Origin of the sequence: Dawidia soli (genome assembly GCF_018598185.1) — a bacterium.
Classification (GTDB): Bacteria; Bacteroidota; Bacteroidia; order Cytophagales; family Cyclobacteriaceae; genus Ohtaekwangia; species Ohtaekwangia soli.
The window spans coordinates 57672-171462 of sequence record NZ_JAHESC010000004.1; the positions used below are offsets into that span (position 1 = coordinate 57672).

The window sequence follows — 113791 nt, forward strand, 5'->3', positions numbered from 1 at the left end:
GCCTGAACCAGGCTGACGGCGTGGTAAGCAACCTGACATCTGCTGTTAAAATTGATCCTGCCCTGAAAGAAGCTGCTCTGAGCGACCTCGAATTCACAAAATTCGCGGCCACTGAGCCTTTCAGAAATGCGTTGAAATAACAGAACTCATTGGAATTTCAATATAAGAACCCTCCCGGTACCCGGGAGGGTTTTTTATTTGCCCAATCCACCCCCGGATACTATTTTTACACGCTTTTCAAAAGTAACGTCATGAGAGAGATCCAGTTTAGAGAGGCCCTGCGCGAGGCCATGAGCGAAGAAATGCGTAAAGACCCCAGCATCGTGCTGTTGGGTGAAGAGGTAGCCGAATACAACGGTGCCTACAAGGTCAGCCAGGGCATGCTGGCGGAATTCGGTCCCGAGCGCGTGCTTGATACACCGATCGCTGAGCTGGGCTTTGCCGGTATCGGTGTCGGGGCGGCCATGAACGGCCTCCGCCCGATCGTTGAATTCATGACCTTCAACTTCTCGCTGGTGGCCATCGACCAGATCATCAACTCGGCTGCTAAGATCCTTTCCATGTCTGGCGGCCAATACAGCGCCCCGATGGTATTCCGTGGCCCCACCGGCAACGCCGGCCAGCTGGGTGCCCAACACTCCCAAAACTTTGAAAACTGGTTTGCCAATACCCCCGGCCTGAAAGTAGTCGTTCCTTCCAACCCGTACGACGCCAAAGGGCTCCTGAAAGCCTCCATCCGCGATAACGACCCCGTCATTTTCATGGAGTCGGAAGTGATGTACGGTGACAAAATGGACGTTCCGGCCGAAGAATACATTATTCCCCTCGGTCAGGCCGACACGAAACGCGAAGGTACCGACGTGACGATCGTGTCGTTCGGCAAGATCATGAAAGTGGCCCTGGCCGCAGCCCAGGAGCTCGAAAAAGACGGCATCTCGGCCGAAGTGATCGACCTGCGCACCGTGCGCCCGATCGACTACGCAGCCATCGTAAACTCGGTAAAAAAGACCAACCGTCTCGTGGTCGTGGAAGAAGCGTGGCCGCTGTCGTCTATCGCTACGGAGATCACCTACCACGTGCAGAAGCACGCGTTCGACTACCTGGATGCTCCCATCCAGCGTGTAAACAGCTTCGACGCGCCCCTGCCCTACGCTCCCACGCTGATCCAGGCCATCCTGCCCAACGTAGAGAAGACCATCAAAGCCGTAAAAGCAACCCTGTACCGCGACTAATACGCCGCGTCTTTGACGTGACGGAACTGAATACAGCAGCCTTCCGCCAACTGGCGGAGGGCTGTTTTTTTATGCCCTGTCGGGGATTAGAAGGCGATTTCCATGTAGCCCTGCGAGGTAACGGCCTCGTGCCCCCGTACCAGCGCCGGGCGCCAGGGTGGCCCTTCACGCAGCAGGCGGATAGCCTCCTGGTCGCAGGCCGGGCAGACGCTCTGTAAGATCACAAAGTCGCGAAGCCCGCCCCGGATATCCACGGTAAAAACGACTTTTACCGTACCGCTTCCCGGCCATGCCGCACCGGGCGCATGCGTGTGGCGCTCCAGGTACTTTCGATACTTCTCCAGGCCCATAACAGGCAGGGACAGGTCGCTCCACTGATCGTATACATACCGTTTGCCGTCGGGGGTAAAGGCCATGCCCCGCTCCAGCTTACCGTCGCGGTAGAGCTCCTGGTAGTAGGGTGTACCGTCGGGATGATAGCCTTTCCAGAGACCGTCCTGCCGGCCGTCCCGGTAGCTGCCCTCGGCTTTTATCTTTCCGTTTTCATACCACTGTGTCTCGCGGCCGTTACCGTCCTTTACCTGCACACGGCCCAGCGAGTCCCATACGTTGCGCGTATAGGCGCCGTCCTGGTAAACCACTTCGCGCTGCAGCCGGCCGTTGTGGTAGTAGGTCTCCCACTTGCCGGTGGACTCCTCACGCCGGTACCGGCCGGCCGAGGTATACGTGCCGTGGTCGGAGTAATAGAGGAAAATACCGTCTTTCAGACCGTCTTTATACTCCCCTTTCATCTGCACGTCGCCGTTCCGGTAATAGTCTGTTACCCGGCCTTGCCAACGGCCTGCGGAGTCCCGGGCACCTTCGCGATAATAGTAAAAATCGGTTACGCGAAGCGTTTCCTTCCAGTCCTTGTCGTAGTATACTTTTGTGTAGTTCCATTTTGAAGGCGCGGTTTCCGGTGGTGTTTGCTGCACGGTGTCCGCGGTCAATGCCAGGGATGCTTCATAATTCAGGGGGAACTGGATCGTCCCCACCGATCCCAGCTGCTGCTGCACGAGCCCGATGCTGTCGAAGTATACGTACGATTCACGCGCGATCATCTTTACCCGGTAGGCTGTTTCCTCCCGGCGCAGCCGGCTGTATTGGCCGACAACGGTCGTGTCATTTTGCAAGGCCCCAGGGATCGCCGGGAGCGCGCGAAGCTGCGCCACGATGGTGTCCCACTGACCAACGATCACCTCCAGACTGTCCTTCAAGGCTTCGTCCGTTTTTGTTGCACCGTATACCTGCGCCGTGGCGTCATCCGCCTGAAGCAGATCCTGGTAGATGGCGTAATAGCGTTTCTGCCCCTGCGGAAAGAAGAACAATGCCAACGGCATCACGAGTACCACCACGAGCAGCTGCACATTCGGAATAAGCCAGCGCAGTTTAAAATGAAATACCGACAGGATCACCCCCGCGATGCAGCCGCCGATGTGACCGGCCAGGTCTACATTCAGCCGCATCGTAAAGAAGATGTTGATGGCGACAAAGATCACGAAGTTGATAAACACCGTGCGCAGTTGCTGGCGATCGTGAAAGCTACCGATGACTTCGGCCCCGAGCCGGTAGCCATACAGCCCGAACAAGGCACCCGACGCCCCCGCGCTGATCGTATATACATTAAACAACAGACTTGCAAAACCCGATGCCAGGCCACAGCAAAAATATACCAGTAAGAATCGCGGTGTGCCGATAGCAGGCTCCAGTCCCACTCCCAGCGCGTACAGTCCATACATGTTCACCAGCAGATGAATGACGCCATAGTGCAGGAACATGGACGTCAGCAAGCGCCAGGGCTGGTCTCCCAGCGTATAGGGATTAAAGTTGCCACCCACGTGCAGTATGGCCAGCGCATCGGCGCCGGTGTTCATCATCAGGCTTTGCTGTTGCCACGCCAGCCACAGGAACACCACGAGGTTGATGCCTATCAGCATCGTGGTGGCGATCGATCTACGGAACAGGTCTCCCATGGGTTATTTGGCCAGCGCCGCCAGCCGTTGCAGCAACGGCGGATGCGAATAGTGAAAAAATACGTATAGCGGGTGCGGATACAGGTTGCTGAGGTTCTCTACAGACAGCTTCTTGAGCGCCGCCATCAGCGCGGGGCCGTCGTAGGTCTCACGTGCGTAGGCGTCGGCCTCGAACTCGTTCTTGCGGCTATAGACGCTCATCAGCATACCTGTCATCGCCGACACAGGCGAGAACAGCGTGGCAAAGGCGATCAGGTTCAGGTGTACGGCCTGCCGGCTTCCCCCCAGCGCAAGCGACAACGCCTCGCTGGAGATCATCCACGACAACACATACAGTGTAAAAAATATCTGCACTACCGCCAGCACGAGGCTCCACACAATGTGTTTTTTCTTAAAGTGGCCTACTTCGTGCGCGAGCACCGCCACCAGTTCCTCCTCCGTGTGCTGCTGAATGAGTGTGTCGTACAGCACGATCTTTTTCTTTTTACCGATGCCCGAGAAAAAGGCGTTGGCCTTGCTGCTGCGTTTCGAGCCGTCGATCACAAAGATGTTATCCAACGGAAAGTCTACTTTATGGGCAAAGGCTTCGATCGCCGTCTTGAGCGATCCCGCCGGCAGCGGCGTCAACTTGTTGTACAACGGCAGGATGAGCGAAGTATAAAACAGGTTTATGAACAACACATACACCGTGGCCAGCGCGGCGAACCAAAGCCAGAACGACGGCCCCAGGGTTTGCACCAGGTAGATCAGCGCCGCCAGCAACGAACCGCCTACCAGGGCACCGAGCAAATAGCCCTTGAGCTTGTCGAGAATGAACGTGCGCACGGTCGTTTTGTTAAAACCATACTTTGCCTCGATCACAAAGATGCTATACCATTGGAACGGAAGTGTCAAAATATCGGACGCCAGCACGATCACACCAAAGAACACCAGCGCCAGTACGATCTCGTTGGAAAAAAACGGCCGGAGCTGTTCGTCTACCCATCCAAAGCCTCCGGTAAGCAACATGCCAACGGAAAGCAGAAAGCTCAGCGCATCGGTCAGAAACGAAAAGCGGGTCAGCTCGCGGTGATAGGCCAGCGAGGTGAGGTATTTCTCCCGGTCGTAGAATGCGGCGATCTCATCCGGCAACGTGGTACGCTGGGCCTTCAGGTTAAGATAGTCCAACAGTTGTCCGAAAACGTAGGAAATCGTGGTGATGGCCAGAATGATGACAAGAATGGTGTGCGGCTGCATAGACTCCGTTTTACGCAAATAAAAGGAGAAGTCGCAAGGTTGTAAAGGGTTATCGGAAATACACGTACAGGACGTACAGGATGCGGGCGTAATAGCTGACGCAATAACGTAGCATCACCGAAACCGGGATGAGTATCGGGTACAACAGCCCGGTTCCGGTGTAATGCCGTAACATGGTGTAGCGATAACGGTTAAGCGCGGTCCTCCTCCAGGTCTTCATGGTTGTCGCCGCCGAGGCTGTAAGAATTGTTCTCTTCGTCTTCTGTTCCGATCGCCTCAGACGCGTCGTCGAGCTCCGAACCGGGTATGTCGAGGTCTTTGCCGGCGAAGTCTACCGGGGTCACCCGGGCGCGTAGCTGATCGTCATCGCCTTCGTCGCTGTTCAGGCCGTCGGAGCCCAGCGCGCGGCGATCTTCTTTTGTCAGGTCGCTTTCGGTATTGCCCCGCCGCTCACGGGCCACCTCTTCGGTCATTTGTTTTTCCGTCATGCGCGACGTGCTCATATCCTCCAGGTCGACGTGGACACGCTCCATGCCATTGCCGGGGTTCATGATATCCTCGCTGGGTGGATACTCGCCCGGAAGCTTGTCTTCCTTCTTCGGTGCTTTGGCCTTGGTGTGCGTAGCTTTCGTGGCTTTTGTCGCCTTGTTCGCCGGCACGTTTTTCTTCGCGGCGGCGGTATTGCTATTTTTTGTCGTTTTCATATAATCGGGTGTTTAAAGGTTATTCAATTCGATACGAACACCGGTCGAAGCAGCTTCGTAGATGGCCATGAGAATGCTGACATCCCGCAGGCCCATCTCGCCCGGCACCTTACTCTTTTTATTCTGACGCACACAGGTAGCGAAGTCGTCCATCTGCAAAGCCTGCTGGTTCACCTGGGGCAGGTCGAGCTTTCCCTGGCTGCTGCTGCCGGTGATGCCCTTATAGGCATAGGCTGGCTCGAGCGCGTACCAGCCACGTTCGGCATCGACCCGCAGCATGTTCATGTCCTTGGCGTAGCTCGTTTCGCAATCGGCCAGCACACCGCCGGGGAATTCCAGTTGCCACGCGAGCGACTGCTCGACCTGCGAGAACCGCTTCAGGTCGGTCTTTTCGCCTTCGCGCGCCGTTACAGCAATCGGGTTCCTACCCGCGGTATAGATGGCCGCCTGCACGCAGTAAATGCCGACATCCATCAACGGGCCACCTCCGGCCAGCTTCTTGTCCAGCCGCCATACGTTCGGCTCGATATCCATGCCGTCGCGGGCCATTATCTTCTGGATCGCTCCGTATACATGATTCTTACCAAACTCCATCATCGTAAGATTGTGCGGCTCGAAGTGCAACCGGTAGCCGATCGATAACAGGCGGTCGGCCTTTTTACACGCGGCTATCATCTGCTCGCACTCCTTTACCGACACCGCCATGGGCTTTTCACAGATCACGTGTTTGCCGGCTGCGGCCGCGCGGATCGTAAACTCCGCGTGCATCGAATTTGGCAACACGACATAGACGATGTCGATATCCGGATTATCCTTTATGGCGTCGAAGTTCTGGTAGTTGTAAACATTCTTGTTGGGAATACGGTATTTGCGCTTCCACTTCTCGGCTTTGGCGGGTGTACCGGTAACTATGCCGGCCAGGTAGCAATTTTTGGTCTGCTCCAACGCCGGTGCCAGCTGATGCGTGCTATAATTGCCGAGCCCCACAAGAGCTATGCCCAGCTTGCGCCCGGGATCCTGAGCAGGGGCCGTAGCACCGGCATCCTCCTCCGACCCGTGCGGGCTGCGCGACACCCCCCACGCCGGCAGGGAAAAGCTGAGCAACGTACCGCCCACCGTGCCGGACAGCTGACGAAGAAAGGTCCGTCGCGAGGATGTAGAGGTGTCGAGTGGTTTCATGCCCGTGTCTATTTCCGGTACGAAATAAAAAGACATGCCCGCAGACAAAAAGAAAGCACCTCACCGACACGCCGGTCGATGAGGAGTTAATTCTACAGTAGTATGGTTGTGTTGAAAAAGCTGGCGGATCAGCGCGCCAGCAATTTGTCGATGGCGGCTTTGTAGCGGTCGAACGCAAACCCCTTCAGGGTCTGTTCCATCATGCTGTTGATCGCCGGCAGGCTGAGATTGCCAATGCTGCCTTCGTGCGTATGCTGCACGGTCGTCGCGGGATTGTAACGGCCCTGCTCGATGTCCATACCTACCTGCTTGTAGGCATCGCGGAACGGTACGCCGGCCAGCACGAGCTTATTCACTTCCTCTACGCTGAACAGAAAAGTATACTTGGCATCGGCCAGTATATTTTCTTTTACCGCGATGTTCGACAACATCAGGTGCGTCATCTGCAGACAGTTCTTCAGGCTCTGGATCGCCGGGAACAAGATCTCCTTGAGCAACTGCATGTCGCGATGATACCCCGACGGCAGGTTGGCCGTCGCCAGGGCAATATCGTTTGGCAGTGCGGCCAGTTGGTTGCAGCGCCCCCGCACAAGCTCAAACACATCGGGGTTCTTTTTGTGCGGCATAATGCTGGACCCCGTCGTCAGCTCGTCGGGGAAGCTGATAAAACCGAAGTTCTGGTTCAGGAACAGGCACGCGTCCATCGACAGCTTGCTCAACGTCAGGGCGACGTTTGACAGGGCACCGGCCACAATGCGTTCCGTCTTGCCCCGTCCCATCTGCGCATACACTACGTTGTAGTTCAGGTCTTCAAACCCAAGCAGCGACGTCGTCAACGTACGGTTGAGCGGGAACGATGAGCCGTACCCCGCCGCGGAACCCAGCGGGTTTTTGTTCACCACGCGGTAGGCCGCTTGAAGCGTAATAAGATCGTCCACCAGGCTTTCGGCATACGCGCCGAACCACAGCCCGAACGACGAAGGCATGGCAAGCTGCAGGTGTGTATAGCCCGGCAGCAACCGATCCTTAAAAGCATCGCTCTGCGCCATCAGCAGGTCGAAGAGGTTCTTCACTTCTTCTGTCACCTGCTCGATCTCGTGCCGCAGGTATAACTTAATATCGACCAGCACCTGGTCGTTGCGCGATCGGCCGCTGTGGATCTTCTTGCCGACATCCCCCAGGCGGCGTGTCAGTTCCAGCTCCACCTGCGAGTGGATATCCTCCACCCCTTCCTCCACGCGAAAGTCGCCGGTGAGGATCTGCTGGTATATATCTTTTAAGGCGGTCGTCAGTACATCCAGCTCGGACTTTTCCAACAAGCCGATGGTTTGCAGCATCGTAATGTGTGCCAGCGAGCCCTGTACGTCAAACGGTGCCAGGAACATATCCATTTCCTGATCACGGCCCACGGTAAAGCGTTCTACTTCCTGCAGGGAGGTCTTATCTTTTTGCCAGAGTTTCATTGCTTATAGGATCACTTCGTTCAACACCTTGATATAGGTTTCGATGCCCTGCCGGATCTCATCCACAAAAATAAATTCATTGGCCGAGTGCGAGCGCGCAGAGTCACCGGGGCCCATCTTTACCGAGGGTGTGGGAATCAGCGCCTGGTCGGACGTCGTCGGTGAGCCATAGCGGTGTATGCCCAGCTTGATGGCCGCCTGCACCAGTGGATGCTCTTCGGCTATGCCTGACGGACGCATGCGCATGGAACGTGGCTTCACCTCGCTCTTGACGTTCTGCCGGATGATGTCCAGCAGTTCTTCCAGGGTATATTTGTCGGTGCAGCGTACGTCTACGGTGTAGTGGCACTCGGCGGGCACGACGTTGTGCTGTTTGCCGGCATTGATGATGGACACGGTCATTTTGATCGGTCCCAGGGTCTCCGACACGTCCGGATACCGGTAGGTACGGAACCACTCGATGTCGGGCAGCGCTTCATAGATGGCGTTGATACCTTCTTCGCGGGCCGCATGGCCCGCCTTGCCGTAGGCGATACAATCCAAAACCATCAGGCCTTTTTCCGCCGTCGCCATCTGACACAGGGTCGGTTCACCGACGATGGCAAAGTCGATCGCCGGCAGCGATGTCCAGATACTTTCCACGCCCCCGGTGCCGGAAATTTCTTCCTCCGCCGTGGCCGCCAGCACGATGTTATACTTCAGGTTCTGCTGCGGGTAGTAGTGCAGGAATGTGGCAATGAGCGATACGAGCGGTCCGCCGGCGTCGTTGCTGCCCAGGCCGAACAGTTTACCATCGATGACCTCGGGTTTGAACGGGTCGCGTGTATACTGGGGGTTGGGGCGCACGGTGTCGTGGTGCGAATTGAGAAGTACGGTTGGTTTGTTCGGATCGAAATACTGATTTTTTACCCAGATGTTGTTACCCTTGCGAAACGAGTTCACCCGTTCGCGCTCAAAAAAATCCTCCAATACCGAAGCCACCTCGTCTTCTTCCTTGCTGAACGACGGCACAGCAATGAGCCGCGTCAGCAGGTTAGTAGCCTTTTCGTGTAATGATTCCATAAGTGTGGTAGCCGTCAGGCCTCTGGTAGCCCGCCAACGTTGTTATATCGTGATCAAAGTTCCTTCTGTTTCGCTGCCGGTGTTCTTTAGCAGGTCTGATGCTTCACCGATCAGCACTTCTTTTACGCCGGTTTGAATCGCCGCATAAGCATTCTCCAATTTCGGCAATATCCCGTCAGCAAACACGCCGGCCGGCAATAATTCTTCGTATTTACTTTTGGGTAAATGTCGTATCACCGTGCCGGGATCGTTTACATTGCGCAGTACGCCCTTCTTCTCGAAGCAGAAGATCAGCCGCACGTCAAATTGCTTGCATAGCGCCACGGCCAGCACAGAGGCGATCGTATCGGCGTTGGTATTGAGGATCGCGCCCTCGGCATGCGTCAGCGGTGCAAATACCGGTACGATACCCGCGTGGAGCAGCGTGCTCAGGAAGTTTACATGTACCCCTTCTGGTGTGATATCGCCGACGAAACCATAGTCGACATCTTTTACCGGGCGTCGTACGGCCTTGATGGTATTTCCGTCCGCGCCCGTCAGACCGATGGCGTTCGTATTCAGCTTCTGCAGCGTGGCCACGATGTGTTTGTTGACCAACCCGCCGTATACCATTGTCACTACGTCGAGCGTGGCGGCGTCGGTGATACGCCGGCCGTTGACATATTTCGACTCGATGCCCAGGCTTTCGCCGATCTTGGTGGCGATCTTACCGCCACCGTGGATCAGGATCTTCGGCTCGCGTATCGCGGCAAAGTCTTGCAGAAATGCGCTCAGCGCCGGCGGGTTGTCCAGCACGTTACCGCCGATCTTGATGATAAAAAGTTTGCTCATTTGTTTCCGAGTAATTCGCTGATCACCGCCTGTGCCGCCCATACGCGGTTGGAGGCTTGTTGCGTCACGATGCTGTTGGCGCTGTCGAGGATCGCATCGCTCAGCTCTACGTTGCGGCGTACCGGCAGGCAGTGCATGACCCGGGCGTTGTTGGTAGGCTCCAGCTTTTTCGCCGTCAGCATCCAGGCCGGATCGTTGTTATAGATGCGACCGTAGTCGGTATAGGTACTCCAGTTCTTGACGTATACAAAGTCTGCACCTTGCAGCGCCTTGTCCTGGTTGGGCTCGTACGTGGCGCCCTGGGTGAATTTTTCGTCCAGCTCGTAGTCTTCCGGGTGCGTGATCACAAAATCTGCTTTGCCCCACGCGTTCACCCACTGTGCAAAGCTGTTGGCCACACACTGCGGCAACGCCTTTACGTGCGGTGCCCAGGTCAGCACAATACGCGGGCGGCGTTGCTCGCGAAAGGTCTCCTGAATGGTAATGATATCGGTCAGGCTCTGCAACGGGTGCAGCGTGGCGCTCTCCAGGCTCAACACCGGTATACCGGCATACTTCATGAACTGCTGGATGTATAGCTCGCTGTAATCGTCTACTTTGTTTTGCAGGGAAGGGAACGTGCGGATGCCCAGTACATCGAAGTACTTGCCCAGGATCGGCGCCGCGTCTTTTACGTGCTCGACCGTGTTGCCGCTCATGATGGCTTCATCTTCGAATTCCAGCGCCCAGCCGTCCTGGCCTACATTAAACACGATCACCTTCATGCCGAGGTTCTCGGCGGCGATCTGCGTGCTAAGGCGCGTGCGCATGCTGGGGTTGAGGAACAGCAGGCCCAGGCGCTTGCCGGCGCCGAGCGTCTGGCTTTTGAGCGCTTCCTTTTTAAAGGCGAGGGCTTTCGCTACGAGGGCGTCGATGTTATCGACATCGGCCACGGAGATAAAGTTCTTCATTTCAGTTCTTCAGTCAGGGCGGTTAAAAACAAGTCGGCTTCGGTGCGGGTCAGAGTCAGCGACGGCAACAACCGGATGGTGTTGGGCTTCGCTTCGCCGGTAAAGATCTTATGCTTGTGCAGCAGGTCGGTGCGTACCGAGGCTTTGTCGTCGGGCAGGTCGAAACCTATCATCAGGCCGCGGCCCCGCACATCTTTTAATGTCGGCATGGCTTTGAGCTTTTCGATCCAGTAGTTGCCTTGCACGGCGGCATTTTCGATGAGCTTCTCACGCTCGATCACTTCCAGTACGGCCAGGCCGGCAATCGACGCCAGGTAGTTGCCGCCGAAGGTCGTACCGAGCATACCACTCCACGGCTTGATGTCCGGGTGAATGAACACGCCTCCGATCGGGAAGCCGTTGCCCATGCCTTTGGCCGTGGTGATGACATGCGGGCAGACACCGGCATGCTGGTGCGCAAAGAATTTACCACTGCGGCCATAGCCGCTTTGAATTTCATCGAGAATAAAGATCGAGCCGTTGGCCCGGCACTGACGCTCCAGGAATTGCAGGAATGCATCGGTCGGCAGTTGGATACCGCCCACACCCTGGATGCCTTCGATAATGACCGCCGCCACGGTGGCGTCCAGCGCTGCGGTAAAGGCCGCCTCGTCGTTCATCGGCACAAACACGATCTCGTGGTTGGCATTAAAAGGCGCTACGATCTTGGGGTTGTCGGTCGCCGCCACGGCACCGGATGTACGGCCGTGAAAAGCCTTCTTAAAGGCGATCACTTTCTTGCGGCCGGTCACGAACGACGCCAGCTTCAGCGCGTTCTCATTGGCTTCCGCGCCTGAGTTACACAGGAAGAGCTGATAGTCGGGGTAGCCCGACACCGCGCCCAGCTTCTCGGCAAACTGCTCTTGCTGCGGGTTGCGTACGCTGTTGGAGTAAAAGGCGATCTTGTTGAGCTGATCGGTCAGCGCCTTTACATAATGCGGGTGCGAGTGGCCGATCGAGATCACGGCATGGCCGCCGTATAGATCCAGATATTTCTGCCCTTTGTCATCCCACAGCCAGGAGCCTTCGGCTTTGGCCGGTGTGATGTTGAACAACGGGTATACATCAAATAATTTCATGACACTGTAAGAAGTAAGTAGGTACGTGAAAGTGTAGTACAGTTAGAAGGCGATGCTCTTCAGCTTCAGCCCGGCCGTTTCTTCGAAGCCGAACAGCAGGTTCATGTTCTGCACGGCTTGTCCCGATGCGCCTTTCAGCAGGTTGTCGATCGCGGTATGTACCACCACTTTGTCGCCTTCCTTCTCGAGGCCCACGAGGCATTTATTGGTGTTCACCACCTGCTTCAGGTCCACGACGTCGTCATACACGACGGTGAAGGGATGCCCCTGGTAAAAGTCGTGGTATAGCTTCGCCACGTCTTCCAGCGACAATGCCGTCGAGATGACCGAGCTCACAAAAATGCCACGCGTAAAGTCGCCGCGCCACGGCACAAAGTTGATTGGGGCCGCAAAGCCCGGCTGTACCTGCGCGATCGTGCGTTTGATCTCGCGCAGGTGCTGGTGCGTAAGCGTTTTATAGGCCGAGATGTTATTGGCGCGCCACGTGAAATGGGTCGTGTCCTGCAGTTTCTGCCCGGCGCCGGTAGAACCGGTAATGCCGGTGGCATATACCTCGCCCAGGGCACCGGTCTTCGCCAGGGGCAGCAGTCCCAGCTGGATGGCCGTGGCAAAACAACCGGGGTTGGCGATATTGGAAGCCTGACGAATGGCGTCGCGGTTCAGCTCGGGCAGGCCGTACACAAACGTGCGGTCACCCGCCGTCTCGCCCAGGCGGAAATCCTGGCTCAGGTCGATGATCTTCACGCCGGCCCGAAACGGATTGTCTTGCAGGAACTTCTTACTCTCGCCGTGGCCCAGGCACAGAAAGACAACGTCTGCGGCATGCGCCAGGGAGTCGGTAAAGGTCAGTTCCGTATCGCCCCGCAGATCGGGATGGGCCGAATACAGCGGGTTGCCGGCGTTGCTGCGGCTATGTACGAAGGTCAGCTCTGCGTGCGGGTGGTTGAGGAGCAGCCGGATGGTCTCGCCGCCGGTATAACCCGCGCCGCCGACGATGCCTGCTTTGATTTTAGTGGCCATCGACGTCTGCTTTTACCTGGTGATAGATCGCCGTCTGGTTGCCGAAGATCTTCGTAAAGCCGATTACGTCGTCGCCGGTCCAGCCGAGGTTCATCTCGCCGTACTTGCCGAACTTCGACGACATGAGGTCGTAGGCCGACTCGATGCCCAGCGCTTGGAAACGGTAGGGATGCAGTTGGATCTGCACGGTACCGGTAACATGTTGTTGCGAGTTAGTCAGGAATGCTTCGATGTCGCGCATGATGGGGTCGAGGTACTGGCCTTCGTGCAGCCAGTTACCGTAGAATTGCGCCAGCTGGTCTTTCCAGCTCAGCTGCCATTTGGTGAGTACGTGTTTTTCGAGGGCGTGGTGTCCCTTCAGTACCAACATGGGCGCTGCGGCTTCAAAGCCTACGCGGCCTTTGATACCGATGATGGTATCGCCCACGTGTATGTCGCGGCCGATGCCGTACGGGCCGGCAATGCCTTGCAGGTATTGGATCGCGTCGGCAGGGTGCGCAAACGCTTTGTCGTTCACTTTCTTCAGCTCGCCTTTTTCAAAGGCCAGGGTTACGGTCTCGGTGCCGGTTTTGGTCACCTGCGTAGGCCATGCCTCTTCGGGCAGGGTACCCAGCGACTTCAGGGTTTCTTTACCGCCCACCGATGTTCCCCAGATGCCTTTGTTGACGGAGTACATGGCTTTGGTAAAGTTCATCTGCACGCCCTTCGACTGCAGGTAGGAAATCTCTTCTTCGCGCGAGAGCTTCAGCTCGCGGATGGGGGTGATGATCTCGATGCCGGGCACGAGTATATTCAGGATCATGTCGAAACGAACCTGGTCGTTGCCGGCGCCGGTGCTGCCGTGCGCGACGGCGTCTGCCTTCAGCTCGCGGGCATAGTTGGCCACCGCCAGCGCCTGCGACATGCGCTCGGCGCTTACGCTGAGGGGATAGGTGTTGTTCTTCAGGATATTGCCATACACCAGGTAGCGTATAACCTTGTCGTAGTAGTTGCGGGTCTCGTCAACGGTCTTATGCGATGCCACTCCCAGGTTGCGGGCGCGGGTCTCGATCTCCAGGACTTCCTGCTCATTAAAACCACCGGTGTTGACGGTGATGGTATGAACTTCAAATCCTTTTTCCTCGCCGAGGTATTTAACGCAGTAAGAGGTATCCAATCCTCCGCTAAATGCTAATACGACTTTCTTTTTGCTCATCTCTCCGGTTGAAGCGCCGTGGCTTGCAGCCTCCGGCTGGTTATAGTAAAGTTTAAGGTTTCAATAAAGGTCTTCCGCGTTACCAGAAGAAGAAAAAGCTCAGCAGCGACTTCTTGTCTTTGCTGCCGTTGCCTTCGTCTTTCTTCTCATCTTTCTTGCGAAACGACTTCAGCAGTACAAATTGCTTGAAGCGCAACCATCGCTCGAACAGCTTCTGGTTGCCGTCGAACTCGCGGTGGCGGTGTGTCGTCACCAGCTCGCCTTCCGGCGTGACGACCGTTTCGGCCGCCTTGGGGGCTTCCGCCTTCCGCTGAGCGTTCCGTTTTTCTTCGGCTTCGCGCAGCTTGGCTTCGGCTTCCACCGGGTCGAACAGCATGGCCGTACACATGCAGTTCTTGCGGCCCTTGCTCATCAGGATCTCGTAGTTCACACAGCTTTGGCAGCCTTTCCAGAACTCCTCGTCCGTGGTGAGCTCAGAGTAGGTCACAGGCTCGTAGCCCAGGTCGGAGTTGATCTTCATCACGGCCAGACCGGTCGTCAGACCAAAGATCTTCGCGTCGGGATATTTCTTACGCGACAGCGCAAACACGGCGCGTTTGATATCGGTGGCGACACCTGTCTTGCGGAAGGGCGGCGATACGATCAGGCCGGAGTTGGCCACATATTTCTCGTGCTCCCACGCCTCGATGTAGCAGAAGCCTGCCCAGGTACCATCGGGCGCCAGCGCGATGACGGCTTTGCCCTCCTCCATCTTGGTAACGATGTAGTCCGGCGAACGCTTGGCAATGCCGGTGCCACGCGCTTTTGCAGATTCAGCCATCTCGGTAACGATGGTCTCTGCGTAGTGTTTGTCGTCCACTGTTGCCAGTCGGACAATGAGATTATGCTTTTCCAAAGTGATTGCGAATTAAAATGTGAATGAAGAAAACACCAATGCTTTAAAAGCACGTGCCTAAAAGCACAAAAGGCGTGATATCCCGGACACCACGTCGATCAACAGAATGTTGTGTGATGGAGGTATCAGATACGCGCGAAGCGTACGGGTCGGGGTCGTCTGGTCACCATGCAGACAGTGTTTAAGAACCGGAACGTTCTTGCAGATTGGAGTGCAGCCTTGGCCGCAGATACTATGGTGAACAATGTTTTCAATTTCTTATCAAGCGTTAAATGTGAAACGTTAGATGAAACCCATTCAGTTTTTTATTTATTGTTGTTTGTAAATGCAAAATTAAACGGAAAAGTTTGGTTCATGGCAAACTTTTCGGCGTCAAAGTTTAAAATATTTTTCCAGCTAACGAGGGGTAGGTCGGAAGAGGCCTCTCACTACCCTAAAACTCGTTTCCTCTGAGGAAATAATTGTCGAAAACACAATGTACGTGTACGCGCGGGCAGGAAAAAAAAAGCCGTCTGCAGGGTGGCTGAGACGGCTTCGAAATGTCTAGAAATCCGGACAGGGAATGATCAGCTTATCCTTCGGCGGCTTGCGGGGGTTCCGCATCGGCCAGGTATAGACCAGGCTGAACTCGTGCGCGCCGCCACTGCCGGTGCCCAGCTTCGAGATGGTATAGTCGTAGCTGTAGCCGATGTTGATCGCATCCTTCGCGCCGATCTGCGTAAAACCGACCAGCAATACGATCGATTCGTTATTCACCGCGTCGCCCACTTTCTTGAACGGCACACCACGATACCACGTGCCGAGCACAAGCGGCTCGAACGTGAAATACAGGCCGAGGTCCATCTGGTCCCACTGGCCCTGGTGGCGGTACTGAAAGGCCGGCGAGATGCTACGCTCGGACTTGCGGGCGTATGCGCCCGATCCGGTCGTGCCGGGTGTCATAAAGAACTTAAAGCCGCCGTGCACAGACAGCTTCACGGGCAGCTTGCTTTCTTCGCCGATGAGGCTTTGGTTCGGTTGCGTCAAATGCCATGCTGACACGCCTAACCAAGCGCTCTTCGTAAAGAGCACACCCCCGAACGAAATGTCTACAAAGGTCTTGGCCGATTGCGTCTTGAACGTCTCGGCGGTTTGCTGGCTGATGAGCTGACCCGTATTGGGGTCGAACTGGTCGCCAAAGGTGAGCTTGTCGAAGTTTACGTCGCGGTTAAAGATGCCGATCTGTACGCCGGGGCGAAAGCCCAGCTCGCGGGTGATGGGCAGCTCATACGAATACTGCAAGCCCAGGCTGAGCGACCGGAGACCGGCCAGCCCTTCGCGGTCCTGTGACAGGATCACCCCCACCCCGCTGTTATAGTCTTCGATAAAATAATCGAAGTACGCCGACAGGGTGGTGAAGTTGGCATCGATCGAGGGCCACTGGTTGCGGTAGTTCAAGCCCGCGCGGGCCTGGTTTGTGCCTCCCGTCAGGGCTGGGTTGAGGTAGAGGGGAGCGGCATAAAACTGCGAAAATTGGGGGTCCTGAGCAGTTACCGCACCTTCCAACACCAGTATTAACGCGCACGAGAGCAGGATGATCCTGTACATTAAAAACGTTCTTTTTAGAGTAAGCACTTGAGGCAAATTAATGAAAACTTATCCGTTATCCGTTACAGGTTAACCGTTAATTGTTGACCACCGACCGGAAAAGCCGACGCCAGGACGGTTTATCATACCGAAACGCGACCCTTACGTGCTCTTTTCCCATCGGCGGCCAACGGGGCGGCAATCCCGGTAAGCGCATTTCCATTAACGCATTATTTAAGCCAAATTGTATACTTTAAAACAACTTGAGCGTTTTACATTTGACACTTTATTGAACCGAATCGTAAGTTCGACCACTTCAAAATCCGAGGAACGTGACCAGATATTTTTACCGACTGATCTTCTTGTTGGCCACCGTCATCCCTGCCGGTACCTATGCCCAGAACTTTTCGGGGCACAATTGGTACTTTGGCAACCGGGGCATACGGTTTAGCCGCGGCGACAATTCCGTTTCACTTATCACCAACCGCTACACCGGCCCCTTCGGCACCGGCGCCGGCGGTACCGCCGTGGTCTCCGATCCGTACACGGGCACGCTGTTGTTTTATACCGACGGCGTAAACGTCATCGACGCCTCCCACCGGGTCGCGCCGGGCGGGCCGCTGGGCGGTATTAACACCCGCAACCAGTCGGTGACAGTCTGCAAGAACCCCTCGTTCCCCGGCGAATATTATATCTTTTATGCCGTGGCGGGCGGCGGCGTGCAATACGCCGTGTTCGACTCCACCCGGATCGGCAATGGCACGGCCTTTGGCCAGCCACCCCTCGGTGAGCTGACAGACGTAAACAACGCCATCACCGGCTTGCCCACCGGCCTGTCAGAAGGCATGATCATGCTGCCCGACCCCAACTCCGACGGCTACTGGCTGGTGACCCATGCTTCCGCCTCGGCCACCTATCATTTCGTCAAGATCGACAACACCGGTGTGAACTATATCGGCAATGTTACGGCCGGCACGATCACCAACGCCGTCAATTTCTCATACCACCCGGCCACACGCACCCTGGGCGTCTCGCCGGGCGAAGCCGGCCGCAGCGTGGAGCTGGCGACGATCACCTTCCCCCCGGCCCCGGTGCCGCCGGCCCCGCAGACCCTGCCTACACTGGCTGTAACGTCCGTGCCCGGCTCGACGTCGCCGGTGGCCAATGGCATTTACGACACCGAGTTCAGCAGCAGCGGCCGCTACCTCTACGTTTCGCGTACCAGCGGTGGCGCCGGTGACGTCGTGCAATACGATCTGAAGCCCACCGCCACACCGACGCCGGCTCCTGCCTCGGTGCTTACCGGCACAGCCCCCACGGCAGGCTTCGGTCTGCAGATGGGCCCCGACAGCGTGCTGTATTACCTCTATGCCTCCGGCGCCAATGTGGCCCTGGGCGGCTTCACCAATACCGACACCGTAGCGTCTGAAGTGGACTACGACGCCAGCATTTTTGCTGGCAACTTCGGTGCCCGCCAGTTCCCGTCGTTCGCACCGTTCGACAGTGTCAACTGGGTGCTGGACTTCACGTCCGACGGTACCTGCGCCAACTCCAACATTTCGTTCTTCCCCGAGGTGAAGCCGCAGGCCGACAGCCTCGTGTGGACCTTTGGCGACGGCGGCACCTCCAGCGAGTGGAGCCCGGTATATAACTATCCGGATGAAGGCACCTATACCGTAACGATGAAGGCTTACCTCAACGGCCAGGTCGATAGTGTATGGCATGATCTGACCATTCAGCCATTCGACGCGCAGATCAGCCTGGTGCAGGACACCACCGCGTGTAGCTGCGAGCTGCCCTTTCCGAAAGCCAACCCCGTGCCGACACCGCCCGGCCCGTGTAACCGCTTTACACTGACGGCCCAGATTAACGCCGGCAGCGGCGGGACGCCGAGCTGGCAATGGTACGGCCCCGCCGGCCCCATCGGCTCGCCGTCTTCCGGCACGACGGCTACGCTGCAGCCCGACTCCGCCGGATATTATTTCCTCGTGGCGACGGTCGGCTCCTGCCAAACCTCCGCGGGTGTCAACATTAAAGAGTACAATGTACAGGACCAGCGTGCCAACATCTGGTATTTTGGTAATCAAGCCGGCATTGATTTCAACCCGGTGTTTGATAACCCGCCCGGCGCGCCCGAAGCGATCACCAACCCGGTGATGGATGCCCTCGAAGGCACATCAACGATCTCCGACCGCAACGGCCAGGTGATCTTCTTCACCGACGGCAACACGGTGTGGAACCACGATTTTGATGTGGTCGGCACCGACATCGGTGGCGTAAACGACAACTCATCACAGGCAGCACTGATCATTCCGGTGCCCGGCGACGAGACGTTGTACTATATCTTCACGACGGAAGAGATCCCCGGTACCGGCACCTACCGCCTGGCCTACTCCCTCTACGATATCAAGCTCAACTTCCCGACGGGCGGTCTGCGGGCCAAAAACGTCACACTCTTTACCCGTAGCACCGAGCGCATCACCGGTAACGAGAACTGGCTCATTGCCCACGAGTATGGCAACAATATATTCCGCGCGTACCGCATCACCACCGCCGGCATCGACAATCCTATTTTCTCCGGCATCGGCTCGGATCATAACATTGCCTTCCCGACCAACGCCGAGGGTTACATGCGCCTGGGGCCGCAGAACCGCCTGGCAGTACCGATCTATACCCCCGGTGTTTCCAACATCGTGGAAGTATTCGACTTCATCGACTCGGCCGGTACGGTTACAAACCTGCGCACCATCAACCTGAACAATACTTCCGGACAGGCGTACGGCGTGGAGTTCGGCGCGGGTGGCAACAAACTGTATGTTTCCCTGCTCGGCTCGCCGTCGTCGAAACTTTACGAATATGCGTTCGATACGCTGGGCATTCCACACCAGCCCAGCGGCACGCCGCGCATGTCCGACGCCGACTATCCACAAGGGCTGGGCGCCATTGTCATGGGCCCGGACCAGCAGGTCTATGTAGCCGTCAAGGACCAACCCGCCCTGGGTGTGATCACGGTCGTGCCGGATACGGCACGCGCGTCGAGCTTCCAGATCGATGCATTTCCGCTGGCCGGCGGCACCGTAAGCCGGTTGGGCTTGCCGAACTTTATCCAGATCATTTCCGATGCGCCGCAAGGGCCGTCCATTGCGCATACCGGGGAGTGTATGGGATCTCCCACGAGCTTTACCGGCTCGGGCACGGACCCGATCGACGTGCTCACCTGGGCCTTTGGCGATGGGGGCGGCCAGTCAGGTGTGAACCTCACGGAGGTCGAACATACCTATCCCACGACAGCCGTCGCGACCACCTATATTGTGACGCTCAGCATTAGTAACCGATGTGTCGGACTGGTAGAGGTGTTGCGCGATACCGTCACCATCTATCCTCCGCCGCCGGACCCGTCCACGTCGTTGTCGCTGTGTACGCCGCCGATGGTGATCGATGCCAACCCCACCGACACGCCCGGCCTGGAGTACCTCTGGGAAGATGGTGAGACAACAGAGACGCTTACCATCAGCGAGCCGCGCACGTACTTTGTTACGGTCACCAGCACAGCCACGCAGTGTAGCACCGAAGGTGCGATCCGCGTAAACCCGGCCCTTGTCACGATCAATCTTGGCCCGGACGCTGTCGCTTGCTCGGCCCCCAATACGGGGCTGACGCTGAACACCGGTATCAATATCCCCAACGGCCACACGTGGACGCTAAATGGCGCCAACCTCGGTAACACGGGCCCGACACAGCCGGTAGACTTCTCGACCGCCGGTACATTTACATACATCGCAACGTATACGGGCCCCGCTCCGCAGAACTGCGTCACGCGCGATACGATCACATTCACGGTAAACCAATCACCGACCGTAACGTTAACACCGGGTGCCGCTATTACCTGCGGTACGAATACCGGCCAGCTTACGGCGGTCGTAACACAAAGCACCAATTACTTCTATAGCTTCACCGGCCCGACGGCGATTCCGAACGGCACCTCGCCGATCACCGTGCCGTTCACCGGCCTGACGGCAGGTACGTATACCATTACGGTCAACGATCAGGCCAACGGCTGCCCGGCGGGTGCCACGGCTACGATCAACGGCGCGGGCATGCCCACGATCACTCCCGTCAATCAGGCCGCCTGCGATCTAACACCGCAGCCTGTCACCATCCAGTCATCCGCCCCAGGCTTTCTCACGACGGATATGTATACCATACTGGACGCGAACACGGGAGACGTGGTCGAATCGGGTCCTGTACCGACACCCGGAGTGCAGTTTCAAACGGGGGGATTGACGCCCGGTAATTATAACATAACCGTGTACAGAGGCGGGGCCCCTCCGGCCGGCTGTCCGACGGGCGCGTCCATAACACTGAACCAGGGCCCGGAGATTCCCAACGTAAGCATCGACATCACGCAGCTTTGCGCTGCAGCGCCCCAGGTAACGGCCGTCGCCCCGCCGGGCCCAACGTATACTTATTTTTGGAGCAGCTCCCCTGTCGGCCTCACCGGCGCCACGGCAACGATCCCTGTAAACCTGCCGCCAGGGCAATATACCCTGGATGTAGTGGTCGATGATGGCCCCGGAGGAAACTGTCCGACGGATGCCCAGATCGACGTCGCGATCGAGCCGGGCTTTGGCGCGGATATTCAATACGACCCTTGTACCACTCCCGTTGTTCTGAACGGTATGGTGGTGAACGGCGCACGACCGGCGGCCAGCTACTTCTATACCTGGACAGGTCCGGGTGTTAGCGGCACGGGCATGCAGTTCGTGGCGACGGTGGAGGGCGACTATACTTTGCGGATCCAAAATCCTGCGTCGGGCTGCTTCGCCGTACCGGATGCTGTCGAAGAAGATGTGCGCCTGCTCGGCCCGCTGACCGTGCAGATCCTGCCGCCGGACAGCCCGCCGTGTGACAATGCTGCGTTCACGCTGGAAGCAGCACCGAGCCGCACCGTATCGACGTATCAATGGGCGTTGAATAGCACGGAGATCAGCGGCGAAACAACCGCACAGCTTGACAACCAGCGCGCGGCGGGTCTCTACGGTGTCAAAGTGAGCGACGGTCGCTGTGAAGCCGAAGCCGCGCTGCAGATCTTCCTGGCGCCGTCTACACCAGGCGTCATGCAAGACAATTTCGTGATCTGCCCCGACCCGAACGCCCCGCCGAATGTGCAGGTGGCTTACCTTGATCCGGGCGCGGGCTTTGCAAGTTATGCCTGGTATCAACTCGTCGGCACCAGCGAGTCGGCGTTACCCTTCTTCGGCCAGATCTATGAGGCCCGGGAAGCCGGTAGCTATCGGGTAAGAATGGAAAATGCATTCGGCTGCGAAACGTCCGATGACGCGATCGTAGAAGTGAACTGCGATCCGGTCATCAACGCACCGAACGCCTTCCGCCCCACCAGCGGGCTGAATGCCAACCAGATGTTCCATATCTTTACATTCTATGTAGCCGAAGAAGGTTTCCAGATCTATATCTTCAACCGCTGGGGTGAAATGGTCTTTGAATCCAGCGACCTGGCCTTTGCCTGGAACGGGGGCTACAAGAACAACGCCGGCCAGTTAATGCCTGCGGGCACGTACTCGTATGTATTGAAATACAAGAGCAAAGAGGAAAATGCGGAAACCCGCGAAAAACGCGGTGGCGTATTGCTGTTGCGATAGAACGCAATAAGCTCAACATTGACACATATCCCGGCTCCGTGCATCTCCCGATGCCGGAGCCGGCTGTTTTTTACCCCCCATCCGACGGATACAACTGCCCGTACGCGCTTCGTTGATTATTGACGATTGTTTTCCTAACTATGTAAGGAACAGAATCCTGGATCTGCAACGTATATGAAAAAATTATTGTATGCCGCCCTGGCGTGGCTGCTGCTGGCAGCGTGTGGCGGGGAGGAGAAATCCGCCGACCCGACCGACTTTCACATCATCCCCAAACCGGCGTCGCTTGTACCCGGCACTGAGGTACTCGACTGGGACAATAAGAAGATCGCCATCATCGCCGGGAGCGCCGAAGAGAAGAACGTCGGCAACTTGCTGGCCGAATTCCTGAAAGCCAAAAAGTTAAACGCCACGGTGTCCGAGTTCTCGGACGATGCCGACAAGATCGCACTCTATACCGCCGAAGATCCGGCGCTCGGCAACGAAGGCTATACGCTGACGGTAGATGAAAAAGGCGTGAGCCTGACCGCCGCCAGCGGCGCGGGTTTGTTTTACGGCATGCAGACCTTATTACAACTCATTCCCGAAAATGGTAAGACGGTACCGTTCGTGACGATCACCGACCAACCGCGCTTTGCCTACCGCGGTCTTCACCTCGACGTATGCCGCCACATGTTCCCGCCCGAGTTTATCAAGAAGTATATCGACCTGCTGGCACACCACAAGTTCAACCGCTTCCACTGGCACCTGACAGACGACCAGGGCTGGCGCATCGAGGTCAAAAAATATCCGAAGCTGCAGGAGATCGCAGCATTCCGCAAGGAGACCGTCATCGGCCATGCCCGTGACGCCGATCCCAGCAACCCGAAAGATTTCGACGGCAAACGCTATGGCGGCTACTATACACAGGAAGAGGTAAAAGAGATCGTCAAATATGCTGCCGATCGGTATGTTACGATCATCCCGGAAATTGAGATGCCGGGCCATGCGCTGGCGGCGTTGTCGGCCTATCCGGCGCTGGGTTGTACGGGCGGCCCATACCAGGCGGCTACCACGTGGGGGGTCTTCGACGACATATTTTGTGCCGGCAAAGAAGAGACGTTCACATTCCTGGAGGGCGTGCTCGACGAGGTCATTACGCTGTTCCCCAGCAAATATATACACGTCGGGGGCGATGAATGCCCCAAGGCCAGATGGGATGCCTGCCCGCACTGCAAAAAACGGATGAAAACCGAGCACCTCAAAAATTCACATGAACTGCAGAGCTACTTCGTTCAGCGCGTCGAAAAGTACCTCAACAGCAAAGACCGGCAGATCATTGGTTGGGATGAGATCCTGGAAGGCGGCCTGGCCCCTAACGCTACCGTTATGAGCTGGCGCGGAGAAGAAGGCGGCATCGCGGCCGCCCAGCAAGGCCACGACGTGATCATGACGCCGACGGGCTGGTGTTACTTCGACTATTACCAGGACACTACCAGCGAGAACCAGCCGCTCGCGATCGGCGGCTACCTGCCGGTAAGCAAGGTATATTCATACGAGCCCATCCCGGCCCTGCTGAACGATGACGAGGCAAAACATATACTCGGTGTGCAAGCGAACTTGTGGACGGAATATATTCCCACGACCGACCACGTGGAGTATATGATGTACCCGCGCGCCTGTGCCATGGCCGAGGTGGCGTGGGCGGCCAAAGAGAACCGTAACTATGAGGACTTTCTGACCCGTCTGAATACCCACTTTCGACAGCTCGATGCCTGGGATGTACACTATGCCAAGCATCTGCAACACGCCACGGACAGCACGGTCGCCTCAAAGAAATAATTGACCGCTTACAGACGGATTCCTGAAAACTTCCGTGCTTTAAACACGGTTTCCGTTTACCTTTGGAGCCTGTTGACCCAAAACGTTGACAGGCGTCATTTTTGATAAGCTTTATCGATTAAACGTATCTTGCTAGTATGAAACGATCATTCAAATTCCTGGGAGCTGCCGCCGTTTTGCTGGTGGCCATGAGCTTTCAAATCATCAAAACACAGCTTACGGTAACGATCCGCAATGAGCTGGGGAACACCGAGCAGGGTGTCAGTGTGCAACTGTTCGAAACCGAAGAGGACTATAAGAACGAAACCAACGTTGCCGCGCAGGGTGTGACCGATGCCAAAGGCGTGGTCAAATTGAAAGACCTGAAGGCTACATCGTACTTCGTATTGGCGAAGAAAGACGACAAAGATAACTTTGGCGGCGGCGAGCAGACGGGCAAGCTGGAAGCCAACCGCATCAATAAAGTAACGGTCGTTATCCAGTAACAATCTCTCTGCGAAAAGCAGCAATACCTCCCGTCGGCTACCGGCGGGAGGTTTATTTTTTCTTACCAACGCCGCCCCATGTCCTCTCCCCTGCCATCGCTATACCCAACCCTGCAAGCCTATACCAGTCGCTTTACCGAAGAGCTGACATTCCGCGAGCAGTTCTTTTCCCTGCTCACCCATCCGCGTGCATTTCACCGCGACCATTTGCCCGGCCACATTACAGGTTCTGCCTGGATCGTCGACAGCGACACCCGGTTTGTATTGCTCACGCATCATGCCAAGCTCAACAAGTGGTTGCAACCCGGTGGCCATGCCGACGGCAACCCTGATGTACAACAGGTGGCACTCCGTGAGGCGTGGGAAGAGACTGGTCTCAAAAGCCTGCAATTACGCACGCCGGCGATCTTCGACATCGACATCCACACGATACCGGCGCGGAAGGACTTTCCGGAACACCTGCATTTCGACGTACGATTTTTGGTCGAAGCCGATCGCCACGAGCCCCTGGTCATTACCCACGAGTCGAACGACCTGCAATGGGTCGCGCTCGACAGGCTGGCGGATTACACCACCCAACGCTCCCTGGCGCGCATGCGTGAAAAGCTCTGTACCTGATGTTATTTGCTGCTGATGAGCAGCAGTACGAAGCCGGCCGTCACCATCCAGAATTTATACCCTGAAATAAAGGGAACGGCCACCCATCCCATGTACATCAGCACGGCCAGCGCGGCAAGAATAATGGCTATAATTTTTAGAACAGATCGCGTTTTGTTGCTCATGGCAGGTATATACGGTTACGATTTTACAGGTGTAAAGGTGATGGTTTTAGCAGAAAAGAAAAAAACTTAGTTTTGGGGCCATGGCGGAAATCGGCACAGACATCGGCATTGCCAAAGCCCTACTCGAAGAAGCCCAGGTGGTGGCGATCCCGACGGAAACCGTCTACGGGCTGGCGGCCAACGCCTTATCCGTGCCTGCCGTCACGCGCATCTTCACGGTAAAAAACCGCCCACAATTCGATCCGCTCATTGTACACGTGCCCAGCCTGGCGCGCGTACACGCATACGCCGAAGAAGTACCCGACGCGCTGCGCGCCCTGGCCGAACGCTTCTGGCCGGGCCCCCTCACCCTCCTGTTGAAAAAGCGCGCCATCATACCCGACCTGGTCACGTCGGGTCTCGACACCGTGGGCATTCGTTGCCCCGACCACGCGCTGACCCGGCAGTTACTGGAAACGTTAGATTTTCCCCTGGCCGCCCCCAGCGCCAATCCCTTCGGCTATGTAAGCCCCGTCACGCCCCAACACGTCAACGACCAGTTGGGCGACCGCATTCCCTATATCCTCGACGGCGGCCCCTGCCGGGTCGGCATCGAGTCTACGATCGTGGGGGTGGAAAACGATCAGACCACGATCTACCGCATGGGTGGCCTCAGCCTGGAGGACATCGAGCAGGTAGTCGGCCCGGTGCACGTGCAGGCGCACTCGTCGTCCAACCCCAAGGCGCCGGGGCAGCTCAAGAGTCACTATGCGCCGGGCAAGCGATTGATCCTGGGTACGATCGAAGACCTGTTGCAGCAGTACCCTGCGCACCGCTCGGCGCTGCTGACCTTTCAAGCCGACTTCAACTCCCCTTACCAGTTTATCCTCTCGCCTGCCGGTAGCCTGACGGAAGCTGCGCAACAGCTATTTACTGCGTTGCGAGCCTTCGACAAAATGCCGGTGGACTTTATCCTGGCCGAGCCGGTGCCTGACGAAGGCCTGGGCCGGGCCATCAACGACCGCCTGCGCCGCGCGGCCGCGGTTGACTAAAATTGCGTACTTTAAACGTCGTAAGACGAAACGCTATGGAAAAACCCAAGAAACTACTCGTCCTCACGGGCGGGGGCGACTGCCCCGGGCTCAATGCTGTTATCCGCGGTGTGGCAAAGCGCGCACGCAAGGAAAAAGACTGGGAAGTATATGGCAGCGTAGAAGCCTTCAACGGTGTATTCAGCGAGCCGAAGGAGCTCATTAAGCTCACCAGCAAGGTAACGGCGGGTATCCACGTAAAAGGCGGCACCATTCTCAAGACGACCAACAAGGGCAACCCGCTGAACTACCCGGCGGTGCAACCGGATGGCACGGTACTGATGTCCGACCGCTCGGACGACCTGGTGAAACGTCTGAAAGATCTGAAGTTCGATGCCATCGTCAACATCGGCGGCGACGGCTCGCAAAAAATATCGAAGGCCCTATACGACAAAGGGCTTCCCATCATCGGTGTGCCGAAGACCATCGACAACGACCTGGCGGCGACCGACTTCACCTTTGGTTTTCAAACCGCCGTACAAATTGCCACGGACAGCTTTGACAAGCTGGTGACGACGGCGGAAAGCCACCACCGCGTGATGATCATGGAAGTGATGGGCCGCGACGCGGGCTGGATCGCCTTACACACCGCCATCGCCGGTGGCGCGGAGATCTGCCTCATCCCCGAAATCCCGTACGACGTACGCAAGCTGGTGCGCCGCCTCAACCTGCGCTATAAAAAAGGCAGAGGTTTTGCCAACATCGTCGTAGCCGAAGGCGCCAAGCCGAAGGAAGGCACTGTTACCTCGCGGGCGGGCGAGAAAGGCTCGGAGCACGTGCGCCTGGGCGGCGTGGCCTACCAGCTCTCGCAGCAGTTAAAAGATGCCGGCTGCAAGGCCGAGATCCGCGAAACGGTATTGGGCCATGTACAACGCGGCGGTACGCCCGTCGCCTTTGATCGTGTGCTGGCAACTTTATTTGGTGTCCGGGCGTTCGAATTAGTGCTGGCCAACGACTTCGGCAAAATGGTATCGTATCGCAACAATGCCATCACGGCCGTGTCGCTGGAAGAAGCCACCAGCAGCCAGCAACTTGTCGACAAGGACTCGTATCTGGTGCAGGCAGCCAAAGGCCTCAATATCAGCTTTGGCGATTAGACACGCAGTATATATTCTTATGTCCATTACGTCTCAGACCGACCTGTTCAACCTCCGCAAAGCCAGCGAAGCGGTGGCCCTCACGTTGCGCCAGATGCGCGACTACGCCCGTCCCGGCATGACCACCCGTGAGCTCGACCACTACGGTGCGGCCTTGTTACAATCCTACGGTGCGCGCTCGGCGCCGTTCCTCACATACGGCTTTCCCGGGCACACGTGCATCAGCGTAAACCACGACGTGGCCCACGGCATACCTTCCGACAAGGTTGTACTGGCCGAAGGCGATCTGATCAACATCGATGTCTCGGCAGAGCTCAACGGCTACTGGGCCGACAACGGCGGCTCGTTTGTATTAGGACGCGACATCCACCAGCGCGGTGCCCTGGTGGACGCCTCGAAAAAGATCCTGCATAAAGCCATCCATAACATCCACGGCGGCGTGCGCATCGCCGACATCGGCCGGCTCATAGAAACCGAAGCGCGCAAAGCCGGCTTTACCGTGCTGCGCAACCTGGTAGGCCACGGCATCGGCCGGAGCTTGCACGAAGCGCCGCATGAGATCCCGTGCTACTACGATCGCCACAACCATGAGCGCTTCCGCAAGAACTCGGTGGTAGCGGTTGAAACGTTCATCTCTACCCGGGCTACGCTGGCGCATCAGAAGAACGATGGATGGACGCTGACGACGCGCGACAAGAGCTTTGTGGCGCAGCATGAGCATACGATTGTCATTACGGACGGGCCTCCTATTATTCTGACGGAGGCGAACCAGGTTTGGGATACGGTGTAGCCGTGCCCCAAGTGGTCGGAAGACACGCCGCAGGGGGCGTTGGAAAAATAAAAATCTGCTCATGTTAAAAAAAGCAATCGATTGTTCTGCCTGGGCCTCCATTTTTAATTCTTGCCAATATCCCCTCACAACGCAAAAATCTTAGCTTTGCTGTCCGAAAATTTTCATTAAACAACACAAACCGCCTCATGAAAACGATCAACGACATCAACTTTAACGGCAAACGCGCGCTCATTCGCGTGGACTTCAACGTTCCCCTGGACAAAAGCTTTAACGTTACGGACGACAACCGCATCCGCGCCACGATCCCGACGCTGAACAAGATCCTGAAGGACGGTGGTAGCGTTATCCTGATGTCGCACCTGGGGCGTCCGAAGGAAGGTCCGGAAGAAAAATATTCGCTGAAGCATACCGTCAAAAAGACCGAAGAGCTGCTGGGCCACCCCGTGAAGTTCGCCGGCGACTGCGTCGGTGACGAAGCCTACAAGCTGTCGGCCGCGCTCAAACCCGGTGACGTACTCCTTCTCGAAAACCTGCGTTTCTACAAAGAAGAAGAAAAAGGCGACGTTGCCTTTGCCGAAAAGCTCTCCAAGCACGGCGACATCTATGTAAACGACGCCTTCGGTACCGCACACCGTGCCCACGCCTCTACTACCATCGTAGCACAATTTTTCAAAGAAAAATGCGCAGGCCTTGTGATGGCGGCCGAGCTCGACAACGCGAAGAAGGTGATGGAAAAATCAGCCAAGCCCTTTACGGCGATCATGGGCGGCGCGAAGATCTCCGACAAGATCCTCATTATCGAAAACCTGCTTGACAAGGTAGACAACCTGATCATCGGTGGCGGTATGGCCTATACGTTCTTCAAAGCCCTGGGCGGTAACATCGGCAACTCGCTGGTAGAGGCTGATAAACTGGACCTGGCAAAAGAGCTGATCCAGAAGGCCAAAGCGAAAGGTGTAGACCTGCTTCTTCCCCTCGACTCGATCATCGCCGATAAATTCGCCGCCGACGCTAACACGGACGTGGCCAACAACAATAACATTAAAGACGGCTGGATGGGCCTTGACATCGGTCCCCAGGCAACGCAGGTATTTGCCAAAGCTATCGAAGATTCGAAGACCGTTCTGTGGAACGGCCCGATGGGTGTGTTCGAGATGGAGAAATTTGCTACCGGCACAAAGACGGTCGCTGAGGCGGTTGTAAAGGCTACGAAGAAAGGCGCCTTCTCACTGATCGGTGGTGGCGACTCCGCTGCTGCCGTTAACCAGTTCGGCTTTAACGACGACGTGAGCTATGTATCAACCGGTGGCGGCGCGCTGCTGGAGTACTTCGAAGGTAAAGTATTGCCGGGTGTAAAAGCACTCGAATAAGATATCAGACAAGGTGTATACGAAAAGGTTCACGGCACATACCGTGAACCTTTTTTGTTTTTACGGATGCGTGGTGTCGCCCGTATTTATAGTCGTTTTGGTTCCTACAGCTTGTACACCATTGGCATCGGTGGCGGTTACCCGTAGGTGCAGATCGAGATCGAGCGGCATTTGCGCGGTCTGACTGGTGCCTGTGGCCGTGACAAAAGGATTGTAGTGGATCTCGTCAATGGTATATTCCCAGTAGTAGGTATACGGCGGTGTGCCGCCACTGGCGGAAACGGTCCAGGTGTAGTAGTCCCGGTTGTTACCACGGGCAGGTCCGCCGACCGACACCGACACCACGGCCTTCGGTTCAGGCGCCGCCATGTAGGGGCCAGCCTGGTTCATTTCTTTTTTCCAACGTGCAGGCACGTCAGCTTCCGGCATTTCCGGGCTGGTGGCTGCCAGCAGGAACAGGGCGCTCGTCGCCATCCACAACGAGAGCAGACGGCGGTTCATGATTTGTCTCATTTCAACATCGTTTAAGGGGTGCCTACTCTTGGTCTCAGCTTTTCGGCTTACGCTGTCGACTCACCAGGCCACATGGCACGTCGGTACGCATCGCTCACAACATCTCATTTTAGCTATCCGCCCGCAACCTGCGAGATCGCGAACAAGTTAGAAAAAAGCATCACATTTCCGGGCCCTGATTTTTAAGGGCGCACCTTCGCCTGACTACGGCGGAAGACCTACGTGAAATTCCTGTTAAATCTCTGCAAACGGGCGCGTTTGCGGACCAATTGGGCGAACGACTGTTGCGGAACCTTTGGGAAGTCGGGAGAGATCGCGTATTTTTAAGTATTCCAACGAATGGGGTTCTGAAAGGGTCTAAACATTTGTAACAACGACTGATGATGAAAAATGGATTTCTGCTGCTCGTGCTCCTTTGTGTAGGACTGGTATCGTGCGATAAGAATGAGGGAAATACGCAGGCTGTGCTGAAGAGCGGAACCTATACCGGCGAGTTTAGCCGTTTCAGTCCCGACGGCCACTGTACCCCTACCGCGGTGACCCTCGTGATCCAGAACAATACCTTCAATGGCTTTAGCGAGCTGATGAAGTCTCCCGCCATTGGCGCGGGTGTATATAAGCTGACGGGCGCCGAGATCGAATTTGACGACCAGCGTGTGTGGACAAGCGAGTTCGATTGGACGTATGTGCTGGACGGTAAGTATAAATTCAAGACCCTTGGCGACGAAGTGATTATCGTGCGCATGTATGCCAACCAAATGACCGATATGTATAAGCTCCGTTGGCAAGACCCGGCTACGACGCTCAACTCCCGCAACACAACCGAGGCCAGCATAGAAACTTCCGAAGAGTAAGTCCCTTACGTTATTCATGATACGCCCCGTATACTTTTGTGGCAGCGTGTTGCTGCTGGCGGCCTGTGGCCGAATCGCTGAAAAGCGCAATGCCGTTACGGACGCCATCGAAAGCGCCCAGGCTCAGGAATTTTGTTTTCAAGACATTACCGGCAACGACTCCCTGCTCGTGCAACTGACGATCGTCGGCAACGACGTTACCGGCACATTGCGCTGGCTGCCCGCCGAGAAAGACAAAATGGTCGGCACGCTGAACGGCATCCTGCAAAACGACACCATCACAGCCGTATACAGCTACCAGGCCGAAGGTGTCAACGCCCGTGAAGAGAAGATCTTTCGCCTGACCACCGACTCGCTATTCCTCGCGCACGGCGAGCTCGTTGATCAAAACGGCACATGGGTTCTCAAAGACAAACGCACAGCCCGGTTTACAGAAGCCGCGGGGAAGACGGATTGTAAGTAGGAAGTACGCCGGATCAAAAACACCTTTTGTGCTAAAGGAGTACCCGGCAATTGTCTCATGATGCCAACGTGCTTGCCGTTCGATCCTCCCTTTTCCTTTCCTGGATCTTAACCTGATCCACCAATGTCCCATCTCTTTTATGGCGTAGATCATCCGTGGTCCAATCGTAGGAAACTGACAGGTTTTGCATCACGTATTAGAACAGTTTATGGAATAGATATCGTCATACAAGATATTTCTTCGCAATCTGCCGATAGACTTGTTATACAACACCCTTTTATAGTCTAATCATCAAAAGAAAAGGCATAAAAAAAGGAGCCGTCATAAAGCTAAAAATGACGGCTCCTGATAAGGAGTGCTAGGATTGTTCTGCTTTTGGGGTGTCCTTCGACCAGGAACAACGTCTCGGGAACGAAAGCATACTTCTTCTTCACCATTCATGAAAGATGATCCGTGCACCTTTCCACACGTCACTCCAAGTATTTTCTTTGCCTCCGGTCGTGTGAACATCCATCGGCCAACCTGGTACAATTTCAAAAAACTCCTGTCGCCGGCTAAGCCAATCGCTTACCACGAAGTTAGGCTAAGTAACGCATACGTCAGGAAAATGGTTGTAGCAATGCGCAATAAAGTTTTCATACGATATAACCGTTGTCATTTGGTCCTTCCTTTATTCCGGAGCATACTCGTTACGAATAGAACGCTCCTGCCTGCCGGATTATTTTTCAACCACACGTATTCTATACCGGCCTTGTGGAAAGGTATATAGAAATAATAATGCCAAAGAGTACGTTTGTTTGACGAATGTCTATCTCCCCATTTATCAGGGAGTTATGACCGCTAATTTCCCCAGATATAGACCATTCACCGATTGCTTTTAATTTCTCAGGAAAACACACAATGGCACAGACTTTTCTGCGTTTACGGGAGGGAATCATCTGAGAAGAGAGGTTATGAATATGAAAAAACAATTCAACAAACGGTGCCTGCTGGTAGGAACGTGCCTGGGTGCGATCGTTATCGCGCTGAATGTAACGGCAGAAGATGAGTCGAAAGAAACCGTTAGCGTAGAACCTCAATTGTTACAAGCCAAGACCATCTATACTGCCGAGCCCATGCCGCGTAATACTTTCCGGGTAAAGGGGATCCGCTAACGCGTGCACACGCGTTAAACGCTAAAAAAAGTATATACGCACGACGTATATACTTCCTTAGTCATTTAGTTCTTAGCGTAACGAAATGTTCCGCGCAGCGTCTGAAGCTCTTTGGTAGACAATCTTCTGCGGGGTACGAATTGGCGGCGCTCGCGCAACGAAGCCTTGGCGGCTGCGCTTTCGTCTTCCAGCGGGAAGAATACCTTGGCGAGAAAATAGGCCGTCGTCATAAAGATGCCGTACGTGCCAAAAAAGATCAATACAATAGTAATTGCGTCCATAAGCCATTAGACAGTTATACGTGTCAAGCATGGAAAATTTAGTGCCATTGTACCGCACCTTCCGTTTAGCGGTCGTAGTGGGCAATGTGTAGCAAAGTTCCACACTTTTGTACCGGTTGCTCCACACTTCACACGTGTGCACCCCAATGGCTGGAAAATGCTTCTCACCAGTCCTGTAAATTTTACGGCTGGCAGCGCTGGCATTTGATTTTTCAGGACTTACTCCAGTCGCCTTTCCGAACGGTTACAGGCGGCGAAAAGTATCCATCTCAAACATCTACGACTATGAACGATTTATTATATGTAATAGCGGTTATCCTCATTATCGGGTGGCTTTTAGGGGCATTTGTTTTCAGTGTGGGAGGAATTATACACCTGCTTTTGGTGATCGCTGTCATTGCCGTTTTGTTACGGCTTATCAGAGGACGAAGCGTTTAGCGGTTATTATAAATATCTTTTATTGGGCAGGCCCCACATTACTACTGTGGGGCCATTTTTCTTTTCCAATAACAGATAGTCTGGAAACACGGAAGCGTGCATGAATTTTGCTAACCGCTATGCCCCAAAAGCACCCTGGTGCAAAGACCCTTTGTTTTACTTAATACTTGTACTATGAACATTTTTGTTGCAAAGCTTAATTTCAAGACGCGCAAAGAAGAACTCGAAGCTGCCTTCACCCCGTATGGCGCGGTGAGCTCCGCCAAGATCGTACGCGACAAAGAAACCGGCCGCTCGAAAGGCTATGGCTTCGTTGAAATGCCAAACGACAGCGAAGCCCTGCAAGCCATTGCTTCCCTGAATGAAAAGGAGCTTGACGGCCGTGAGATCGTCGTGAAACCGGCCAACCCGAAGACGGCCGAAACTGCCTCGTATTAACGTCGATTACCTATACGCCTCTCTTTTGCGGAAAAGTCCACGGCATCGCTGCTGCTGGACTTTTTCGTTTTTATGACTTTTTTGGCATATTATTCGGTTAACATAATCCACTGGAAGTATCCAGTTTATAGCACATGCTGAACGCACGCGATAAATCGAATCCCGTCTCTGTAAAAGGGAAGGTTCTGGCAGGCTTCTTTTTTGCCTTTATTGCCATTATCCTGGCCCTGGGTATTACGCATTTTGCGTTCCGCACGATGCTGGATACCGTAGACGAGCTGTCGGCGCCCAACGAAAAGCTGACCGCCCTGAATACGGTCTTCCAGGAGATCACCACGCTGGATCAGCTGCAACGGGCGGAGGCCATCCGCAATCCCAATAAGCCCTATCGTGCTTTCCTGTTGCAGTCTAAGACTGTCGCCGCCAAGATCGATACCATCCTGGCCATGCCGTGGGACACCGCCCAACACCGCCGCATCAGCGAGATGAAGCAGGTGCTCAAACAGCGCGACAAATTGTTTTTCTCCTACCTGCGTCTGAAACTAAAGCTAGCCGCCAACCGGCAATATACCGAGCGCCTGGACACGCTCGCCGTCATCCTCGACCAGGGCGCCGATACGAGCGTGGTGACGACGCAAAAGAAAACCACCACGACGTATTGGAGGGATTCCGCCGTTGCGCCCGAAAAAAGCCAGAAGTCCGGGCGTTTCCGGCTCTTTGGCAAAAAGAAAAGCACGGTGGTCGAGCCTGAAACGCAGCACGTCAAAGTAGAAGAAGAGCTGAGCGTACAGGTTGACACATTGGCGGTCGCACGCCAGAACAACGCGTTGGAAGAAGTAGAAAAGATCATGCGCGAGCTGGACGACAACCGTGTCAGCCAAAACCGCCGCCTGCAACGCCGCGAGCTGGAGCTGATCCATGCCAACAGCCTGTTCATTAACCAGCTGTTGGGCATTCTGCACGAGGTGGAGAACGAAGAGGTACAGCAGATGCGCACCACCAACCGGCAGGCCAGTACGCTCTTCAACCAAAGTATCTCGCGCATCAGCATGCTGCTGGTCGTGTTCTTCCTGGTAGCCGCACTGCTGGTGTATCTCATCTGGATCGACATCAGCAAGAGTAATTATTACAAAGAGCAGTTAGAGCGCTCGCGTGACGAAGCCGAAGAACTGGGCCAGATCAAACAACGCTTCCTGGCCAACATGAGCCACGAGATCCGTACGCCCCTGCAGTCTATCATTGGCTTTGCCGAGCAGCTGCGCCAGCATCCGGGCAGTCCGGAAGCTGCCGCGGCCATTCACAGCTCGTCTGAGCATCTGCTACACATCGTCAACGAGGTGCTGGACTACAGCCGCATTTCGTCGGGCAACTTCTCGCTGGCGGAAGAGCCGTTTACGCTGCGTACGCTGGTGAACGAGGTAGAAGAGGCGATGCGCGTGCAGGCGGAAAAGAAAGGCCTCACCTTCCTGCTCGACTATGAACAGGCGCTTGATTACCGCCTGCTCGGCGATCCGTTCCGCCTGCGGCAGATCCTCTATAATCTGCTGGGCAACGCTATCAAGTTCACCAATAAAGGTTTTGTACGGCTCACTGTACGCACGGTGGAGCAAGAGCCCGGCGACACGATCGCCTGCACGTTTGAAGTGACCGATACCGGCATCGGCATTCGTCCGGAAGACCTGAAAAATATCTTTAATCAGTTCGAGCAGGCCAGTACGCTGGTGGCCGAGCAATATGGCGGTGGCGCCGGGCTGGGATTAACGATCGTGAAGTCGCTGGTCGAAGCGCAGCGTGGCACGGTAGAAGTTTCCAGTGAGCCTGGCATCGGTTCTACGTTCCGCATCCAGCTGGCTTTTGCGCGCACGATGCACATGGTGCAGCCTGCCACGCATGCACCCGCCCTCAATCCGCAAGGCGCCTTTCATGGCAAAGTATTGCTGGTGGATGATGACCCGATGATCGTGCGGCTGTGCGGCCTGATCCTGTCGAAGAACAACATTCCGCATCTTCTTTTCGAAGAGGCTGAAAAGCTCTTAGATCATACGCCCGATGCCGGGGTAACGCATATCCTGATGGATATCCGCATGCCGCGGATAAACGGCATCGAGCTGTGTGCTGCGCTGCGCAGGAAGTATCCGCGCAGCACGCGGTTTATTGCGTTGACGGCACACGTCTTTGCGCAGGATCGTCAAAAGCTGCTGGACGGTGGCTTTGACGTGGTGCTCTCCAAACCGTTCCATGAACACGAGCTGCTGGAAACGCTGGGGCTTTCTGCGGTGCCTCAAACGGAGGTGTCAGAGGCGGCGAGCGTGTCGGCTACGCCGCCGGCGGCGCTTGATCTGTCGGCCTTACGGCAGATGACGTTTGGCGATGAGACGTTGCTGCAGTCGGTGCTGGCGCAATTTATCGAAGAGACCGAGGAGGATCTGCAGCGGTTGGAAAGCAGCCTGCGGAGCGGTGATACGCCGATGTTGCGTGAGGTTGTGCATAAGGTGGCGGGACGTACCGGGCAGATGGGCGCCACGCCGTTGAGCATACGGCTCAGGGCGTTGGAGAAGCGGATCCATGATGGCGAGACGTTGCCTGCTCTGCACGATGAGGCTGCTCTACTGCAAATTGAAGTCGAAGAGATGATGAAGAGCGTGCGGGTGTTGAGTGACCTGTAATTTCCTACGCCTACTCTATTCCGTATTTTTCCATCTTCAGGTAAAGCGTTTTGCGATCTATATTCAGGATGCGTGCGGCTTTCGATTTATTATACCGCGCCTCTTGTAAGGTCTTTACAATCATTTCGCGCTCCTGTACTTCCTGCAATACTTTTAGGTCGTATACCGGCGCGGTCTGGGCGCTGGGGCTGGTCGCCGGATTCTTGATGGCCGACATCATTTCCACCGGCAAGGCAGAGACATCTACCGTGGTGCCGGTTGTCAAGAGTACGGCGCGTTTTACCACGTTCTTCAGTTCACGCAGGTTGCCGGGCCAGTCGTAGAGGTGGAAGATGCGCAATACTTCGTCGTCGAAGCCCGTCACGTTGCGGCTCAGCTCCTGATTGGCGGCGGTGCGAAAGAAGTCGAGGAATTCTTCCAGGTCGGCGTTGCGCTCGCGCAAGGCCGGTACCTTCAGCTTAAATTCGTTGAGGCGGTGGTATAGATCTTCGCGGAAGTGGCTGTTGCGTACACTCTCGGTCAGGTCGTCATTGGTGGCGGTAATGATGCGTACATCTACTTTGATCTCGCGGTTGCTGCCGACCGGCGTGACGATGCGCTCCTGGATGGCGCGCAAAAGTTTTACCTGTACTTCATACGACAGGTTGCCGACTTCGTCGAGGAACAATGTGCCGCCATGGGCGGCTTCAAATTGGCCGGTCTTGTCCATGACGGCGCTGGTGAATGCTCCTTTTACGTGACCAAAGAGCTCGCTTGCGGCCAGTTCTTTTGACAACGCACCGCAGTCGACCGCCACAAAGGGCTGCCGGGCCCGTTGGCTCTTGCGATGAATGGTGCGGGCTACGTTTTCTTTGCCGGTGCCGCTCTCGCCTTCGATGATCACCGACATGTCGGTCGGCGCCACGAGGCGTATGTATTCGTGCAGCTGGCGTGAGGCCTGGCTTTTGCCTTCTACGAAATCATGCGGCTCGGTGGGTGCAGCGGCTGTTGCAACAGGCTTCTTCTCTTTTTTGAGCGCCTGCTTGACGATCATCAACAGCTCTTCGGGGTTAACCGGTTTGGTGATGTATTCGTGCGCGCCATCCTTGATGGCTTTTACCGCCGTGCGAATGTCTGAGAAGCCGGTCATGATCACGACCGGTGTATGTTGTGACGTCTTCTTGATCTCGAACAGAATGTCCAGGCCGGTGCTGTCGGGCAGACGATAGTCGAGCAGCACCATGTCAAACGTGCGTGCTGCGAAGGCCTTCAAGCCGTCTTTACCGCGGTGACTGGTCTCTACCGAGTAGCCGTGCTTCACCAAAAACCCCTCCAGGATCCGCGAAAAGGTCAAATCATCTTCAATCACTAATATTGCCGCCATACGAGCCGAAAATAAAAAAGAAAGCCGGAATATTTTCCAGCTTTCTCTGCTAATTAAACGATGGTTGTTGGCCGGAGGGTAATTAGCTTATTTTCTTGCCTTCTTTGTCGAACTTGATCGTCTTGGTTTCAGCACCGTTCTTCAGCTCTACTTCGAAGGTATCCGCTGTTTTGTGGTGGTACGCGGCGTTGATCAACCAACCGCGGTATTCTTCGCCTTCCAGGGCTGTCTTTACCGTCTGGGGCAGCTCTTCAGCCTTGATCTTTACTTTGTCATCCTGCTGAGCAGTTTGTTCAGTTGCTACAGCGTTGTTGCTGGGTTGTGCTGCCTGGGCATTGGCTGCTACTACTCCGAATACTAAACCGCAGAGGGCAAACATTACTTTTTTCATGACCTTAAGTTTATAAGTGAAACAATTATTACGAACTGATACACTATAATACAATGTTGTGCCACGCCCCGGGAAGTTTCCCCAAAAATCTGATTATCAAAATATTACAGGAAAATCATTATACTTCTGCCAGTGATTTACTGTTGAATAGTTCTACAGTGTGGGAGTTATAGGCCCACTCTCCTACAACTCTTTACGGCGTGCTGCTTCCTTGCGCTCACGCTTCTTCTCGTCGATGACATAGGCGCCGATCAACCCGATGCCGCCGAAGATAAAGAGTGATGCGAAGTAACCGACCTCTCTCATATCGGCCACGTGATCCAGCCAGTCGCCGACGAGCAGCCCTACGCCACCACCGATCATTAACAGGCCGATGTGGAGTGCCGTCGAGGACGTGCGATCGGGCTGCCAGAGCTCAGACAGATTTTTGCCGCGTTCGATCAACGCCATGCGCTCGATGTTGAGGTTCTTGCGGAGGTACAGTATGATAATGATACCACCGATGACGGCTGTGATGACCATCGAAATTGCCAGGATGCCTTCTACCATAATCTTATCTTTTAAGTTTTGCTCTATGACACCGGGGGTGGGAAGCAGGTTACCGGAGGGTGTCAATTTTTTTATAATGATAGGGTACCGGCACCGGTGTGCTTTTCTGCCCGCCAGTTGCAAACTGGCGACAGTGTAGGCACAAGAGACGCGCTGTGCGCTAACTCTTGCGCCAGCAATGTAACGCTTGCGCCAGCAATGACCGGTTATGTGTAGCTTCCATAAAAAAATAGATCGACCTTGTAACCTGCGCTGTTTGATACGCGTCCAAGACGGCGAATGATGATCACGGATCCGGACCACGCTTTACTCGACAGTATTCTGGGCGGCGACCAGCAGGTGTATGCCGTGCTGGTCGACAAGTATCAGGTGTATGCCTATACGATCGCCCTGAAGGTATTGCAGAATACGGCAGAGGCGGAAGAGGCTGCGCAGGATGCGTTTGTGAAGGCGTACCGGCACCTGGCTTCGTTTAACCGGCAGTCGAAGTTTTCGACGTGGTTGTATCGCATCGTATTTAATACGGCCCTGGCGTACCGGCGTAAGAACCGGCCTGCGTATTATGCCGTGGATGCCCGCCTGGCGGTTCCCGCGGCGGCGGAGAGCGCCCTGGAAAAGATGGATAAACATAAATATGTCATGCTCGCGATGGAGCGGCTGAACGAAGCCGACCGCACGGCCCTGACGTTGTTCTATCTGCAGGAGTTTTCGCTGGAAGAGATCGCGGCGATCATCGATCTTCCGGCCAACACGATTAAGGTACGGATCCACCGGGCGCGGTTGCGCCTGGCAGAAGAGCTTAGAACCCTGTTACAACAAGAAGCGTTAACGCTGTAGACCATGAAAAAGAAAGATATTGCTGCCCTGGAAGACGCCCTGAGCCGTTACCCCGACGGATCACAAGAAAAGGCTGAAAGGGCCTGGCTGGAAGACCTGCAAGCGCAGGATGCCGGCGTTCAACAGCGCATGGAAGACCTCGACACAGTGCACCAGGCGCTGCAGGCGCAGGGCATCGCGCGCCCCTCCCCGCACTTTACCCAGCGCGTTATGGCTGCGCTTGCGCCGCTGCCGCAAACATCGGTGCCGCCGGCGCGCCGGGTGTGGCGAAGCGTCGCGTTGTTAACGGGCGTTCTGGCCGTGACCGGCATTATCATGACGTGGCTGTCGTCCGATATGTTCACCGGCGTGACGGTGCAGCAGGTGGCAGTGCCCTATGCCGACCAGTGGAACTGGTCTGTCGCCGTGAAAGGAAAATGGCTGTTATACCCCATCATTGCCATCAACATGGTGCTGGGCTGGGCGTTGCTGGACCGGGCTATCCTCAAGCCGCTCTTTCAGCACCGGCGCCTGCACCAGGCGTAGCAGCGTCGGTACCAGGATCAGTTGCCGGTCTCGGGCTTCGGCTCGGGGCATTCGATCTTCCAGTCTTTGGAAAGCGCAATGGTACCGGCCTTTGCTTTTTCGATGATCTCTTCGGTCTTCTTGCTGTATTTACAGCCGATGTCTACATAGCGGAATTTGGCGCCGTCCACTTTGAAGTTAAAGTGGCAGGTGTTCGATGCCTTGTGTGTTTTCATACAGACAAACTCGACGTTTTCCTGGTGGCGTGATGTAAAGCCTGTTTGCAGTACGCAAACAAACAAGAGGGTGTAGGCAATCCATTTCATATCGCCAAAGATACAAACACGATCTCCGGAAAAGAAAGCGCCTTCCCGACAAGTCGGGAAGGCGCTTTGAAAGGTGAGCGGCGGCGTTACGCTACCGTTACCGCCAGATCAATAGCGGTAGTAGTCGGGCTTGAACGGGCCTTTCACTTCCACACCGATATATTTCGCCTGATCGGCAGAAAGTGTTTCGAGCTCAACACCGATCTTCTTCAGGTGCAGGCTTGCTACTTTCTCATCCAGGTGCTTCGGCAGCATGTATACTTTGTTCTCGTAGTTGCTGGTGTTGGTCCACAGCTCGAGCTGGGCCAGCGTTTGGTTGGTGAACGAGTTCGACATCACAAAGGAAGGGTGACCCGTCGCGCAACCCAGGTTCACCAGGCGGCCTTCGGCCAGCAGGATCACCTGGCGTCCGTTCTTCAGGGTATAGAGATCCACTTGCGGTTTAACTTCATCTTTCGATGCGTTCTTGTTCAACCAGGCAACGTCGATCTCGTTGTCGAAGTGACCGATGTTACAGACGATGGTTTTGTCTTTCATCGACTCGAAGTGGCGGCCCAAAACGATGCCGAAGTTGCCGGTAGCGGTAACAACGATGTCGGCGTCTTTTACGGCGTCGTCCATGCGCTTCACGGCATATCCGTCCATGGCGGCCTGCAGCGCGCAGATGGGGTCGATCTCGGTTACGATCACGCGGGCACCGGCACCACGCAGGGACGCTGCAGAGCCTTTTCCTACGTCGCCGTAGCCGGCTACAACGGCCACCTTACCGGCCATCATCACGTCTGTCGCACGGCGGATGGCGTCCACCAGCGATTCTTTGCAGCCGTATTTGTTGTCGAATTTCGACTTCGTTACCGAGTCGTTGATGTTGATCGCCGGCAGCGGCAGTTTGCCGTTGTGCATGCGCTCGATGAGGCGGTGTACACCGGTGGTCGTCTCTTCGGAGATGCCGCGGATACCGGTCACCAGTTGCGGATAACGGTCCAGCACCATGTTGGTGAGGTCACCGCCGTCGTCCAGGATCATGTTCAGCGGCTTGCCGTCCTGGAAGGCATACAGTGTCTGTTCGATACACCAGTCGAATTCCTTTTCGTTCATGCCTTTCCAGGCATATACGGGGATACCCGCTGCTGCGATGGCCGCCGCGGCGTGGTCTTGTGTCGAGAAGATATTGCACGATGACCAGGAAACCTCAGCGCCCAGCTCGATCAGTGTCTCGATGAGCACGGCTGTCTGGATCGTCATGTGAAGGCACCCTGCAATGCGGGCGCCGCTGAGGGGCTTCTGCTTGCCGAACTCCTCGCGGATGGCCATCAAGCCGGGCATTTCGGCTTCCGCCAACTTAATTTCTTTGCGTCCCCATGCAGCCAGGGAAAGGTCTTTAACCTTAAATTTGAGCTTTTCTTCGGTCATTTTTATGATGATTTTCTTAACTGGGAACCCAAAAGTAATATAAAGGATTGAAAAGTCATTGTGCATAAAGGCATTAGCCGGCAGAAGTTATGGGCTGAACCATTATGCATAGGTGGCTGTTAACCAAGCAAAACGGAAAAACGATGAATAAGCCAAAGATAAAAGTTGATATTGTGTCGGATGTGGTGTGCCCCTGGTGTTACATCGGCAAACGTAGATTAGAAAAAGCTATTGACAAGCTCGCGACCGAATACGATTTCGAGCTCGAATACCATCCGTTTGAGCTCAACCCGCAGATGCCCGAAAGCGGCGCCAACCAGCGGGCCTACCTGGCTGCCAAGTTCGGCAGCGACGAGCGCTACGAGCAGATCACCCGTCAGACCACCCAAACGGCCGCCACTGAGGGCCTGGCCTTTGCCTTTGATAAACAACAGGTGTCGCCCAATACCCGCAAAGCCCATGTGCTGATCCAGCAAGCCCGGACCGTCGGCAAGCAGCTGGAAGTGACCGAAGGCTTTTTTAAAGCCTATTTCATCGACGGCATAGACCTATCGAAAAATGAAAACCTCGTTGCCGTGGCGGTACAGGCCGGCCTGTCCAGGGCCTTGGCGGAAGAGGCCCTGGCCGACGAAAACCTGGTCATGCAGGTGTCGCTGGCGGAACAGGAAATGTACAAGCTGGGCATCACCGGCGTACCCTTCTATATCATCAATAACCGCTACGGCGTGTCAGGCGCCCAGGCGTCGGAGACCTTCGTCGAGGCCTTCCGCGAGATCGTGCAATCGCAGGAAGCCGACATCACCAGCGGTGGCGAGGCCTGCGATGTCGACGGCCGGAATTGCTGATCACTTTGTTGCGATCTGTGCAGCCCCCAGGGCTTCCTGGGTAAGTGTGTTCGTGAACACGGCAGGCTTGCCGTCGAGGTCCTGGATCCATACGGCGGCAATGGTGCCTTTGTGCACGGCCAGGCCGGTATAACCGCGCTCGGGCAAGATGGTTTGTCCCGTAAAGGGCGCCGTGCTGATCTTCTTATTGTGGAAGTTGTTGCCGCCGTCGTTCGACCACGCCAGGTATACCTCGGTGGCCAGCCCCTCTCCTTCCGTCGCCCGCCGATCGAAATAAAGCATGTAGAGAATGCCCGTGGCAGGATCGATCGCCATGGCCGGCTGGTATTGCTGGCCGAGGGCGTCGTCGTTGACGCGCTGCGGGGAGGTCCAGTTGTCGCCGTAGTTGGTGGAACGGATAAACCACACATCGGCATCGTCCTGGCTACTGCGGGTGTCCGACCACGCCATGTATAAGCTGCCCATGCGGGGGCCTTTGCTCCGGTCTACCAGCAATGTCGGCTCGCTATACGCATCGGCTTTCAGCCGGGTGACGGTGATATCGTTGGACAGCCACATCGATCCGTCAAAAGAACGATCCATAAAGATCGTCTGCCCGGTAAGCCAGGCTACATACGACTTGCCATCGGCCGCGACGGCGGCCAGCGCACCGCTTGCCGCGCGCCGGGCGTCGTTGCACCGCCCTGCGGTCTGCGACATTTCCTTTGGCGTGCTCCATTTCTTGCCGTTCGAAGACCGGGTCATCCAGATGCTGGAACGGCACGCGGCGTCTTCGCTGGGGTATTCATCAAATTGTGTATAGGTGACATACAGCGATCCTTTGGCGTCGGCGGAGACATTCACCCGCTCGTTATGTTTCGTATTATCCATGGCCACGGGGGTGCCGGTGTCCCACGTCTGACCATCGCGGGAAGTATAGCACGCTGTAATGCCGGGGCCGTTGGTCTGAAAGTAATAGAACGTACCATGACCATCTGATATCAGCCGGGCGTCGCCTTGCTCACCCACTACGGGTACAGTACCGGTCTTCCAGGTGTTACCGCCGTCCACGGTATAGTAAACGGTGCCGGGCGATACGGCCACGACCATGTTCTGTGGATTCTTGGGGTGAATGGCGATGGACGCCTGCCAGGAATACCCCGGCGCGTGGGCCATCGGGGGCAGGGCGGTAGGTTTTTGCTGACCGGCAGCAGGAAGGCTTACGCCGGCGAGCAGCAGGAAGCCAAAGAAATGGGCGCGCATAGTCTATCAGGTCTGTTACGCAATGAGCGTTAAAAATACGATACTCCGGGAAAAACACCCACGAATATGGGGGCTCCGAGATTAAATATTCGGTAACTTCATACCCCGAAACTCCGTTTCCTTCTCGTCGAAACCCTTAACACATCTACATAACCATGATCAAAAAAACATTTACCGCGATGCTGCTGGCCGTATCGGTGGCCGGCTATGCTCAAAAAATCAAAATCGTAGAGGGAAGCCTCGCCCCGCTGAAGGGTCAGAAGTCCCTCAATACCGAATTTACCTATGATAACATGACCATCGGCAAGGACGGGCTGCCTGAACAAGAATACGTTAGCAAGCGCAAAGGCGAGCTCAACACCAAGGAAGCCGGCCGGGGCGACAAGTTTGAACAGAAATGGGTGGACGACCGCCAGGAGCGTTTTGCCCCGCAATTCCGCGAGCTTTTTACAAAACACGCAGCCCTGACGACCAGCGTAGACGAAAAAGCCCCATACACGTTGATCTTCCACACCACGCGCACAGAGCCGGGCTGGAACGTGGGCGTTATGCGCGTACCGGCCTTTATCGACGGCGAAGCCACGATCGTGGAAACAGCCAACAAGAGTAAAGTGATCGCCCGCATTACCGTAGTGAAATCACCCGGTCGTGACGCATGGGGTTTTGATTACGAAACGGGCGCACGCCTGCAAGAGTCTTATGCGAAAGCCGGCAAGGAACTGGGCCAGTTACTCGTGAAGGAGACCAAATAGGTACATCTATATGTTATAACCTGCAATTCCGTCGAACATAACACAAGGTCAGGCGCTTAGCCTGACCTTCTTTTTTCACATCCTACCCCAACGTGAGGAGTTTTTCCCCAAGAATCATGAAAAAGGCTCTTCACACTTAAATCGCTTTGTAGCCATTAGCATCACTATAACGCTGTTTTTTGCGTCTAAACCCCGCTTTGCCGTGCAGACACCCAAGGTCAGCACGAGTTTGTATATACCCAGTCAGAACTTAAACAATTATGGCTATGATCAAAAGATTAATTTTCGCGCTGCCCATCGTCGGCATGCTCTGGAGTTGCGATACAAAAGAAAAGCAGGCTCTACGTTCGGAAGTAGATTCACTCCGCACAGAACTTCAAATGAGCCAGCAAACCGCTCAAACATTAGAAGAAGTGGGTGTCCTGATCGACTCCATCGATGCTAACCGGCAGTTGCTCCGTACCGATGTCATTGAAGGCACATCGTACAAAGACTATAAAGGACGCCTTCAAAGCATCAACCAACACATCCAGGAAACACAAGCCAAAATAGCTGAGCTGGAAAAAACGGTGAAGAGCAATAAAGCTTCTTCCGCTACTATCAAGCGCCTGAGAAACGACCTGGAAAAGAGCACACAACAAATCGCTGCGCTGGAACAGGAAGTAGAAAGAATGCGTGGCGAGAACCAGGACCTGGCGATGACTGTCAGCAAACGCGACTCGACACTGGCCACACGCGACGAGACTATCAAGATGCGCGAGCAGGATGTCACCAACCTGGAAACAAAGGTTGTAGAGATCAACGCACAGGCTAACAAGACTCAGGCCGACATGTACTACGCGCAAGCCGCTGCGCTTGAAACGGCGGCATCACGTACCAAGTTCGCTCCCCGCAAGAAAAAAGAAACACAGCGTGAAGCACTGGAGCTGTACAAACTCTCGTTATCACTTGGTAAATCAGAAGCACAAAATAAGATCAGCGAACTTGAAAAAGTCGTTGGTTAACAAAGTACCAACTCAGGTAGGTTAGATAGAGTTAAGGTGATGCCCGGACGGGGTGTCACCTTTTCCTTTTTTAACCCTGTCCGTTCCGGCGATCCAGGAAGCGGCGCACTTTGCGATCCAGCTTACCGAACTGGAGCTGCTCCAGCTCGACTGTCGTCACAAATCTGATTTCGGGCACCACCCGGAGCGTTGACTGGAACATCGCCGGCAATCGCAGCATGGTCTCTTCCTGCTGCGTCTCTTTTACCAGCACATGTAATCGCAGTTCATCGGTGCCCAGCGCGCCCGTAATGGCCTCTACCACGTAATCTTGCACGGCCGGTACCTGGTTGAGCAGCTCGAAGACGCCGGGAGGATACACGGTTGTTCCCTTCAGCTTGATCATCTGCTGCAGCCGGCCGACAATCGGCCCCAGGCGTAACGTTGTGCGTCCGCACAAACAGCGCGCCGTGTGCGCCGCGGCAAGATCACCGGTGCGATAACGCACCAGGGGCATTCCTTCCACACCCAGCGTGGTGATCGTTACTTCTCCCGGTGTGCCGTCGGGCACGGGTTGACCCGCCTCATCGAGGATCTCGACAATGAGCAGCTCCGGATGATGGTGACCACCCTGGCCGGCACGACACTCCGTAAACGCCGTTTGCATTTCGGTGGAAGCGTAGGTGCTGTACACGGCTACGTCCCACCCGTTCCTGATCTTTTGTCCAATGACGCCGAGCTCGAACGAAGCGGTGCGCAGGCTTTCGCCGATGCAGATGATCTTCTTTACCGATGTCTTTGCGGGGTCGATGCCATGAGCCTGCGCATATTCCAGGAGCTTGACGACGAACGACGGCACGCCTACCAGCACCGTGGGGCGGATTCGCTCGATCGTTTCCCACTGCATGGCTGGAAGACCGGGGCCTACGCGCACAACGGCCGCGCCGAGCTGGCGGATGCCTTCGTAATACGCTATGCCCGCCATGAACTGACGGTCGAGCGTCAGCATCAGCTGGTACGTGTCGTGGGGCGTGCCATCCGCACAACAAAACGATATATACTCGTTATAGGCCAACCGCGTACGGTCGGCAGCGGTCAGTGCCAGCGTAACAGGCTTGCCGAGGGTGCCGGAGGTACTGGTATATTCTGCGATGGCATGGCGGGGCACGCAGAGGAAATCCCAGTTATACTGTTGCAGGTCGTCTTTCGCGGTGCGGGGCAACCGTACCAGATCCTCCAGGCGCCGGATGCCACCTGCGTCTATGCCGTGCGTGGCAAACAGCCGCCGGTAAAAGGGCGAGTGCTGCGCGACGTAGGCCATCAGCTGTTGCAGACGGTCTTCCTGCGCGGCGCGGATCTCCTGCGTGGAGCGGAATTCGATTTCTGGGATCTGGCTCATTGTTCGAGTATAACCATGGCGCACGCCATTGCCCCGACGTGCGAGAGGGATACATGGATCTTATTCCAGCCGTACACTTCCGCCTGCTGCTTAAAATCTCCGTGCAGTTGTATGACCGGCTGGCCCGACGGCGCTTGCACGATCTCGATGTCGCAGAGGTCCAGCCCTGCCTGCAGCCCACGCCCGGTAGCTTTTAAGAATGCCTCCTTGGCCGCAAAGCGCGCGGCATAGTGCTGGTATGGATGACGCTGTGCTTCGCAGAAGGCACGCTCGGCCGGCGAAAATACCTTTTCGGTAAAGCCGTTGTTACGCGCCACCTTCTCTTCTACCCGCGCTACTTCGATGATGTCGATGCCCGTGCCGATGATCATAACATCTTTTCTTTACACCGTTGCAGATTCTTTTCCATGTGCTCGCGCTCTTGTACCGTGGCGGTTTCGAGCGTCAATCCTTTCTCATAAAAGTGCGCGGCTTGCTCGTACTGCTCCCGCTCCAGGCATTGGTCGCCTGCCAGCATGTAGGCATGATACGAAAGCGGATTCCAGCGCACTATACTGTCGGGATTCAGGTCGGTGCGCGGCGCAAACGGAAACCGGTAGCGGTGAAACTTGACATAGTCGCGGTAGTCCTGCGTGAGCAGGAACGAGTCTGCGGGAATTGTCAATGCCTCTTCGTAAAGCTCTTCGTTGCGTGTGGGGCGTTGGGCGAAGATCTTTTTCAGGTCGTAGCACACAAACTTGCCGAGTTGCCACGGTGCGGTCGAGATCCATACGCGCTGCTGCGCGGGCTGGAAGATGACGGCGTGGTGGGCCACAAGCTGGTTGACGAGCTTTTCGTTGCCCATTCCAATGGCTTTGTTGTCCATACCGCGCTGGTCGCGCAGGATGGCGGCGGTACGCGCCACGGTATTGGGGCCGGTGGCATTTTGCACCAACAGCTGCTCTACACGCGACAAACGGTACGGCGATGCGCTGGTACGCATGTGCTCTTCGTTCAGTGCGGTATGCCCCAGTTTCCCGCCCAGAAAATGGTTGGTGCTGATGATATACTCGCGGTCCGGCTCGTACAGGTCCATGGCATCCGGCGTCTTTTCGATCAGCGCGGCACGATTGTCTTGCGCCGAGCCGATGAGGAACGACTCCGACACGAACATCTTGCGCCGCGCCGCCAGGGAATACGCTTCGGATATACTGGAGGCATACTGTAAGATCTCGCGCGCGACCAGTGACACGGGTGTGGCTGCGGCGCCGGGCACATCGGACTTCGCGGCGTTGATCGTTACCGTCAACCCGGCGTCATTCATGCCCGACACCACGCCCGTCATGCCGCCAAAGGTCACCATCATGAACTTGTGCCCCTTCTCGGGCGCGTAGAAGGCCACGATCTTGTCGCGCGCAAATTCATCGCCTACGTAAAAGTCAAAGTTACGGCCTACGATCAATGTACTGTCGGCCGACTGGCGTCCCCAGGTGGCGAAGGCTGTACATCCCACCAGCGACATATTTTGCAGCGCGTGGCCGATGTCGTGTGCGCCATGGTAGTTCAGAATGCGTTGGTATGCCGGGGCAATATCGTCGTGTATGGGCGATGCCGCCTGCGATACACCGTAGATCTCCTGCCGATACTCTTCGGGCACGAACGTGTCGAGGTCGCGGTTGAACCAGCCCACCATATATTTCAGCATGCCCAGGTAAAAACCATTGGGAACAAATTTGTGGATCTGGCCGGTAAAGACATCCTCCTGGTATTGTACCAGGGTTTGCGTCAGGCGGCCGTTGGCTACGCCGCGCTCGTAGGGTGTGCCTTCGACATAGAGCTCGTACAGCCCGCTTTCGCTTTGGCGGAACCAGTTGTTGCCGAGGGTATATAGCCCCGGGTCGGGCTGCAGAATGGGCGCTGTGGACAGCGGCGTGGGCATAACCACCGGCGGCTTCGTCAGGGCCACCTGCCGCAGGTAGAGCAGCAACCCCGACAGCAACAGCAGCAGGAAGCCAAATGTCCACGCCAGCAGCTTGATGATCCGTTTAAGCATGTTTGATCTTCTCTATCATATAGTCCATTCCAAGCACCTCCGCGCAGGTCACTACCGCGCTGACCGTCACGCCCAGCACACCGTGCAGGTTCAGGTTCTGGCCCGTCAACAACAGGTTGGGGATTTTCGTTCGGGGCGATATGAACGTGCGCATCGGCTCGCGGTAATCTTTGGTGATGCCGTACAGCGAGCCGTCGTCCGTGCCGATATAGTCGCGTACCGACAGGGGTGTGGCGACGTAATAGGATTGTATGCAGTCGCGGAAGCCGGGAAACTTGCGCTCCACACATTCAAACAGCTTCTCGGCTTTCTCACGCTTAAAGGCTTCGTAGTCTTCGCCGCGGCTCACTTCATTCGACACGGTATTGAAGGTATGCTCCCATTTCTTCACCTCGTCGAAGCGCATGTAGGTCATCAGGCTCAGACCGTCCGCCCATTCTTCGCTTTTGGAAGAGGCTGCCACAAACATGGCATAGCCCCGCGGCCAGGTATCGTCGTTGTAATCCTGAACCGCCCAGGCATCGTTGGTATCGAAGTAATAGTAGTTATGGTTGAGGTACGGAAACCTGTTCTTCTTCAGCACCACGTTGACGTAAAAGACGGAGATGGAGTTCTCCAGGCTTTTGAGACGTGTTTTAAAAGCCTTTTTAATCATGTCGCTTTCGGTCATCTCGATGGTTTTGACCGGATGCACGTTTGAGATGAACAGGTTGCCGTGGTATTTCTCGCCATCGCTGGTTTCGGCGTACTGTACGGTCCCTCCTTCTTCCTTCAACCGGATCACCTGCCGGTGCTTTTTGATCACGCCCCCGCGGGAGATGATCTCGTGCGCCAGGTGCCTGGCGATCTGCGAGCCGCCGTCCACAAACCGCCACGAGCTTTCAATGTAGCTGTTCAGCACGAGCGCGTGCACATAGAGTGGTGTTTTCTTGGGCTCGCCGGCATAGAGCAGGCTCGTACCTGCCAGCACGTTTTGCAAACGACGGTTGGTCGTGATCGATTCCAGGAAAGTCTGTGTGTCGATCTCCAGCACGCTTACTTTCTCGAAATAATCGCCGTTGCGCAGGTTGTAGAGTGGAAACTTGCTGCAGATGTCTTTGATCGCCGTACAATATTTGCGCAGGGCCTCCTCCTCTTCCGGAAAGTCTTTGGCGAGTGTCCGGATAAAGTTCTCATATCCCTGGGCGTATTTATATACCGTGGGGTCATCTTCAAACACTACGTTGTCGAATTCCGCGTCCATCTTCCGCATCTTGAGCTTGTCGAGAATGCCCAGGTATTGAAAAAGCTGGTACAGGTTCTGACCTTTGTCGAGGCCGCCGACGTAATGCACACCCGAATCGAAGATCACGCGCTCGCGCACAAAGGTCTGCAGCGTGCCGCCGATCTGTTTGTTCTTTTCGAGGATACAGACCTTGTAGCCTTCCTTGGCCAGGATGGCGCCACAGGCAAGCCCGCCCAATCCACTGCCGATAATCACTGCGTCGTACATTTATCTTTGAGGGTCAAAAGTTACTTTATACTGTTGCTACAGGCATGCCTGGCTTTTCAAAAACAAAAATAACATTGGAGGTAAACCGCGTCTCGTCCTGTACCATCACACGCAGTCCGTACCGCTCGGCCAGGGCTGTCAGCGCTTTGCCGGATACAAAGTTAAGCGCCTGCCCGGCTTTGTTGAACTTCAGCACCCGTACCGAAAAGAACTCCGTCAGCCGGGTGCCCCGGTGGCGCCCGGCCAGGTCGGCGTTGCCATCGCGCACGATCAGCCTGCCGCCGGGCTGCAGCGCGGCAAAACACCGCACCAGCAATATTTCCTGCGCTTCGGCGCTGAGGTAGTGCAGCACGTCGCTGATGATGATGACGTCGTAGGTCGCCAGGTCGTATTGCGTTACGTCGGCGCGGTAAAACTGCAGCCGGTCCGTGCGCAGGAACCCGTGTTGGGCCACGGCGATCTTTTCCTCGTCATAGTCCACGCCGGTGATCGTCCGTCCGGGCGACATGAACTGCAGCATGTAACACAAAAAGCCGTAGCCGCAGCCCAGGTCCAGCACGGTAGCCTGGCGCGGCACCAGCGCCTCGAACGGCGCATAGTTCTTTTCCAGGCGCAGCTTGATGCGCATATACCACTCCAGCACCGGACCTTTGTACAGGTAGTTCAGGATAAGCCGGTAGTGGTAATAGTCGGGTGTTTCTTCGGCCCGCGCCAACCGGTTATATTCTTCCTTGAAGTAGCGGCTGATCTTTTTGGTACGCTCGGCATAGCCGGTGCCAAAACGTGGGTCGTCGATTTCGATCGGCGGCAGGAACTCCATTGTTACATACGCGTCATTGAGATAAACCTCTCCTTTGGCAATGCCCACGCCCGCGCCGTGGATCAGCAAGGGCTGTACCGGCAGGCGCAACGCCTCCGCCATGTAAAACGCGCCTTTGTGAAACCGCCCGATAGTGCCGTCGGCCGAACGGGTGCCTTCGGGGAATACGACGACGGAGTACCCTTCGTGGATGCGCTCTTGCAGGCGTCCCACGCTTTCGCCCGCGCCATCCATGACCGGGTAATAATCGGCCAGGCGTACCACGCCGCCAAACACCGGCGAGTTCCACACCCACTTGTTGGTGAGCAATACCAGCTTGGGGTGCAACATGGTGGTCAGCAGTATATCGAGGATCGAGCTGTGGTTGCACACGATCATGCTCGCGCGCGAAAAGGTGGCGGGCGTACGGCCGATCACCTTGCGATGAAAACGCGGCGCCAGGTATACCAGGGAGCCGGTGAAGAACCCCAGCATGGCATGGTACAGTACGCGGATCTGTTTACGTCCGAAGGGCACCAGCTTGAGCAAGAGCCCTGTTACCGTCAGGAACACCGCGCCAAAGACAAAGAAGCTATAGGTGAACAATGTTTTGACCATGCCCAGGAAGGTCATCGGCATACGCCCGCGCCGGGTCCGCCGCGTGATCAACGTGCGGAACAGGAAAGGCTCCAGCGTCTGCGCCATGACGAACACACAGCCGATGCCGATGATGGAGATCGCCGCGATCGACCGCAGCGCCGGGTGTTTGGCAAAGATCAATACTCCGAGGCCACAGATGGTCGTCACGGCCGACAGGAAGATGGAGGTGCGCACCACGGGCATCAGCTTGCGCCCGGTGCGGTATTCCTGTTGCAGGCCGTCCATGATAAAGATGCTATAGTCGTCGCCCAGCCCGAAGATGAACGTCGAGACCATGACGTTGATGATGTTGAACTCGATGCCGGCGATCGCCATGATGCCCAGGATCCAGATCCACGTCACGAGCATGGGCACGAACGTGATCAGCGTCAGCTCGATGCGGCCGTAGAGTATCAGCAGTGTTACAAACACCAGCACCGACGTGAACGTAATGATGAAGCGGAAGTCGGCGTGTATATACTCGACGAACAGGTTGGTGAGCATCTGGCGGTCTACGGCGTGCGCCGGTGTGGCGGCCAGCGCGGTATATACTTCGGGCTTGTTCTCCGGGGCTACCTGGGCCAGCGTGATGATGGTCGCCTTGCCATCTTTCTCGATGATATAGTCGTCGAAGAACGCGGCGCGGAACGGCTGCCAGGCGTCGGGCGTGAGCGGTGTATAGGGGCGGGTCAGCAGGGAATCGAAACGTTGTAATACCACCGGCGAGAATCGCAGGGCGGCGCCCTCGGCGTGTACGGCCTCCCGCAGGCGCGCTACCCGCTCGGGGTTCCAGAATGCGCGCCAGCGTTCGATGCGCAGGCGCTGCAGCGAGTCGGAGATCATCAGCAACGATACCGATGCGATCTTGCCTACCTGCCCGGTATGGCGCAGGGCCTCCAACGGAGGCATGGCCTGCTCGTTGCGCCGCAGGGCGGCTTCCAGGTTGTCGCCGTCGGCCACGACATAGATCGAGCTCAGCGATGCTTTGTTCAGCGACTCCAGCCGCTGCTGCGCCTGTTGTGTTTCGGGGCGCATGAAGTTCAGGCCGCTCATGTCGCTGTTGAACTTTACCTGGCCGACGAAGTAAAAGAACACCGGCGTGAGCAGCAGAATGGCGTAGACGATGTAACGGTTGGATTCGAAATCAAACGCGATGATCCGCTGCAGGGCGTTGGGCTTCGTCGCCGTCAGCAGATCTTCGCGCAGCAGGTGCGGCAGGAAGATGAGCGAGCACAACGCCGCGCCGATCAGGCTGAAGCCCGCGAACAACCCCACGTCGCGCAACACGACGGCATTGGTGAACTGCAAGCAGAAAAATGCCAGCACGGTGGTGGTGCTGCCGATCGTGAGCGGCTGCGCCAGCTCGCGGATCACCTCCTCGGCACGGTGTGTATGCTTGAGCGCTACCAGGTAATGCAGCGAATAGTTTACGGCAATTCCCAAGATCACCGCGCCCACGGCCAACGCCAGTACCGACAGCGTGCCTTGCAGCAAGGCGATGCAGCAAAGCGAGAAGAGTGCGCCAAACGCCACGGGGATCATCATCAGGAACGGTACGCGCTTTTTGCGGAAGAAGCCGAGGATGACGATCGTGAGGAGCCCCAGCATCAGCCCGATCGTGAGCAGGGTGTCGGCGCGCAGCTGCCGGGCATTGCCGACGGCCACCACGGGCGCGCCGAAGTACGACGCCATCAGCCCCGGATGCTGTTGCGCAGTCTCGTCGATGAGGTCTTGCAGCTGTGCGAGGAAGTCGGCGTTGTGGCGTGTTTCCGACGGCGGGTATACCGGCTGCAGGAAGAACAGGATGTGCCGGTGGTCGCGCGTCATGATAAAGTTGTCGTAGAGCTCGTAGTTCTCGTCGTACTGCAGGCGCTGCAGCTTCTTCAGCGCCAGGAACGAAAAGCCCAGCGGGTCCTGCTGGATCACCTGCTTGGTGACAATGCCCGACGGCGAGATCAGCTGGCGGTAATTATTTTGCAACACCCGGCGGGCCACGTCGGGCCGGGAGATCGAATCGAGGTAGCGGTAGTCGGCATCTTCCAGGAAGACGGGTAACCCCTGGGGTATGGTGCGGAACAGCTCCAGGATGCGGCTGTCGTCGACGCGTGCCGACACGTGTTTTACAAACGGGGCAAGCTTCGCTTCGATGCGGCCGGCCAGCGAATCGGCAAACACCACCAGGCTGTCGGGCTGGGCCTGCGTGGCGCTATCGCGCACCGACACCATGACCACAACACGTTCTACAAATTTGGAGTGCTGAAAGATGTAGTTGATCTTTTCCACCCGCGCGTCGTTGGGCAGGAACCGCGTGATGTCCTCTTCCAGCTCCAGGCGCAGGGCGCCCAGGATCAACAGCACCAGGGTGCTGGCAAACACGCCCCAGAACGCCGCGCGGCGAGCTTTGAAAAAACGGTAAAGCGATAAGAAAGGCTGCTCCATCTGAACCGGCAAATATACCTTATTTCTCAGACCGGCGCATGCGAAGTACCTTAACCAGCACAAACGTTAATAATCCAGAAACCAGGGCGGCGGCGACGGCCAGCGTGGTGGCGCCCAACACGTATTGCAGGAAGCTGTCCTGCACCTGCGCGAAGTCGATGTCACGGCTAAAGCGGATATACTGCGCGCGGTCGCCCATCCAGAGACGGCCCGTCAGGTGGCTGAGGAATAAGATCAGCGGGATCATGGGCGGTATGCTGATGTTGGCGGCCAGGATCACCAACGCTTTGTTCAGCCGCAGGGCAAACGCCAGGGCAATGGCCAGGATGAGCTGAAAGCCCCAGAGCGGCACAATGCCCATAAAAATCCCCACCCCTACCGACGCGGCTTTTACCCCGGCCGATTCCCGGGGGTCAAAGAGTTGGCTGCGGACTTCGCGGAGGACTTGCCTGAAGTTTTTTTTTTAAGCCCCCGGAAGAGGTCGCGGGGTTTGATATACAGGAAGGTGATGGTGACCAGCACCGTATTGAGCACGCTGATGCGCGAGAAATCGCGGAAGGGACGAAAATGCGAGATCCGTTTTTCTTTTTCCGGGTAGAACACTTTTACCGGTACCTCGGTCACTTCTATTCCCGCCCAGGCAGCCCGTACCAACACTTCGATCTCGAACTCGTATTTGCGGGTAACGAACGTAAAGTTCTGCAGGGCCTTGACGGGATATACTCTATACCCGCTTTGCGTATCGCGCATGGACAGGCCTGTTTCAACCTTATACCAAAAATTGGAGAACTTGTTGCCAAAGCTGCTTTTGCCCGGCACGCTGGCCTGGTCCATGTTACGCGCGCCGATAATGATGGCGTTGGGCGATGTCTCCAATTTTTTCAGGAACACCGGCAGGTCGTCGGCATAGTGCTGGCCGTCTGAGTCGATGGTGATGGCATACGTATACCCCAGGGCCACGGCCCGGGCAAAACCCTGGCGCAACGCATAGCCTTTGCCGCGGTTCTGCGCATAGTCCACCAGCGCTACCTGCGGGTACTGCCGCGCCAGCATCTCGCGTGTGCCGTCGACGGCACCGTCGTTCACCACGATCACGTGGCGGGTATACTGCAGCACGTCGTGCAGCACGTGCGCCAGCGGTACGAGATTGTTGTACGTGGGGATCAGCACGCAGGCTTTGTGCTGCTCGAATGCGGCGTCCATCGTCATGCGGCCGGGGATAATGTGCCTTTGAATTTGAAGAAGGTGATCGCCTCGGCCGACAGGGAGCCGTCGACGGTATAGTGGTCGCCGTTCGGAGTGTAGGACACCGTCACCACCACTTCGCGGTGCTCGGTGGGATTCAGGATCGAGAGGAACTTCATGTTGTCGGCCGTGCGGATCTGCAACGCTTTGCCCACGCCCTGCTCGGCTAGCTCGCGTACGATCTGCATCATGCAAACGCCCGGCACGACGGGCTGCCCGGGAAAATGCCCCGCAAAGATGCGATGGCCGGCGTCCAGCGTGATCACCGCGCGCGCCGAAGCCGGCGCCAGGTCTTTTGTTACGATGTGGTAGAAATTATTCAGTAACATTCAGGGGCGTTCTAGTTTCCGGAGGCTGATGGTCATGGCAAACGTATGGTGGCGCACGATGATGGAGTCGGGCAACAGGGCATTGCTACCCGTTTGTTCGACCGTCACTTTGCGTTTACGCCGCGAGCCGGTTTCCAGCCTCCGCAAAGAAGCACAATCCGGCCCGGTTATAAAATATGCGGTTTCCTTTTTTTGCGCCACGCCATAATAAACCTCGTCCCCCCGCTGCCACGCTTGCCACGCGCCGTTCCGGAAAGGCACTCCCAGCACCAGCGCAAAGTCCTTGCGCAGCGTTTCGATCACCGGCTTTTTATCCAATTGTTTTATCACCTGCCGGGCGCTGAAGCTGCCGTCTGCCGCAAAGGCGAAGTCAAAAAAAGTGACCCCCGCTTCGTTGGTAAAGACCACCCGTGTAGACGAGTCGGGCATTTGTTTGATCAATAACAGTCCGCTGATGTGTTTGCCGACGACATCCACGGAGGTGGTATACCAAGCGGTGCCGAGTCCGTGCGGTGTCCAGCGTGCGGCGCAGGCCGGATCGGCCGCGACCGGGGTCAGTCCCTTGTAGGCCGATGTACAAGCCCCGAGCCACAGCGGTATGCTAAAGAGCAAATACCTCATCGGCCACGGTGGCGTTAAGCGTTTTGTTGGAGAATGAGATCGTCGTCACATCGCCGGCGGGCTCGTTCATCTCGATGGACCTGACGGAATAGTCTTTTTTCTCTACCACCAACACGATGGTCTTAAAGAACTCTTTGAGCGATTTGCCGGCCGGTGTCATCTCCAGCAGATATTGTTTGTCGTTCTCGAACACGCGCGAGGTAAAATCCTTACTGTCGAGTATAGTACCCTGCACACAATCGATCATGATGCGGTTCACCTGCTGGAAGAGCTTGTTGGAGCGCACGTTGATGCGGTTCTCCTTCTGGTCGTCGCGTACCAGCATCTTGTCGCCGTTCATGACCATGCGGTAGGTGAACGGTTTGGTATAATCTATGCGCACGCGGTTGCTGCGCTTGAACCAGAACTTGCCGTACGAAGTGATTTTCTCTGTGAGCGCGGTCAGTACTTTTTCCTGCGTGAAGTCCGCGGTAATGGATTGCACCTTTTGCGACTCGGCCGCAAAGCGCTGCTTGAACGCCGGCAGGTCGGCCACGGGTTTGTAGCCGGCATATTGTGCCTGCACGGCGCCTGTCGTCAGGATAAAACACATCCAGGCCAGTGCGCCCAGTTTCCGTTTGCTATTCATAGGCTTTTTCTTGCAGTAATTCATCTACCCGTACAACTTTCAAACCAACTTTGGCCACATGGTCCAGGAACGCCGGCAGCACGTCCAGCATGCAGTCGCTGTAGTCGTGAAACAACACAATGTCGCCGCCTTTCAACGATTGCGTGATCCGCCGGAGCAGCTTCGCGCGGTCTTGTATGACCGTATCGAACGAGCGCACGCTCCATCCCACCACGGTATATCCGCCACGGCGCACGGCACCGGCTACCATGGGGTTGGTCACGCCGTAGGGCGGCCGGAAGAACCGGGGCTTGCGGCCCAGGGCCGTCGTCAGCGCATAGTCTGTGTCCTGCAGCTCGGCCGCGATGGCACCCCTGGTTTGCAGGTCGAAGGTCTTGCCGTGCCAGTAGCTGTGGTTGCCGAGCAAGTGCCCGCCGGCGTGGATCGCCGCCACCGTCCGGGGATTCGCCACCACACGGTGGCCGATACAGAAGAACGCGGCCTGCACACCGCGTGCCTGCAGCAACGCCAGGATCTTTTCGGTCTTTCCGGGAACCGGCCCGTCGTCAAACGTCAGCGCAATGGCATCGGTGCGGACCCCACGCGAACGCACCGGTACAAAGTATTGCAGCGACAGCACGGTGGCGCCGAGCGCGTTGATGGATAGGTATACCACGGCTACGGCTATATACCAGCCGATCGATACCGACTGCTGCAGGTCCCACAGCACCAGCGCCAGCAGGACCGCCACCGTGAGCAGATCCACTAGGCGGTTGCGTGGCATGACCGGAGTAATATGAGACTATAATGCGTTCCGAAATACTGGTTGAACACCAGTACGTACCGCGGGGTGCGCCCGGCATCTACCTGTAACACGCCGGCGGGCACCTGGCCCGTACGCAGGATGTCGGCCCCCAGCCAGCAGGCGAACGCCGTGGCCACGGGATACTCGCCACACAGGTGTTTATAAAAACCGCGTGAGCTGTCGCTGAACAAGGTGCGGCAAAGCTCCAGCAACAATGCATCGTCGTGTAATGTGCCGCTGGCACCGGCCAGCACCACATCGACGTCGGCGGGGGTTATACCGGCCGCGGCGAGAAATTGCGCTACGCGGTGCTGCAAGACGATATGCGAAGGTTTATAGAGCATTTCGATGCCTTCTATCGTCGCGCGATCGGTGGCCGACGGTGTACCGGCCAGCAGGAAGGATGCGGCGCCCTCGCCGTGCAGCACCCCGTGCCCTGCTTTAAACATGGCCAGGCTCCGCACGCCGTCTTCGCGAAATACGCCGAAGCGTTTCCACAGGGCATGGCTGATGTCGGTGATCTCGTCTGCACCGCCGGCCAGGAACGTGCGCGCGGGGTCTTCCTTTACGTGCAGCACAGCGTCGAGCAGCGCGTGTTCAAAAGAGAATGCTCCCTGGGTAAAGGTCTGGTTATAGGCCTGGCAGCCGAGCAGCAGCGCGAGCTGTGAGCCGATGGTATTATGCGTCGATTGAATGAAGGGCGTGGGGTTCAGCGCCTCCTCGCGGAATGTGACCATCTTGGTCATGAAGCTGCCGGTGTCTTCCAGGCAGCCATACCCTGTGCCCATGACAATACCGTCGGGCATCGATACCTGTGCTTCGCGCAACGCCATCATGCCGGTGGTCACGCCCAGGCGTATGATGCGGCTCATGCGGCGCAGCAGGCGCGGGTCGATCCAGTCTTCGTATACCGGTTCCTGGCAGGTAAGGCGCGCGCCGGCGGGTGCTACGGCACTATCTGCAGTAGTGCGCCAGGGAGCGATCGAGCCCATGCCCCGGATGTAGACGCGTGACGGATCGTTTCGGGGTGTCGTCATGCGCGCGCGGGTGAAGTGGAGAATATAATGGAAGAACAATTGCCCCCGAAGCCGAACGAGTTGCTCATCACGTGGCGTACGGCTGCGCGGGCGAAGGTGCGCTGCGGCACGATGCCGGTCTCGGGCATGGCCTGCTCAAAGCGCAGGTTGGGAAAGATACATTGCTCGGTCAGCGCCAGCACGGAGAAGACGGCTTCGATGCCGCCGCTCGCACCCAGCGTGTGGCCGGTAAAGGCCTTGGTGGAGCTTACAGCGGGCACATGCTCGCCGAACAGGCGCTGGATAGCGGTGCTCTCGGAAAGATCGTTGTTGACGGTACCTGTGCCGTGCAGGTTGATATAGTCGATCGCCTCCACCGGCAGCCCGGCCATGGTCAGCGCCCCGGTCATGGCGGCGTACGAACCGCGTCCTTCGGGGGAGGATGCGGTCTGGTGATAGGCATCGTTGGTATTGCCGAAGCCCGCCACCGTGGCCAGCAGCGGCCGCTGCAACTGCTGGCGTACACGCTCGCTGACGAGTACGACATAGCCGGCACCCTCGCCCAGGTTGAGGCCGTTGCGGCCCGCATCGAACGGACGACACGGCGCGGAATCGAGTATCTTGAGACTGTTAAAACCGTTGAGGGTGAATTTCGTCAGCGCGTCGGCACCGCCCGCCACGACCACATCCAGCATGCCCTGTGCGATCAGCCGCGTGCCATACATGATGGCATTCACAGACGACGAGCAGGCCGTGTTGATGGTGGAGATAAAGTTATGGATGCCCAGGTCCTCTGCCATCAGCTCGGTTACGTTGCCGCAGGCATGGTGCACGAGGTCGCGCAGGTGGCCTGCACCGGGGTCTTCTAAAAATGCGGGGAAAAAACTTTCGGTGCGGTCCATGCCGCCCACGGTAGTGGCCGAGATCAACCCGCACCGCCACGCGGCCAGCGCGATTCCCGCCTGGTCTACGGCCTGTCGCGCCGCGACCATGCCCAGCAAGGCAGTACGCGGAGGAACAGCGTGAGCGCGAAGATCGAGGCGCTCGGTGAGCGCTTCATTCGAAAGCGATACTTCGCCTACCGGTAATGTATCCTGGTAAGCCGAGGGGAACAGCGTGAGGCGGCCTATGCCGGAAGTGCCCTGCTGCAGTGCGTGCAGTGTTTCGCCGGCGGTGTGCCCGATTGCCGAGATCACCCCCACGCCCGCCACGTACACCTGCTGGCCCCGTACCATAGGCTAGGCCGGTTTATGGGCTGTGATGAATTCAGCGATGGTGCGCACCGAACGGAAGATCTTGGGTCCGTCTTGCGGGTTCTCGATCTTTACTTTGTATTGCTGCTGCAGCAGTACGATGAGCTCGAGCGCATCGATCGAATCCAACCCCAGGCCTTCGCCGAACAGTGGCTGATCGTCGCCGATCTCGGCGGGCGTCAGATGCTTCAGGTTCAACGCTTCAATGATCTGTCTTTTCAGATCGGCCATCAACTGTTCCATAATCCTGTGTAAAGGGTTTTTAATTGCTCTGCGGTATGTGCCAGGGCAAGGCCCCGGCGTGTATTTTCCGCCAAATATAAGAAAACATCGTGGTGCCCGCCCATTACGTCCACCCAGCCGGCCACGCACGCCTGTGCGCCCGGTTGTGCCAGTATCAGCGCGACGTAGCCGGCCACCTGCGCGGCATCAAACGCGGGCGTTATAAAGAACGCATTCTCGCCTTTCCATCCATGCCGGATGCTCAACTCACCCGCGACGATGTTGGGCAGCGTATACACGAACAATGCCGGGCTGGGCTGTGTACGACTCGCCGCCAGGTACTGCATATCGGTATCGAGGCTCGCGTGCGCGTTGGACAACACCAACGACACGGCTTCGGGCGGATACCCCGCCAGCGGGCTGTCTGCCAGCAACGCTTCCGTGGCCAGGAAGCCCAGCTTCGACAGCGTGTCCATTTTGTAAAACTTCGGGTAGTCGATCTTCAGGGCCGTATAGGCCTGTTGCAAAAACTCCGGCAGTGCCGGCGACGCATCCCGGTACTGTATCGTACCGTTGCGTGTCAGGGTCTGCGCCCGTATGCTGGCCGTGGCGGTGATAAAGGCCATGGCTTAGTGGAGTGACATGAGTTTTTGTTGCAGGTCGATCAGCTTCACCAGCCGCTCCAGCGCACCGCGGTGGTCACGCACAAACGGGTTCTCTTGGTCCCACACGTATCCCGCCAGCACCGAGCAGATCTGTGCTTTGATGACGGGATCGGGATTCTTCGAGAAGAAGATCTTCTCCAGCGTGCCGTCGTACCAGGCCATGACGTAGGTGCGGAAGGTATCGACACCTTGCTGCAGCACACCGCTGTAGTCTTTCTCCCAATCCACGGCTTCACCCTGCAGCTTGCGGATGGCGAGCGTCGCGGCCCGGTGGCTCGACACGGTGGCGAACATCACGCCGGAGGAAAAGATGGGATCGAGAAACTCGGTCACGTTGCCTGTCAACACATAGCCCTTGCCGTAGAACGAGCTTGTCGTACCCGACCAGGCTTCGAGCTTGCGCGGCGCGAATACCCAGGGAGCGTCACCAAAACGTTTTTTCAAATAAGGATGCGACTGGATCAATGTTTTATACTGCGCGACCAGGTCGCCGGGTGTCGTGTTAAAGAAATCGAAGCTGCCGACAAAGCCCATCGACGTGACTGTGGGCGATACCGGTATGATCCACACCCACACGCCCGGTGCATAGAGCACCACGATGATGCGGTTGGGCTCATCGAACTCGTGACGGTGTATATCTTCTACGTGGGCAAAGACCGCTTTGCGCGGGTCGAGCGACGAGGGTTTATCGAGGTTGAACAGCCGGGGGATCACACGCCCGTAGCCGCTGGCGTCGATGACAAAACGGGCATCGATCTGGGCGGTGGTGCCATCGGCATGTGTCACCGTCGTGACGCTGCTCTCATCGTCGCGAAAGGAAATACCGGTAACAGTTGTTTCGAACGATACCGGCACGCCCCGGCGTTGTACTTCCTGGATCAGGGTCTGGTCGAAGTCGGCACGCGGTACCTGCCACGTCCACGTCCAGCCTTGTGTAAACTGTTCGGTAAAGTTGAAGTCGAAGAGATCGTCGCCGCGCATAAACTTGGCGCCGAACTTCTGCTGGAAGTTCTTTGCCTTGACGGCTTCCAGTAACCCGGCGTCGTCCAATACTTCCATGCACCGCGGCAGCAGGCTTTCGCCGATCACGAACCGGGGAAATTTTTCACGTTCCACTACGCGCACCGAAAGGCCGGCTTGCTGCACTTTGGCGGCGGCAATACTACCGGCCGGCCCGGCGCCAATGACTAATACATCAATTTGCTCTGTCTTCATGATGATCAAAAACTATTTATACCGCTTCGCAGGTGAGCAGCGTATGGCTTACGCCGATCAGGTTCTGGTGGGTTGTAACCCGGAAACCGGCTTCTTCTATACAGCGGATAAATATACCGGAGTGATACATCTGGCTGTTGCCGTTGGCAATGGCTGTAAAATACAGTGACGTCTGTTGCAGGGAGAATGCGGATGCCTGAAAGCGCTGGTTGTCCCAGAACGGTTCGAGTATAAATACCTTGCCCGTGGGAGACAGGGCTTTGCGGCAGCGGCGCAGGATCGACCGGATCTGGTCTTCGGAAAAACAATCGAGGAACTGGCTCATCCAGATCACATCGAACTGCCCCTGGATCTGCTGCTGCTCGTCGAGGATGTTCGCTTCCTGGAACCGCACGCGGTCGGCAAACCCTTTGGCGGCGATGTTGGTGCGTGCCATCTCCACCTGCCCGGGCAGGTCCATGATGGTGACCGTTACCTCGGGATCATATTCGAAGCACGCCATGGCCCACTTGCCGGTGTTGCCGCCGATGTCGAGCAACGTTTTGGGTCGATGCTGAAATACCGTGGCCTGCACTTCGGGAAATGCGAAGTCGGAGTAAAAGTGGTCGAAGGCAAACCAGCTTTTCTTTGCCTGCGGCGGCAGCTTGGACAGGCCTTCGTAAACGGTGGGCCAGTCGCCAAATACTTTTAGTCCCACGGGCTTTTGCGCGCGAATGCTTTCTTCGAGAAAGAACATGGGGTTGTAACACACGTCGTGCGTGAAGTCCATGTTGACGCGCGTCAGCGCGTCGTGCAGAATGAACGACGTGGTTTTGGTGGTGCGGTAGCGACCGTCGCGAAATGTCACCAGCCCGATGCCCAGGCCGGCTTCCAGCAGTACACGCACGCCATATACCGGCAGCTGCACACGGGCTACGACCTCCTCCTGCGTCATGCCGTCGGCACTCTCTTCGATGGCCTGGAGTATACCGGTGTCGCGCAGCACGCGGGTGGCTTGAAATACCACGGGGGCAAAGGCGATCCACTGGGCCTTCTCGATGGCTTGCAACGCCGTGAGCTTGTCGGTCTCGAAAAAATTCATGATAGGTTGGTTTCTTTTTCTAATACCAGGGCCGCATTGCAGCCGCCGAAGCCGGAGGCTGTCTTGAGGATGCGGTTTCCCGGAAGTTTTTGCAGGGTGGCGCAGACGTTGAGGGATGACGACACCCCCAGGTTCTCGAAGCCGTAAGTAGGCAGCATCTCACCGCGATGCAGGCATTCGGATGCTATAATGGATTCCAGCACACCTGCGGCACCCAGCGTGTGGCCATAATATCCTTTGAGACTGTTTACCGGCGTAGACGCGAGCCCTGCCAGGGTAAATGCCTTGGCTTCCATTTCATCGTTATACACCGTTGCCGTACCGTGCGCAAACACTGCACTGATGTCACGCGCCATCAGGTGGGAGGTCTGCAACGCCTGCCCGATGGCCTGTGCCAGCTCCTGCCCGGTACGCGACGGCCCCGAGATGTGATTGGCGTCGTTGCTCACACCAGCGCCCAGCAATCGGATCGCCCGTCGATCCCGTATCAGACCAGGATCCGTGGTCAACAGCATGGCCGCTGCCGCTTCGCCCAGGTTGATGCCCGTGCGTTGGGCGTCAAACGGCCGGCAGACACTCGCACCCAGGGCTTGCAGGCTGCGAAAACCCGAAACCACAAAGCGGCTCACCACATCGACGCCCAGTACAACGGCATGATCATACGCGCCGCAGGCCAAATAGCGCTTTGCCACGATCAATGCCAACACCCCGGAGATACAAGCATTGGATACAACCAACGAATGTTTCAGGCCTATCGCCTTCGCCAGGTAAGCCGCAGTTTCGTGCACGTGCAACCGCGGCCGGTCCAGCCCCAACGCATCGATGTTGCCTTTCGTGGTCGAGAGTATAAACAGTGTTCTTTCGGGAACCACATATTTCTTCTGATTCACCATCGTCCGACGCAATGCCAGAATGCTCATCCTCTCCAGGCGACTTTCACCTTCGGAATCCTCCAGTGTACCGGCAGAAGCATATACCGGTTCCTCCAACCATCGTCCCGCCGGTTGTAACGTCACCCCGGATACCCCCTGGCGCAGGGAAGTATAATTCTCACCGGTGGTCCATCCCAGCGGCGATACGATGCTATCGGCGATCGACCACACTGCCCGCATACCTATACATTCCACCGGTTACGCCACGACTCGAAAAAGGACGGCACGACGTATTGCAGGGCGAACGTCTTTACATCGACAAACACCTGCACCGACGAGCCCACGGCCACGAGGTCGTTGCTGATCTTTTCGTACATTTTATAGGAGAACTGCAGCTTGGCCGCAGCCACCGGCTCGTAGATGGTCTCGACGATCACCGTGTTGCCATAGCGCAGCGGTTTTTTGTAGTCGCACTGCACCGACACCACCGGCACGGCCAGGCCCTGGTGAAAGAAATCGAGGTACGAGATACCGTACTTCTTGCCAAAGGCCTCGCGGCCGTCTTCAAAATAACGCAGGTAATGACCGTGCCAGACAATGCCCAGCGGGTCGGCCTCATTGAACCGTACGGTGACTTCGGTCTGGTGGATCATTCTTCCTGTTACCCGCGGAAATATTTTTTACGCCACATTTCAAACTCCTTTTTCTTGATGCGCTCGATGACGCCGTAGAGGGCACCCGCCCAATAGTTGCGCATCCCGAAACCTTTCGGCGAGGCTGTCATGCGCTCGGTGAACAACACCTGGCGGCTCTTCATATCGACAAACGTTACCCACAGGGACGCTTCGCCGTTCAGCTTGCTGAAGCTTTCGATGTTGAACATCATGCCGATGCCAGTGTTCTTCTTATAGTTGTATTTGGACACGATGTCGCCGACTTCCTCGCGCGTCAGGTGCAGGTAATCTTTCTCGGCGTTGGAGATCATGTCGAGCACCGCCAGCTGCTCGTTGTGATCTTTTGTCACATCCGATGCTGTGAGCACTTCGTCGCGGCCGACGGCACCCGGAATATCATACTTATCTTTTTCGGTCAGGATCAGGTCGTTCCAGGCTTCCAGCAGGTGGCGCATGTCGGACTCGGAACCCAGGCGTTCGCGGTCGCCGATGAATTTTGCGGCGGTAAAATCAAGTCCCAGCCAGGTGATCTTCACCTCGGGACGGAAAACGTCGCTGCGCTCCTGGGCGCTCAGGCTGCCCGTTGCCAGCAGGAATACAAACAGGAATGAGAAGGGGTTGCGTTGTTTCATCGTGTTTCTAGTTTAGCCAGTATTTTCATTTCGCAGGAGCATACTACCCGGCCTCCCTGGCTGATCTCGCCGCGGGCCACGGTAAAGTCCAGTACTTTATGCAGTATACGTACGGATGTTGTGATCTGCGAGTTTTGCGGCGGCAGCGCCGCGATGTGCAGGTCTTTCACGGCCGCGATGTAGCCCACCGGCACGGGAATGTTGTTTTGGGCGCAGTAATAGCCGATTTGCGCGGCGGCCGTCTGGGCTATATTCTCCACGAGGCCCGGCGCTTCCAGGTGTCCCCCCCACACAAAGATGTTGTCGGGCTCGACCAGCAGGCGCGTGACCACCCGCTCGGCGTCGGCCTCCACCAGATCGTGGATCATCACGATCGGCGCGCGTTGCGGAATATACCGGGTTATATCTTCTCGGGTGGCCAGCATGTCATTTATACCAAAAGTTATAATAATTAAACCACTGTTCGGGGTAACGCTTCAGCTTTTGTTCGAGGTCGCCCACGAACGCGCGCATCAGCCGTCCAACAAACTCTTCCTTCGGCTCGCCACCGCGTTGGTACAACGGGCTGCCAAAGAAATGATAATGCCGGGCGCTTTCTTTAAAGGCAAATACCAGCGATACGGGTACGCGAAAACCGGCCGCCAACTGGAACGGTCCCTGTGGAAACAGGGCTTCCCCGCCCAGGAACGGCAATCCCAGTGTTTTGTTCCCCTCCAGGAAACGGTCGGCATGCAGGCAGACCAGCTCGTTCTTTTGCAAGGCTTCGCCGATGGCGTACACATGCGACATGTCTTCCCGGATAACGATGATGCGAAAATTGTGCCCGCCTGTAACAGTGTCCAAATATTGTTTGATCTGCTGATGCTCGCCGTCGAACATCACCACGTTGACATGTGTCTGCAGGCGCCGCAGCAAATGACCGGCAGCTTCCCAGTTGCCGACGTGGGCGCTCAGCAAAATACCACCCCTGCCCTGGGCCACGATGGCCCGCAGGTTTTCCTCGCCGTCGAAATCGTAGGTGAACGTGTCGCGGTCTATGCCGGCCATGACCATCACCTTGTCCAGCAAGGTCTGGCCGAACGTATAGTAATTGCGATAGATCCGGAAAAAGGAGGACAGTGGTCCGAAGCCCAGGCGGCGGAAATAGCGGTATATATGACCGGACGAGGTCCAGGAAAACAAAAAGTAATAGCCGGCTACAAACCGCAGAATGAAATACGCAGGGTATATGCCCAGGTGGCGACAGACAAAAACGAAGATCCTGTACCCCAGTGTGGTGCCCCGGGATTTACCCTGCCATTGCGGCATCGGTTACGATGTTACCTTCTGCGCCACGCGGTTGGCCACGTAGTCGTAAAAGTTCTGGAATGTGACGATCGATACAAAGTCTTCGGGCTTTACCTTAAAGCCAAAGTTGCTTTCTATCACTACCACCAGGTCGATGTAGTCAAGGCTGTCCAGCTCCAGGGTCTCGCGCAGGTTTGCTTCCGGCTGGATCTTTCCAGGGTCTACCTCGAATTCTTCTACCAGAAAACCGTTAATCTTCTCAATAATAGCTGCCGTGTTCATTGCGGTTACTTCCACTTTTTAACAATCAAAGTCGAGTTTGTTCCTCCGAAGCCGAAAGAATTAGACAAAAATACGTCAATATTCTTATCCATGGTCTTCGCGATTATATTCAGACGCTCGGAATCTTCATCCGGCGTTTCAAAATTAATGTTGGGTGCGATAAACGAGTTTTCCATCATCAGCATGCAATACACGATCTCGCTGGCGCCGGCCATCCAGCATTCGTGGCCGGTCATGGACTTGGTCGAGCTCACGGGGGTGCGCTCGGCGCCGAACACGTCGAAGATCGCCTTTGCTTCACTGGCGTCGCCCGCGGGGGTCGACGTGGCATGCGCGTTGATATAATCGATCTCGGCGGCACGCAGCCCCGAGCTCTTCATCGCCATCGTCAGCGACCGCGACGGGCCTTGTACGGTAGGATTGGAAATGTGCTCGCCGTTGGACGAGAAGCCATATCCGATCACTTCCCCCAGGATCCTGGCGCCGCGTTTTTGCGCCGACTCCAGGCTCTCCAGGATGACGGTAGCGGCACCGCCGCTGGGCACGAGGCCGTCGCGGTTGCGGTCAAACGGGCGTGACGCCGTGACCGGATTGTCTTCGCGGATCGAAAAGGCTCCCAGGGCATCGAAATTGCCCATGGAGTAAATGTTCGTTTCCTGCGCTCCTCCGCACACAATGCAGTCCTGCATGCCGTTGCGGATAAACATGGCGGCCAGCCCGATGGCATGCGAGCCGCTGGCACAGGCCGCGCTCACCGTAAAGTTAATGCCCTTCAGGCGGAAGATGGTGGCCAGGTTCATGTTGACGGTCGAGTTCAGCGACTGGAATACCGACCCCGAGCCTACCAGCATGGTATCTTTTTTCTCGCGGATGATGTCGGTCGCTTCGACTACCGGCTGTGCCGAGCTGTCGTTGCCGTAGATCACGCCAACTTCGTGCCGATCGATATAATCCTGTGTCAGCCCGGCGTGCTTCAATGCCTGTACGGTCGCCATATAAGCGTACTCGCCCTGCTCGGGCAGCATGATGCGCGCGCGGCGGTCAAGCACTCCTTTCAGCACCGGGCGCTCTACAAATCCGGTCAATCCCGAACGGTACCCCATCTCCTTGCGTATCGGGTCGAGCACAATGCCCGATTTGCCCTGAAACAGCGAATTCCGGACTTCGTCCAGATCTTTGCCGATACAGGAATAAACACCTAGTCCGGTTATAACGACTCTGCTCATGTTATATTAAAATTGGGCGGTTCCGCCAGTGGTCGGACGCAGCTGGCACCATTCGTCGTCGCCGCGCACCAATCAATCCGCAAAAATAAGGTTTTAATCGTGAATAGCACGGACCGTAACCCATGCACGTAAGATTTCGAAACGAACAGTTCTTTTCGCAGGAATACAGTCGTTAGGAATACAGGCCTCCGTTGATGGACAGCACCGTGCCGGTGATGTACGAAGCGCCCGGAGACGCCAGGAACGCTACGGCGTGGGCGACCTCTTCGGGCTCACCGAACCGCTGCATGGGGATAAGCTTTTTCAATTCCGCTTCGGGCAGGTCCTGCGTCATATCGGTTTTGATAAAACCGGGCGCGACGGCGTTGACGGTCACGTTGCGCCGCGCGGTTTCCTGCGCCAGCGCTTTGGTGGCGCCGATCACACCGGCTTTGGCGGCCGAGTAGTTGGTCTGCCCCGGCATGCCTTTGATGCCCGACAGCGATACGACGTTTACGATACGCCCGTACCGTTTGGCGAGCATGCTCGTCAGCACCTGGCGTGTTACCTGGAAAAAACCGCCGAGGCTCGAGCCCAGCACACCGTCCCACTGCTCCTGCGTCATCCAGATCATCATGGCGTCCTGGCGGATGCCCGCATTGTTGACCAGTACCTCTACGGCCTTGTCGGGGTTCTTTTCAATCCAGCCGCCAAACACCTGCTCGACAGCGGCCTTGTCCGACACATCGAACTTCATCAGCTCGGCGCGTACGTTCTTTGCTTCCACCAGGGCGCGTGTATTTTCGGCTTCGGTGTCGTTGCTTTTATAGTTGATCAGGATATTATATCCTTGTTCGGCCAGTCGTACGCAGATCGCCCGGCCGATGCCGCGCGAGCCGCCGGTCACCATGGCGTACCGGGATGTAGAGGGAGTGGTAGACATACTGTGAATGCGATTATAGGTTAAACGATGCGCCAAGCCCCAGCAGGTAACGACGCACCGCGCGGATATCTTCATAGCGCGGCTTGTCTTCCAGAATGGCCGGTACCAGCGCCCGGAGCTCGGTATATAATTTCAGCGTAAACGACGACATCCGCGGCTGGCACTGTAAGTAATCCACCGCTTGCGCCAACGCCAGCGCCTGCACGACGAGCACATCGGCGCTGTTGTCGAGCACGCGCCGGGTCATGAGCGCAGCGTTGCAGCCCATGCTGACAATGTCCTGGTTGTCGTTGTTGTTGGAGATGCTGTGCAGATACATGGGGAACGACAGCGTCTGGTTCTCGGCCGTGGTCGAGGTCGCCATAAACTGCATGCCCTGCAAGCCGAAGTTCAGCCCCAGCGTGCCGAGGTTGATGAACGGCGGCAGCTTTTGGTTGAGTTTGTCGTTGAGCAGATAGTTCAGCTGACGCTCCGCCAGCATCGTCAGCTTGGCGGTAACGATCTTGAGCTTGTCCATGGCCAGCGACACATAGTCGCCGTGGAAGTTGCCGCCGTGGTATACCATCTCGCGGTGGTGATCCACCACGGGGTTATCGTTGGCCGAGTTCACTTCGTCTTCCAGCACACGCTGTACTTCCAGGAACGTGTCGTATACCGGCCCCAGGATCTGGGGCACGCAGCGCAGCGAGTAATATTCCTGCACCTTGTCGGTAAAGACGGCTTCTTCGATCTTGCGGTGGTATAAATGCTCGGGGCGCTTGCGGATCAGCTTGCTGTCACTTAATACGTGACGCATGCGCTCGGCGACGCGTGCCTGGCCGGGGTGATGTTTAACGTGGTTCAGCTCGAGCGAAAAGTGGTCGTCAAACGACTTCATCAGCTCGTTGGTCATGGCCGACAGGATGATGGACACCGACAGGATCTGCCGTGCCTGCACCAGGTTGGCCATCCCTACGCCGGTCATGGCCGACGTTCCGTTCATCAGTCCCAACCCCTCACGCAAGTGGATGGAAATCGGCGTCAATCCACGTGAACCCAATACCACCCTCGTCGGGCGCCACGCCTGGTCTGCATACATTTCGCCCTCACCGATCAGGTTCAGTGCCAGGTGCGCCAGTTGCACCAGGTCGCCGCTGGCGCCTACGCCGCCACGTTCCGGGATATAGGGGCTTATCCCTGCATTGAGCACGTCGCGCAGCAGCTCCACCACCGACGGGTGGATGCCCGAGGTGGCCTGCATCAGGCTGTTGAGGCGCGCCAGCATGGTGGCGCGGGCCACGTCCTCGGCAAACGGCTGCCCCGCGCCCGCGCTGTGGCTGCGGATGAGGTTGTACTGCAGCTGGCGCTGATCGTCTTCGCTGATCTTATACTGCGCCATCGGGCCCAGGCCGGTGTTGATGCCGTAGATCACCTTGTGCTGCGCATAGGCCTGCAGGAAAGTATAGTTGGCATTGACGTTTTGCAGCGCACTTTCCTCCAATCCTACCCGCTCGCCCTGGTAGAGGACTTTCTCAAAATCCGATACGGTCAATCTGCGGCTCCCGACGTTGATCATACTAGCGATGTTATTTCTATGTGGCTCTGAAACAAGCGCGCAAATTAACAACGTTTTTTTTAACAATACGACAACATCTTGCCGCGCCATCATACAAGGCTCAAAACAGCGAATTTGTGTATTTTGAGCCCGGAATGATAGAGGCCAGAATGATATCCCGGATGTTATGTGTATGGGTGCTGCTGCTGGCGGCATTTGCCACGGCAGCCCAGCCGCCGAAGGTCGGTCTGACCCTGAGTGGCGGCGGCGCGAAGGGGCTGGCCCACATCGGCATCCTCGAAGCGATCGACAGCGCCGGCCTGCGCATCGACTGCATCACCGGCACCAGCATGGGCAGCATCATCGGGTCGCTCTATGCAGCCGGCTATTCGGGCAAGGAAATTGAAAAGATCGCCCTCGATATCGACTGGAACGTGCTTTTTTCGGGCAAACCCTCCATGCGCAATGTGAACATCGACGAGAAAACCGAGTTCGACAACTATGCGCTGGAAGTGCCCTTTGAAAAAGGCCGGTTCCGCATCAACGCCGGCATTATCGAAGGCCAGGAGCTGTGGCTCAAGTTCCAGGAGCTGTTCCTGCCGATCTACGACATCAAGGACTTTTCGAAGTTCAGCATCCCGTTTAAGTGTATCGCCACCGACGTCAGCACGGGTAAGGCCGTGGTGCTGGACCAGGGCGAGCTCGTCACGGCCATCCGCGCCAGCATGGCCATCCCCTCTGTGTTCACTCCCATCGACTACGAAAACACCAAGCTGGTGGACGGCGGCGTGGTGCGCAACTTCCCGGTGCGCGACGTCAAGGCCATGGGCGCCGACTACATCATCGGCGTAAACCTTTCGCAGGGGCTACTGGCCGCCAGCGAGCTGACCTCGCCCCTGGACATTCTGTACCAGATCGGTTTTTACAAAGACGCCGACGACTTCCAGTCCGAGCGTAAGTTGTGTAACGTGCTGATCGAGCCGCCGGTGCGCAAGTATACCGCCGCCAGCTTTACCAGCGTAGACAGCATCATCGCCGTGGGCAAACGCACGGGCGATCAATATTACCCCATCTTCAAAAAGCTGGCCGACTCCTTGCGGCAGCGCTACCCCGACTACGCCCCAATCCGCAACCGCCTGCCGCAGACCCGGTCGGTGACGGTCGACAGCATTTATATCCAGGGGCTGCACCACACCACGCGCACGTCCTTCCGCAACCGTCTCAATTTACCGACGGGCAAAACGTACGACGGCACGCACGTAGCGGAAGCCATCCGCCGCGTGTATGGCTCCCGTAACTACAGCCGCATCGCCTACATCTGGCAGCCTACCCGCGAGCGTGGCCATGCCAACCTGCGCTTCAACGTGGTGGAAAGCCCCCTGACCTACGTCAAGGCCGGCCTGCATTACCATACCTTCAGCAACATCGCCCTCCTTTTGGGCGCCGAGAGCCGCAACCTGCTCTTCGACCGGTCGAAGTCGATGATAAAAATAAACGTCAGCGAAAACTTCCGGTTCCTGGCCGAGCACAACCAGGCCTTTGGTACCAACGCCGACAACAACAACCTGATCCTGTCTTTTTATTACGAGAACTTCCAGCTGCCGTTCTACGAAAACTTCGAGCAGGTGTACCTGTACCGGGGCCACAACTATCAAAACGACATTCGCCTGCAGCGCGCATTCGGCTTTGGCTCTGCCCTCGGCGTGGGAACGACCTTTGAAAGCTTTGGCCTGCGCCCCAAGATCGCCGCGGACACCTCGTTCAAAGGCGGCAACTCGTTTGTCCAGACGTATCTATACTATAAATTCAACACCCTCAACAAACGCACCTTCACTACCCGCGGCTGGCGCATCGATGCCCGCGGGGGGATTGTATATGCGCAAAATCCCACGGCGGTGACCGTACGGGCGAACGGGCAGGCGGTGCGGCGCGATACCGCCGACGTGGGCCACTACCTTCGCTTCCTGCTGAAGACCGAGAACTTTACGCCGCTTTCGTCGCGGCTTACGCTGCTGACACAGTTCAACACGGCCATCAACTTCAGTACGGAGGCACCGTATCTGAACTACTTCAACGTCGGCGGCATCAACGACTTCGTCCGGAACCAAGTGCCGTTTACGGGGCTGCACGAGTATTCGCTCAACACCAACAGCGTGAGCGTACTGATGCTTGGACTGCAGTATCAGTTCACCCGGCGACTCTATACCACACTGCGCGTCAACGGTGCGGTATACGACTACCTGAACGACGACAATGAGCTTACCTTTGACAAATACCTCTCAGGCATCGGCCTCTCCGCCGGATACGATTCCGGCATCGGGCCGATCAGCCTGACGTTTATGTACAGCGGCGAGGCCGACCGCATTTCAGGATACGTCAACATTGGTTTCCCTTTCCGGTAACGACCGGCATTCCATTAAAACAACAAACACGCTCCATATGATCTCCGCACAATCCATCGAAATACTGGCCGACCTCACGCGGCCGGAATACCAGGGCCAGCTGTACGACCTGCACGGCATGCTGCACTTCGGGAAGATCTCCTTTGACAACGGCGTGCTGACCATGACCTTCCAGGATAACCCCGCCGCGAATAAACTTTCGCTCATCTTCCATACCGTAACACTCCATCGCTTCACATTCATGAATACAACCGACGAGTTCACCTGGACGCTCGACCTGCTCTACCGCGGCCGCGTGGAAGTAGGCGGCAAGCTCATCGAGCTGTCGGAAGACGGACGGGGGTATTTTTATTGCGATTTTCTGGAAGGACAGACCGTGGAGTTCTGGGCAGCAGGGATGGAAGTAAAGGTTGGCTAATGTCTTAATCGCCCCCGCACATTGGCGTATTTCCCCCACCATTGCTCCCCATAATGTTCGTAGGTTCGTCATGAAAAACAACCCATCAACACTATGATTATCGTACAAGACACATTTGTTTGCAAGCCGGGCAATGCATCGAAGCTTGCAAAATTATTCAAGGAAGTTATGGGCGGGCGCCCCGAGCTGGTGAACATCCTGAGCGACATGACCGGCTCTTTTAACCGCGTGGTGGTCGTAACGCGCCACGATAGCCTGACGGCGTACGAAAAGAGCTGGGAAAGCATGAGCCAGGAAGAGTCGCAAAAGATGCAGGAGAAAATGAAGGGCTACACCGAAATGTATCAAAGCGGATCACGGGAGATCTTCCAGGTTTGGTAGTCATGGCGCGGACGCAGGTGGCACCGTGGCCGCCTCGTACCGCTCTTTTAGTTTCAACAGCTCCGGCCGCGGCAGAAAAGTGCCCGGCTTAAAAACTTTGCGTTGCTGTACGGCCGTATCGATGGCTTTAATCGCCAGCCATTCCTGTTTGGACCACAATGTCCTGAACCATTTATTCTCTACCAGGCACAGCGACTTCCACTCCGCGATCCAGGAATCGTTGAACCAGGGATTTCCGGATGGATGAATCCGATCGATGATGGACCCGATCCTGGACTTCAACATCTGAGCGGCTTTTTTTCGTGCGCTGTCACCGGGTGCCAGGTTGCCAATCAGCTCGATCGTTATGCGCCTGAACGCAACCGGCCAGCTCATTGAGTTCTTCCGCGCATACCGCTCGATCTGACCGGGCCAGCCATCGTTGGAATAGGGGGTCTTGTATTTCCCGCGCATCAACAGCTTTACATTCAATCCAAAGCCTAACCGGTTGCCGCGGCCAGCCTCGTAGCCGGAGATCCAACTGATGATCTGGTTTTTGTCGTCCGGGCCATTGATATACATGCCTGTCAGCGCAACAAAATGTGACAGGCGCCCAACATCAGACGCTGTCCAATGTGTCTTTTCCGTGCTTCGTTCCATCGTTGCGTAAGATACCGAAAGAGGGTCAGAACGGTCTCCTTTTATGGCTTACAAACAGCCACAATTGTCGGAATAAAATGTCTGATGCGAAAGAAAATATTATCCATGCGGGTTCCATAAGAAGGATCACCGGCAACGAAAGGAATCGAAGGAATTAAATTCCGAAACGCCAATAGCCATGCCGTGATTTAAGCGCCATGCATCCTAAAACGTTTTCGGACGCCGTTTAAAAATAAAAAACAGACAGACTTGTCTGTACACAACCCTTCCTCTACTTTTGCCGCCCTATTCTTTTTATGACCACGTACGACGTCACTGCCTTGTCGCCCCGCGACAGGATCTTAAAAACTACTTTTCGTCTCTTCCACGGGCAGGGATACAACGCTACCGGCATCAACCAGATCATCGCGGAAGCCGATGTGTCGAAGGCGAGCCTGTATCAGCACTTCCGTTCCAAGGAAGAGTTGTGTGTCGAGTTCCTGAACCAACGCCACGACTTTTGGTTCGCGGCGTTGCGCGGGTTTACCGACAAAGCAAAGACCCCAAAAAGCAAAGTCTCTGCGGCGTTCCGGTTCCTCCACGATATGAACACACGCGAGAACTTTCGCGGGTGCGCCTTTCTCAACATCGTGTCCGAAATAACGGAAGACGCCATTTCCATTCGACGAGTCATTCAACAGCACAAAGAGGATCTGCGCGTATTTTTCCAGGACATCCTGCGCGCCGAGCATCCTGCGCTGACCGATCACGTATATCTCTTATTTGAAAGCGCCCTGGTAGAAAGCCAGGTCTTTCGCGATCCGTGGCCCGTAGACAAAGCCAACAGTATCGCTACGCGCCTCTTCGCCTGATTCCTTTGACGCCAATTTTTTTACTATACAACCATGAAACGCTACATTGTCAAATTCCGAACACGGGAGCAAGTACCCGGCTCTCCACCACCCTCACACATTGTCTCCTCGGCCCTGGGCGCGCTCATCGCCATTTCGGCCGTAACACTGCTGACACAGACCACCGAAATTCCCTTCATGATGGCCCCGTTCGGCGCCACGTGCGTGCTGGCCTTCGGTGTGATCGACAGTCCGTTGGCTCAACCGCGCAATATCATCGGCGGTCACCTGATCGCGGCCTGTATTGCCGTGCTCTGCGCCTACCTGTTGGGTAATACCTGGTATTCACACGCTATCGGTGTAAGCGCTTCCATCGCGGCCATGCAACTGACCAAAACAGTGCATCCGCCCGCGGGCGCAACCCCCCTGGTAATAATTTTTGCACAGCCGCACTGGACATTCATTTTCTACCCGGTGCTCACGGGTTCGCTGGTGATTGTGATCATTGCGCTGCTGTTTAATAACATTTTCAGGACGCGGAGGTATCCGCGGTATTGGAGATAGCTCATTGCTGTTTGTTGCATGCCTGATTCGCAATTCACTATGATTCAGGCTTGCACAAGCATGCCGGCGGGATCAGGTGCCCGCCCCGTCAACCAACTTCACAAATGTTGATACTTTGCGTATATTTAAGCCGTTAAAACCTGAGTTGCCGATGCTGGGGATATCTTGTTCCAGGAACATTACATGTATGATTGCGTTTTTATGGATGCTTTTGGGAGCGTGCAGTAACGATGACGCAGGACCATCGTACAGTGAACTGTTGGCAGGAACCGACAAAAAAACGTGGCGCATATACTCCTCCACCTTATATGGCAATGATGTGCTGGACGAGTGTTTCCGGGACGACGACTGGATCTTCGAACGAAACAGCAACGTCACCTGGCGAAATACAACAACACTTTGCACGAATCAGCCGGAAACGCAAAAATCCACATGGAAGATTTCTGACGACGGCCAGTCGTTGCGTTTCTTCAGCGGTACATACAGGGTCCTGTCGCTCACAGAGGACAAAATGGAACTTCAGTTCCCGCGGCGCGGAGAAAACTATGTCGACGTTTTTCTGAAACAGTGACACTCCTCCCCCCGGATCACCCGTATCATTCCCGCAGATTACCCGTATCAAAGCCGTACGTAAAGCATACCAAAGCCGTACAAAAGGTATAGAAACGCCCACCCCGCACACCATTTAATGGTGCCACCTGCCATTCATGGATAATCGAGAGCAATACCAAATCCCCTAATGGCAGCTCACAGGATTCCACTGGCTTTCCCGCCACGGTAGATCGATCTTGTATTATACTTCATCATTAGTATGGCAAAACAAAAAGGCATTATCAAGCTGATTGGTAAGATCGGCGATATAGTATACTACTACGACCGGATCCACGGGTACCTGGCGCGAAAGGTTACGTCTGTCGATGCTGAACGCATCCGCAACGACCCCGCCTTTGCCCGCGTGCGGGAGAATAACGCCGAATTCGGCCATTGCGCCTGGATGGTCAGGCTGCTGCGCGCAGCTTTTAAACCGCTCTTCGCCGGTATAGCCGACACCCGCATGACCTCCCGGCTGACACAAGCCACGATCGCCGTCATGCGATCGGACGTCACCCGCCCGTCAGGCCAACGGAGGCCTGAGCATGGTGATACCTCGTTGCTCCAGGGATTCAGCTTCAATAAATACGCTTCCCTGGAAACCATACTCCAGGCCGATTATCACGCAGGCTTCGACAAAAAGGAAGGGAAGTACGTCCTCGCCATTACGCCTCAACCCGGTAGAAAAATGGTGAAGGCCCCGAAAGGCGCCACACATTTCCGCCTGGTTACCGGCATGGCCACCATCGATTTTAAGACGGGCAAGTATATACTCGACACCATCCAGTCGGAAGAGCTGTCGGTACGAAAAGTTACCGAAGCACCGGTCACGCTCACCAGCCCATTGACCCCAGCGGCTGGAGGGGGCGTTTTTATAACGCTGGGCATCGAGTTTTTACAATGTGTGAATGGGGTATACTGCCCGCTGCAAAGCAGTGCGTACAATGCCATGACCCTGGTGCACGCAGAAACGATCTTACAAGCCGTCGAACCACCGGCGTGTTTCGGCTGCCAGGATGCTGATGACATCCTTCTTTCCCGCGGCAAAAGCGTGGTCCGCGCCTTCGATCTTTACGAGCGTGGCCGCAGGCAACGTCTTGCACACCGCTTCGATCAACGGCCACTCCGCCAGCGTATCGCGCGTGCCTTGCAGGAACAGCATCGGCAACGTGACCGCGGGCAGGTGGTCTGCCCGGCTCGTATCAGGCTTCTTGGGCGGGTGGAGCGGAAAGCCATAGAACACAATACCACGTAGGAACGCTGGCGCTTCTGCCGCCGCGTAGTGCGACGTCATGCGGCCGCCAAAGGATTTACCACCGGCCAGCAACGGTACGCCGGGGTGCTGCGCATGCGCATAGTCTACGACGCGGGCTACCGTTTCAGCGGCCAGCGGCGCTTTGTCCGGCAGCTTGCGGCCCTGCTCCATATACAGAAAGTTATACCGCACGGTACCGATACCGTGGTCTGCCAGGGCGTGTGCAAGCGACTCCATAAAGCCGTGCAGCATGCCTGCCCCGGCGCCGTGGCCGAGTACCAATAACGCTGCCATGTCGGGGGGGATGATGGTCCGCACCGAAACAGAACCGGCACCAGGTGAGATCACCACGGTGCCGGCAACTGGCGTGTACACGCGTGAGGCCATGGGGTTATGCCAGTGAGGCCTCGAGGGTGATGTTGGTCTTCAGCAGTTGCGAAATGGGGCAGTTCGCTTTGGCATCCGCGGCAGCGGCGTCGAATTTCTCTTTGCTGATGCCGGGCACCTTGGCTTTCAGCACGAGGTGCGACTCGGTAATAGAGCCGTTCTCGAAGGTGATGACACACTCGGTGGTGAGCTCTTCGGGCGTAAAGCCTGCTTCGCCCAACACAAAGCTCAGTTTCATGGTGAAGCAGCCGGCGTGTGCCGCGGCCACCAGTTCTTCGGGGTTGGTGCCGACGCCTTCCGCAAAGCGGGAGTTAAACGAGTATTGTGTCTTGTTCAACACAGTGCTCTGCGTGGACAGGTGGCCATTGCCCTCTTTTCCGGAGCCATTCCAAACGGCTGTTGCTCTTCTTTTCATAGTATATATAGGGGTTGATTTGAAAATAACGTCACGTCTATTTATTCACCACGACGGCCTCTTTTAAGATAAAGTTGACATGGTCCATGTCGTCGGGGTTCAGCACCAGCTTGCCCTTGACGGTGATCACATCGTCTACCTGGAACCGTGACGGCGATTTGGTGAAGTTCACCTCCACCACCGACTCGGGCCCGCCGCCTCCACAGAAGAAACACTGGCTCTGCGGATACTTGGACAGGATGATGTACTGGCTGTCTTCCGGCGCAAAGGGAACATAATACCCCTCTACCGTAATTTCCTTTCCTGCCAGGGCCTTAAGCTCGGCAGGAAAGTTCGGGAAGAAAATGTATTCGCCCAGCTTTTCGTTGTATTTAGGCTCGAATTTCGTTTTTGCGAATTCATGCCAGGCATCAAATTTCGCCTGCGCCAGGACGCTGCCCGCCAGCAGCAACAGTACACCGAACATACTCCACTTTTTCATATCTCTGAATTTACATTTTTCGATTGAACATTCATCCCTAGTGCCCCGCCAATACCTTCGATATATCGGTACGATAGGCCTGTATCGCCGGGATCATGGCACACACCAACCCCAACAACAAACTTCCGACCAGAATGATCCACTCCTGCGGATAAAACACCCAGCCGCTGATGCCCGTGCGCTGCGCTTGCTCGGCCATGCCGGCCAGCAACATGACCGCTCCGTGCCCCGCCAGCAGCCCCAGCACGCTGCCCGCCAGCGTCAGGAAACCTCCTTCCAGGAGAATGGAGATAAACACTTTGGTGCGTGTGGCTCCCATCGAGCGCATAATGGCCAGGTCGTAACGTCGCTCTTTGAGCGAGTTGTATAATGCTATAAAAATACTGAGGCCCGAGATGATGATCAGCACATACGCAAAGCCCATGAGGATGTCCACCCCTACCCCGAGGATCGAGAACAGACGCGCCGTCTCGAAGGCGGGAGAGGCTGCCTGCAAGCTGCTTTGCGCATTGACGATGCGTGGCAGCTGGATCGCGCCCATCGGCGAACGATACTGCAACAGCATGGCCGTGATCTCTTTTGTCGAGTCGCCCTTTGCCACGGTGGGGATAAGCGGCGACGGTATAAACGTCGTGCCGTGTGCATGCTCTTCTTCGCCATGCGTTTCATGCCCGTCTTCTTCCTCTTCGCCATGCTCTTCGTGTACTTTCCACACGCTCTCGATGTTGGTCAGGATCACATTGTCCAGCACGCTGTTGGATGGTTTGAGGATGCCCACCACTACATATTGATGCTCCTCGTGTGCGTGGCCGCCTTCGGATAACCCGTGCGCGCTGGCAAAGTGGTCACCCAGCTTCAGCCTGGTGAGCTCGGCAACCTTAGCGCCCAGCGTTACCTGCAGGTCTTCGTTCCACCATGCGCCGGCGGCCAGCTCGCCGTGGTACAGCTCGGCATAGGCACGGTTGGTTCCGATGATGCGGTAGGTGTTATAGCTGTCGCCCAGGGCGAGCGGTATCGCTTTCTTTACAAGGCGGTTTTTGGCAATACGCTCGGCTTCGAAGAGCTTGATGTTGCCGGTCGGGAAGTCGATGTGAAAGATGTTGCAGAGAATGATCTGTAGCGGACTGCCCTTCGCACCGACGACCAGGTCGATGCCCTTGGCGTTCTCGGTGATCTTCTTTTCCAGCTGCTGGCTGAAGAGCAGCAGGATGGTGATGACGGCAATGCCCAGCGACAGCAACAGGATATTGATGGCGGTGTTCAGCGGCCGGGCTTTGAGGTAATTCCAGACAAGTGTCAATAAGCTCATGGGTGTGGGATCGCGGGTTACGGAGCTGTGGTAAGGTCTATGCGGTTGCTGATGCGGTCTTTGAGGCGCTGGTCGTGTGTGGCGACTAAAAGCGTGGCGCCGTTCTGGCGGGCAACGTCGGTGAGCAGCGAGATGACGCGCTCGCAGTTCTTATCGTCCAGTGCCGACGTGGGCTCGTCGGCCAGGATGATGGAGGGCTTGTTCAGCACCGCCCGCGCGATGGCTACCCGCTGGGCCTGGCCGTGGCTGAGCTCGCTTATGCGGCTTTTCTTTTTCTCTTGCAGCCCCAGGCTCGCCAGCACCTGGTCGATGCGCGCGGCGTCGATGGGCAGGCCCGCCAGGTAGGGCGAAAGCGCCAGGTTCTTTTCTACGGTCAACGCGCTGATGAGGTGATTACGCTGGAAGATGAAACCGATCTGGCGACCACGAAAGTTATCGAGGGCTGCCTCCGACAACGCGCTCAGCGCCGTGTCCTGGATGGAGACCGTGCCGTGATACTGGCGCAGCAGGCCGCCGATGATATGCAGCAGCGTGGTCTTGCCGCTGCCCGATTCGCCCAGCAGCAGACCGTGCTCGCCCTGGGGGATGGAAAAATCCTGGAATTGTATGGCCCGGGACGTACCGTCATACTGGTAAGAAAGGTTGCGCACGGAGATCATACCGACGTGTTTGTTAAGACCCGTAAGGTAAACGGGGCCGGCAAAATAAAAAAACCACCCGGGATAAGCGGAAAGAATTTGTTAAGCTTTCACCCCGGATCGCTATCGGGTCACTCAGTTTTCCGGGTTTCTCATTTCTCCCTCGCGCTCGCTCTCACGTTCACTCTTTTTTTGCTTGGTGCCTGCATACAGCTCGTATTCCAGCAACCGGCAGTCGAGCTTGGCGGTGTAGAACTCGATGCGGCGGCTGGCGCGCAGGCCGATCTTTTTGGCCAGGTCCAGGTTGCCGGTAAAGATGTAGCCTGTATAGCCCTTGCACTGCTGCTTGAGAAAGTCGCCGACACGGGCATACGTTTCTTCCAGCGCCTGTACCTCCCCCAATCGCTCGCCGTACTCGGGGTTGAAGTATACTACGCCGGGCTGCTCTTGCGGTACGGTCGTTTTCGCGAAGTCACCGCGCTCGAAGCGGATGAGGTTGGCGACACCGGCCAGGCCGGCATTGGACTGCGCTACATTTACGGCGTCGTCGCTGATGTCGCTGGCGATGATCTGCAGGCCCGGCACATCGTGCACACGCGCGTCGAGCTGTTCGCGCTCTTCGCGATAGTATTTTTCGTCATACCCCAGCAAATGCATGAACGCATAGTTGTCGCGGTACAGACCCGGTCGACGATCGGTCGCTAACAAGGCCGCCTCGATGGCGAGGGTGCCCGAGCCACACATGGGGTTTACGAACGGCGACTGACGATCCCACTTGCCGGCCAGCAACGTCGCCGCCGCCAGCGCTTCGAGCATAGGCGCCTTGCCGGGCACCTTGCGATAGCCGTGTTTGGCCAGCGTATACCCCGAGGTATCGGCAAAGAGCTCGCCGCGGTCGTCCTTCCAGTACAGGTGCACCACGGTCTTGTCGAGGTCTGGTCCGGAGTTGGGGCGACGCGCGGTGTTGCGCCGGAAGCGATCGACGATGGCGTCTTTTACCTTGACGTTGGCAAAGAGCGGTGTATTGATGGTGAAGTGATCGACGTTGCTGGTGACGGTGAAATAACCGTCGGGTGTCATGATGTCTTCCCAGGGGAATTTAAAGACGGCATCGTACAGCTCTTGCGGGCTGTCGACACGAAACTCTTTCAAGGAATAGTGCACTTGGCTGGCGCAACGCAGATTCAGGTTCAGGCGGATACAATCGCGTACGGTGCCTATTAGCTCCAGGCCGGTTTGAAAGACCCGCTCGGGTTCGTAGCCAAGGTCGCGCACTTCCTTTTCGAGATAGGGCGACAGGCGCTTGTTGCAGGTGATGACGATGCGGCGGGATTCCTGGAATACGTTCATAGGCCCGCAAACTTACGGGAATTAATTGAGTTCAAGGTGCTGGGTATGGGGCCTGGGTGTGGAAGGCGGTCAGGAGACCGCCACCATACGCGGCACCGGTGACACACCTCCGCTTCGCTCGGTGTTTAACACCGGCGCCAGAGTCTTCGTCTTCGCTAACGTCGCGCGCATGGCACCACTTTCATTCACTAACCATTCCATCAATAGACAAACTCAATCTCCTTCAGCGCAAACGCCCGCATCCCTGCAGCCGTCTCCAGCAACAATCTTCCCGCCTCGTCGATCCCTTTCACGGTTCCCTCAAACTCCTCGCCCCCAGCTTTGAACGGCCGCACTTCGTCCAAACCAAAAAGCGCCCGTTCATAATCTTTTTTGAGTTGCGCCGTTTTGCCCTGGCGCAGCGCCAGGTACCGTTGTTCGAGTGCGACCAGGAGTGTATCCAGAACATCCTGCAGGGCATATGCCTGGCCGCTTACGGTACGCAACGACCCGGCCCGGGGGGAACTGAAGTTGGCCTGGTTTACGTTTAACCCAATGCCTACGACAGCATGGGCAAGTGTGGAGCCCTGAATGCTGTTTTCGATGAGAATCCCGCACACTTTACGGTCGTCGGCCAGCAGATCGTTGGGCCATTTGATGTGGACCGGTTGTTGCAGAAAAGCAGATAGGAAATCGTATAAACCCAGCGAAATTGCCATATTGAGGGAATATTGCTCGTGGGGGCGTAAAAACGCAGGTTTCAGAATGAACGAAAAGGTAAGGTTCTGCCCCGCATGTGCCTCCCAGCTATTACCCATCTGACCGCGGCCGGCGGTTTGGTTATCCGTGATCACCAGTGTACCTTCCGGGGTTGACGGCTCCTGGCAGAGTTGCAGGGCGTGCGTGTTGGTAGAGTGACATTCCGGCATAAAAACAAGGTTCTTGCCGATGAAAAGCGTATTGGCAGGGATTTTATACAAGGTATTTTGTTTAGTTTTGAGGGTTAATCCAAAAACGAAGATAGTTTAATGGCAAAAAAACGGAAGGGGGCCAGTGCGGAAAAGCTGAGTGAGGTGATCGTAAAAGGCATGCAGGAAAAAAAGGCGGTAGACATCGTCGTGATGGACCTCCGCAAAGTAAAGAATGCAGTCGCAGATTTCTTCATCGTTTGTTCCGGTAACTCCGATAAACAGATAGATGCCATTGCTGACTCCATTGATGAAGAAGTCTTCAAAGCTCTGAAGGAAAATCCCTGGCACGTCGAAGGAAAAAACAATAAAGAGTGGATGCTACTCGACTATATTGATGTGGTAGCCCACGTCTTCCGCAAGGACCGGCGCGACTTCTATGCCCTGGAGCGCTTATGGGGCGATGCCGACATTACGGAAATCGAGGACTAAAGAACTAAATGTCCTGCGCCACGTTATTGAGTAGATATTTTGAAAAAAACTGATCGTAAATAGAAATGGCCGACAAACAAAAAGAGAATAAACCGCTGTTACCTACTAAACCACCGCGTGGCAATTACCAGATCTGGGTGATCCTGGCGACGATCGCCGTCATCTTCGGGGTAATGTACTTCAACTCCACGAATGGTCTGAAGGAGATCGACCTTGACGGGCTCAAACAGATGGTGAAAGCGGGCGACGTTAAAAGAGTCGTTCTGGTAAATAAAAAATTCGTAGAAGTAACGCTGACGTCGGACGCGTTGGAAAACGCGAAATACAAAAGCATGCTGAATGAAAATCCCATCGGCGGCTCAAACTCGTCGGGACCTCATTTTGTCATTCAAATTGTAGATGCGGGCAACTTCGACCAGGAGTTCCGCGCCTTCAAAGATAAATTACCGGACAGCGCCAAACCGGAGTACAAGTCGGACGAACGTGGCGACTATGTAGGCCAGCTCTTCCAGTGGGGACTGTTGTTCCTCCTCCTCTTCGGTTTCTGGATGCTGATGCGCCGCATGACAGGCGGTGCCGGCCCCGGGGGTCAGATCTTTAACATCGGCAAGTCGAAGGCTGCGCTGTTCGACGCCGAAAACAAAGTAAAGATCACCTTCTCGGACGTCGCCGGCCTGGACGAAGCCAAAGAAGAAGTAAAAGAAATCGTCGACTTCCTGAAGACGCCCAGCAAGTTCACCAAGCTGGGTGGTAAAATTCCCAAAGGCGCGTTGCTGGTAGGCCCTCCGGGTACCGGCAAGACCTTGCTCGCGAAAGCCGTCGCCGGCGAAGCCGGTGTGCCCTTCTTCTCGCTGTCGGGTTCCGACTTCGTAGAAATGTTCGTGGGTGTCGGTGCGGCCCGTGTACGCGACCTGTTCAAGCAGGCAAAAGAAAAAGCACCGTGTATCGTATTCATCGATGAGATCGACGCCATCGGTCGTTCACGCGGCCGCGGCCAGCTGCCCGGTGCCAACGACGAGCGTGAGAATACCCTCAACTCGCTGCTGGTGGAGATGGATGGTTTTGCTACCGACTCGGGTGTGATCATCCTGGCGGCCACCAACCGTCCCGACGTGCTCGACTCTGCGCTGTTGCGTCCGGGTCGTTTCGACCGCCAGATCAGCATCGACAAACCCGATATCGTAGGCCGCGAGGCGATCTTTAAAGTACACCTCAAGCCGATCAAACTGGATCCTACGGTCGATCCGAAAAAACTCTCAGCACAGACCCCGGGCTTTGCCGGCGCGGAGATCGCCAACGTGTGTAACGAAGCGGCGCTCATCGCCGCGCGTCGCGATAAGAAAGCCGTCGACATGCAAGACTTCCAGGACGCCATTGACCGCGTGATCGGTGGCCTCGAAAAGAAGAACAAGATCATTTCGCCGGAAGAGAAAAAGATCGTGGCGTTCCACGAAGCGGGCCACGCGGTGGCAGGCTGGTTCCTCGAGCATGCCGATCCGCTGGTGAAGGTCAGCATCGTACCGCGCGGGGTTGCCGCGCTGGGCTATGCGCAGTACCTGCCCAAAGAGCAGTTCCTGTACCAGACCGAGCAGATGATGGATGAAATGTGCATGGCCTTCGGTGGTCGTGCCGCAGAAGATATTGTATTCGGCAAGATCTCCACGGGCGCCCTGAGCGACCTGGAGCGCATCACCAAAATGGCCTACAGCATCGTGACCATTTACGGGATGAACAAAGAGATCGGTAACATGTCGTTCTACGACTCGAAAGCCAACGACTATTCCTTCCAGAAGCCATACTCGGAAGCTACTTCGGAGAAGATCGACCAGGAAGTAAAAAGCATCATCGACGGAGCGTACGAGCGTACAAAAGCCCTGCTGAACCAGCACCGCAATCACCTGGATGTGATCGCGAAGGAGCTGCTGGAAAAAGAGATCCTCTTCCAGGCCGACCTGGAAAGACTGATCGGCAAGCGACCGTTTGAAAAGCTGACGACGTACCAGCAGTTCACCAACGGCCAGGGTAAGTATGAGAAACAGGCTCAGGAAAACCAGCAACCGGGCGTAGACCCTACCCCGACACTGGAAGGCGACAAGCCCGATGAGCTGCGCACCGCGCCGCTGGCGTAACACAGCATAAACAAGAAACTAAAATAATCCGCTTATTTTTGAACTCAGGATCGACAGGTCCTGAGTTTTTTATTTATTGTAGCGGAAAGTATCCCCCTATTCCAACAGATGCCCGAGAACATTTCGTCGCTCCACCACAAGAAGATCTTCTTCGCCTCCGACTTTCACCTGGGTGTGCCCACCCGGGAAGATAGCCTGCAGCGCGAGCGGCGCATCGTCCGCTGGCTGGACTCGATCAAGGACGAGGCCCACAGCATCTACCTGCTCGGCGACATCTTCGACTTCTGGTTCGAGTACCGCCACGCCATCCCCAAGGGCTTCATCCGCCTGCAAGGCAAGCTGGCCGAGCTGCGCGACGCCGGCATCCCCATCATCTTCTTCACCGGCAACCACGACATGTGGATGTTCGATTATTTTACCGAAGAGCTCGGCATCCCCATCTACCGCGCCCCGCAGGTACTGACGGTCGGCACGCAACGGCTGATGATCGGCCACGGCGATGGCCTCGGCCCCGGCGACCATACCTATAAATTCATCAAGAAGTTCTTCAACAGCCGCATATGCCAATGGTTGTTTGCCCGCATCCACCCCAACTTCGGCATCGGCATTGCCAACTACTGGTCGCGCAAGAGCCGCATCAGCAATATCAAAAAGCAGGAAGACCGCTTTGAAAAAGCAGAGAACGAATACCTGTGGGTATATTGCACGGAGGTGGAACAGAAAGTACACCACGACTTCTATATCTTCGGCCACCGGCACCTGCCGCTCGACCTTCCGATCGGCGAGCACGCGCGGTATATCAATATCGGCGAGTGGGTGAACTTCAATACGTATGGGGTGTATGACGGGGAGGCGGTGGTGCTGAAGACGTTCCCAAAAGATTACGAGCATTAGCTTCTTAACGAATAAGGCTCCGATTTTATCGGAGCCTTATCGCCGACCACCTACTATAGCAGTTTATTATCCACCAAATACTGCGCGATCTCCAGCTCCGCCTTATTCGGCACAGCCACCTTGATCTCAAAATCTTTCACCGCCAGGTTTGAATGGATCGTTACCGGAAAACTGTTCCCCACCGGGTAGCTGAACACCGATGACGCTACCAACCCCACCGCTACAGGTGTTTCTTCCAATTTCTCGTCGCCGTATGTGAACGGTTTGTCATTCTTACGCTGCAATGTATAGACCGCCTCGCCTGTCAGGCGTGTGACGATCGTCACCAGGTATACATCGCTTTGATACGCGTCCTGCGTACGGGTGATCGAGCCGTCTTTCTCTTTGACTTCCTTTACATTCTTCAGCGTTACTTTTGCTTCCGTCGTGCGGGGGACCGGGTAATACGCCTTGAGGTATTCGGCCATGCTCTTCTCATATTCAGCAGCCTTCTCGATAGTGGCCGCGCCGTCGAGCTTGAGGAACGCTGCTTCTGCCGCGGGATCGACGGCATTGTTCACCACCAGGTCTTGCGTAAAGCCTTTTGTTACCAGGTTATAGATCTTGTCTTTGCGCGTGGGCGGATAGGCCTCGTCGTGCAAACGAACGATGGACTTACCGCTGCCGATGAACCGCACGGTATATCCGAACAGGTTCCTGAACTTCGGGTTGGCGTTCGGGTATTTCCAGGTCCTGATGGTAAACAGCGAGTCGCCGTTAAGAGAGCTTACCGTCAGCCGGGCGGGCTCCATAAATTTGGATGTGCCCGTGATCTGTGCATACGGTTGCTTGTCCTTGAGCAGGACGTCTTTTTTGATGTCGAACTGGCCAAAGCCTTTTATACCGGCTGCCAGCACGAACGATAGGGTCAGAATTTTTCGCATGATTGTGTGAAGTTAGCGTACTTCAAAATAACGCACTTTCCTTTAATAGTACTCCGGGAAAAAGGTTGAAGTCATGTAAGAAACCTGGGGTTATTGCCGGATCTGTCCTTTGTGTATAAGATGCACTATAAATTTTCCGCTGAATTGTACAATTCTATATACCCCGGCGCACGTCGCAGTCTATTTTTGCGTAGGTTTGTCCGGACCTGATGATCGTGAAAATAATGCGCCTTTCGACACTTCCTATCATGCTGCTGCTGGTGAGCACTTCCCTCCTGGCGCAGAACCCTAAGCTGGTAGCAGTAACGTTACCGGACAGCGTCACGGCCGCGTTCATCGACCGCCCCGGCGAGCTTTACGTGCAGCTCCACAGCGGCCGGCTGCTGCGTTACGACAAGGACGGCAACCTGCGTGCCAGCGCACAGGCCACTACACCGCCCACACTCTTTGACCCGCGCGACGGCGCGCGCCTGTTTGCGTATTACCGCGCCGGCCAGCAGTATACATACCTCAACCCCGCGTTCGAAGCGGGCATCCTGAACCCCATCGATGCGGCCTTCGCCGGGGACCCCTGGCTGGTCTGCGCCTCCGGCGACTACAACGTATGGATACTGGACGCCGCCGACTGGAGCCTGAAGAAGATCGACACACAGAAAGGCATCGTATCGGTAGAAACACCTGTAGCCGGCGTTGCCGCCGACAAACGCGAAGCGATCACCTATATGCGCGAATATCAGGGCTTCCTTTTCCTGCTCGAGTACGGCAAAGCGCTGCACATGTACAGCAGCATGGGCAAACACCTGCGCACACTGGCAGCACCGGGCATCCGGTATTTTAACTTCCTGGGCGAAGAGGTGTATTTCGACACCCACGGCCGGCGTCAGCTGTTCAACCTGTTCGGTGCCAAATACTACTACGCCGAAGGCCTGGTGCCCCAGGATTTTGTTCTCCAGAGCGATGAACGCATGTACATCATCGACGGCAAGATCCTGGAAGTTCATCCGCTGCAAAAGCCCTGATCGGGTTCGCACCCACCGTCTGCGGCGACCGAATCCGAACGGTATCGCATTCACGTAAGATTACCCTCCCTTTTTGTCCGCACTGCCTGCTGCGGGTGCGTTAGCTTTGCAACAATTCAAAACCCTTATGAAACACTATCTGAAGATTACCTTCTATGCAGCATGGCTGGCCTTTGTGTTGATCGCATGCTCGGAAGATGAGAATGACAAAGACGATAACAACCCGGTACCCGGCCAGGTCTCGTTTGTAACGACCGAGACGGTCTACGGCGGTGCGAACGACTATATTACCGTTACCATCGACGGATACCAGGACGTGATCATTGACAACCGCTTGTTCCACACCCTTTATATCAATGGCAAGAATGTTCCCGCCACGGTGGTGCCAGGCTCGCAATCGGGCACGGTAGTAGACGTTACCCTACAGGTACCATTCGCGGTAGGCTCCGGGCGGATCGAGCTGCAGGAAGGCACGGAAAAGATCCAGGGGCCGATGTTCGAGTATACACCGCGGTATGTACGGTTCTCCTTTCCGCAAAGCATCGGCGCATCCCTCACCCGCTTCACAGACAGCACGGTGATCGCCTGGGATCCGCTGTTTTTCGACCGGTTCAACATCATTGAATTCGCCGGCGTGGTCGATGATCCGAATAATGGCAGCTATCCGGCCGCAAAACTTCTCCGGCAAAGCCGGCCGCTGACCATTCCGGATCAAAGCGAAGGGATGTATAAGATGATCCCCAACATCGGCATGGCCACGGCGCCTAACCAGGACGTATTTTTTGCACAGCGATATTCAATCCCGGGCAGCGCGAACATCCGCAATGAGCTGATCTCCACCGCAAGCGACTTCGAGCATGCCCTGTATGTCGAAGGCTATGGAACCGCAGACTTCAATACTATCATCGATGTAGAGATCGACAGCAAAGGAATCATGTATACAGTTGAATCCGGGAAGACGTTTATCCGCAAGAACGATACCGGCAGCATCAGCACGTTTGCCGGTTCCACTGCTACCGGGCACGTAGACGGCACGGGCGCCGCCGCGCAATTCACCCAGGTCTCGGCGCTGGCGATCGACAAAGCCGATAACCTGTACGTGGCAGACGGTTCATACATCCGGAAAATCACGCCCGGCGGTGTCGTGACCACGCTCGCCGGCAGTGCTCAGGCCGGCAACGTCGATGGCAAGGTGTCGGAGGCGCGTTTCAGCAACGTAACAGGACTGTTCATGGCGGCCGACGGCAAGCTTTATATTGCCGATACCGGAAACGGAAAGATCCGCGTGCTCGACACGGCCGGTAATGTCAGAACGCTGCGTGGAACCGTTGCGCTCCTGGAAGAGACCGCAGAAACATTTCACGTCTTCGCAGACGCCAAAGGCAATATCTACACCATATCACCCAACAAAACCTACGAAATGACGGTGTTCGTTCCCGAAAATAATATGTCGCAAACGCAGTTCGGAAGGACGCACGAAAACGGCACGTACGCATTTACATTGGAAGAGCAGGACTAACCGAACCGGCGTCCGCCGCTTTATCCGGCCTCTGCAGCGTGTTCCAGCGTTGCAGAGGCCGGTCTGTTACAGGACGTTCAATTCCGATCGGAGTGCCCGGAACGGCTTTTTTAACTGTTCATTTTTGAACATATTTGTGCAGAGCAGGACACCTGTACCAGCGTAAACGGGCCTGAATGACCGTTTTTGTTACTGGCATAGATTTTCCTGCAAGCATTATCCACACCTAAATCATCCTTACTCACGTGAATTCTGAAGGCGGCAAAATTTTAATGATCGATGACGATGAAGATGTACTCCTGGCGGCGAAGATGTTGCTCAAAAAGCAGGGGCATCATGTGATCATCGAAAAGAACCCGAAGAAGATCCCTTTTCTGCTCAACAACGATACGTATGATGTCATTCTGCTGGACATGAACTTCAGCAAGGACATTACCAGCGGTAAGGAAGGTTTTTACTGGCTCGAGCAGATCCTGGCGCACGACCCCGCGTCGGTGGTGATCATGATCACTGCTTTTGGCGATGTGGAGATGGCGGTACGCGCGCTGAAAGCCGGCGCCACCGACTTCATCCTGAAGCCGTGGCAGAATGAAAAGCTCATTGCCACGATCTCGACGGCCATCCGCCTGAAACAGTCTTATAAGGAAGTAGACAAGCTGAAGAAAGCCAAGGAGATGCTGGAAGAGCAGATCAGCCGCCCCTTCGCGGAGATCATCGGCCAGAGCAAGGCCATACAGGACGTGTTCCAGCTCATCGACAAGGTGGCCAAGACCGACGCCAACGTGCTCATCCTGGGCGAGAACGGTACGGGCAAGGAGCTGATCGCCCGCGCCATCCACCAACGCTCCCTGCGCAAAGACAACAGCTTTGTGTCCGTAGACATGGGCGCGATCACGGAGACGCTATTCGAAAGTGAGCTGTTCGGACATAAAAAGGGCGCCTTTACCGACGCCCGCGAAGACCGCCCCGGCCGCTTTGAGCTGGCCAACGGGGGGACGCTGTTCCTGGACGAGATCGGTAACCTCAGCATGGCGTTGCAAAGCAAGCTGCTCAGCGCGCTGCAGTCGCGGCAGGTAACGCGCGTGGGGGCCAACCAGGCGATACCCGTAGACATCCGGTTGATCTGCGCCACCAACATGCCGCTGCACAAGATGGTGCAGGAAGGCACGTTCCGGCAGGACCTGCTGTACCGCATCAACACCGTAGAGGTGCAAGTGCCGCCGCTGGCCGAGCGCGTGGAAGACATCCCGATGCTGGCCCAACACTATTTGAACTATTACGCCAAGAAATATCACAAGCTCGTGAACACCATCGCCCCCGAAGCTCTCGACAAACTCAAGCGCTATGCGTGGCCGGGGAATATCCGCGAGCTGCAGCACGCCATCGAGCGGGCCGTGATCATGACCGACCTGACCAGTTTACAAGACAGTGACTTCCTGCTGAGCCGGGCGCTGTCTTCCGGTCCGTCTAACAATACCCTCAACCTGGACGAGGTGGAAAAGACGGCGATTGTAAAGGCCCTCAACATGCACAATGGAAACATTTCCAAAGCGGCAGACGAGCTGGGGCTGACGCGCGCCTCGCTATACCGCAGAATGGAGAAGTATGGAATTTAACTGGCGATCGGCGGTAATTCCCCGGGTAGCCTTTCTGGCGGCCTCGCTCTTCCTGAGTTGTGTATTTATACTCAACGACACCAACTGGCTGTACGCCGTAGTGTTTATCGGGCTGAGCCTGCTGCAGATCAAGCTGCTGGTAGAATACCTCGATCGCACGCGTACGAGCATGGCGTCGTTCTTCGACTCTATCCAGTTCGACGACCTCTCCTACTCATTCAAGACCACCAGCACCGACCCCGACGTACGGCGCCTGCACCAGGAGCTGAACGAAGCGATGCTGCGCATGCGCAGCGCCCGCCGCGAAAAGGACTCGGAGTTCCTCTTCTTTAAGAACATCGTGATGCACGTCGGCATCGGCCTGATGGTGTTCCGCGAAGACGGCACCGTGGAGATCTTCAACAGCGCCGCCCGCAAGCTGCTGCGCGTAAACCGCATTACGCACCTGCGCGACCTCAACAGCGTCAGCGAAGTGCTGGTCAATGTCTTTACCCGCCTCAAGACCGGCGGCCGCGAGCTGACCCGCCTCAAGATCGGCGAAGAGATCGTACAGCTTTCCATTTACGCCATCGAGCTGACCCTGCGCGGCGAGAACGTCAAGCTCATCTCCCTCCAGAACATCCAGAGCGAACTGGAAGAAAAGGAAATGGAGGCCTGGCAAAACCTGGTGCGGGTGCTGACACACGAGATCATGAACTCGGTCACGCCGATCTCGTCCCTGGCCGGTGTTGTAGAGGAAGAGCTGAAGCCGTATATCAAAGAAGACGACGAGAACCCCGCGGCACTCTCCAAAGATCAGCTCAGCGACATTCACCTCTCCCTGCAGACCATCAGCAAGCGCAGCGAAGGCCTGATCCACTTCGTAAAAGAATTTCGCAGCCTGACGTCCATACCCAAGCCGCGCCCTTCGCAGATCGAAGTCCACAACATGCTGGAAGAGCTCACCATGCTCCACCGCAAGGAGCTGAGCGAGCGTGGCATCCAGCTGAGCATTTCCGTCTACCCCGACGACCTTACCATTACCGCCGACAAGAACATGATCGAGCAGGTGGCCATCAACCTGCTGAAGAATGCCATCCAGGCCTTTGAAGACCAGGAGCATAAGACGATCACCCTGCGCGCGTACCTCAACGAAAAGTCCAGGGCCGTCATCGCCATCAAAGACAACGGCACGGGCATAGACCCGGAGGCGTTGGAGAAGATCTTCATACCGTTCTTTACCACGAAGAAGACCGGCTCGGGCATCGGCCTCAGCCTGTCCCGCCAGATCATGCGCCAGCACCAGGGCACGTTAAGTGTAAAATCGACCGTGGGCCAGGGCACCGAGTTCTTTATGCGTTTCTGACCCGCCATGCCGGCCCCCTGGGGGGCTCCCATAAAGATTTGTAGGCAAAATTCGTATTTAATACATTTACGAAACATTTGGAACGCGCTATGCAAGATATCCCCCAGAAGGTCACCAAGATATTGACGGAAAAACTCGGCATTGCAGAGTCGGAGATCACCCCCGAAGCAAACTTTGTAAAAGACCTGGGCATCGACTCCCTGGACTATGCCGAGATCGTGATGGAGTTCGAGCAATCGTTCGACATCCGCATTCCGGACGACGACGCCGAGAAGCTCCAGACCTATGGACAGGCTGTCAAGTACATCCAGGACAAGGTCAGCAAAAAATAAATCCCGCTCGTTCCCGTCACCGGGAATGCAGGCAACGGTCCTACCCTGCTGCGCCGTGAACACTCCAGGAAAGAAGGTACTCTTCATCGTCAACAAGTACGCCGGCACGGGCTACCAGCCCGCGGTGGAAGGGCGTATCATCGACGCCTGCGAGCAGGCCGATGCCGAATGTACCATCGAGTTCACCCGCGCCGCCGGTCATGCCGTGGAGCTGGCCGAGCAGGCTCCCCAACAAGGTTTTGACTTCGTCGTGGCCGTAGGCGGCGATGGCACCATCAACGAGGTAGCCCGCGGCGCCCTGAAGGCCAACATCCCCATGGGCCTGATCCCCCGCGGCTCCGGCAACGGCCTCTCCCGCCACCTGGGCATACCGTTAGGCGTAGCCGATGCCGCGAAGGCCCTTTTCCAGAGCACCATCGTGCCGATGGATGCTTTTACCGTCAACGGCAAGCTCTCCCTGAATGTATCGGGCATCGGCTTCGACGGTCATATTGCCAATCTCTTTGGCGGCACGAGCAAACGCGGATTGGCGGGGTATGCGAAGCTGACGATGCAGGAGTTCTTTGCTTTTCGGGAGTTTGAGGCGGAGATCACCATCGGTGCGCAAAAAAGTACGGTTAAGGCTTTTATTATTGCTATCGCTAATTCTTCTCAATATGGTAACAATGCGCGCATCGCGCCACGCGCGTCTGTGACGGATGGGTTACTGCACGTTAATACCATGAAGAAGGTGCCCGTATACCGCGTGGATTTTATCTATAATATGTTCGCCGGGGATGTTGGTAGGACTTCGTTCTGCGAGGTGCAGGAGGCTGCGTCGCTGGTTATTCGTACGTCGAAACCCGTGGCCTATCATGTGGATGGCGAGCCGAGTGGGCACAATACGGAGTTTAAGATTGATGTGCTGCCGGGGGCGATTCAGATTCTGGCGCCTGTCGTTGGCAAGCGAGTAAATAAACGGTAATTACAGGATGTCGAATATGGGACCAATGGACGACGGCCCATAGCTGCTTAACCCCTCGTTATTCTTTTTAAAATTATCTACACTAATTATACACTGAAAAAAGCCACGGATATTGGCTATCCGTGACTTCTTTATATATTTTCTTCGCGTCACAATTTCCACCACCTTACCTAAGAGCAGAAACCGTTATCAAATAGAGTATTACCAAAAGGCCGCAAAACAGCAACGACAGTTTAAAACCAATAGCAAATTCAAGTTTGCCCATAGATCTTGACACCAAAAATCCAATAACCGCCGTTGTTATCAAAACTACCAAGTATATTGCCATCGATTCAATCAAAACGTCGATCACATCGGTGAATTGGCCGACCAAATCGTTACTAATGTCAGAGACATAGACAATCCCAGCAAAATATCTTATAATCAAAAACAGAAAGACTGAGAAAAGGACAAATAATAGAAAAACCTTGTATCTATTCATTGTTTTTTTTTGCATTATTCACAGCTATTTTTTTCATTCGCCTCCTTATGACCGACCCACTCACCGGTTGTGCCTATCGGGATCGCTTGCCCGACATATGTAAGCGCCAACGGAATTTTAAGATCACCATCCCCAATTGTATACAATGGGATGTTCAACATCGCTGTACCCGAAGCCAGATTCACCTGGGGTTCAACTTGCGCCCATGTTTTGCAACATATGCACAGCAGAAGCACGAGGATAGTCTTATTCATATGAATTATTATCGGTAGCGTTGACAGAGCAATTACAATGCAGACATCAAACAATTAATATAACCTGATTTGTCGCAATCTAACGGCAACGTTGCATCGCCATAAAAGATTACACACATCTGCGTGTCAATATTACATAATATCCGATTCGCTTCGGTGGCTAAATAGTGTAAAAAAGTAGTCGATCGTTTGCGAGCAGAATGATCTTTGTCCGTTTTCCGTTTGCAGACGGACTTTTTCCACAGGTTGCCATTTACGGTTTCTCACCTGATCAGATGACGGTTTTTCAACAAAAAAACCACGAGGGTTAACTCGTGGCTTTAAAAAATGGGACACCGCAAACTGCCTTGCCTAATTTTCGTTAGCAAAACGTACAATCTTCGCGAGGTCTTCTTTCTTTTTATACGAAAGACGATTGTCCTTAGCATATTTTTCGATCTGGTCTTCGCGTCCTTGAAAATTATCTACAACCTTCTTTCCGGCCCTGGTCACATTCGTCGCCTGGCCATCTCTCACTAAAAACAAATCTTCTTTCTTCACGGCTTTGTCACCACGGCTACCAACGTCCAGCGCTGCATTGTAATTACCTGCGATAATGTCTACCGAAGGCTTTGCATAGAGTGACGTTTTACCTGTAGCCAACACTTCGACCAGGCCGGTGAGGCCTGGTACCTGCTGGCGATTGGCATTTAAAAAGAGCTGTTTGCGAGGCACCACGGCAAGCTCGAAACCTTTGATCTTGGAAAGACTGGCAACCTTGATTCCGGCGTCGGTGTTGATCTCGAGCAAGCTATTTTTAACGTCGTATTTCAGTGATAGGTCTTTGAGGGTATCACCTGACAGCAGCATGAGGGTACCATAGGTCCAATCATCCTGCAGGTAGACGCTTTCGATCTTTTCGGGTTTGGGTTGGAATTCGTTATAACCACCGGAAGTGCGGTCTACGACGCGATCGGCGCGCATGTCGCCCTGGGCAAACGTTGTCAGGACGGGAATAGTAAAGAGAAAAGCTGCTATAAACCGCATATGTTAGGTATTAAAAAAGGGGCCGAAATATAGCCCCTTTTATGTTAAAACAATCAAATGGTTTATGTCGATTGACTAAAAATCGTCTTCTGTGAAGCCGGTGCGTCGATGACCTTGCACGACAAAGGTTGTAGCGAACGGCGTTGTATCATCTTCGAACTGGATCTCGAAATAGATGCTGTCCGTTTTTACACCAGTTCTGGATTTACCGCCATCGATAAAGATTTGACCGTTGAGGACGTTGACTTTGATGTCGTACAGCTCGCCACCCGGAGTAGCCGTGCTGGTCACCTCGTCAGCCGAAAACTTCTTCGACGTAGGGTCGATCTGAGTCTTAATTTTATACGTCCAGAAATTCCCCCCGGCGGCGGTCGGATTGACAAAGTCAGAAAGAAGCATTTCGGTGTTGACGTTAGCCGCGGTGTTCGAGGTAATGATCTCGGAATAGCCACCCCCTGCATCTTCGCCGTCCACCGAGTAGGTTACCCACCACTCCCCGGCTATTTCTTGTCCTGCGGTGCGTCCGATGCTCGGATCATCAGAATCACAGCTCAACAGAACCATGCCCGAAAACGCTGCCAGGAACGTTCCTATTAGTATCTTTTTCATATTGCGATTCAATTGAAAGTCTATTTTTGTTTATTAAAGTTTCTAAGCGCAGTGCCGTAACCGGGGTTGATCACAACCCAGTGATAGGCCGAACCATCTGCCTCTACGGTAGCATTCTGTGCATAGAACGGATTGCCCGCTACTAACTGATACGGTACACCTAACACGCCGGGCGCATAGTGATAAAAGTTAACCGTAGTTGCAGGACCCGGCTCTTTTACACCACCGATGTTATCGGTTTGATACAAGTTCGCCTTGCCTGCTACCTTTGTCACCGTCGAAATGCCCTGGTCACCCGCATCGCGCTTATACTTACCGGTCAGGTCGCTGCCGGCGACGTCCGGCGAGATCACGCCTACATACCGATATTGCGTAGCCGGAAAACCGTCTCTGTTCACAGCGGTATATTCGATGACATACACACCGGGTACATTGGGATTCACTACGTCTCCACCGGTTGTAACTTCGATCTCCGCACCTTCTTCGGTTGCTTTCACGCCGGGTTCTGTCCAGGTTCCTCCTTGCGGAATGCTGTTCCACTGATCACCGGTCAATGTTATCTCGGCATAGTATGTTATTTTCGATACTCCTCCTGTCGATTCTTCGTCGCATCCGTACAGGAGCGCCACCGCCAGGAATAAGGCCGAAACTATATAGAATCTATGTTTCATTGTTGTTGTCGTTAATTGTGATTACGCTACTTCTTATCCCACCAAACTTTGGTTGTAATCGGCACCTGCGGCGGCGTATTGGGGTTTCTGTTGCGTTCCGTCTCGGGGAACAACAGGCGTTTCGGATAGTTCCCTACGCCGGTCACACCACCAATGGGGTATACCAGGTCGCCCGGCTCGTAGCCTTCGTCATCATAGTTAAGACCTTTGAACTCCGGGTAACCCAGACGGTTGCGTTCGAAGAACGCTTCCAGGCCTTCGATGCCGGCCAGGGCCGCCCACTTCTGTACGGCAATGGCTTTCAGGTTCTCTTCCAGGGTGCCGTTGGGATAGTCGTAAGGACCTCCGTCATAATAATCTTCTGCACCTGTCGCAATACCCAGTCGCTCGAAGGCTACTTGAATACCGGTTTCATACAATCCCTGGGCAGCGCCCGTGCCGGGGCCCATGCCGCGAGCCGCTACTTCGGCCTGCAGGAAGAGTACCTCCGACAACGACATGAAATACAGGGTATCGGTGGGACCGATCATCGCTGTAGAGATATCGTTCGGAACGATCTGAACCGTAGAGGCTCCGAAGTTACCCTGCTCAATGCCTCTGAAACCTTTAGCGCCTTCGTTGAACAGTTTCTCTCTGCGCAGCGTATCGTCATTGATCGTCAAAAAGTCCATGAAGGTCTTGCTGGCTTTGATATTTTCACCGGTATTCAATTTGCGTCGGTCAGCTTCGTAGAGCGGATTGCTCTTGTTCTCTACATTGTCGAATTGCGACATGGTCGCGCTCGTCGTAAGGAAATTCGCGCCCCCGGTATACAGCGCTTCGATGCCGCTCTGCGCTACCGCAGGACGGGCATAAATCTGGCGCAGGTAGATTTTCAGCTTCAGGGTATTGGCAAATTGAATCCACCGATCTACATCTCCACTAAACAGCAGGTCTTGCTTGCCGGGATCGGTATTGGTGCTTGCGTCAAAGTCCCTGCCCAGCGCGTCATCGATGCGCACAATAAGCGAATCGTATACCTGCTGTCCAGGCCGGAAATGCGGGTGTTGAACAACATTTCCCTGGAGGGCTTCGTCGAACGGAATTTCATCATAAATATCGGCCAGCATCTGGTATACATAGCTCTGCATCACCGTGCTCATGAGGTATATGTTCCAGTCGCCAGTCTTTTTAGACTCTGTCCGGGCATATTCCAGATCCCGCAGGGAGCCGCTATAGAGCTCGTTGAAATCCGGGTTCAGCGTAGACTGCTGAACGATGTAGGCATCGAAGTTCTTATATTGGTTCGAGCCGTTGTTCTGCGCCCAATACTGAACCCACATGCCACCCATGATGTTGTAGTTGCTGCCCAGCCGTGCACCGGCTGACGCGATCCCTGCCGGCAAAGCCAATGCAGGGGTATTGGTAGGTGCGTTGTTCGGATCTTCATTCACGTCCAGAAAATCGCTGCAGGACGCGAGCGCGGCAGTACATGCCGTTAAGAATATCGCTATCTTTTTCATGATCGTAATCTGTCTAATGTTTAGAATCCGGCTTTCAGGCTGATACCATAGCTTCTCACAGTAGGGCCTACGGCGAACTCACCCGAGAACGCGCTCACTTGCGAGCCGTTGTAACCGGTGATCTCCGGATCGACGATGTTGTTGGACGAAGGAGTCCACAGGAACAGGTTTCTGCCCACCAGGCTCACGTTGAGGCTGGTGATCGGCGTGCTTTGCAGCAACGACGACGGCAGGTTGTAGCTCAACACGACTTCGCGCAATTTAACAAAGGTTCTGTCCAGCACATGACCACGTTCCTGGTACAGGTTCGTAGAGGAGTTCATGTACTCCGAGAAATTGTTGACGTTGACCGGAATATCGTTTTCTACATATACCGGGGCGTCGTCCGTACCAACCTGCTTCACCGAGTTCGGCACGATAAACGGCTTGCGGTCATTGTACAGGGTGTTGGTCGAGTTACCCACGAATTCCATCAGGCGCTTCGTGTAGGAGTACATGTCGCCACCGCGACGGTAGTCGAAGGTGAACGCCAGGCTCAGGCCTTTGTAGATGAACTGGTTGCTCAGACCGGTCACGAAGTCGGGCTGCATGTTACCGATGAATCCTTTTTCGGCGGACGCCGTCGGAATACCTTGTGCGTTTACGATGATGTGTCCGTTCGGATCACGGGCGTAATCAACGGCTTTATAGGCACCCACGGGACGGCCTTTTGCCGCTACGAAGTCGATACCATAGATGCTGTTGATCAGGAACTCATCCAGACCATCCGCGAGGGCAATAACCTTGTTGCGGTTAAATGTCCAGTTGCTTGTCACTGTCCAGCTGAAGTCACCGATTTCGACCGGTGTTACGCTTACCAACAACTCGAGGCCCTTGTTTTGTACTTTACCCAGGTTGTTGAAGTATGTGGTATAGCCCGTCGAGTTGGCTACCTGCACAGGCAGGATCTGGTCTTTGGTGTTTTTGTTATACAGCGTCAGGTCGATGCCGAGACGGTTCTGGAAGAACTTCAACTCGGTACCTACTTCCACTTCCGTGGTGATCTCAGGCTTCAGGTTGGGGTTACCCAACTGGTTCGATACTTCGAACGCATTGATACCCTTCAACGGGAAGCGAAGCTCGCCAAACGACAGCTGTACCGTGCTCGGTACAAAGACGTTATAAACCCCGTACGGGTCGGCATCACGACCTGTTTGCCCCACGGCTACACGCACCTTACCAAAAGAAAGCGGACCACCGCCGAGCGACGCAAAGGCGTCTGAGAACACCAGGCTGGCGTTGGCACCGCCGTAGAAGTACGAGTTGTTGCCTTTGGGCAATGTAGACGACCAGTCGTTACGGGCCGAGGCGCTGAAGTACAGGTAATCTTTATACGACAGTGAAGCTTGTGCATATACACCTACCAACCGGCGCAGTGTGGTGTTTGTGATAATGGTCGGCGGGTTGGCACTGTTGGCCAGCACATAAAAGCGCGGAACGCTCAGGTTGCTGGCGTAGGCATCATAATCATCCTGACCACGCTGGTTTACGTTGTGACCAACGAAGCCGTCGAAGTTGAGATCGGAAGAGATCTTCTTATTGAACGAAAGAATGAGATCGCTGTTTACCTCGCGCGAGTAGCGCGAACGGTTAAACACTGTACCCGGCACGTCGATCTCGCTGGCGTTATAGCCTTCGTTGTTGAATGTTGCAATAGCGATCCAGTCTTTTACCTGCGAGTTGGCTACGTCGGTACCGATGCGCCATTTTGCGCTGAACCAATCGGTAAAGTGATAATCGAAATTGAGGTTACCCTGAATACGGTTTTCGACAAAGTCGTTACCATTTTCTTTCAGTACGAACCAGGGATTCTGGTTATATGGCGTATAGAAGTTGTCCAGGTTGTAGAACTTGTTGTTGTAATCCTTCATGTCCACCACGCTGAGATCGTTGGGGATCTGGATCATTTCCTGGAACAACGTCGCACCGTTTGCCCCCTGCCCTACCGTTACGGCTTTGGCATTTTTGAGGAAGTAGTTGATCGACGACGATACGCTCAGCTTCTTGCCGGTGTAAGAACCGCGGAAGGAAAACGTATTGCGTTTGTACGAATCGGCATCCGTGGGAATGATACCGTCTTCCGACGTATTACCATACGAGAAGTAGTACGTCAGCTTGTCTGTACCACCGCTCACCGAGACGGTGTTCATGAAGGCTGTACCGACATCGTAGAAATCGCGGATGTTGTCTTCCAACGCCACATAGGGTTTGATCAACTGAGAGTTGTCGACCACGTTACCCCAAATGCGGGTGCGGCCGTCGAATTTCGGCCCCCAGCTTCCGTTTTGTGTCAGGTCGTTGATACCGTTCCAGCCCTGACCAAACTCCTGCTGTACTTCCGGCAGGCGCAGCGGCGTGCTGAAGGTAGCCGAGCTGCTCACGTTTACACGCAGGCGGTCGCCGGTCTTACCTTTTTTGGTGGTGATCACGATCACACCGTTGGCGGCACGCGAACCGTAGAGGGCGGTAGCCGAGGCGCTTTTCAGCACCGTAACAGACTCAATATCGTCGGGGTTGATATCGTTGGCACGGTTACCAAAGTCCTGCTGGCGGTTGGCGTTGTTGTTGTCGGAAGTGAAGTTGTTAAAACCGTTGTTGATCGGCACACCGTCAATAACGTACAGTGGGTTGTTGTTACCCCCGATGGAGTTTACACCGCGAATGGTGACAAACGTCGCAGCACCGGGCTGACCCGAAGAAGAGTTTACGATCACACCGGCAACTTTACCTTGCAGCGCGTTGATGGGGCTGAAGGAACGTCCTTGTGATACTTCTTTGCTGCTGACCGTGGATGCCGAATACCCCAGGGCGGCCTGGCTGCGTTCCACGCCGAGGGCGGTAACAACCACTTCGCTGAGTTGCGTCATGTCCTGGTTCATGGCTACGTCGATCACAGAACGCTGGCCGACTTCGATCTCTTGTGTGATCAAGCCGATGAAAGAGAATGTCAGCGTGCCACCGGTAGCGGGGATGGTGAGTGTATAGACCCCGTTTACGTCAGTTGTGGTACCGTTTGTAGTACCCTTCAGCAAGACGTTCACGCCGGGAAGCGTTGAACCGTCTTCTGCTCCTGTTACCTTGCCGGTAACGGTTCGTTCCTGTGCCCACACTACACTTACATGCAGCAGACAAAGGAACCCAATTAGTAAAGATTTCCTCATACTTGTTAGGTTAATGAATTTAATTGACCCCATACCGGTAAAATCGTTATGCAAGGATTACCGGTATGTTACTCTTTCAAAACTCCCAAAAGCACGAGGGAAAAGAATGACGAAGGAAAGGGTATATTATTGATGCAGCTATACCACCATTTGGGGTAAGTATTTAACGGCTTATTCTATGGGCAAAAAAAAGCCCCTCCATCTGAGGGGCGGATCCTGCCGAAATTTTCTCCATTAACCTAAACTTATGAATAAATTTCTCTTTCGTGACGAGGTAGGATCGTGTGGTAAAATTGGTGTGCTGCGCACAAAATTCCATCCCCCGGAAAGGTTGATTTTAGAAAGCGCGCTGTGTTCCCACATAAACCGGTAGGCGTCATAATTTTTATGACAATGCCGTTTGGAAACGTTGACGACGAAAAAAATTTTATTTGGCTAAATCAGTTTTTCCAGGTTTGCTTTGGCGATCGCCTCCGACTTGCTGTTCACCTGCAGCTTGGAGTAGATGTTCTTTATGTGTGTCTTTGCCGTTTCCTTCGAGATGAACAGCTCTTCGGAGATCTGCGTGTAGGTCTTGCCTTCGGAGATCAATTGTAAAATTTCGGTCTCGCGACGGGTGAGCGGCGAGTTGGGATTTACGTGAAAGTTATCGATCACCATGCGCGCAATGCGGCTGCTCATCGGCGCACCGCCCTTGACGATCTCCTCCAGTGCCGCCAGCAGCTCCATGTAGTTCGCGCTCTTCGTGATGTAGCCGGAAGCCCCTGCCTTCAGCGCTTCAAAGACCAGCTCGCTGTCTTCGTACACCGTTACCATGACGATATCGATGTGCGGGTACTTTTCCTTAATGATCTTGGCCCCCTGTATGCCGTTGATGCCGGGCAGCTCGATGTCCATGAGGACAATCTCGGGCTTGTCGCGGTTGATATTTTCGATGGCGTCTTCGCAGCTGCCATAGGCATTGACTACCATAAACTTCTGCGAGCTGTTCACGATCAGGTTGAAGCTGTTTCGGATCTCCTGATCATCTTCGATCAGCAGAACGCGTTTTTTAAAGGGTAATGCCATAATGCGGTTTTTTGGTGATTTTGAAGGTTAGCGCGATGCGGGTGCCTTGGCCCGGTTCGCTGTTTATACGTAAAACAGACCCGATCTTGTCGGCCCTATCGCGAATATTTTGAAGACCATTCGTTTTTTGTGCTTCCCCGATCGTAAAGCCGATGCCGTCGTCCTCTACAAAGAGCTCGAACCGGTCGTCGCCGGCACGTGTGAGCGACAGCGTGACGTTGTTAGCCTGCGAGTATTTGAAGGCGTTGGTCATGACCTCTTTGAAAATGAGGTTGGCGTCGCGGCTGAAGCCGTAGGGCAGCTTGATCTTTTCGCGTACCTCGTTGAACGCCCGGAACTGAATCGACTTTTCCTCAAACAGCTTTTCGCCAAAGTCGCGGATGTGAATGAACAGCTTGGACAGCTCGTCGTTGACGGGGTCAATAGACCAGATGAAGTCGCGCGTACCCGTATATAGATACTTGGCCGAGTTTTCTACTTTGGTGTACAGGTCATTGGTATTGCCCGTGCCGTTGCCATTGCTGTTGAGTTTGAGCAGGCTTACATAGTTGATGATGCGTGTAAGCTGGTTGCCCATCTCGTCGTGAAAGTCGCGGGCGATCTCCTTCCGGAGGTTCTCCTGCTCACGGATGCGGATGCGCTCCAGCATGATCATTTTGTTGACACGTTGTTTTACACGCAGGTACAATACCAGCGTGACGACACCCGCCAGCAAGATGAATGCACCGACGATAAACGCCGCAGTCTGGTAGAAGGGAGCCTTGACGGAGAACGGATAGTTGATGCGCACCTGGCCCCAGCTGCCGTGCTTATCGGTGCTCATGACGTGCAGCACGTAGTTGCCGGGCGGCAGGTTGCTGTATGTTACCTGGCCGATGGACGAAGGTCGCGACCACTTCTTGTCGAAGTTCTCGAGATAGTATTGAAACTTTACCGACTTGGGGTAACGCTTGTCCACACGGTTGAATGTAAACGTAAGGTGATTGCGGTCTGGCGGAAACTGCGGATTGACCGGTATGTTAAAAAACCCTTCGCTGGAGGCGGCATATTGCAACGGCGAGTATTCGCCGTAAAAGACCTGTACCGACGTGAGGTGCAGATCGAATGAGCGCCAGGGCTTGTCGCTCATGTCGTTATATTGATACAGGCCGTCTACCAGACCGAAATACTTTCCCTGCGGTGTGAGGTCGAAAGCGTTCGAGTTTGTCTCAACACCGAGCAGTCCGTTGTCATAGCCGTAGTACAGGTTTTGCACCATTTCAAACTGCGCGTTGAGCTTCACCCGGTTGATACCTTTTTCGCTACCGACCCAGATATTCCTGTGCTCGTCTTCGGTAACAAAATAAATGAAGTCCGATGCGAGCCCCTCTTCCATGGAAAGAAAGTGTGACTGACCATGGACGGGGTCTGCGATCACCACACCGGCGCCACCCGAGGCGAGTATCAGCAGCGAGTCGCGGTAAGGCTGTATGCCAAAGGCGGCGGTGTGACGAAAGCCCGGGATGGACACGGGCTCGAAACGGTCGTTGTCGCGAAGCCGCTGCAAACCGTTTACATCGTTGCTGACAAAAACCGACTTGTGATAGCGTGAATAATATACATAACGGACCGAATTGGAGGCCAGTCCGTCGGCCACGGTATAGTTCCGGAACTTTTTGCCGTCGTAGTAGGACAACCCGTTGGTGGTGGCAACCCACATTCCGCCCGCTTCGTCGAAGTCGAGCGACATAATGCTGTACCCCGCCAAACCCTCCTTGCGTCCGTACCAGGTAAAGTCATCTGTCGCTTCGTTGTAGCGTCCCAGACCGTAGCCCGTACCCACCCACACCGTGCCGTCGCTTGCCTGTTTGATCGTTCGGATGTCGTTGCGATAATGTTCTTTCGGATCGGCAAAGGATTTAACGACACCGCGGCGGATGCGCGACAAGCCTTTGTACATCGAGCCAAACCATTGCGTGCCGTCACGCGTGTTGAGGATCGCCATGACGCCGCCAAACTCACCGTTCGTGCGCTGGAAGTCCTGCATGGAGTATCGGTACAAACCGTTGCCATTAGAGGCCAGCCAGGTGTTGCCCTCCGAGTCGACGATCACTTCGTTGATGATGATGTCGTGCAGAATGGTGTCGCCGCGTGTCGCACCCGCGATCAGCTTTTCGCGCACGAGGTTCATCCCGCTGGAGGTCCAGAAGATATCATCCTTTTCATCGTATAACAACACGTAATTGGCAAGGTCCCACGGGAGCTTGTCGACAGTCCGGTCGCGGTAGTTCAATTTATACAGACCGCGCTCGCTTTTGAACAATACCTGCCCTTTGTATTGAAAAACGTTATAGATCTTGCCGGTAGGCTCCTGGGAAACAAACGTATACGACTGCTGCCCATGCTGGACCAGGAACGAATTGTCGTCGAGGAAAAAACAGTGCGTGCCGTCGGATGCCTTGATGTATTTCCAGACCGACTTGCCGGGCACTGCGGGTTTATCCCAATACACTACGGTGTCGCGGTAGATCTTGGCGAGCGTGCCCGTGGCGTTGATGGCAAAGAGCGTGTCGCCGCGTTCCAGCAGGTAGCGCATGTAGTGTTTGTTGCGCTGGCGGCTGTCGGGGTTATAAAAGCGTTTAAAGGTGGTGCCTTCGAATTTCGAGATGCCCGTGGGGTGCACGATCCAGAGGTGCTGGCGGCGGTCGATGTGCAGGGTGAGGATGTCGTTGGACAACAGGCCGTCGCGGGTGGTGTAGACTTTAAACTCGCGACCGTCGAAGCGGGCCAGACCACCACCCTGCGTGGCGATCCAGAGGTAGCCGTACTGGTCTTCACGCATGGCCATGACCTGCGACTGGGGCAGACCGTCTATGGCCGTGTAATTTCGCGTGGAATACCTGGCATGCTGCGCCTGTGCCCCCCAGGAGACCAGGAAAAGCAACAAACCAGGCAGATATCCCTTTGCACGGACCTTCACCTTACAAATAACGCATTTCATATTCACTCCGTTATCCCTAATATTACGGTATTTGGCACCATTCCCATGCAACCTCCGGGCGCTTGTGCGCATCTATAACTCACTTTACGGAATGATAATTTAACCTAATTCCCCCTAACCCCGGAAGATCATGATCAGGAATTACTTCGTCATTGCCCTGCGGTCCATTCGCAAGCACCTCTCCTACGCGGCCATCAACATCCTGGGCCTGAGCCTGGGGCTGGCCACGTGCATGTTGCTGATGATGTGGATCGGGCACGAGCTGCGGTACGACCGGTTCTACCCACGCGCATCGGCGATCCACCGGGTGTCGCTGGAATACGCGGCGGGGGGACAGGTTTCAAAGATCGCCTTGTCGCCTACGGCGCTGCTGCCCACGCTCGTGCGGGAATTTCCGGAGGTCGAGGCAGGCGTCCGCCTCTCGAATCCATCGGACGACAATGCGTTTGTGCTGCAGCATGGCGACAAGCTTTTTGAAGAACAGCATTTCTACTACGCCGACAGCACTTTCTTTAAAGTCTTCGGCCTGGAGCTGGCGGCGGGCAATCCCGACAAGGCGCTGACCCAGCCGCAGTCTGTGGTATTTACACAGTCGATGGCGAAGAAATATTTCGGCACCGACGATGTGATGGGCAAAACACTGCAGGTGAACGGCAAGGAATACCAGGTGACGGGCCTCCTCCGCGACCAGCCCGGATACACCATGCTGCCGTTCGATTTTATCGCGTCGTTCGTTTCGCTGCGGCAGGCGCATGAGCCTCCGATCTGGTGGAGCGCCAACTATACCACGTATGTACTGCTGCGCGACCAGGCCGACGTAGCCGCCCTGTCGGACAAACTCAACAGGCTGGTGGCAAAAGAAGTGGCGGGCGACATACAGGGAGAGGGCAACTATGTACGGTATAACTTCCTGCCGCTGCCCGACATCCGCCTGCGCTCGGACATGGACAACGAAGAGGTACCCGTCGGCAATTTGCAGTATGTATACATCTTTGGTTTTGTGGCCTTGCTGGTGTTGATCATTGCCTGCATCAACTATATAAACCTGGCGACGGCCCGTGCTACCGACCGGGCCCGCGAAGTGGGTGTGCGCAAGGTTGCCGGTGCCATGCGCACTCAACTGTTCCTTCAATTCATCTGCGAGTCGCTGGTCATTACCTGGATCGCGCTGGCCCTGGCCTTCATCCTGGCGCGGCTGGCGCTGCCGCTGTTTAACTACATGACGGGCGTTCCGTTTGATGCGTCGATGTTCCTGCGCCCGGCGGCCCTGGGCATGGCCGTTGTTTTTACCACCTTGCTGGCCTGTCTGGCGGGTGCCTACCCGGCGCTGGTCATTACGGGCTTCTCGCCGGTAAAAGTACTGAAGGGCAACTTCAAGACTTCAGGCAAGGGGCTGTGGTTGCGGCAGGGACTGGTGGTGTTTCAGTTCTGCGCGTCGATCGTGTTGATCGTGGGCACGTTGGTTGTGCTTCACCAACTGTCATACATTCGTGATAAGAAGCTGGGCTTTGACAAAGAGCGTGTGGTCGTCCTAACGGCAGACGCGCGCACGCAGCAAGTCTTTTCGGCCCTGAAGACCGAAATAGAACGACAGGGCATTTCGCAACAGGTAGGCCGGGCGATGGAGTCGCCTACATTGATCGGCGGCGGCTATTCGCTGAACAAACACACCGACAGCGACCGTGAAGGCATGAATGTGACCGCCATGGCGATCGACCCGGGTTTTATCCCGACGCTCGGCATGGAGCTGGTCGCCGGCCGCAATATTACCGAAGGCGATTTTGAGCAACTGGCGCACGACACCACCTACGCGTTCATCCTGAATGAAAACGCCTTACAGCAATGGGGCCTCGACCCCGAAAAGGCCATCGGCACGCCGGTACACCTGAACGGCCGCCGCGGAACGGTAACGGGCGTAGTACGCGACTTTCATTTCGCCTCGCTGCAACACCAGATCGGGCCGCTGGTCTTGTTCACGGAAGAGATCTATCATGGCAACGTGTTTGTAAAACTAAAGGGTCGCGACATACAGCAGGAAGTGGCGGCGCTACGAACGATCTGCCAACGCCTGCTGCCGCACCGGCCGTTTGAATATCACTTCCTGGACCAGGAGTATGATGCCTTGTATCAGAACGAGCAACGCATGGGCACCGTGAGCACGGCGTTTGCCGTACTGGCGATCGCCATTGCATGCATGGGACTGTTCGGCCTGGTAGCCTTCTCGGCAGCGCAGAAGACGAAGGAGATCGGCATCCGCAAGGTGATGGGCGCCACCGTGCCGGGCATCGTCCTGCTGATCACCAAAGATTTTACACGCCTGGTGCTGATCGCCGTCGTGGTGGGGTTACCGTTGGCCTACTGGCTGATGAGCTCCTGGCTGCAGGGATTTGCGTACCGCACCGCCGTGGGCACCGGGCCTATCGTGCTGGCTTTCCTGGTAGTAACGCTGATCGCGTTCGTGACGGCGGGCGTGCAGGCGTTGCAGGCAGCGCTGGTCAACCCGGTGAAGACCTTGCGGAATGAATAATTTGTGACTTCCGGTCCTTCTTTGCATTATAGGGGTGTATTTGCACCGTATGTCAGAAGCCGAAATACAACAAGAGTATGCGATCCTCGAACGATCCAAGCGCAATCCGCGGGCTTTTGGAGAGCTTTACGAACGCTATTTTGATCGGATCTTCAACTTCATCTACCGACAGATCGACGACGAGGACGTAACGGCCGATCTCTGTTCCCAAACCTTTCTCAGCGCGCTGCGCAACGTAACCCGGTATGAGTTCCGGGGGGTGCCTTTTTCGGCCTGGTTGTATCGCATTGCGAGCAACGAGGTGAACAAGTACTACCGCAAGAAAAAACGCGACAACGTCTTCAGTTTGGAAGAAGTGCGCGTGCGCGAGCTCATCGAGCAGGCGCACGAGTCGTGGGACGAAGAGATCTTGCAGAAGCTGCTGGTTTATCTCAAGAGCCTTCCCACCGACATGCTGCAAGTACTGGAGCTGCGTTTTTTCGAGGATAAGGACTTTAAGGAGATTGCCTTCATTCTCGACATCACCGAGAGCGGCGCCAAGATGCGTACCTACCGGGCGCTGGACAGATTAAGAAAGAATTTTAACCTACGGATCAAGTACGATGTCAAGGAATGAAATACGGCTCAGGAAGAACAGGATCAGTCCCGGTGACATAGCACGTCACCGGAACTATGGGAAGCTTATGCGCCGTCATGACCGCTATTTGAAAATGAAGCGGTCGATCATTGCGTTGGTGTATGTTCTGATCATCAGCCTGATGATCCTTCTTTATATGCTTACGAAACGAGCGGAACAGAAAAAGGCAACACCTGCACCGGCAGAGAAGGCTGTGCAAACCGTGCACTGCGCTCCTCCATCGCGCACAGGTGTCGCCACCCTCAAATGACGTGCTCTCAGAAGCGGCCGAACTTCAGTGTCGCGTTATACGATATATTGCTCAGGTCGCTGTCGTCAAGACCAAGGCCCTCGCTGCCAAACGTGGTGCGGTAGGAAATGCCCGGGCTGAGGCGAGCCCAGCGAAACAGGTTGATCTCTACCTGGATTGCCGGCTCGGCCACGACAAACCAGTTCTCGTCGTTGTGATCATCGAAGTCGTCAAAGTATTCATCCGACCAATCATGGTAGCGATCGTATTGCACGGTAAAGCCGGCACCCGTAAATAAGTGCGCCACCAGGTGTACAGCGCGATTGGAACCGATCACATATTCCGTCACCAGACCGCATTGACCATATTCATAGCTTAGCTTGGCGCCGGGTATGGCGCTATAGCGCTCCGGCACGGGCAGGTTATTGGTGGTCGCACCCCCGCCTATGCCGATCAGGAAGCGATGGTTCAGGTATACACCGCCGTAGGCTTCCACGAAGTTGGCATATTCGCCACGGATCTTTGTAAACTTGTTCGACAGGGCTCCATACCCGCCGATGCTGACGCCATTGCCACCGCGAAAAACGGTTTCGATATCTTGTGCACGAACGCTACCAGTCCATACCAGGAGCCCGACGAGAATTGCTGTAAATTTCGTTTTCATACGCTATAGAAGATTATTTTTTTTGTTTCGTTTATGTCGTTGTGCCCCTATGACACCCCATGTACACAATCCCCCTATGGCATTGAAAAAAATTCAATTATTTCACATTTTTGTCCATGTCCATTTCCGAGAAGCTTTCCCAGGCCTTCGCAGCCTTTGATGCGTACAATGCCAACGACCCGACACGCGAGGTGTTTGACGGCACCCCGTATCCCAAAGAATTATTATACGCGCAGCGCATGACGGCACGCCTGAACGATTTCCAGCCCGATGCATCCGCTGCCGTGCGACTGGCGGCGCGAAGCCAGCACATCGGCCGGTGGGAAATACCGCGCAACACGTATGCCATGGATAAGAAAGGCTACCTGCAATGGCGGAATGCCGAGAAGAGCCACCACGCAAAGATTGCCGACGAGATCCTGACACGGCAGGGCTTTGACGCTGCTACGATCGAGCAGGTACAATTTCTGTTGTTAAAAAAAGAATTGCGCACCAACACCGACACACAACTGCTGGAGGACGTCATCTGTCTTGTTTTTATTGAATATTACCTGGAAGAGTTCGCGTCACACCACGAAGACGAGAAGGTTGTCGACATCCTCTTCAAGACCATGAAAAAGATGTCGCCACGTGGCCTGCAGGAAGCCGGCAAGATACCGGTGTCGGCCCATATGCAGGAACTGATCAGACAGGCTGCCGCGCGCCTGACGGCTTCGTAGTGGTACGCGTGGCCATGCGTTTGGCGATCACGCTGGAGAGAATAAGCTGGATAGCATGGTAGACCATGATGGGTAGCAGTACCAGGCCCGCGGCCGGTATACCGGCAAAGAGGATCTTGGACATGACGGTGCCGTGCACCAGGGATTTTTTAGTACCGCAGAATACCGCGGTAATGCGGTCCTGATCGGAAAAGCCCATCCACCGGCTGATAGAACCGGTCAGCATAAATATAACGGCAAAGAGCGTGGCCATGCCCGTGAGCAACAACAGCAGCGCCGGCAGGTGCAGGGTGCCGAACATGCGGCCGGCAAAGGATTCGCAAAACGATATATAGACGATCAGCAGGATCACGCTCTGATCCATGATGCGCAGGGAAGCGCTCTTGCGCACCGCCCAGGCACCGATCCGCGTGGGGTGCAGCAAGATTCCCAGGAACACGGGTGCCAACACCTGTATGCCTAACGTGACGATGACGTCGCCGGCATCAAAGCTGTGCACCTGGTTTTCCAATACCGGGCTCATCAACACCGGTGTGATGATCACACCGAGCAAGCCGGAGATACTGGCGTTGAAGATCGCCGCGGGAATATTACCACCCGCCATCGACACCATCACAACAGACGATGATACGGTAGAAGGCAGTACAGTGACGTATAATATTCCGAGCCATAGCAGCGGCTCGCCCCACGTGCCCCCGGCAAAGTATATCGCAAAGCCCACCAGTGGAAAAAGTATAAAGGTAGACGCCTGTACGACAGTGTGTAGCCGCCAGTTGCCAAGGCTTGCTTTCAGTGTGCCCGGGCTCAGCTTCAGCCCGTAGAAAAAGAAGATCAGCGTGACGCCGTAGTTGGCTATCGTCGCCAGCGATATGGGATGCTTCATAATGCCCGGGGCGGGCCACAGGTACGCCAGGAGGATGACGCTGCCCAACGCCAGGATAAAACCATCGAGTCCGATACGTTTCAGGAAGGCAAAAGGCGCTTTTATCATGCTCAAAATTAATTGCAGCAGGGCATTGCTTTCACTTTCGTTTGAGCTTATCCAGCCATTGGTTGGCTTCTTTCTGACGGCGGATGGTGCCATTGGCCAGGTATTGGGCCAGGCGCTCGCTCATGGGGCCGCGCGAGGTGAGGTGGAAATAACCGCAGTCTTCACACTGGTAGACGGCAATGGGGCCGGTGCCGGCCGCATACTCGTAGGTGGTTTGTGCTTCGATGAGCACATCCTCCGCAAACTCCCGGGTAGGAAAACACTTCTTATGGGTTACGCACTGCGCCATACCGAAATCCCTCTTATTCTATTAACTTGCGCGCCAATAAAAAAATTCACCATGAAGGTAGCAGAAATTCACACAAAAAAGGGTGTTATGAAGATCCGGTTCTTCGAGAAGGACGCCCCCAATACCGTAAAAAACTTTGTTACGCTGGCCGAGAAAGGCTTTTATAATGGTCTGATGTTTCACCGCGTGATTCCCAACTTCGTCATCCAGGGTGGCTGCCCCGATGGCACCGGCCGTGGTGGTCCGGGCTATAAAATCGATTGCGAGCTGACCGGCGACAATCAATATCACGACCGCGGTGTGCTGTCCATGGCCCATGCCGGCCGCAATACCGGGGGCTCTCAGTTCTTTATTTGCCACTCACGCCAGAACACTTCCCACCTCGACCGCAATCACACGGTATTTGGTAAAGTGTACGAGGGCCTTGACGTGATCGACGCCATCCGCCAGGGTGACGTCATGGAGCAAGTGATCATCAAAGAAGAAGCTGACGCGTAATCCTTCCGGTACGATCTTTTTCCTTCGGGCCACCTCTACGGTGGCCCGTTATTTTTTCTCGCCGGCGTAATACGCTTCCAGGGCTACCGCCAGGTACGCCAGGGGCGCATTCCAGTTGATGGCAATTTCGTTAGAGGCATAGGAGCAGTCGTGATCCAGGTATGCTTTGTCGGGCGCCTCCGTGCCGGGGCCGTACGTGCAGCCATCCGCTTTGTCTTGCTTGCCGGGATTGGGGCCGCCGGCCAGCAGCCCGGGTACCGGCGGTCTTATCCCATCGGCGATCGACGGTCGATGATGCGGATGTTGTGTGGAATGCGAACCGAAACCCGTCACAAAACAGTAGCCGGTGCTGTTCCTGCCCAACAGGTAATCCAGGTTTGACAAGGCCGCTGCGATATATTTCTGGTCCTGGGTGAGCCGGTACGCCTGTATCAAGGCTATGCCCTGATTCGCCGCCACGGACGAGCTACCCCAAATGTAGTCTTTAGCCGTAGCGCCCATCACCATACGGTACGATCGATGATCATAATTGCGCAGCAATTCGTCGGCGAGCTTGATGATACGTGCGTTGACATTCTCCTTACCGGGATAGGCCGGCAGTCTTTGCGCATGACGGGCCAATGTATAGTAGCCCAGCAGCCGCACCTGGCCCCAGCTTGGCAAGGGATTCTTTCGATCGGGAAACAGCCGGGTCAGCTGTATATATTCCAGCTGCTGTGTGGTGGTATATAGTTCCGCCGCGGCCCAGATAAACTCGTCTGTAAGATCACGGTCGCCATAGCCGCCGGTCGTGATATCCGGATCGAACCGGTTGTTGATGGCGGC

Annotated in this window: 109 protein-coding genes and 1 pseudogene (2 of these 110 only partly in view); 41 read left to right on the forward strand and 69 right to left on the reverse strand. The window is 55.6% G+C overall.

Going from position 1 to position 113791, the window contains the following annotated elements; genetic code table 11:
• Together KK078_RS03845 and KK078_RS03850 are read left to right on the forward strand one after the other, a co-directional pair.
• Positions 1 to 140, forward strand: partial view of a tetratricopeptide repeat protein gene (locus KK078_RS03845; protein ID WP_254088924.1) — the 3' end only. The gene continues 1633 nt to the left of window position 1, outside the view; the window shows 140 of its 1773 coding nt (coding positions 1634–1773); the start codon falls outside the window, past its left edge; its stop codon occupies positions 138 to 140.
• A gap of 111 nt (positions 141 to 251) precedes the next feature.
• On the forward strand, positions 252 to 1232 hold the full coding sequence (locus tag KK078_RS03850) for a pyruvate dehydrogenase complex E1 component subunit beta (RefSeq protein ID WP_254088925.1): 981 nt from the start codon (positions 252 to 254) through the stop codon (positions 1230 to 1232).
• 86 nt (positions 1233 to 1318) lie between these two features.
• On the opposite strand, the gene KK078_RS03855 is transcribed toward KK078_RS03850, so the two are convergent.
• From KK078_RS03855 to KK078_RS03915, 13 genes are all read right to left on the reverse strand, one after another.
• Complete coding sequence (locus KK078_RS03855; protein WP_254088926.1) at positions 1319 to 3244, reverse strand: rhomboid family intramembrane serine protease; 1926 nt, start codon at positions 3242 to 3244, stop codon at positions 1319 to 1321.
• Between the two features lie 3 nt (positions 3245 to 3247).
• Positions 3248 to 4480 (reverse strand): M48 family metallopeptidase, encoded by a 1233-nt coding sequence (locus tag KK078_RS03860; RefSeq protein ID WP_254088927.1) that lies wholly within the window; start codon positions 4478 to 4480, stop codon positions 3248 to 3250.
• Positions 4481 to 4671: 191 nt separating this feature from the next.
• A complete protein-coding gene (locus KK078_RS03865) occupies positions 4672 to 5184 on the reverse strand; it encodes a hypothetical protein (protein ID WP_254088928.1) in 513 nt (170 codons plus the stop codon).
• 12 nt (positions 5185 to 5196) lie between these two features.
• Positions 5197 to 6363, reverse strand: coding sequence for a Gfo/Idh/MocA family protein (locus KK078_RS03870; RefSeq protein WP_254088929.1), 1167 nt, complete (start codon positions 6361 to 6363; stop codon positions 5197 to 5199).
• Between the two features lie 128 nt (positions 6364 to 6491).
• A complete protein-coding gene (argH, locus tag KK078_RS03875; protein WP_254088930.1) occupies positions 6492 to 7826 on the reverse strand; it encodes an argininosuccinate lyase in 1335 nt (444 codons plus the stop codon).
• Between the two features lie 3 nt (positions 7827 to 7829).
• Entirely contained in the window at positions 7830 to 8888 is a 1059-nt protein-coding gene (locus tag KK078_RS03880; RefSeq protein WP_254088931.1) for a M20 family metallo-hydrolase, read from the reverse strand.
• Positions 8889 to 8930: 42 nt separating this feature from the next.
• Positions 8931 to 9719 (reverse strand): acetylglutamate kinase, encoded by a 789-nt coding sequence (gene argB, locus KK078_RS03885; RefSeq protein ID WP_254088932.1) that lies wholly within the window; start codon positions 9717 to 9719, stop codon positions 8931 to 8933.
• On the reverse strand, positions 9716 to 10669 hold the full coding sequence (locus KK078_RS03890; RefSeq protein ID WP_254088933.1) for a Rossmann-fold NAD(P)-binding domain-containing protein: 954 nt from the start codon (positions 10667 to 10669) through the stop codon (positions 9716 to 9718). The genes argB and KK078_RS03890 overlap by 4 nt, the downstream gene beginning before the upstream one ends.
• A complete protein-coding gene (locus KK078_RS03895; RefSeq protein WP_254088934.1) occupies positions 10666 to 11787 on the reverse strand; it encodes an aspartate aminotransferase family protein in 1122 nt (373 codons plus the stop codon). The genes KK078_RS03890 and KK078_RS03895 overlap by 4 nt, the downstream gene beginning before the upstream one ends.
• A gap of 42 nt (positions 11788 to 11829) precedes the next feature.
• On the reverse strand, positions 11830 to 12807 hold the full coding sequence (gene argC, locus KK078_RS03900; RefSeq protein ID WP_254088935.1) for an N-acetyl-gamma-glutamyl-phosphate reductase: 978 nt from the start codon (positions 12805 to 12807) through the stop codon (positions 11830 to 11832).
• Positions 12797 to 14002: an argininosuccinate synthase gene (locus KK078_RS03905; protein ID WP_254088936.1), complete on the reverse strand. Its 1206-nt coding sequence runs from the start codon at positions 14000 to 14002 to the stop codon at positions 12797 to 12799. The genes argC and KK078_RS03905 overlap by 11 nt, the downstream gene beginning before the upstream one ends.
• Positions 14003 to 14081: 79 nt before the next feature.
• Positions 14082 to 14897, reverse strand: a complete 816-nt coding sequence (locus KK078_RS03910) for a GNAT family N-acetyltransferase (protein ID WP_254088937.1) — start codon at positions 14895 to 14897, stop codon at positions 14082 to 14084.
• Between the two features lie 543 nt (positions 14898 to 15440).
• Positions 15441 to 16484 (reverse strand): PorP/SprF family type IX secretion system membrane protein, encoded by a 1044-nt coding sequence (locus tag KK078_RS03915; protein ID WP_254088938.1) that lies wholly within the window; start codon positions 16482 to 16484, stop codon positions 15441 to 15443.
• Between the two features lie 311 nt (positions 16485 to 16795).
• On the opposite strand from KK078_RS03915, the gene KK078_RS03920 reads away from it, so the two are divergent.
• The 4 genes from KK078_RS03920 (at position 16796) to KK078_RS03935 (ending at position 25047) form a co-directional block, all read left to right on the forward strand.
• Positions 16796 to 22123, forward strand: a complete 5328-nt coding sequence (locus KK078_RS03920; RefSeq protein ID WP_254088939.1) for a T9SS type B sorting domain-containing protein — start codon at positions 16796 to 16798, stop codon at positions 22121 to 22123.
• A gap of 174 nt (positions 22124 to 22297) precedes the next feature.
• On the forward strand, positions 22298 to 23944 hold the full coding sequence (locus tag KK078_RS03925; RefSeq protein ID WP_254088940.1) for a beta-N-acetylhexosaminidase: 1647 nt from the start codon (positions 22298 to 22300) through the stop codon (positions 23942 to 23944).
• 137 nt (positions 23945 to 24081) lie between these two features.
• Complete coding sequence (locus KK078_RS03930) at positions 24082 to 24429, forward strand: hypothetical protein (RefSeq protein ID WP_254088941.1); 348 nt, start codon at positions 24082 to 24084, stop codon at positions 24427 to 24429.
• A gap of 78 nt (positions 24430 to 24507) precedes the next feature.
• Positions 24508 to 25047, forward strand: coding sequence for an NUDIX hydrolase (locus KK078_RS03935; protein ID WP_254088942.1), 540 nt, complete (start codon positions 24508 to 24510; stop codon positions 25045 to 25047).
• Positions 25048 to 25049: 2 nt separating this feature from the next.
• Here KK078_RS03935 and KK078_RS03940 read toward each other — a convergent pair whose 3' ends face one another.
• A complete protein-coding gene (locus KK078_RS03940; RefSeq protein WP_254088943.1) occupies positions 25050 to 25211 on the reverse strand; it encodes a hypothetical protein in 162 nt (53 codons plus the stop codon).
• 80 nt (positions 25212 to 25291) lie between these two features.
• On the opposite strand from KK078_RS03940, the gene KK078_RS03945 reads away from it, so the two are divergent.
• The 4 genes from KK078_RS03945 (at position 25292) to KK078_RS03960 (ending at position 29541) form a co-directional block, all read left to right on the forward strand.
• Positions 25292 to 26242: an L-threonylcarbamoyladenylate synthase gene (locus KK078_RS03945; protein WP_254088944.1), complete on the forward strand. Its 951-nt coding sequence runs from the start codon at positions 25292 to 25294 to the stop codon at positions 26240 to 26242.
• A 35-nt stretch (positions 26243 to 26277) separates the two neighbouring features.
• Positions 26278 to 27378 (forward strand): 6-phosphofructokinase, encoded by a 1101-nt coding sequence (locus KK078_RS03950; RefSeq protein WP_254088945.1) that lies wholly within the window; start codon positions 26278 to 26280, stop codon positions 27376 to 27378.
• Between the two features lie 19 nt (positions 27379 to 27397).
• A complete protein-coding gene (gene map / locus KK078_RS03955; RefSeq protein ID WP_254088946.1) occupies positions 27398 to 28168 on the forward strand; it encodes a type I methionyl aminopeptidase in 771 nt (256 codons plus the stop codon).
• Positions 28169 to 28356: 188 nt separating this feature from the next.
• Positions 28357 to 29541, forward strand: coding sequence for a phosphoglycerate kinase (locus KK078_RS03960; RefSeq protein WP_254088947.1), 1185 nt, complete (start codon positions 28357 to 28359; stop codon positions 29539 to 29541).
• A gap of 60 nt (positions 29542 to 29601) precedes the next feature.
• Here the strand turns inward: KK078_RS03960 and KK078_RS03965 are convergent, their stop codons facing one another.
• On the reverse strand, positions 29602 to 30054 hold the full coding sequence (locus KK078_RS03965) for a SprB repeat-containing protein (protein WP_254088948.1): 453 nt from the start codon (positions 30052 to 30054) through the stop codon (positions 29602 to 29604).
• Between the two features lie 383 nt (positions 30055 to 30437).
• Here KK078_RS03965 and KK078_RS03970 point away from each other — a divergent pair, with 383 nt between their 5' ends.
• From KK078_RS03970 to KK078_RS03980, 3 genes are all read left to right on the forward strand, one after another.
• Positions 30438 to 30908: a hypothetical protein gene (locus KK078_RS03970; protein ID WP_254088949.1), complete on the forward strand. Its 471-nt coding sequence runs from the start codon at positions 30438 to 30440 to the stop codon at positions 30906 to 30908.
• A gap of 16 nt (positions 30909 to 30924) precedes the next feature.
• Positions 30925 to 31371 carry a hypothetical protein gene (locus KK078_RS03975; RefSeq protein WP_254088950.1) on the forward strand — a complete coding sequence of 149 codons (447 nt, stop codon included), beginning with the start codon at positions 30925 to 30927 and terminating at the stop codon, positions 31369 to 31371.
• A gap of 959 nt (positions 31372 to 32330) precedes the next feature.
• Positions 32331 to 32525, forward strand: a complete 195-nt coding sequence (locus tag KK078_RS03980; RefSeq protein WP_254088951.1) for a hypothetical protein — start codon at positions 32331 to 32333, stop codon at positions 32523 to 32525.
• A 65-nt stretch (positions 32526 to 32590) separates the two neighbouring features.
• Here the strand turns inward: KK078_RS03980 and KK078_RS03985 are convergent, their stop codons facing one another.
• Positions 32591 to 32806, reverse strand: a complete 216-nt coding sequence (locus KK078_RS03985) for a hypothetical protein (RefSeq protein ID WP_254088952.1) — start codon at positions 32804 to 32806, stop codon at positions 32591 to 32593.
• A gap of 285 nt (positions 32807 to 33091) precedes the next feature.
• Here KK078_RS03985 and KK078_RS03990 point away from each other — a divergent pair, with 285 nt between their 5' ends.
• The 3 genes from KK078_RS03990 to KK078_RS04000 all read left to right on the forward strand — a co-directional run bounded on the left by KK078_RS03990 (position 33092) and on the right by KK078_RS04000 (position 36348).
• The gene (locus KK078_RS03990; protein ID WP_254088953.1) at positions 33092 to 33244 is read left to right on the forward strand and encodes a lmo0937 family membrane protein; all 153 of its coding nucleotides are present in this window, start codon (positions 33092 to 33094) and stop codon (positions 33242 to 33244) included.
• A gap of 174 nt (positions 33245 to 33418) precedes the next feature.
• Positions 33419 to 33682, forward strand: coding sequence for an RNA recognition motif domain-containing protein (locus tag KK078_RS03995; RefSeq protein WP_254088954.1), 264 nt, complete (start codon positions 33419 to 33421; stop codon positions 33680 to 33682).
• Between the two features lie 134 nt (positions 33683 to 33816).
• Positions 33817 to 36348: a hybrid sensor histidine kinase/response regulator gene (locus tag KK078_RS04000; RefSeq protein ID WP_254088955.1), complete on the forward strand. Its 2532-nt coding sequence runs from the start codon at positions 33817 to 33819 to the stop codon at positions 36346 to 36348.
• A gap of 10 nt (positions 36349 to 36358) precedes the next feature.
• Here KK078_RS04000 and KK078_RS04005 read toward each other — a convergent pair whose 3' ends face one another.
• From KK078_RS04005 to KK078_RS04015, 3 genes are all read right to left on the reverse strand, one after another.
• Positions 36359 to 37711 (reverse strand): sigma-54-dependent transcriptional regulator, encoded by a 1353-nt coding sequence (locus KK078_RS04005; protein WP_254088956.1) that lies wholly within the window; start codon positions 37709 to 37711, stop codon positions 36359 to 36361.
• Between the two features lie 82 nt (positions 37712 to 37793).
• Entirely contained in the window at positions 37794 to 38102 is a 309-nt protein-coding gene (locus KK078_RS04010) for a hypothetical protein (protein ID WP_254088957.1), read from the reverse strand.
• A gap of 183 nt (positions 38103 to 38285) precedes the next feature.
• A complete protein-coding gene (locus tag KK078_RS04015; RefSeq protein ID WP_254088958.1) occupies positions 38286 to 38651 on the reverse strand; it encodes a DUF6249 domain-containing protein in 366 nt (121 codons plus the stop codon).
• A gap of 279 nt (positions 38652 to 38930) precedes the next feature.
• Here KK078_RS04015 and KK078_RS04020 point away from each other — a divergent pair, with 279 nt between their 5' ends.
• Positions 38931 to 39488: a sigma-70 family RNA polymerase sigma factor gene (locus KK078_RS04020; RefSeq protein WP_254088959.1), complete on the forward strand. Its 558-nt coding sequence runs from the start codon at positions 38931 to 38933 to the stop codon at positions 39486 to 39488.
• A 3-nt stretch (positions 39489 to 39491) separates the two neighbouring features.
• Positions 39492 to 40013, forward strand: coding sequence for an anti-sigma factor family protein (locus KK078_RS04025; RefSeq protein ID WP_254088960.1), 522 nt, complete (start codon positions 39492 to 39494; stop codon positions 40011 to 40013).
• A 17-nt stretch (positions 40014 to 40030) separates the two neighbouring features.
• Here the strand turns inward: KK078_RS04025 and KK078_RS04030 are convergent, their stop codons facing one another.
• Both KK078_RS04030 and ahcY read right to left on the reverse strand, forming a co-directional pair.
• Entirely contained in the window at positions 40031 to 40318 is a 288-nt protein-coding gene (locus KK078_RS04030; RefSeq protein ID WP_254088961.1) for a hypothetical protein, read from the reverse strand.
• Between the two features lie 108 nt (positions 40319 to 40426).
• A complete protein-coding gene (gene ahcY, locus KK078_RS04035; RefSeq protein WP_254088962.1) occupies positions 40427 to 41731 on the reverse strand; it encodes an adenosylhomocysteinase in 1305 nt (434 codons plus the stop codon).
• Between the two features lie 143 nt (positions 41732 to 41874).
• Between ahcY and KK078_RS04040 the strand changes: the two genes are divergently transcribed.
• Complete coding sequence (locus tag KK078_RS04040; protein ID WP_254088963.1) at positions 41875 to 42576, forward strand: DsbA family oxidoreductase; 702 nt, start codon at positions 41875 to 41877, stop codon at positions 42574 to 42576.
• On the opposite strand, the gene KK078_RS04045 is transcribed toward KK078_RS04040, so the two are convergent.
• Positions 42577 to 43818 carry a sialidase family protein gene (locus KK078_RS04045; RefSeq protein ID WP_254088964.1) on the reverse strand — a complete coding sequence of 414 codons (1242 nt, stop codon included), beginning with the start codon at positions 43816 to 43818 and terminating at the stop codon, positions 42577 to 42579.
• 155 nt (positions 43819 to 43973) lie between these two features.
• Between KK078_RS04045 and KK078_RS04050 the strand changes: the two genes are divergently transcribed.
• Together KK078_RS04050 and KK078_RS04055 are read left to right on the forward strand one after the other, a co-directional pair.
• On the forward strand, positions 43974 to 44570 hold the full coding sequence (locus tag KK078_RS04050; RefSeq protein ID WP_254088965.1) for a hypothetical protein: 597 nt from the start codon (positions 43974 to 43976) through the stop codon (positions 44568 to 44570).
• Positions 44571 to 44836: 266 nt separating this feature from the next.
• Positions 44837 to 45574 (forward strand): hypothetical protein, encoded by a 738-nt coding sequence (locus tag KK078_RS04055; protein ID WP_254088966.1) that lies wholly within the window; start codon positions 44837 to 44839, stop codon positions 45572 to 45574.
• A 70-nt stretch (positions 45575 to 45644) separates the two neighbouring features.
• On the opposite strand, the gene KK078_RS04060 is transcribed toward KK078_RS04055, so the two are convergent.
• The 26 genes and pseudogenes from KK078_RS04060 to KK078_RS04185 all read right to left on the reverse strand — a co-directional run bounded on the left by KK078_RS04060 (position 45645) and on the right by KK078_RS04185 (position 70862).
• Positions 45645 to 46952 carry a phenylacetate--CoA ligase family protein gene (locus tag KK078_RS04060; RefSeq protein ID WP_254088967.1) on the reverse strand — a complete coding sequence of 436 codons (1308 nt, stop codon included), beginning with the start codon at positions 46950 to 46952 and terminating at the stop codon, positions 45645 to 45647.
• A complete protein-coding gene (locus tag KK078_RS04065) occupies positions 46949 to 47323 on the reverse strand; it encodes a holo-ACP synthase (protein ID WP_254088968.1) in 375 nt (124 codons plus the stop codon). The genes KK078_RS04060 and KK078_RS04065 overlap by 4 nt, the downstream gene beginning before the upstream one ends.
• Entirely contained in the window at positions 47320 to 48984 is a 1665-nt protein-coding gene (locus KK078_RS04070; protein WP_254088969.1) for a C45 family autoproteolytic acyltransferase/hydolase, read from the reverse strand. Before KK078_RS04070 ends, KK078_RS04065 begins: the two co-directional genes overlap by 4 nt.
• Positions 48977 to 50476, reverse strand: coding sequence for a phytoene desaturase family protein (locus KK078_RS04075; protein WP_254088970.1), 1500 nt, complete (start codon positions 50474 to 50476; stop codon positions 48977 to 48979). Before KK078_RS04075 ends, KK078_RS04070 begins: the two co-directional genes overlap by 8 nt.
• 25 nt (positions 50477 to 50501) lie before the next feature.
• Complete coding sequence (locus tag KK078_RS04080; RefSeq protein WP_254088971.1) at positions 50502 to 54353, reverse strand: trifunctional MMPL family transporter/lysophospholipid acyltransferase/class I SAM-dependent methyltransferase; 3852 nt, start codon at positions 54351 to 54353, stop codon at positions 50502 to 50504.
• A gap of 19 nt (positions 54354 to 54372) precedes the next feature.
• Positions 54373 to 54744, reverse strand: a pseudogene (locus KK078_RS04085) (DUF2062 domain-containing protein); the annotation flags it as partial.
• Positions 54744 to 55562: a glycosyltransferase family 2 protein gene (locus KK078_RS04090; RefSeq protein ID WP_254088973.1), complete on the reverse strand. Its 819-nt coding sequence runs from the start codon at positions 55560 to 55562 to the stop codon at positions 54744 to 54746. The gene KK078_RS04090 and the pseudogene KK078_RS04085, both read right to left, overlap by 1 nt.
• A complete protein-coding gene (locus KK078_RS04095; protein ID WP_254088974.1) occupies positions 55559 to 55927 on the reverse strand; it encodes a hotdog family protein in 369 nt (122 codons plus the stop codon). Before KK078_RS04095 ends, KK078_RS04090 begins: the two co-directional genes overlap by 4 nt.
• Complete coding sequence (locus KK078_RS04100; RefSeq protein WP_254088975.1) at positions 55928 to 56548, reverse strand: hypothetical protein; 621 nt, start codon at positions 56546 to 56548, stop codon at positions 55928 to 55930.
• Positions 56529 to 57176: an outer membrane lipoprotein carrier protein LolA gene (locus KK078_RS04105; RefSeq protein ID WP_254088976.1), complete on the reverse strand. Its 648-nt coding sequence runs from the start codon at positions 57174 to 57176 to the stop codon at positions 56529 to 56531. The genes KK078_RS04100 and KK078_RS04105 overlap by 20 nt, the downstream gene beginning before the upstream one ends.
• Positions 57169 to 57939: a polysaccharide deacetylase family protein gene (locus tag KK078_RS04110; protein ID WP_254088977.1), complete on the reverse strand. Its 771-nt coding sequence runs from the start codon at positions 57937 to 57939 to the stop codon at positions 57169 to 57171. The genes KK078_RS04105 and KK078_RS04110 overlap by 8 nt, the downstream gene beginning before the upstream one ends.
• The gene (locus KK078_RS04115) at positions 57921 to 58997 is read right to left on the reverse strand and encodes a beta-ketoacyl synthase N-terminal-like domain-containing protein (protein WP_254088978.1); all 1077 of its coding nucleotides are present in this window, start codon (positions 58995 to 58997) and stop codon (positions 57921 to 57923) included. The genes KK078_RS04110 and KK078_RS04115 overlap by 19 nt, the downstream gene beginning before the upstream one ends.
• On the reverse strand, positions 58994 to 60211 hold the full coding sequence (locus KK078_RS04120; RefSeq protein WP_254088979.1) for a beta-ketoacyl-[acyl-carrier-protein] synthase family protein: 1218 nt from the start codon (positions 60209 to 60211) through the stop codon (positions 58994 to 58996). Before KK078_RS04120 ends, KK078_RS04115 begins: the two co-directional genes overlap by 4 nt.
• Positions 60212 to 60214: 3 nt before the next feature.
• On the reverse strand, positions 60215 to 60472 hold the full coding sequence (locus KK078_RS04125) for a phosphopantetheine-binding protein (RefSeq protein WP_254088980.1): 258 nt from the start codon (positions 60470 to 60472) through the stop codon (positions 60215 to 60217).
• Complete coding sequence (locus tag KK078_RS04130) at positions 60460 to 61077, reverse strand: beta-ketoacyl synthase N-terminal-like domain-containing protein (RefSeq protein ID WP_254088981.1); 618 nt, start codon at positions 61075 to 61077, stop codon at positions 60460 to 60462. Before KK078_RS04130 ends, KK078_RS04125 begins: the two co-directional genes overlap by 13 nt.
• Positions 61078 to 61080: 3 nt before the next feature.
• A complete protein-coding gene (locus tag KK078_RS04135; RefSeq protein WP_254088982.1) occupies positions 61081 to 62331 on the reverse strand; it encodes an NAD(P)/FAD-dependent oxidoreductase in 1251 nt (416 codons plus the stop codon).
• Positions 62332 to 62347: 16 nt separating this feature from the next.
• Positions 62348 to 63412, reverse strand: a complete 1065-nt coding sequence (locus KK078_RS04140) for a class I SAM-dependent methyltransferase (RefSeq protein WP_254088983.1) — start codon at positions 63410 to 63412, stop codon at positions 62348 to 62350.
• Positions 63409 to 64524: a beta-ketoacyl-[acyl-carrier-protein] synthase family protein gene (locus KK078_RS04145; RefSeq protein WP_254088984.1), complete on the reverse strand. Its 1116-nt coding sequence runs from the start codon at positions 64522 to 64524 to the stop codon at positions 63409 to 63411. Before KK078_RS04145 ends, KK078_RS04140 begins: the two co-directional genes overlap by 4 nt.
• Positions 64525 to 64526: 2 nt before the next feature.
• Positions 64527 to 64937, reverse strand: a complete 411-nt coding sequence (locus KK078_RS04150) for an acyl-CoA thioesterase (protein WP_254088985.1) — start codon at positions 64935 to 64937, stop codon at positions 64527 to 64529.
• A gap of 8 nt (positions 64938 to 64945) precedes the next feature.
• Positions 64946 to 65590 carry a hypothetical protein gene (locus KK078_RS04155; protein ID WP_254088986.1) on the reverse strand — a complete coding sequence of 215 codons (645 nt, stop codon included), beginning with the start codon at positions 65588 to 65590 and terminating at the stop codon, positions 64946 to 64948.
• Positions 65587 to 66015, reverse strand: a complete 429-nt coding sequence (locus KK078_RS04160) for a 3-hydroxyacyl-ACP dehydratase (protein WP_254088987.1) — start codon at positions 66013 to 66015, stop codon at positions 65587 to 65589. Before KK078_RS04160 ends, KK078_RS04155 begins: the two co-directional genes overlap by 4 nt.
• 1 nt (position 66016) lies before the next feature.
• Positions 66017 to 66898 carry an LpxL/LpxP family acyltransferase gene (locus KK078_RS04165; protein ID WP_254088988.1) on the reverse strand — a complete coding sequence of 294 codons (882 nt, stop codon included), beginning with the start codon at positions 66896 to 66898 and terminating at the stop codon, positions 66017 to 66019.
• Between the two features lie 3 nt (positions 66899 to 66901).
• Complete coding sequence (locus KK078_RS04170) at positions 66902 to 67159, reverse strand: acyl carrier protein (RefSeq protein WP_254088989.1); 258 nt, start codon at positions 67157 to 67159, stop codon at positions 66902 to 66904.
• A gap of 5 nt (positions 67160 to 67164) precedes the next feature.
• The gene (locus KK078_RS04175; RefSeq protein ID WP_254088990.1) at positions 67165 to 68385 is read right to left on the reverse strand and encodes a beta-ketoacyl-[acyl-carrier-protein] synthase family protein; all 1221 of its coding nucleotides are present in this window, start codon (positions 68383 to 68385) and stop codon (positions 67165 to 67167) included.
• Between the two features lie 172 nt (positions 68386 to 68557).
• A complete protein-coding gene (fabG, locus tag KK078_RS04180; RefSeq protein ID WP_254088991.1) occupies positions 68558 to 69307 on the reverse strand; it encodes a 3-oxoacyl-ACP reductase FabG in 750 nt (249 codons plus the stop codon).
• A 13-nt stretch (positions 69308 to 69320) separates the two neighbouring features.
• Complete coding sequence (locus KK078_RS04185) at positions 69321 to 70862, reverse strand: HAL/PAL/TAL family ammonia-lyase (protein WP_254088992.1); 1542 nt, start codon at positions 70860 to 70862, stop codon at positions 69321 to 69323.
• Between the two features lie 161 nt (positions 70863 to 71023).
• On the opposite strand from KK078_RS04185, the gene KK078_RS04190 reads away from it, so the two are divergent.
• The 3 genes from KK078_RS04190 to KK078_RS04200 all read left to right on the forward strand — a co-directional run bounded on the left by KK078_RS04190 (position 71024) and on the right by KK078_RS04200 (position 74042).
• A complete protein-coding gene (locus tag KK078_RS04190) occupies positions 71024 to 73243 on the forward strand; it encodes a patatin-like phospholipase family protein (protein WP_254088993.1) in 2220 nt (739 codons plus the stop codon).
• A 37-nt stretch (positions 73244 to 73280) separates the two neighbouring features.
• Positions 73281 to 73661, forward strand: a complete 381-nt coding sequence (locus tag KK078_RS04195) for a hypothetical protein (protein WP_254088994.1) — start codon at positions 73281 to 73283, stop codon at positions 73659 to 73661.
• A gap of 93 nt (positions 73662 to 73754) precedes the next feature.
• Positions 73755 to 74042, forward strand: coding sequence for a hypothetical protein (locus KK078_RS04200; protein WP_254088995.1), 288 nt, complete (start codon positions 73755 to 73757; stop codon positions 74040 to 74042).
• Here the strand turns inward: KK078_RS04200 and KK078_RS04205 are convergent, their stop codons facing one another.
• Positions 74043 to 74681, reverse strand: coding sequence for a hypothetical protein (locus KK078_RS04205; RefSeq protein ID WP_254088996.1), 639 nt, complete (start codon positions 74679 to 74681; stop codon positions 74043 to 74045).
• 296 nt (positions 74682 to 74977) lie between these two features.
• On the opposite strand from KK078_RS04205, the gene KK078_RS04210 reads away from it, so the two are divergent.
• The 3 genes from KK078_RS04210 to KK078_RS04220 all read left to right on the forward strand — a co-directional run bounded on the left by KK078_RS04210 (position 74978) and on the right by KK078_RS04220 (position 76646).
• On the forward strand, positions 74978 to 75532 hold the full coding sequence (locus KK078_RS04210; protein WP_254088997.1) for a TetR/AcrR family transcriptional regulator: 555 nt from the start codon (positions 74978 to 74980) through the stop codon (positions 75530 to 75532).
• Between the two features lie 33 nt (positions 75533 to 75565).
• On the forward strand, positions 75566 to 76075 hold the full coding sequence (locus KK078_RS04215; RefSeq protein WP_254088998.1) for an HPP family protein: 510 nt from the start codon (positions 75566 to 75568) through the stop codon (positions 76073 to 76075).
• 187 nt (positions 76076 to 76262) lie between these two features.
• A complete protein-coding gene (locus tag KK078_RS04220; RefSeq protein WP_254088999.1) occupies positions 76263 to 76646 on the forward strand; it encodes a lipocalin-like domain-containing protein in 384 nt (127 codons plus the stop codon).
• Between the two features lie 299 nt (positions 76647 to 76945).
• Here the strand turns inward: KK078_RS04220 and KK078_RS04225 are convergent, their stop codons facing one another.
• The 8 genes from KK078_RS04225 to KK078_RS04260 all read right to left on the reverse strand — a co-directional run bounded on the left by KK078_RS04225 (position 76946) and on the right by KK078_RS04260 (position 83460).
• Positions 76946 to 77272 (reverse strand): hypothetical protein, encoded by a 327-nt coding sequence (locus tag KK078_RS04225; RefSeq protein ID WP_254089000.1) that lies wholly within the window; start codon positions 77270 to 77272, stop codon positions 76946 to 76948.
• Positions 77273 to 77642: 370 nt separating this feature from the next.
• A complete protein-coding gene (locus tag KK078_RS04230; RefSeq protein WP_254089001.1) occupies positions 77643 to 78308 on the reverse strand; it encodes an alpha/beta hydrolase family protein in 666 nt (221 codons plus the stop codon).
• A 4-nt stretch (positions 78309 to 78312) separates the two neighbouring features.
• Positions 78313 to 78723 (reverse strand): OsmC family protein, encoded by a 411-nt coding sequence (locus KK078_RS04235; protein WP_254089002.1) that lies wholly within the window; start codon positions 78721 to 78723, stop codon positions 78313 to 78315.
• Between the two features lie 37 nt (positions 78724 to 78760).
• Positions 78761 to 79204, reverse strand: coding sequence for a hypothetical protein (locus KK078_RS04240; protein WP_254089003.1), 444 nt, complete (start codon positions 79202 to 79204; stop codon positions 78761 to 78763).
• A 37-nt stretch (positions 79205 to 79241) separates the two neighbouring features.
• A complete protein-coding gene (locus KK078_RS04245) occupies positions 79242 to 80513 on the reverse strand; it encodes an ABC transporter permease (protein ID WP_254089004.1) in 1272 nt (423 codons plus the stop codon).
• A 17-nt stretch (positions 80514 to 80530) separates the two neighbouring features.
• The gene (locus tag KK078_RS04250; RefSeq protein WP_254089005.1) at positions 80531 to 81172 is read right to left on the reverse strand and encodes an ABC transporter ATP-binding protein; all 642 of its coding nucleotides are present in this window, start codon (positions 81170 to 81172) and stop codon (positions 80531 to 80533) included.
• Between the two features lie 114 nt (positions 81173 to 81286).
• Positions 81287 to 82501 (reverse strand): THUMP domain-containing class I SAM-dependent RNA methyltransferase, encoded by a 1215-nt coding sequence (locus KK078_RS04255; protein ID WP_254089006.1) that lies wholly within the window; start codon positions 82499 to 82501, stop codon positions 81287 to 81289.
• Between the two features lie 200 nt (positions 82502 to 82701).
• On the reverse strand, positions 82702 to 83460 hold the full coding sequence (locus KK078_RS04260) for a biotin--[acetyl-CoA-carboxylase] ligase (RefSeq protein ID WP_254089007.1): 759 nt from the start codon (positions 83458 to 83460) through the stop codon (positions 82702 to 82704).
• 48 nt (positions 83461 to 83508) lie between these two features.
• Here KK078_RS04260 and rsfS point away from each other — a divergent pair, with 48 nt between their 5' ends.
• The 3 genes from rsfS (at position 83509) to KK078_RS04275 (ending at position 86903) form a co-directional block, all read left to right on the forward strand.
• Complete coding sequence (rsfS, locus tag KK078_RS04265; protein WP_254089008.1) at positions 83509 to 83880, forward strand: ribosome silencing factor; 372 nt, start codon at positions 83509 to 83511, stop codon at positions 83878 to 83880.
• 65 nt (positions 83881 to 83945) lie between these two features.
• Positions 83946 to 86009 (forward strand): ATP-dependent zinc metalloprotease FtsH, encoded by a 2064-nt coding sequence (ftsH, locus tag KK078_RS04270; RefSeq protein ID WP_254089009.1) that lies wholly within the window; start codon positions 83946 to 83948, stop codon positions 86007 to 86009.
• Positions 86010 to 86117: 108 nt separating this feature from the next.
• Complete coding sequence (locus tag KK078_RS04275; RefSeq protein WP_254089010.1) at positions 86118 to 86903, forward strand: UDP-2,3-diacylglucosamine diphosphatase; 786 nt, start codon at positions 86118 to 86120, stop codon at positions 86901 to 86903.
• Between the two features lie 53 nt (positions 86904 to 86956).
• Here KK078_RS04275 and KK078_RS04280 read toward each other — a convergent pair whose 3' ends face one another.
• A complete protein-coding gene (locus KK078_RS04280; RefSeq protein WP_254089011.1) occupies positions 86957 to 87826 on the reverse strand; it encodes a hypothetical protein in 870 nt (289 codons plus the stop codon).
• A gap of 209 nt (positions 87827 to 88035) precedes the next feature.
• Here KK078_RS04280 and KK078_RS04285 point away from each other — a divergent pair, with 209 nt between their 5' ends.
• The 6 genes from KK078_RS04285 (at position 88036) to KK078_RS04310 (ending at position 94621) form a co-directional block, all read left to right on the forward strand.
• Positions 88036 to 88845: a hypothetical protein gene (locus KK078_RS04285; protein WP_254089012.1), complete on the forward strand. Its 810-nt coding sequence runs from the start codon at positions 88036 to 88038 to the stop codon at positions 88843 to 88845.
• A gap of 127 nt (positions 88846 to 88972) precedes the next feature.
• Entirely contained in the window at positions 88973 to 90364 is a 1392-nt protein-coding gene (locus tag KK078_RS04290) for an NHL repeat-containing protein (protein ID WP_254089013.1), read from the forward strand.
• A 272-nt stretch (positions 90365 to 90636) separates the two neighbouring features.
• Positions 90637 to 91980, forward strand: a complete 1344-nt coding sequence (locus tag KK078_RS04295; protein WP_254089014.1) for a sigma-54-dependent transcriptional regulator — start codon at positions 90637 to 90639, stop codon at positions 91978 to 91980.
• Positions 91970 to 93325, forward strand: a complete 1356-nt coding sequence (locus KK078_RS04300; RefSeq protein WP_254089015.1) for a sensor histidine kinase — start codon at positions 91970 to 91972, stop codon at positions 93323 to 93325. The genes KK078_RS04295 and KK078_RS04300 overlap by 11 nt, the downstream gene beginning before the upstream one ends.
• 89 nt (positions 93326 to 93414) lie before the next feature.
• Positions 93415 to 93657, forward strand: a complete 243-nt coding sequence (locus KK078_RS04305; RefSeq protein WP_254089016.1) for an acyl carrier protein — start codon at positions 93415 to 93417, stop codon at positions 93655 to 93657.
• 55 nt (positions 93658 to 93712) lie between these two features.
• On the forward strand, positions 93713 to 94621 hold the full coding sequence (locus KK078_RS04310) for a diacylglycerol/lipid kinase family protein (protein ID WP_254089017.1): 909 nt from the start codon (positions 93713 to 93715) through the stop codon (positions 94619 to 94621).
• Between the two features lie 1086 nt (positions 94622 to 95707).
• Here KK078_RS04310 and KK078_RS04315 read toward each other — a convergent pair.
• The 7 genes from KK078_RS04315 to KK078_RS04345 form a co-directional block, all read right to left on the reverse strand.
• Positions 95708 to 96382 (reverse strand): hypothetical protein, encoded by a 675-nt coding sequence (locus tag KK078_RS04315; protein ID WP_254089018.1) that lies wholly within the window; start codon positions 96380 to 96382, stop codon positions 95708 to 95710.
• A 75-nt stretch (positions 96383 to 96457) separates the two neighbouring features.
• On the reverse strand, positions 96458 to 96991 hold the full coding sequence (locus KK078_RS04320; protein WP_254089019.1) for a lipid-binding protein: 534 nt from the start codon (positions 96989 to 96991) through the stop codon (positions 96458 to 96460).
• A gap of 20 nt (positions 96992 to 97011) precedes the next feature.
• Entirely contained in the window at positions 97012 to 97662 is a 651-nt protein-coding gene (locus KK078_RS04325; RefSeq protein ID WP_254089020.1) for an immunoglobulin-like domain-containing protein, read from the reverse strand.
• A gap of 26 nt (positions 97663 to 97688) precedes the next feature.
• Positions 97689 to 99164 carry a SusD/RagB family nutrient-binding outer membrane lipoprotein gene (locus tag KK078_RS04330; protein ID WP_254089021.1) on the reverse strand — a complete coding sequence of 492 codons (1476 nt, stop codon included), beginning with the start codon at positions 99162 to 99164 and terminating at the stop codon, positions 97689 to 97691.
• Positions 99165 to 99184: 20 nt separating this feature from the next.
• Entirely contained in the window at positions 99185 to 102364 is a 3180-nt protein-coding gene (locus tag KK078_RS04335) for a SusC/RagA family TonB-linked outer membrane protein (RefSeq protein ID WP_254089022.1), read from the reverse strand.
• Positions 102365 to 102799: 435 nt separating this feature from the next.
• Complete coding sequence (locus KK078_RS04340) at positions 102800 to 103432, reverse strand: response regulator transcription factor (RefSeq protein WP_254089023.1); 633 nt, start codon at positions 103430 to 103432, stop codon at positions 102800 to 102802.
• Positions 103416 to 106412, reverse strand: coding sequence for a ligand-binding sensor domain-containing protein (locus KK078_RS04345; protein WP_254089024.1), 2997 nt, complete (start codon positions 106410 to 106412; stop codon positions 103416 to 103418). Before KK078_RS04345 ends, KK078_RS04340 begins: the two co-directional genes overlap by 17 nt.
• Before the next feature lie 130 nt (positions 106413 to 106542).
• On the opposite strand from KK078_RS04345, the gene KK078_RS04350 reads away from it, so the two are divergent.
• Genes KK078_RS04350 through KK078_RS04360 form a run of 3 tightly spaced genes read left to right on the forward strand, consistent with a single transcriptional unit; the run spans position 106543 to position 109826 of the window.
• Complete coding sequence (locus KK078_RS04350; RefSeq protein ID WP_254089025.1) at positions 106543 to 108939, forward strand: ABC transporter permease; 2397 nt, start codon at positions 106543 to 106545, stop codon at positions 108937 to 108939.
• A gap of 49 nt (positions 108940 to 108988) precedes the next feature.
• Entirely contained in the window at positions 108989 to 109555 is a 567-nt protein-coding gene (locus KK078_RS04355; protein WP_254089026.1) for an RNA polymerase sigma factor, read from the forward strand.
• Positions 109542 to 109826 (forward strand): hypothetical protein, encoded by a 285-nt coding sequence (locus tag KK078_RS04360; protein WP_254089027.1) that lies wholly within the window; start codon positions 109542 to 109544, stop codon positions 109824 to 109826. Before KK078_RS04355 ends, KK078_RS04360 begins: the two co-directional genes overlap by 14 nt.
• Positions 109827 to 109833: 7 nt before the next feature.
• Here KK078_RS04360 and KK078_RS04365 read toward each other — a convergent pair whose 3' ends face one another.
• A complete protein-coding gene (locus KK078_RS04365) occupies positions 109834 to 110469 on the reverse strand; it encodes a hypothetical protein (RefSeq protein ID WP_254089028.1) in 636 nt (211 codons plus the stop codon).
• Positions 110470 to 110585: 116 nt separating this feature from the next.
• Between KK078_RS04365 and KK078_RS04370 the strand changes: the two genes are divergently transcribed.
• Positions 110586 to 111188, forward strand: coding sequence for a DUF4202 domain-containing protein (locus KK078_RS04370; protein WP_254089029.1), 603 nt, complete (start codon positions 110586 to 110588; stop codon positions 111186 to 111188).
• Here the strand turns inward: KK078_RS04370 and KK078_RS04375 are convergent.
• Together KK078_RS04375 and KK078_RS04380 are read right to left on the reverse strand one after the other, a co-directional pair.
• Positions 111154 to 112179 carry a bile acid:sodium symporter family protein gene (locus tag KK078_RS04375; RefSeq protein WP_254089030.1) on the reverse strand — a complete coding sequence of 342 codons (1026 nt, stop codon included), beginning with the start codon at positions 112177 to 112179 and terminating at the stop codon, positions 111154 to 111156. The two genes, KK078_RS04370 and KK078_RS04375, sit on opposite strands and share 35 nt — an antisense overlap.
• Before the next feature lie 31 nt (positions 112180 to 112210).
• Positions 112211 to 112468 carry a hypothetical protein gene (locus tag KK078_RS04380; protein ID WP_254089031.1) on the reverse strand — a complete coding sequence of 86 codons (258 nt, stop codon included), beginning with the start codon at positions 112466 to 112468 and terminating at the stop codon, positions 112211 to 112213.
• A gap of 51 nt (positions 112469 to 112519) precedes the next feature.
• On the opposite strand from KK078_RS04380, the gene KK078_RS04385 reads away from it, so the two are divergent.
• Entirely contained in the window at positions 112520 to 112966 is a 447-nt protein-coding gene (locus KK078_RS04385; RefSeq protein WP_254089032.1) for a peptidylprolyl isomerase, read from the forward strand.
• Between the two features lie 48 nt (positions 112967 to 113014).
• On the opposite strand, the gene KK078_RS04390 is transcribed toward KK078_RS04385, so the two are convergent.
• Positions 113015 to 113791, reverse strand: the 3' portion of a protein-coding gene (locus KK078_RS04390; RefSeq protein WP_254089033.1) for a glycoside hydrolase family 9 protein. 1035 nt of this gene lie beyond the right edge of the window; the window shows 777 of its 1812 coding nt (coding positions 1036–1812); its start codon lies beyond the right edge, outside the window; the stop codon is at positions 113015 to 113017.

What these genes read in the sequence shown, in the direction of transcription:
- KK078_RS03850 (WP_254088925.1), top strand. Translation starts at nt 252, where the DNA reads ATGAGAGAGATCCAGTTTAGAGAGGCCCTGCGCGAGGCCATGAGCGAA.
- KK078_RS03855 (WP_254088926.1), bottom strand. Translation starts at nt 3,244, where the DNA reads ATGGGAGACCTGTTCCGTAGATCGATCGCCACCACGATGCTGATAGGC.
- KK078_RS03860 (WP_254088927.1), bottom strand. Translation starts at nt 4,480, where the DNA reads ATGCAGCCGCACACCATTCTTGTCATCATTCTGGCCATCACCACGATT.
- KK078_RS03865 (WP_254088928.1), bottom strand. Translation starts at nt 5,184, where the DNA reads ATGAAAACGACAAAAAATAGCAATACCGCCGCCGCGAAGAAAAACGTG.
- KK078_RS03870 (WP_254088929.1), bottom strand. Translation starts at nt 6,363, where the DNA reads ATGAAACCACTCGACACCTCTACATCCTCGCGACGGACCTTTCTTCGT.
- argH (WP_254088930.1), bottom strand. Translation starts at nt 7,826, where the DNA reads ATGAAACTCTGGCAAAAAGATAAGACCTCCCTGCAGGAAGTAGAACGC.
- KK078_RS03880 (WP_254088931.1), bottom strand. Translation starts at nt 8,888, where the DNA reads ATGGAATCATTACACGAAAAGGCTACTAACCTGCTGACGCGGCTCATT.
- argB (WP_254088932.1), bottom strand. Translation starts at nt 9,719, where the DNA reads ATGAGCAAACTTTTTATCATCAAGATCGGCGGTAACGTGCTGGACAAC.
- KK078_RS03890 (WP_254088933.1), bottom strand. Translation starts at nt 10,669, where the DNA reads ATGAAGAACTTTATCTCCGTGGCCGATGTCGATAACATCGACGCCCTC.
- KK078_RS03895 (WP_254088934.1), bottom strand. Translation starts at nt 11,787, where the DNA reads ATGAAATTATTTGATGTATACCCGTTGTTCAACATCACACCGGCCAAA.
- argC (WP_254088935.1), bottom strand. Translation starts at nt 12,807, where the DNA reads ATGGCCACTAAAATCAAAGCAGGCATCGTCGGCGGCGCGGGTTATACC.
- KK078_RS03905 (WP_254088936.1), bottom strand. Translation starts at nt 14,002, where the DNA reads ATGAGCAAAAAGAAAGTCGTATTAGCATTTAGCGGAGGATTGGATACC.
- KK078_RS03915 (WP_254088938.1), bottom strand. Translation starts at nt 16,484, where the DNA reads ATGTACAGGATCATCCTGCTCTCGTGCGCGTTAATACTGGTGTTGGAA.
- KK078_RS03925 (WP_254088940.1), top strand. Translation starts at nt 22,298, where the DNA reads ATGAAAAAATTATTGTATGCCGCCCTGGCGTGGCTGCTGCTGGCAGCG.
- KK078_RS03930 (WP_254088941.1), top strand. Translation starts at nt 24,082, where the DNA reads ATGAAACGATCATTCAAATTCCTGGGAGCTGCCGCCGTTTTGCTGGTG.
- KK078_RS03935 (WP_254088942.1), top strand. Translation starts at nt 24,508, where the DNA reads ATGTCCTCTCCCCTGCCATCGCTATACCCAACCCTGCAAGCCTATACC.
- KK078_RS03940 (WP_254088943.1), bottom strand. Translation starts at nt 25,211, where the DNA reads ATGAGCAACAAAACGCGATCTGTTCTAAAAATTATAGCCATTATTCTT.
- KK078_RS03945 (WP_254088944.1), top strand. Translation starts at nt 25,292, where the DNA reads ATGGCGGAAATCGGCACAGACATCGGCATTGCCAAAGCCCTACTCGAA.
- KK078_RS03950 (WP_254088945.1), top strand. Translation starts at nt 26,278, where the DNA reads ATGGAAAAACCCAAGAAACTACTCGTCCTCACGGGCGGGGGCGACTGC.
- map (WP_254088946.1), top strand. Translation starts at nt 27,398, where the DNA reads ATGTCCATTACGTCTCAGACCGACCTGTTCAACCTCCGCAAAGCCAGC.
- KK078_RS03960 (WP_254088947.1), top strand. Translation starts at nt 28,357, where the DNA reads ATGAAAACGATCAACGACATCAACTTTAACGGCAAACGCGCGCTCATT.
- KK078_RS03965 (WP_254088948.1), bottom strand. Translation starts at nt 30,054, where the DNA reads ATGAGACAAATCATGAACCGCCGTCTGCTCTCGTTGTGGATGGCGACG.
- KK078_RS03970 (WP_254088949.1), top strand. Translation starts at nt 30,438, where the DNA reads ATGAAAAATGGATTTCTGCTGCTCGTGCTCCTTTGTGTAGGACTGGTA.
- KK078_RS03975 (WP_254088950.1), top strand. Translation starts at nt 30,925, where the DNA reads ATGATACGCCCCGTATACTTTTGTGGCAGCGTGTTGCTGCTGGCGGCC.
- KK078_RS03980 (WP_254088951.1), top strand. Translation starts at nt 32,331, where the DNA reads ATGAAAAAACAATTCAACAAACGGTGCCTGCTGGTAGGAACGTGCCTG.
- KK078_RS03985 (WP_254088952.1), bottom strand. Translation starts at nt 32,806, where the DNA reads ATGGACGCAATTACTATTGTATTGATCTTTTTTGGCACGTACGGCATC.
- KK078_RS03990 (WP_254088953.1), top strand. Translation starts at nt 33,092, where the DNA reads ATGAACGATTTATTATATGTAATAGCGGTTATCCTCATTATCGGGTGG.
- KK078_RS03995 (WP_254088954.1), top strand. Translation starts at nt 33,419, where the DNA reads ATGAACATTTTTGTTGCAAAGCTTAATTTCAAGACGCGCAAAGAAGAA.
- KK078_RS04000 (WP_254088955.1), top strand. Translation starts at nt 33,817, where the DNA reads ATGCTGAACGCACGCGATAAATCGAATCCCGTCTCTGTAAAAGGGAAG.
- KK078_RS04005 (WP_254088956.1), bottom strand. Translation starts at nt 37,711, where the DNA reads ATGGCGGCAATATTAGTGATTGAAGATGATTTGACCTTTTCGCGGATC.
- KK078_RS04010 (WP_254088957.1), bottom strand. Translation starts at nt 38,102, where the DNA reads ATGAAAAAAGTAATGTTTGCCCTCTGCGGTTTAGTATTCGGAGTAGTA.
- KK078_RS04015 (WP_254088958.1), bottom strand. Translation starts at nt 38,651, where the DNA reads ATGGTAGAAGGCATCCTGGCAATTTCGATGGTCATCACAGCCGTCATC.
- KK078_RS04020 (WP_254088959.1), top strand. Translation starts at nt 38,931, where the DNA reads ATGATGATCACGGATCCGGACCACGCTTTACTCGACAGTATTCTGGGC.
- KK078_RS04025 (WP_254088960.1), top strand. Translation starts at nt 39,492, where the DNA reads ATGAAAAAGAAAGATATTGCTGCCCTGGAAGACGCCCTGAGCCGTTAC.
- KK078_RS04030 (WP_254088961.1), bottom strand. Translation starts at nt 40,318, where the DNA reads ATGAAATGGATTGCCTACACCCTCTTGTTTGTTTGCGTACTGCAAACA.
- ahcY (WP_254088962.1), bottom strand. Translation starts at nt 41,731, where the DNA reads ATGACCGAAGAAAAGCTCAAATTTAAGGTTAAAGACCTTTCCCTGGCT.
- KK078_RS04040 (WP_254088963.1), top strand. Translation starts at nt 41,875, where the DNA reads ATGAATAAGCCAAAGATAAAAGTTGATATTGTGTCGGATGTGGTGTGC.
- KK078_RS04045 (WP_254088964.1), bottom strand. Translation starts at nt 43,818, where the DNA reads ATGCGCGCCCATTTCTTTGGCTTCCTGCTGCTCGCCGGCGTAAGCCTT.
- KK078_RS04050 (WP_254088965.1), top strand. Translation starts at nt 43,974, where the DNA reads ATGATCAAAAAAACATTTACCGCGATGCTGCTGGCCGTATCGGTGGCC.
- KK078_RS04055 (WP_254088966.1), top strand. Translation starts at nt 44,837, where the DNA reads ATGATCAAAAGATTAATTTTCGCGCTGCCCATCGTCGGCATGCTCTGG.
- KK078_RS04060 (WP_254088967.1), bottom strand. Translation starts at nt 46,952, where the DNA reads ATGAGCCAGATCCCAGAAATCGAATTCCGCTCCACGCAGGAGATCCGC.
- KK078_RS04065 (WP_254088968.1), bottom strand. Translation starts at nt 47,323, where the DNA reads ATGATCATCGGCACGGGCATCGACATCATCGAAGTAGCGCGGGTAGAA.
- KK078_RS04070 (WP_254088969.1), bottom strand. Translation starts at nt 48,984, where the DNA reads ATGCTTAAACGGATCATCAAGCTGCTGGCGTGGACATTTGGCTTCCTG.
- KK078_RS04075 (WP_254088970.1), bottom strand. Translation starts at nt 50,476, where the DNA reads ATGTACGACGCAGTGATTATCGGCAGTGGATTGGGCGGGCTTGCCTGT.
- KK078_RS04080 (WP_254088971.1), bottom strand. Translation starts at nt 54,353, where the DNA reads ATGGAGCAGCCTTTCTTATCGCTTTACCGTTTTTTCAAAGCTCGCCGC.
- KK078_RS04090 (WP_254088973.1), bottom strand. Translation starts at nt 55,562, where the DNA reads ATGACGATGGACGCCGCATTCGAGCAGCACAAAGCCTGCGTGCTGATC.
- KK078_RS04095 (WP_254088974.1), bottom strand. Translation starts at nt 55,927, where the DNA reads ATGTTACTGAATAATTTCTACCACATCGTAACAAAAGACCTGGCGCCG.
- KK078_RS04100 (WP_254088975.1), bottom strand. Translation starts at nt 56,548, where the DNA reads ATGAGGTATTTGCTCTTTAGCATACCGCTGTGGCTCGGGGCTTGTACA.
- KK078_RS04105 (WP_254088976.1), bottom strand. Translation starts at nt 57,176, where the DNA reads ATGAATAGCAAACGGAAACTGGGCGCACTGGCCTGGATGTGTTTTATC.
- KK078_RS04110 (WP_254088977.1), bottom strand. Translation starts at nt 57,939, where the DNA reads ATGCCACGCAACCGCCTAGTGGATCTGCTCACGGTGGCGGTCCTGCTG.
- KK078_RS04115 (WP_254088978.1), bottom strand. Translation starts at nt 58,997, where the DNA reads ATGACGACACCCCGAAACGATCCGTCACGCGTCTACATCCGGGGCATG.
- KK078_RS04120 (WP_254088979.1), bottom strand. Translation starts at nt 60,211, where the DNA reads ATGGTACGGGGCCAGCAGGTGTACGTGGCGGGCGTGGGGGTGATCTCG.
- KK078_RS04125 (WP_254088980.1), bottom strand. Translation starts at nt 60,472, where the DNA reads ATGGAACAGTTGATGGCCGATCTGAAAAGACAGATCATTGAAGCGTTG.
- KK078_RS04130 (WP_254088981.1), bottom strand. Translation starts at nt 61,077, where the DNA reads ATGGCCTTTATCACCGCCACGGCCAGCATACGGGCGCAGACCCTGACA.
- KK078_RS04135 (WP_254088982.1), bottom strand. Translation starts at nt 62,331, where the DNA reads ATGAAGACAGAGCAAATTGATGTATTAGTCATTGGCGCCGGGCCGGCC.
- KK078_RS04140 (WP_254088983.1), bottom strand. Translation starts at nt 63,412, where the DNA reads ATGAATTTTTTCGAGACCGACAAGCTCACGGCGTTGCAAGCCATCGAG.
- KK078_RS04145 (WP_254088984.1), bottom strand. Translation starts at nt 64,524, where the DNA reads ATGCGGGCAGTGTGGTCGATCGCCGATAGCATCGTATCGCCGCTGGGA.
- KK078_RS04150 (WP_254088985.1), bottom strand. Translation starts at nt 64,937, where the DNA reads ATGATCCACCAGACCGAAGTCACCGTACGGTTCAATGAGGCCGACCCG.
- KK078_RS04155 (WP_254088986.1), bottom strand. Translation starts at nt 65,590, where the DNA reads ATGAAACAACGCAACCCCTTCTCATTCCTGTTTGTATTCCTGCTGGCA.
- KK078_RS04160 (WP_254088987.1), bottom strand. Translation starts at nt 66,015, where the DNA reads ATGCTGGCCACCCGAGAAGATATAACCCGGTATATTCCGCAACGCGCG.
- KK078_RS04165 (WP_254088988.1), bottom strand. Translation starts at nt 66,898, where the DNA reads ATGCCGCAATGGCAGGGTAAATCCCGGGGCACCACACTGGGGTACAGG.
- KK078_RS04170 (WP_254088989.1), bottom strand. Translation starts at nt 67,159, where the DNA reads ATGAACACGGCAGCTATTATTGAGAAGATTAACGGTTTTCTGGTAGAA.
- KK078_RS04175 (WP_254088990.1), bottom strand. Translation starts at nt 68,385, where the DNA reads ATGAGCAGAGTCGTTATAACCGGACTAGGTGTTTATTCCTGTATCGGC.
- fabG (WP_254088991.1), bottom strand. Translation starts at nt 69,307, where the DNA reads ATGTCTACCACTCCCTCTACATCCCGGTACGCCATGGTGACCGGCGGC.
- KK078_RS04185 (WP_254088992.1), bottom strand. Translation starts at nt 70,862, where the DNA reads ATGATCAACGTCGGGAGCCGCAGATTGACCGTATCGGATTTTGAGAAA.
- KK078_RS04190 (WP_254088993.1), top strand. Translation starts at nt 71,024, where the DNA reads ATGTTATGTGTATGGGTGCTGCTGCTGGCGGCATTTGCCACGGCAGCC.
- KK078_RS04195 (WP_254088994.1), top strand. Translation starts at nt 73,281, where the DNA reads ATGATCTCCGCACAATCCATCGAAATACTGGCCGACCTCACGCGGCCG.
- KK078_RS04200 (WP_254088995.1), top strand. Translation starts at nt 73,755, where the DNA reads ATGATTATCGTACAAGACACATTTGTTTGCAAGCCGGGCAATGCATCG.
- KK078_RS04205 (WP_254088996.1), bottom strand. Translation starts at nt 74,681, where the DNA reads ATGGAACGAAGCACGGAAAAGACACATTGGACAGCGTCTGATGTTGGG.
- KK078_RS04210 (WP_254088997.1), top strand. Translation starts at nt 74,978, where the DNA reads ATGACCACGTACGACGTCACTGCCTTGTCGCCCCGCGACAGGATCTTA.
- KK078_RS04215 (WP_254088998.1), top strand. Translation starts at nt 75,566, where the DNA reads ATGAAACGCTACATTGTCAAATTCCGAACACGGGAGCAAGTACCCGGC.
- KK078_RS04220 (WP_254088999.1), top strand. Translation starts at nt 76,263, where the DNA reads ATGATTGCGTTTTTATGGATGCTTTTGGGAGCGTGCAGTAACGATGAC.
- KK078_RS04225 (WP_254089000.1), bottom strand. Translation starts at nt 77,272, where the DNA reads ATGGTTTCCAGGGAAGCGTATTTATTGAAGCTGAATCCCTGGAGCAAC.
- KK078_RS04230 (WP_254089001.1), bottom strand. Translation starts at nt 78,308, where the DNA reads ATGGCCTCACGCGTGTACACGCCAGTTGCCGGCACCGTGGTGATCTCA.
- KK078_RS04235 (WP_254089002.1), bottom strand. Translation starts at nt 78,723, where the DNA reads ATGAAAAGAAGAGCAACAGCCGTTTGGAATGGCTCCGGAAAAGAGGGC.
- KK078_RS04240 (WP_254089003.1), bottom strand. Translation starts at nt 79,204, where the DNA reads ATGAAAAAGTGGAGTATGTTCGGTGTACTGTTGCTGCTGGCGGGCAGC.
- KK078_RS04245 (WP_254089004.1), bottom strand. Translation starts at nt 80,513, where the DNA reads ATGAGCTTATTGACACTTGTCTGGAATTACCTCAAAGCCCGGCCGCTG.
- KK078_RS04250 (WP_254089005.1), bottom strand. Translation starts at nt 81,172, where the DNA reads ATGATCTCCGTGCGCAACCTTTCTTACCAGTATGACGGTACGTCCCGG.
- KK078_RS04255 (WP_254089006.1), bottom strand. Translation starts at nt 82,501, where the DNA reads ATGAACGTATTCCAGGAATCCCGCCGCATCGTCATCACCTGCAACAAG.
- rsfS (WP_254089008.1), top strand. Translation starts at nt 83,509, where the DNA reads ATGGCAAAAAAACGGAAGGGGGCCAGTGCGGAAAAGCTGAGTGAGGTG.
- ftsH (WP_254089009.1), top strand. Translation starts at nt 83,946, where the DNA reads ATGGCCGACAAACAAAAAGAGAATAAACCGCTGTTACCTACTAAACCA.
- KK078_RS04275 (WP_254089010.1), top strand. Translation starts at nt 86,118, where the DNA reads ATGCCCGAGAACATTTCGTCGCTCCACCACAAGAAGATCTTCTTCGCC.
- KK078_RS04280 (WP_254089011.1), bottom strand. Translation starts at nt 87,826, where the DNA reads ATGCGAAAAATTCTGACCCTATCGTTCGTGCTGGCAGCCGGTATAAAA.
- KK078_RS04285 (WP_254089012.1), top strand. Translation starts at nt 88,036, where the DNA reads ATGATCGTGAAAATAATGCGCCTTTCGACACTTCCTATCATGCTGCTG.
- KK078_RS04290 (WP_254089013.1), top strand. Translation starts at nt 88,973, where the DNA reads ATGAAACACTATCTGAAGATTACCTTCTATGCAGCATGGCTGGCCTTT.
- KK078_RS04295 (WP_254089014.1), top strand. Translation starts at nt 90,637, where the DNA reads ATGATCGATGACGATGAAGATGTACTCCTGGCGGCGAAGATGTTGCTC.
- KK078_RS04300 (WP_254089015.1), top strand. Translation starts at nt 91,970, where the DNA reads ATGGAATTTAACTGGCGATCGGCGGTAATTCCCCGGGTAGCCTTTCTG.
- KK078_RS04305 (WP_254089016.1), top strand. Translation starts at nt 93,415, where the DNA reads ATGCAAGATATCCCCCAGAAGGTCACCAAGATATTGACGGAAAAACTC.
- KK078_RS04315 (WP_254089018.1), bottom strand. Translation starts at nt 96,382, where the DNA reads ATGCGGTTTATAGCAGCTTTTCTCTTTACTATTCCCGTCCTGACAACG.
- KK078_RS04320 (WP_254089019.1), bottom strand. Translation starts at nt 96,991, where the DNA reads ATGAAAAAGATACTAATAGGAACGTTCCTGGCAGCGTTTTCGGGCATG.
- KK078_RS04325 (WP_254089020.1), bottom strand. Translation starts at nt 97,662, where the DNA reads ATGAAACATAGATTCTATATAGTTTCGGCCTTATTCCTGGCGGTGGCG.
- KK078_RS04330 (WP_254089021.1), bottom strand. Translation starts at nt 99,164, where the DNA reads ATGAAAAAGATAGCGATATTCTTAACGGCATGTACTGCCGCGCTCGCG.
- KK078_RS04335 (WP_254089022.1), bottom strand. Translation starts at nt 102,364, where the DNA reads ATGAGGAAATCTTTACTAATTGGGTTCCTTTGTCTGCTGCATGTAAGT.
- KK078_RS04340 (WP_254089023.1), bottom strand. Translation starts at nt 103,432, where the DNA reads ATGGCATTACCCTTTAAAAAACGCGTTCTGCTGATCGAAGATGATCAG.
- KK078_RS04345 (WP_254089024.1), bottom strand. Translation starts at nt 106,412, where the DNA reads ATGAAATGCGTTATTTGTAAGGTGAAGGTCCGTGCAAAGGGATATCTG.
- KK078_RS04350 (WP_254089025.1), top strand. Translation starts at nt 106,543, where the DNA reads ATGATCAGGAATTACTTCGTCATTGCCCTGCGGTCCATTCGCAAGCAC.
- KK078_RS04355 (WP_254089026.1), top strand. Translation starts at nt 108,989, where the DNA reads ATGTCAGAAGCCGAAATACAACAAGAGTATGCGATCCTCGAACGATCC.
- KK078_RS04360 (WP_254089027.1), top strand. Translation starts at nt 109,542, where the DNA reads ATGTCAAGGAATGAAATACGGCTCAGGAAGAACAGGATCAGTCCCGGT.
- KK078_RS04365 (WP_254089028.1), bottom strand. Translation starts at nt 110,469, where the DNA reads ATGAAAACGAAATTTACAGCAATTCTCGTCGGGCTCCTGGTATGGACT.
- KK078_RS04370 (WP_254089029.1), top strand. Translation starts at nt 110,586, where the DNA reads ATGTCCATTTCCGAGAAGCTTTCCCAGGCCTTCGCAGCCTTTGATGCG.
- KK078_RS04375 (WP_254089030.1), bottom strand. Translation starts at nt 112,179, where the DNA reads ATGATAAAAGCGCCTTTTGCCTTCCTGAAACGTATCGGACTCGATGGT.
- KK078_RS04380 (WP_254089031.1), bottom strand. Translation starts at nt 112,468, where the DNA reads ATGGCGCAGTGCGTAACCCATAAGAAGTGTTTTCCTACCCGGGAGTTT.
- KK078_RS04385 (WP_254089032.1), top strand. Translation starts at nt 112,520, where the DNA reads ATGAAGGTAGCAGAAATTCACACAAAAAAGGGTGTTATGAAGATCCGG.